Genomic DNA, 99,058 nt, shown 5'->3' with positions numbered 1-99,058 from the left:
GAACCTCATCCACCGAAGTGGACGGGGTATCAACTTCTGGCGTTGATTTTTGGCACGCTGTTGAGTTCTCAAGGAACGGACGCTTCCTTCGTACTCACCCTCGCGGGTTTTCCTCCGGGCGCTTCCTTTGTTCTTCGTTTTGTTCTTGCGTTTCCGACTCTACCAGACTCTCTCGTGTCCGATTCCCGGTCGAAGCGGGATTCGCTTTCCAGTTCTCCGCTTTCGCGTTTCCCTTTCCGGCGATTCCAACCTTACCAGACCATTTCCGCGCCGTTTCCGGAATCGGATTTGGATTCTGAGGCCGTTGGAGGGCCTTTCCCTTTCGGGCTGGGCCAGACTTTATCAGGTCTCCCCGGGTCTGTTTCCCACCCTCCTCGCGGACACCGTCCGGGCACACGAGTGTGTCGGGGGGTCGTGCGAGGTGGAGACGTAAACGTACTGGAGCGGGCCCCCTCGGTGCAAATCGGGGGGAGCCCGCTCCTGTTCGGGTCGCTACGACGAGGGTCAGACCTCGACGACGACCGGGAGGATCATCGGGCGGCGGCGGTAGCCGTCCGAGACCCACTTGCCCATCGTGCGACGGATGAGCTGCTGGATCTGGTGCGGTTCGGCGACGCCGTCGGCGGCGGCGCGCGCGATGGCTTCCTCGATCTTGAGCGCCACCGAACCGAACGCGCCGTCGTCGATGCCCGAGCCGCGCGCCTGGATGTTCGGGCCGCTCACGACCTTGCCGGTGGTGCTGTCCACCACGACGTAGACCGAGATGATGCCCTCGTCACCGAGGATGCGGCGGTCCTTGAGCGACGCCTCCGTGACATCGCCGACCGACAGGCCGTCGACGTACACGTAGCCGGCCTGGACCTTGCCGGAGATGCGGGCCTTGCCGTCGATCAGGTCGACGACCACACCGTCCTCGGCGATCACGATCCGGTCCTTCGGTACGCCCGTGAGGGCGCCCAGCTCGGCGTTGGCGCGCAGGTGGCGCCATTCGCCGTGGACCGGCATCAGGTTCCGCGGCTTGCAGATGTTGTAGAAGTACAGCAGCTCGCCCGCGGAGGCGTGACCGGAGACGTGCACCTTGGCGTTGCCCTTGTGCACGACGTTGGCGCCCCACCGGGTCAGGCCGTTGATCACGCGGTAGACCGCGTTCTCGTTGCCCGGGATCAGGGACGACGCGAGGATCACGGTGTCCCCGGGGACGATCCGGATCTGGTGGTCGCGGTTGGCCATCCGGGACAGGGCGGCCATCGGCTCGCCCTGGGAGCCGGTGCAGACCAGGACGACCTCGTGGGCCGGCAGGTCGTCGAGGGTCTTCACGTCCACGACGAGACCGGCCGGGACCCGCAGGTAGCCGAGATCACGCGCGATGCCCATGTTGCGGACCATCGAGCGGCCGACGAAGGCGACCCGACGGCCGTACTCGTGGGCCGCGTCCAGGATCTGCTGGATGCGGTGCACGTGGCTGGCGAAACTCGCCACGATGATCCGGCTGTGGGCGTTGGCGAAGACCGTGCGCAGGACGTTGGAGATCTCCCGCTCCGGCGGCACGAAGCCCGGGACCTCTGCGTTCGTCGAGTCGGAGAGCAGAAGGTCGATGCCTTCCTCGCTCAGCCGCGCGAACGCGTGGAGGTCGGTGAGGCGGCTGTCCAGCGGGAGCTGGTCCATCTTGAAGTCGCCGGTGGCCACGACCAGGCCGGCGGGGGTCCGGATGGCCACGGCCAAGGCGTCCGGGATGGAGTGGTTGACGGCGATGAACTCGCAGTCGAAGGGGCCGAGGGCCTCCCGTTCGCCTTCCTTCACCTCAAGGGTGTAGGGGCGGATCCGGTGCTCCTGGAGCTTCGCCTCGATGAGGGCCAGCGTCAGTTTGGAGCCGATCAGCGGGATGTCCGGCTTCTCCCGGAGGAGGTAGGGGACGGCGCCGATGTGGTCCTCGTGGCCGTGCGTGAGGACGATGCCCTCGATGTCGTCGAGCCGGTCCCGGATGGACGAGAAGTCCGGAAGGATCAGGTCGATGCCCGGCTGCTCCTCCTCGGGGAAGAGAACGCCGCAGTCGACGATCAGGAGGCGGCCGTCGAACTCGAAGACGGTCATGTTGCGGCCGATCTCACCGAGACCGCCCAGGGGGGTGACCCGGAGGCCGCCCTTGGGGAGCTTCGGGGGCGGGCCGAGTTCAGGATGCGGATGGCTCAAAAGTCTCTCCTCACCACGCACGCCACGTACCTCGAAGGCACGTGGCGCGCATGTCATTCGTGCACTTGCTCTTGTCTGTTGTGATCTTGCTTGTTCAGTTGTGTCGGTCGTGCCGGCCGTGCTTGTTCAGTTGTGAAGTCTGTTGTCAGAGCTGTACCCCGCCGGCGGCAAGATCGATCTTGAGCTGCGCCGTCTCTTCGGCGGTCAGCTCGACCAGCGGGAGCCGCAGCGGACCCGCGGGCAGTCCCTGGAGGTTCAATGCGCCCTTGGTGGTCATCACACCCTGGGTGCGGAACATGCCGGTGAAGACGGGGAGCAGCTTCTGGTGGATCTCGGCGGCCTTCTGGACGTCGCCGCCCAGGTGGGCTTCGAGCATCGTGCGCAGCTCCGGGGTGACCAGGTGGCCCACCACGGAGACGAAGCCGACCGCGCCGACCGACAGGAGCGGCAGGTTCAGCATGTCGTCGCCGGAGTACCAGGCCAGGCCGCTCCGCGCGATGGCCCAGCTGGCGCGGCCGAGGTCCCCCTTGGCGTCCTTGTTGGCGACGATACGGGGGTGTTCGGCGAGCCGTACGAGGGTTTCGGTGTCGATCGGCACACCGCTGCGGCCCGGGATGTCGTAGAGCATGACCGGCAGCCCGGTGGCGTCGGCGATCGCCGTGAAGTGCCGGAAGAGGCCTTCCTGCGGCGGCTTGCTGTAGTACGGGGTGACCGCGAGCAGGCCGTGGGCGCCGGTGCGCTCGGCCTGACGGGCGAGCTCCAGGGTGTGGCGGGTGTCGTTGGTGCCGATGCCGGCGACCACGTGGGCGCGGTCCCCGACCGCTTCGAGTACGGCTCGTACGAGGTCGTTTTTCTCCGCGTCGGTGGTGGTCGGCGACTCACCGGTGGTGCCGTTGACGATCAGGCCGTCGTTGCCTGCGTCCACCAAGTGGACGGCGAGCCGCTGCGCGCCGTCGAGGTCGAGTGCGCCATCCGCCGTGAACGGCGTGATCATGGCGGTGAGGACCCGCCCGAAGGGGGTCTGCGGAGTCGAGATCGGAGCCATGGGTAACACGCTACTCGCTGCCACGCCCGGGGCATCCCTTAGGGGGACGTCAACGAGGTGTGGCTCCCCCATATGACTGCGGAGTGTGACCGCCGGATTGTTGGAGCCCGGCACTGCCTGCTCGGGGGTTCAAGCAGTGCCGGGTCCGTTTGATCAGCCTAGATGAACTTTCCGAAACGCCGCAATACGGACACTTGGGACTTGCCTTCCGACATCCGTGCGCGACCGACCGTTTCCGGCCTTACGGGGCGACGCGGCCGTTCGCGTTGAAGGCGGCGTAGGTGAGCGGCATGAGCGCCGCCCAGTGCCGCTCCATCTTCTCGCCGACCATCTCGATCTCCCGCTGCGGGAAGGACGGGGTGGTCGCCAGCTCGTGCTGGGTGCGCAGGCCGAGGAAGTGCATGAGCGAGCGCGCGTTGCAGGTGGCGTACATCGAGGAGAAAAGTCCGACCGGCAGGACCGAACGGGCAACCTCACGGGCCACGCCCGCCGCCAGCATCTCCTGGTACGCCTCGTAGGCCTGGCGGTACGAGTCCTCCATCACGCGGCCGGTCAGCTCCTGCTGCGCCTCGGTGCCCTCCACGAACACGTACTTGCCGGGGCGCCCTTGCTGGACGAGCTTGCGCTCGGTGTCGGGGACGTAGAAGACCGGCTGGAGCTCCCTGTAGCGGCCGGATTCCTCGTTGTAGGACCAGCCGACGCGGTGGCGCATGAACTCGCGGAACACGAAGATCGGGGCGCTGATGAAGAAGGTCATCGAGTTGTGCTCGAAGGGACTGCCGTGGCGGTCGCGCATCAGGTAGTTGATCAGGCCCTTGGAGCGCTCCGGGTCCTTCTGCAACTCCTCCAGCGACTGCTCGCCGGCCGTGGAGACACGGGCGGCCCACAGGACGTCGGAGTCGGCGGCGGAGTGCTTCACCAGCTCCACCGTCACATCACTGCGGAAGCTGGGTTTCAGGTCTGAAGCGGCGGTATCGCTCACTGGGGTCCTTCCAAACGTGTCGCACCTGGGGCGCGCCCACTCTACGGCGCCGGGCGGCGCTCCCCTCCCGGGCCCGGAGGGCGACGGGTCGCGCGCGAACGGTCGACGGCCCGCCGGACGAACCGCGGAGATGTCCGAAATCCGGCACCTCTCGGGGTGTTCGCGCGTCCTACTGGGAGAAGGACCACCCATCGGCCCCCGGGCCCCGAACACAAGGAGAGTCGCCTTCATGTTCCTCCGGCGCGAACCCGTCCCGTTCACCTTCGTCGCCGAGGCCGAGCGTTTTCGCAGTAACGTCACTCCGCCGCCGCGCGAGAGTCTGAGCAAGACTCAGCTCGCCGCCCGTACGCTGGTCGGACTGACCGTGGTGGCCGGGCTCGTCGGCTCGCTGCTCTTCGGCATGCCGGCGCTGCAGCCGCACGAGGCGCCCGCGAAGTCACAGCAGTCGCAGGCCTCCGAGGGGCGGTAGCCTCACGGACACAGCCCAACCGAACGTGCATGTGAGTGAGGTCCAGCCGTGCCCCTGCCCTTCTTGACGGCCGACGGCGTAGCCGACGAGCACGAAGACGAAGCCCTCCCCCACGACGACCACGACCGATGGCGCCGTCCCTACCGACCCGGCCCCTGCCGGGTGGCGATCGCGGCGCTGCTGCTCCTGCTGACCGCCTTCATGCTCCTCGCCACGATGATCATCGCCTTCGCGGGGGCGTGGGGCGGCGCCGTCGTGTGCCTGGCCGCCGCGCTGACGGTGCTGGGCGGGACGCTGCGGCTGCTGTACACCGGCGTCTGGGTGAGCCGTACGGGACTGCGCCACGTGGCGTTCTTCCGCACGCGCTCGATCCCGTGGAGCGCGGTCGACGGGATCACGACGGTCCGACAGCCGGTGCGTTGGCTCGGACTGCCGCGGACCGTACAGGGTCAGGCCCTGACCGTCTCGGCGCAGGGCGACGGCACGGCGCTCCCGGTCCTACTCACCGACCACGACGCCGACTTCCTGTCGCGTGGCGAGGCCTTCGAGCGGGCCGCCGACGTGGTCGGGGCCTGGGCCGACGAGTACCGGGCCGTGCCCGTCTAGGGCGGCCCGGGCCGTGCCGGCCTAGGTCGGTCGCGACCGAAACCCGTGCAGGCGCCTTTCAGGCCTGTACGGGCTTCCCGTCGTGCAGGGCGATCGCCCGCTGCATGGCCTTGCGGGCCCGCGGCGTGTCTCGGGCGTCGTGGTAGGCGACGGCGAGGCGGAACCAACTGCGCCAGTCGCCCGGCGCGTCCTCGGTCTCGGCCTTGCGGCGCGCGAAGACCTCGTCGGCGGAGTCCCGCAGGATCCGGCCGTACTGGTCGCGCTCCAGCTCGTCGACGGGCAGGGCGCCCTCGGCCTCCAGCTCGGCGGCGAGCCGGTTGGCCTTGGTGACGAAGCGGGTGTTCATCCAGAGGAACCAGATCCCGATGACGGGCAGGACCAGGACCGCCACCCCGAAGGTGACGGTCAGCAAGGTGCCCTGCCCGATCAGCATCAGGCCCCGGCTGCCGACCAGGACGAAGTAGACGACCAGGACGGCGGCCGTGAGGAAGTACGTGATCTTCGCGCGCATGGGTACTACTGCCTGCTCATCAGCCGAGGTCGAGGAAGTGTTCCAGGCCGAAGGTGAGGCCCGGGGTCTGCGTCACGCGGCGCGCGCCGAGCAGGATGCCCGGCATGAAGCTGCGGTGGTGCAGGGAGTCGTGACGGATGGTCAGCGTCTCGCCCTCGCCGCCGAGGAGCACCTCCTGGTGGGCCAGCAGGCCGCGCAGGCGGATGGCGTGCACCGGCACTCCGTCGACGTCGGCGCCCCGGGCCCCGTCGAGGGCGGTGGCGGTCGCGTCGGGCTGGGCGCCGAGCCCGGCCTCGGCGCGGGCGGCCGCGATGAGCTGCGCCGTACGGGTCGCGGTCCCCGAGGGGGCGTCGACCTTGTTCGGGTGGTGCAGCTCGACGACCTCGACGGACTCGAAGTAGCGGGCGGCCTGGGCGGCGAACTTCATGGTGAGGACGGCGCCGATGGAGAAGTTCGGGGCGATGAGCACCCCGGTCTCCGGGGAGCCGGCCAGCCAGGTGTCCAGCCGGGCGAGGCGGTCCTCGGTCCAGCCGGTGGTGCCGACCACCGCGTGGATGCCGTGGCCGACGAGGAACTCCAGGTTCCCCATCACCGAGTCCGGGGTGGTCAGCTCGACGGCGACCTGGGCGCCGGCGTCGACCAGCGTCTCCGGCTTGTCGCCGCGGCCGAGGGCGGCGACCAGCTCCATGTCGTCGGCGGCCTCGACGGCCTTCGCCGCCTCGGAGCCGATGCGGCCCTGGGCGCCGAGGACCGCCACGCGCAGCTTGCTCATGTTCGCTTCCTTAGGTGCGTACGTGGGCACGTGCGTACGTGCCCACGGGACTAGGCGACCGCTTCGTCGAGGCGGGCGGCCTGCTTCTCCTTGAGCGGCCCGATCACCGCGAGGGACGGCCGCTGGGCCAGTACGTCGCGGGCGACCGCGCGGACCTCGTCCGGGGTCACGGCGGCGATGCGGGCAAGCATGTCGTCGACCGACATCTGGTCGCCCCAGCACAGCTCGCTCTTGCCGATGCGGTTCATGATCGCGCCGGTGTCCTCCAGGCCCAGGACGGTGGAGCCCGAGAGCTGGCCGACGGCCCGCCTGATCTCGTCGTCCGTGAGCCCGTCCGAGGCGACCTTGTCGAGTTCGTCCCGGCAGATGCGCAGGACGTCGTGGACCTGGTTGGGACGGCAGCCCGCGTAGACGCCGAAGAGGCCGGTGTCGGCGAAGCCGGAGGTGTACGAGTACACGCTGTAGGCCAGGCCGCGCTTCTCACGGACCTCCTGGAAGAGCCGCGAGGACATGCCGCCGCCGAGGGCGGTGTTCAGCACGCCGAGCGCCCAGCGGCGCTCGTCGGCGCGGGCCAGGCCGGGCATGCCGAGGACCACGTGGGCCTGCTCGGTCTTGCGGTTGACCAGGTCGACACGGCCGGCGGTGCGGATGCGCTTGGTGCCGCCGCGCGGGCCGACGGGCTCGGCGTCGGCGCGGGTGAGCGCCCCGGCCTTCTCGAAGGCCGCGCGGACCTGGCGTACGACCTTGTTGTGGTCGACGTTGCCGGCGGCGGCCACGACCAGGCGGGTCGGGTCGTAGTGCTTCTTGTAGAAGCGGCGGATCCGCTCGGCGCCCAGGGCGTTGATCGTGTCCACGGTGCCGAGGACGGGCCGGCCGAGGGGCGTGTCGCCGTACATGGTCCGGGCGAACAGGTCGTGGACGCAGTCGCCGGGGTCGTCCTCGGTCATCGCGATCTCTTCGAGGATGACGCCGCGCTCGGCGTCGACGTCCTCCTCGCGGATCAGCGAGCCGGTGAGCATGTCGCAGACCACGTCGATGGCCAGCGGCAGGTCGGTGTCGAGCACCCGTGCGTAATAGCAGGTGTACTCCTTCGCCGTGAAGGCGTTCATCTCGCCGCCGACCGCGTCGATCGCGGAGGAGATGTCGAGGGCACTGCGCTTGTCGGTGCCCTTGAAGAGGAGGTGCTCCAGGTAGTGCGTGGCGCCGTTCAGCGTCGGCGTCTCGTCGCGTGAGCCGACGTTCGCCCAGATGCCGAAGGTGGCCGACCGGACGGACGGCAGGGTCTCGGTGACGATGCGCAGGCCGCCGGGCAGGACGGTGCGGCGGACGGTGCCGATGCCGTTCTGCCCCGTGAGGAGGGTTTGGGTACGGGCGACGGCCCGCCCCTCGGAAGAGGGGCGGGCCGTCACACGGGGACTACGCGACGTCACTTGTCGGAATCGTCCTTCTCGGCGTCCGCGGCGTCTTCGCCCTCGACCACGGGGACGAGGGAGAGCTTGCCGCGGGAGTCGATCTCGGCGATCTCGACCTGGACCTTGGTGCCGACCGCGAGCACGTCCTCGACGTTCTCCACGCGCTTGCCACCGGCGAGCTTGCGGATCTGCGAGATGTGCAGCAGGCCGTCCTTGCCGGGCATCAGGGAGACGAAGGCACCGAAGGTGGTGGTCTTGACGACCGTACCCAGGTAGCGCTCGCCGACCTCCGGCATGGTCGGGTTGGCGATCTGGTTGATCGTGGTGCGGGCGGCCTCGGCGGCCGGGCCGTCGGCGGCACCGATGTAGATGGTGCCGTCGTCCTCGATCGTGATCTCGGCGCCGGTGTCCTCCTGGATCTGGTTGATCATCTTGCCCTTGGGGCCGATGACCTCGCCGATCTTGTCCACGGGGATCTTGACGGTGATGATCCGCGGGGCGTTGGGGGACATCTCGTCCGGCGTGTCGATCGCTTCCATCATCACGTCGAGGATGTGGAGGCGGGCGTCGCGGGCCTGCTTGAGGGCGGCGGCCAGGACCGAGGCCGGGATGCCGTCGAGCTTGGTGTCCAGCTGGAGCGCGGTGACGAACTCCTTGGTGCCGGCGACCTTGAAGTCCATGTCGCCGAACGCGTCCTCCGCACCGAGGATGTCGGTGAGGGCGACGTAGTGGGTCTTGCCGTCGATCTCCTGGGAGATCAGACCCATGGCGATGCCGGCGACGGGGGCCTTGAGCGGCACACCGGCGTTCAGCAGCGACATGGTGGAGGCGCAGACCGAGCCCATGGACGTCGAACCGTTGGAGCCGAGGGCCTCGGACACCTGGCGGATCGCGTAGGGGAACTCCTCGCGCGTCGGCAGGACCGGCACGATCGCGCGCTCGGCGAGCGCGCCGTGGCCGATCTCGCGGCGCTTGGGGGAACCCACGCGGCCGGTCTCGCCGACGGAGTACGGCGGGAAGTTGTAGTTGTGCATGTAGCGCTTGCGGGTCACCGGGGAGAGGGTGTCCAGCTGCTGCTCCATGCGGAGCATGTTGAGGGTGGTGACGCCCAGGATCTGGGTCTCGCCACGCTCGAACAGCGCCGAGCCGTGCACGCGCGGGATGGCCTCGACCTCGGCGGCGAGGGTACGGATGTCCGTGATCCCGCGGCCGTCGATGCGGACCTTGTCCTTGATGACGCGCTCGCGCACCAGGGCCTTGGTCAGGCTGCGGTAGGCGGCGGAGATCTCCTTCTCGCGGCCCTCGAAGGCCGGGAGGAGCTTCTCGGCGGCGATGTCCTTGACGCGGTCGAGCTCGGCCTCGCGGTCCTGCTTGCCCGCGATGGTCAGCGCCTGGGCGAGGTCGCCCTTGACGGCGGCCGCGAGGGCCTCGTACACGTCGTCCTGGTAGTCCAGGAAGACCGGGAACTCGCCCTCGGGCTTGGCGGCCTTGGCGGCGAGGTCGGCCTGGGCCTTGCACAGGACCTTGATGAAGGGCTTCGCGGCGTCCAGACCGGCGGCGACGACCTCTTCGGTCGGCGCCTCGGCGCCGCCCTTGACGAGGGCGATGGTCTTCTCGGTGGCCTCGGCCTCGACCATCATGATCGCGACGTCGCCGTCCTCCAGGACGCGGCCCGCGACGACCATGTCGAAGACGGCGTCCTCGAGCTCGGTGTGCGTCGGGAACGCCACCCACTGGCCGCGGATCAGCGCGACGCGGACGCCGCCGATCGGGCCGGAGAACGGCAGACCGGCCAGCTGGGTGGACGCGGAGGCGGCGTTGATCGCCACGACGTCGTACAGGTGGTCGGGGTTGAGCGCCATGATCGTGGCGACGACCTGGATCTCGTTGCGCAGGCCCTTCTTGAAGGACGGGCGCAGCGGGCGGTCGATCAGGCGGCAGGTGAGGATCGCGTCCTCGGAGGGGCGACCCTCGCGGCGGAAGAAGGAGCCGGGGATCTTGCCGGCGGCGTACTGCCGCTCCTCGACGTCCACCGTGAGGGGGAAGAAGTCGAGCTGGTCCTTGGGCTTCTTCGACGCGGTGGTCGCGGAAAGCACCATCGTGTCGTCGTCCAGGTAGGCAACGGCGGAGCCGGCGGCCTGGCGGGCCAGACGGCCCGTCTCGAAGCGGATGGTGCGGGTGCCGAAGGAACCGTTGTCAATGACGGCCTCGGCGTAGTGGGTCTCGTTCTCCACTAGCGTTTTCTCCATTTTCGTCGTCTCCGTCCGCCACCCGTGTGGTGGTGGACGGTTGCGGAGAAGCGCTCCTGGCGTGCGGGCCGGTCTTCGATCGAAGCACCCGGTTCGTAGCCTTCCGGGGCTTTCCGGATGCCACTACCGAGGACCGGCGGCGTAGGGAGGGCGCTCCTCCTCTTCAGTTGTGCACCTGCGACCAGACTACAAAGCGTCCGGTACGTCTCGCACGTACAGCAAAGGGAGCGGCCCCATCGGTGTGGGAACCGCTCCCTTACAGCGTCTTTACTTGGCGCCGGCCGCACCGCGGCGGATGCCGAGGCGCTCGACCAGCGTACGGAAGCGCTGGATGTCCTTCTTGGCCAGGTACTGCAGCAGGCGGCGACGCTGGCCGACCAGGATCAGCAGACCACGACGGGAGTGGTGGTCGTGCTTGTGGGTCTTGAGGTGCTCGGTCAGGTCCGAGATGCGCTTCGAGAGCATGGCGACCTGGACCTCGGGGGAGCCGGTGTCGCCCTCCTTGGCACCAAACTCTGCGATGATCTGCTTCTTCGTAGCGGCGTCGAGCGGCACGCGTACTCCTCGTTTAGGTCTTCGTAGCCACCGAGTGCCCCAGGTCGAATTCTCTGGGGATCTTCCGTAACTCGGGAGGCGGGGTCCGCTGAGCGCAGCCTCCAGAGATGCTCCGGGGGCGCGTACACAAACGGCCGTCACACAGCGTACCAGGCTGCCGGACTCCGCCCGTCTCAGCTGGTGAGGGCGCGGGCCCGGGAGTAGACGTCGAGCACGGCCAGGGTCAGCGGGACCAGGCTGAGCAGTACCGCCGCCTCGGTGAGGTCGAGCAGCCGTCCCCAGAAGGGTGACAGACCCTTGCGGGGGATGACAAGCGCGATTCCGGCGAGGAGGGCGGCGCCGGCGGCGACGGCGGCGGAGAGCCAGATCGTGCGCAGGTCGAGGCCGCCGCGGTCGTGGTACCTGACGAGCTCCCGGACCAGGTCGGCCGGCGGGTGCAGGGCCAGGCCCAGGACCAGCAGGGCGACGGCGGAGAACCCGGCGACCAGGGCGCACACCACCTGGGAGGTGTAGCGGAAGAGGCGGGCGCGCAGCAGCATCGCGAGTCCGGTGGCCAGGGCCAGCAGTCGGCCCCAGGTGTTGTCGGAGAAGCCGAGGACGGCGGCGGAGGCGACGACGACCGCGGCGCAGCCGCCCGTCAGGCCCAGGAGCATCTCGTGGCCGCGCCGGGCCTGGACCGCTATGGCTTCCGCGTCGAGGGAGGCGCCGAAGTCGTGCCGGTCGGCTCCGGCCGGGTCGGTCGGGTCGCCGTACGGGGCGTCGTGGCCGTCGGGCGTCTCGTAGTCGCGGGTCGAGCTCTGCGGGGCGGCGTAGCCGATGGGCAGGCGGGCGAAGCGGGCGGAGAGGCCGGGCAGGAAGGCGACGAGGCCGATCGCGACGGGCGCGCAGACGGCGGCGGTGGCGGTGGCGGACGCCTCGGTGGCGATGGCCGCGAACGTGGCGAGCGTGCCGGTGGCGGCGAGGAAGGTGGCCGCGACGAAGGGGGCGTCGCCGTGCGGGGTGAGGGCGACCAGGGCGACGGAGGCCACGAGCGCGCAGACGCAGCCGAGCAGGAACTGCAGGCGGCCCGGTCCGTGGCCGGCGACGGGGGCGATGATGCCGGAGCCCGCGATCAGCAGGTGCGGGAGGGCGGCGAGACCGACCGCGACGGCCGAGGCGCCGTCGCGGTAGACCCGGGCGCGTACGCCGGCCGCGGCGGTGAGCAGGACGCCGACCGCGGCGGCGATGATCCCGGGCAGGCCGTGGGTGTCGTGGCGGACGGGATCGGCGTACCAGAGGACGAAGCCGAACAGGACGAGCAGGACGGCGGCGCCGGCAAGGCCCGCGCCGCGCAGCATGTCGTCGCTCCAGCGGTGCCGGTCGCGCACGACAGCGGACGCGACGGCGTCGGAGACGTCGTCGAAGACCGCCGGCGGCAGGGACTCCGCGAAGGGGCGCAGGCTGAGCACCTCGCCGTCGAGCACCTGTTGGGCGGCGAGGGTGCGGGCGCCGTCGAGGACGGCGCCGGAGCGGCGCACGAGGTGGAAGCCGGTGGGGGCGCCGACGGGCTGCGTCTGGCCGGTGAGCCGCAGGAGTTCCGGGTAGACGTCCGCGACGGCGATGTCCTCGGGGAGGGCGACGTCGATGCGACTGTCCGGTGCCACGACGGTGACCCTGCAGAAGCCGGTCGCCTCGGCCGTACTCACCTGTCTGACCCCCTGGTTGCCGTTCCGGCCTCGCGTGTGGCGGTGCCGGATCGCTTCGAGCGCATGTCGCGCGGCCACCCTACCGGGCTTATGACGGACTGTAGGCAAGTAGGATCACCACCCCCGGCCAGGCCCGGGAGTTGAGGGCGCCGGTTGTGACGTCCATCCGTTTTCGAGGGATTGATGCTCCGGTGAGCCAGATCGTCGTGAAACGCCCGCCCAGGTCGCTGCCGCCGGAGGTGCCGGCGGACGAGCTGCGCCTGGAGGCTCCGCCGGAACTTCCGCGGGGCCAGCAGGAGGGCATGTTGATGCAGCTCCTGCCGATGTTGGGCATGGGCTCGTCGGTCGTCTTCTTCTTCATGCCGGGCGCGGCGCCCTTCATGCGCATCATGGGCGTGCTGATGCTGGTGTCCACGGTGGGCATGGTGATCGCCCAGCTGGTGCGCCACCGGCGCGGCACCCAGGGGCAGATGGCGGATGTGCGCCGGGACTACCTCAAGTACCTGGCGCAGACGCGTCGTCAGGTGCGCAGGACCGCGCGGGCGCAGCGTGACGCGCAGTTGTACCTGCACCCCGCGCCGGACCAGTTGTGGTCGGTGGTGGCGGAGGGTTCGCGGCTGTGGGAGCGGCGGGTCGGCGACGAGGACTTCGGGCAGGCCCGGTTGGGCCTGGGTTCCCAGCGGCTGGCGACGCCGCTGGTGGCCCCGGACACGGCGCCCGTGGACGAGCTGGAGCCCTTGACGGCCGGGGCGATGCAGCGCTTCCTGAAGGTGCACTCCTCGCTGGACGGGCTGCCGGTGGCGGTGTCGATCCGGGCGTTCTACCACGTGACGGTGTCCGGGGAGGCCGAGTCGGCGCGCGGTACGGCGCGGGCGCTGGTGGCGCAGCTGGCGACGCTGCACTCCCCCGAGGACCTGATGGTCGCGGTGGTGGCGGCGCCGGGCGCGGTGCCGTCCTGGGACTGGACGAAGTGGCTTCCGCACACGCAGCTTCGGGGGCAGGTCGACGGGGCGGGCACGAAGCGGCTGTTCGGGGACGACCTGGCCGAGCTGGAGGGGCTGTTGGGCTCCCGGCTGGAGGGGCGGCCCCGGTTCAGTCGGGACGTCTCGCCGGTGTTGGACCAGCCGCACCTGGTGGTCGTGCTCGACGCCAACTCGCAGCGCGGCGGTCTGGTGCCGCCGGACTCGGCGTTCGCGGCGGTCGAGGGGCTACAGGGCGTGACCATCGTCGAGGTGGTTGCGGGCGAGCTCGACGAGCCGCGCGGCGGGCTCTCGGTCGTGGTGCGGCCGGGCCGGCTGCGGCTGGAGTCGGGTTCGGGCGTCGCGTACGAGGGGGTCCCGGACACGTTGTCACTGCCGGCGGCGGAGGCTCTGGCTCGGCAGCTGGCGCCGTTGCGCACCGGTGGCGGTGACGACGACGAGCCGCTGCTGGCGAACCTGGACTTCACGGACCTGCTGAACCTGGGCGACGCGGCCCAGGTGGACGTGTCCCGCACCTGGCGGCCGCGGTCGGCCGGTGAGCGGCTGCGCGTGCCGATCGGTGTCGGCGAGGACGGCACGCCGGTCATGTTGGACCTGAAGGAGGCCGCGCAGGAGGGCATGGGCCCGCACGGCCTGTGCGTGGGCGCGACGGGTTCGGGCAAGTCGGAGCTGCTGCGCACGCTGGTGCTGGGCCTGGCGGTCACGCACACCTCGGAGACGCTGAACTTCGTCCTCGCGGACTTCAAGGGCGGTGCGACGTTCACGGGCATGGGGCAGCTCCCGCACGTGGCGGCCGTGATCACGAACCTGGCGGACGACCTGACCCTCGTGGACCGGATGGGCGACTCCATCCGCGGCGAGTTGCAGCGCCGCCAAGAGCTGCTGCGGTCGGCGGGCAACTACGCGAACATCCACGACTACGAGAAGGCGCGCGCGGCGGGTGCCCCGCTGGAGCCGCTCGCCTCGCTGGTCCTGGTCATCGACGAGTTCTCCGAACTGCTCACCGCCAAGCCCGACTTCATCGACATGTTCATCCAGATCGGCCGGATCGGCCGCTCGCTGGGTGTGCACCTGTTGCTCGCCTCGCAGCGTCTGGAGGAGGGCAAGCTGCGCGGCCTGGACACGTACCTGTCGTACCGGATCGGTCTGCGGACCTTCTCGGCGGCGGAGTCGCGGACGGCGATCGGCGTGCCGGACGCGTACCACCTGCCCTCGGTGCCGGGTTCGGGGTACTTGAAGTTCGGCACGGACGAGATGACCCGCTTCAAGGCGGCGTACGTCTCGGGCACCTACCGTTCGGGCGGCCCCAACCTGTCGGTGGGGCCGTTCCCGGTGGAGCGGCGCCCCGCGCTGTTCACCGCGGCTCCGGTGCCGGTGGTGTACGCGGCCCCGGACCCGGCGTACCTCGCGGCGCAGGAGACGCGGGGGGACGACGCGCTCGCCGACACTGTGCTGGACGTGATCGTGGGCCGGCTGGAGGGGCAGGGGGTGCCGGCGCACCAGGTGTGGCTGCCACCGCTCGACCAGGCGCCGCCGCTGGACCAGCTGCTGCCGGCGCTGGCGCCGAGCGAGGCGCGGGGGCTGCACGCGGAGGGCTACACGCGGCCCGGTGGGCTCGTCGTCCCGCTCGGTCTCATCGACAAGCCGTTCGAGCAGCGGCGGGAGGTGCTGTACCGGGACTTCTCGGGGGCGGCGGGCCACATGATGGTGGTCGGCGGCCCGCAGTCGGGCAAGTCGACGCTGATGCGGACGCTGATCTCCTCGTTCGCGCTGACGCACACCCCGCGCGAGGTGCAGTTCTACGGGTTGGACTTCGGCGGCGGTTCCCTTTCGTCGGTCGCCGACCTGCCGCACGTGGGCGGGATCGCCTCCCGCCTGGACCCGGAGCGGGTGCGGCGCACGGTCGCGGAGGTGGCGGGCGTACTGAACCGGCGGGAGGAGTTCTTCCGGGCTAACGGCATCGACTCGATCGGCACCTATCGGCGTCGGCGGGCGGCCGGCGAGCTGCCCGGCGAGGCGTGGGGCGACGTGTTCCTCGTGATCGACGGCTGGGGCGGTTTCCGGGGCGAGTACGAGGGCCTGGAGCAGGTCGTCACGGACATCGCGTCCCGGGGTCTGGGATACGGCATCCACGTGGTGGTCACCGCGGCGCGGTACATGGAGGTCCGGGCCGCGCTCAAGGACCAGATCCTGAGCCGGCTGGAGCTGCGACTCGGTGACGTCATGGACTCCGAGTTCGACCGCAGGGTGGCCGCGAACGTGCCGACGGGCATGCCGGGCCGCGGCCAGGTGCCGGAGAAGCTGCACTTCCTGGGCGCCCTGCCGCGCATCGACGGTTCGCACAGCGCGGAGGACCTCTCGGAGGGCACGGCCGCCTTCGTGGCCTCGGTCAAGGCGAACTGGGCGGGGCCCTCCGCTCCGGGGGTGCGGCTGTTGCCTCGACTCCTGCACGCGGACCAGTTGCCCAAGGGCGGCGAGTTCCCCCGACACGGCATCTCGATCGGTGTCGGCGAGACGGACCTGGAGCCGGTGTTCGTCGACTTCGAGACGGACCCGTTCTTCCTGGTCTTCGGCGAGAGCGAGTCGGGCAAGACCAACCTGCTGCGGCTCATCGCGCAGCGCATCGCCGAGCGGTACGGCCCGGACGAGGCCAAGCTCGTCGTCGGCGACTACCGGCGCGGCCTGCTCGGGGCGCTGCCGGAGGAGCACCTGCTGGAGTACGCGCCGATGGCGAACTCGCTGCAGACGCACATGGAGGCGCTGGGCGGGGTGTTCTCCCGCAGGCAGCCGCCGGACGACGTCACCCCGCAGCAATTGCGGGACCGCAGCTGGTGGACGGGTCCGGACGTCTTCATCATCATCGACGACTACGACCTCGTCGCCGGCAGTCAGGGCAATCCGCTGACGCAGCTCGTGGAGTTCCTGCCCTTCGCCCGGGACACGGGGGTGCGCTTCATCATCGCGCGGAACTCCGCCGGTGCCTCGCGCGCGCTGTACGAGCCGTTCATGCAGCGGATCAAGGAGCTGGGCGCGCAGGGCGTGGTGCTGTCCGGTGACCCGTCCGAGGGCGACCTGCTGGGCAACGTCAGGCCGCGTCCGCTGCCGCCGGGCCGGGCCCACTTCGTCTCGCGCCGGCGCGGTACGTCGCTGGTCCAGATCGGGCGGCTGCCGGTTTCGGGGGCGTGAGAAGCGCGAACGCTCCCCGTGACGTCGCCCGGGCACCGATAATCGGGCCAGAACGCTGCACCGCAGTCGCACGAAGGGAAGGCCGCGCCATGGGGTCCCAGCAGGAGAAGGACGAGCTGTACGCGCTCGACATCAGCGGCGTCGAGTGGGAGGGCCCGCCCGGGACCAGTCCCGACGAGGAGCGCGTGGAGATCGCGAAGCTGCCCGACGGGGCGGTGGCCATGCGGTCCTCGCTGGACCGGGACACCGTCCTGCGGTACACGGCGGCCGAGTGGGAGGCCTTCGTGCTCGGCGCCCGCGACGGCGAGTTCGACCTGCGCTGACCCGGCTCCGGCCGGGACGGCCCGAGAACGCGCGAAGGGGCGCGCCCGGTGCGGGCGCGCCCCTTCGTCGTGGACCGGCGGGCTCAGTAGGCCTCGGTGAACAGGCGCGAGGCCTTGATGTCCGTGGCGTGGTAGTCGCCCTTGCCGCGCTCGATGAGCTGGGCGACGGTCTCCAGCTGCTTGTGCATGTGGTCGGCGGCGGCCTTGTACTTCTTCTGGAGGGCGACGTACTCGCGGTGCGCCTCACCGTCCCAGGTGTCGGTGACCACCTTGACGGCGGTGTCCATCTCGTCCAGGTCCTTGAGGATGTTCTGCGAGACCACTCGGATGCGGTCCGCCATCTGCTGGACGCTCTCGTACCTGACCTTGGTGTGGCCGTCGGACACGGTCTTCTCCTTCGCGCGGGGGCGTTGTGGGCAACGGGGCCGGGATCAGATGTTGTTGAGTCCGGACTTGTTGGCGGCGGCGAAGGCCGCCCGCACGTCCTCGTCCTGGGCGTTGGTCAGGTTCTTGGTCTCCGACACCGCGTGGTGCAGGACGCCGAGCAGTCGGCGGATCTGGTCGTGGTCCAGGTTGATGTCCTCCTGGGCCTTGATGAAGCCGCCGGCGCCCACGCCGGTCCAGCCCGCGCTCACCGTGGCGATGATGTCGGCCAGTTCACGGGACTGCCGCGACACGGCCTCGGCCGTCTCGGAGATCCTGTTGGCCGCCTTGACGACCGGATCGTCCGCAAGTCCGAAATTGCTCGTCATCCGAAGCTCCTCACTTCTCAATTCGCCGGCAGAACCGGCGGATTGCGCGGCGGAGCAGGCGTACCGGGCGCGGAATCAAGCCACACGCTCCGGGAAATCCCCCTCCGCTTCACGCCATCCCCCGATCACAGTCGTGAAGCCTGCCGTCACTCTAGCCAGTCCACCGGACCGTCCCAACACCGGTATGGCGCTGCGGTGATGGACCGGACCGCCGTCAGGGCCGGCGTCGACGCCCGCGGGCGTCGCGCACGACGGTCGCCGTGCCCGCGATGACGGCGATGAGGACGACGGCGGTTCCCAGGGCGTACGTACCGAACCGCTCGTCCCGCTCCTGCACCGTCTCGGTGAGGTGCAGCGCCGCCGCCTGCGGGGCGGCCGCCGGCGGCGGGCCCGGGTCCGGGGCGGGCGCCTTGGGGGGTTCGCGGTCCTGGGTGAGGGCCCGTACCGGGTCGACGACGCCCCAGCCGACGTAGTCGTCGTGGCCGTTCACGGAGCGTTCGGCGGTGTTCTCGATCTGCCAGACGATCTGCTGCGCGCTCCAGTCCGGGTGCGCGGCGCGCAGCAGGGCGGCGACTCCGGCGACGTAGGGCGCGGAGAAGCTCGTACCGTTGTCGACGCACTGGCCGAAGCCGGGGACGGTGGAGACCATGTCGACGCCGGGGGCGGCGACGCCGATGAAGTCGCCGGGCTGGGAGAAGGCGGCCCGTTCGTTGTTGCGGTCGGAGGCCGCGACGGCGAGGACGCCGGGGAAGGCCGCCGGGTAGGTCTTGCGCTTCTGCCCGGTGAGGCCGTCGTTGCCGGCCGAGGCGACGACCACCACCTTCGCGTCGAGGGCCCGCTGGACGGCCTTGGCCAGCTCGGAGTCCGCGGTCAGCGGGACGTCGGTGTCCTGGGAGATGTTGACGACCTGGGCGCCCTTGGCCACCGCGTGGTCGATGGCCTGGGCCAGGGTCGCGGCGTTGCCGTTGCCCTGCCCGTCGTTCTGCCGGATCGGGATGACGGTGGCCTCCGGCGCGAGACCGACGAAGCCGGTGCCCTCCTGCGGCCGGGCGGCGATGAGTCCGGCGACCTTGCTGCCGTGGCCCACCGTGTCGTTGGTGCCGTCACCGCCCTTGGGGTCGACGAAGTCCTTGCCCGCGCCGATGTCGAGGGCGCTGCCGAGCTGCGGGTTGGCCCGGTCCACGCCGGTGTCGATGACGGCGACGCGGACGCCCTTGCCCCGGGTGCGGGCCCACAGGGCGTCCAGGAGCACCCGTTGCAGGGCCCAGGGGCGGTCGGCGATCTGCTGCTTCATCGGGAAGGTGCACTCGCCCGCGCCGGCGAGGGAGAGGGCGTACGGGGCCGGCGGCGCCGCCGGGGCGGTGGTGGCCGCCGTACCGCAGGCCGCGACGAGGGCGAGGGCGGCGCTCAGGAGCAGGCCCCGGGTGGCCGCGCGGCGGCGCCCGGACGGTCGCTGGGGCATCGGCGGCGTCCTCACGAGCCCTGCGGCTGACGGGCGGAGTTGGTGTCCAGCCGCGGTCCCTTGGAGAGGAACTCCGACCAGGCGATGGGCACCATGGCGGGGGTGACCGCGCCGTAGCCGAGCCGGATCTGCGCTTGGCTCGCCTCGGGCCGACCGTCGCCGGCGCCCTGCTCCTTCGGGCCGCCCGCCCCGATCTTGGACTGTTCGGCGTCGCTGTCGCCGTTGGCCTGCACCGCGTAGCGCAGGCCGGTGTCGGTGACCAGGAACATCGAACCGCCGGCTGTGGTCTGGCGGCCCTGGACCTGGGTGTAGAGCAGCCCCGAGCCGGGGGTGACGTACGCGCCGGTGCCGCTGGCGGCGATGTCGACGGGGAAGCCGGTACCGGCCCAGGTGCTGAGCGTCGGGTTGCCCTGTCCGTCGACGGAGCGCAGCACCGCGCAGACCGTGTCGCGCAGGGCGGCGCCCTGCGCGGAGCCGGGGGCGGCGGTGACCCGGTTGACCTGCGAACCCTTGCGCTGGGGCCACTTGGCGTCGTTCTTGAACGGGGTGGCGTCCGGGTTGAGGGACTGTAGGTCCACCTCGCGGGCCTTGCCGTGCATGTTGAGGGTGTCGGTCGCGGGCGCCGAGATCAGCAGCCAGGCCACGAACTCCGAGACGGGCGCGACCCGGTCGGGCAGGACGACGTAGTGCTGTGTGCCGGAGCCCGTTTGGGCGGTCAGCACCATGCCGACCTTGTTGTCGGCGGTTCCCAGGCCCTGGACGTTCGCCTTCTCCCCGGCCTTGCCGGGCAGTTGGGGGAAGGCCAGGTCGTCGCCGGGGGTGAGGGTGGCCAGCCACTGCTCGGTGACCGGCTGGGGGGTGGCGCCGGTGCCGACCAGGGCCGTGGTGAGGGTTCCGGCGTCGGCGGTGCCCTCGGGGAACCGGTATTTCGTGCCGGCCGCGTCGATGAGGTAACGCTCCTTGGCGCCACCGGTGTTCTGCACGTACAGCAACTGCCCGTCGGCGGTCTTGCGGCCGTCGTCCATCAGTTTCGCCTCACGGTCGGCGAGGACGAAGGCGGCGGTCTGCACGCCCTTGCCGTTGCCGCCGGGCTGTTGGCAGACGACCCAGCGCTTGGCCTTGCCGGCGTCGGCGGGGGCGGGCAGCCGGTCGGGGGCGTAGGGGATGCCGATGATCGGGCCGCGGGGCGGCTTGCCCGCGTCCAGGATCTTGTCGTCGATCTGCACGACCTTGAACTTCGCCGGGTCCAGCAGCAGTCGGGCGGAGGCGAGGTTGAGGACGGGGTGCAGCCGGGTCTGGGCCTTGCCGTTGACCTTGGTCGTCAGGACCACGTACCGGGTCGTCGACTGCTTGCCGACGATGACCTGGGTGCCGGGCTCGTCCCAGCCCTTGGGGGCCTGCGGTTTGAACATGCCCCAGGCGCCGAAACCCGCGACCACGAGCGCACCGACCACCAGACCGGGGAGCACGGCGCGCAACGGGCGGGGCGCGCCTTCCTCGGTTCCGGTGGCCGAGGGCTGGAGGAACGCCGCCACCGTGCGCCGCTTCGCGAAGGTGTACGCGTTGAGCTCATCACGTCGTGATGCCATGACCGCCTGATTCTCGCCGCACGGCCCGGTAGCGGACACCGGTCCCCGGGCCTCGATGATCGGACCGGGGACCTACTATGCCTCCTGACGGACGGTACGCACGGGGCGGGTAGGCTCAGTCGGCCACCAAGCGGGCCGCGGACCTGGGCGGTCAGGGGCTCGTCGGGGCGGAACGCACAGGACTTCGGGGCGCGGCGGCGACCGCCGCGCAGGAGCGTACGGGGCCCGCCCCCGGGGATGGGGAGGTGCGCGAGTGACGGCCACCGCGACGGAGCCACGGACGACCTCGACCACACCGGCACGCGCCGGGGTCACACCGCATCCGCGGTCGAGCCCGGGCCGGTTCGGGCCGTTTCGACTGCAACAGTTGGTGCTCCTGCAGATCGCGGCCGCCGCCCTGCTGGTGGCCTGGGTCGTGGAACCGCTGCTGATGGTGCCCGCGGGAGCGCTGGCCCTGGTCCTGGTGCCGCTCGCGGTCGTACGCCGCCACCAGCGCTCCCTTCCCGAGTGGATCGCGGGCGCGCTCGCCCTGCGCGCCCGACGCCGCCGGGCCGCCGGACGCCCCGCGCCGGCCGGTGTCGAGCCCGGCCTGGCCCCGCTCGTCGAAGCCGAACCGGCCCTGCGGACCCTGACGTTCGGCGACCGTGACCGGCGGCCGGTCGGGATGGTCGGCGACGGCACGTTCCTGACGGCGGTCGTCCAGGTCGACATGGACGCCACCGCCCTGCGACCGGACCGGGGGGCGCGTCCGCTGCCCCTGGGCCTCGTACGGGACGTCCTCGAAGTGGACGGGATCCGGTTGGAGTCGGCCCAGTTGGTCCAGCACACCCAGCCGGCTCCGGCCCCGCACCTGCCGCCCCAGGCCATGGCCACCCGCAACTACGCGCCGCTCCAGGCCAGTACGGGCACCCCGGCGGTGCGACTGACGTGGATCGCGCTCAAGTTGGACCCGGAGCTGTGCCCCGAGGCGGTCACGGCGCGCGGTGGCGGACTGGGCGGCGCCCAGCGGTGTCTGGTGCGGATCGCGGACCAGCTGGCGAGCCGGCTGACCGGCGCGGGCTTCCGGGCCGTGGTGCTCACCGAGCAGGAGCTGACGAGCGCGCTGGCGACCTCCTCGTGCGCGAACCCCCGGGCGATCACCCAGGCCGGCCGGGCCGCGGGCACCGGGCGTCGCACGGAGGAGACGGCGCGGACGTGGCGCTGCGACGACCGCAGGCACACCACGTACTGGATCGGCCGCTGGCCGCAGTTGGGCGGCGCGGGCGCGGCGCTGCCGCAGTTCGTGGCGCTGCTGACCTCGCTGCCCGCGCTCGCGACGAACTTCAGCCTGACGATGGCCCCGGCCGAGCGTCAGGGCGTGACGCTGACCGGGCACGTACGGGTGACCGGGCGCAGCGACGAGGAACTGGTCGCCGCCCGCCGTGAACTGGAGCGGACGGCTCGGGGCGTGAAGACGGGGCTCGTCCGCCTCGACCGCGAACAGGTACCGGGCCTGCTGGCCTCGCTGCCGCTGGGAGGAACGCGATGAGGGGCGGTTTCGGGCTGATCGGGCCGCGCCGTGAACGACATGTGGTCCCGGCGGCCGACCTGGACGCGCTGGCCCTGCCCGTCGCCGACGACGGGGTCGTCATCGGAGTGGACGCCGAGGGCCGCCCGGCGGTGCTGGGCGTCAACCGACCCACGCCGTACGAGGTGACGCTGGTCGGCGGCCTGTGGACGGCGCAGGTGCTGGCGCTGCGCGCGGCGGCCACCGGGGCGCGGGTCGCGGTGGAGACGGGGCGGGGGCAGGTGTGGTCCGGGCTGGCCCAGGCCGCGGGCGGCGGTCAGCAGTGCGTCACGCTGCACGACGTCGGGCGGGTGCCCCCGCAGGGCGCCTCGGCGGGCAGCCCGGTGCTGGTGGTGCGGGACTGCGGCATGCGGCCGCCGCGCGGGCGGGTGGTGGCGGGGCCGTGGCAGTCGGTGCTGACCCTGCTGCCGTACCTGAGCCCGGCGGCGCCCCGGCTGATGCGCAACGCGTCCCTGGTGGGGGTGCAGCGGGTGTCCCCCGACGAGGCCGAGCAGGTCGGCCGCCTGATGCACCTGCCGCGGGCGGCGGTCGAATCGCTGCCGACGCTGGGGGACGGGGTCACGCTGTGGTGCACCCCGCGCGACCGGAAGTTCGTCATGACGCAGGGCACCGACACCGAGACGGGCCTGTTGGGCCCGGCGCGACGGATCGACTGACCGACCGACCGACCAACCGGCTGACGCGTCGGGGCGGCGCCGCGGTGGTGTGAGCCGGGGTACGGGGGCGAACGGGGCGGCGGCGCGCGATTAGGCTGAGCGTGGGCGCGGCGTCGAGGTGGGCGCCTGACCGGTGTTCGACAGACCAGGAGGACTCAGTGAGCGGCGATCGGAACGAGAGGCGCGGCGGGACGTGGGACGTCCCGACGGACGATCAGTCCGATGCGGAGCCCGAGGTGACGGGCGAGTTCACCATCGACTACACCCCTCCGGCCTGGTACACGCAGGGCGCGGCGCAGGCTCCCGCCGCGTCGGTGCCAGCGCTGCCGGAGGGCAGCGGCTTCGAACCGCACCGCCCCTCGGACGTGACGTCGCCTCCGACGATGCGGATCGCGCCGCCGGCCCCGCGCACGCCTTCGACCGACGCCGTGGTCCCGCCGCAGGTGTTCAGCGCCGTTCCGCCGGCGGTCCCGACGCCGGCGGCCGACCCGGCCCCGGCACCCACGCCCGCACCCGCGCCGATGCCGGCACCGGTGCCCGTCGCGGACGCTGCTCCGGCTCCGGCGCCGGCTCAAGTCCCCGCCCCCGTCGCCGCCCCGCAGCCGGCTCCCGTGCCCGTGGTGGCCGAGGCCCCGGCCGACGCGGCCCCGGCCGCCCCGGCGCCCGTCGAGCCGACCCCGGTGGAGGCAACCCCGGTGGAGGCGACCCCGGTGGAGGCGGCGCCCCCCACGCCGACGCCCGCCCCGGCCGACGCCGTACCCGCGCCGGTCCAGGCGCCCCCGGCCGACGCCGCGCCGCCGGCGCAGCCCTACCGCACCGCCACGCCGCCCGAGGGCACGCCCGTGCCCCCCGCTCCCTACGCGGCGACGCCGCCCGGGCCCTACGCGCCGCCCGTAACCCCAGCGGACGCGGTCCCGCCGACCGCGGAGCCCCCGTTCGGGGGACCGGGCGGTGAGCTGCCCGCGCTGCCGCCGACGTACCAGGTCTCGGACGGATACGGATTCCCGCCCCCCGCGCCGACGCCCGCTCCCGTTCCGGCTCCCGCCCCCGCCCAGCCCCAACCGCAGCCGCAGCCGCAGCCGCCGCACGACCCCCGCGCCGGTGGACAGTGGCCGCAGCCCTCCTACCAGGCCGGCCCGGCCACCGGCGGGGCGCCGCTCGGCTACACCGCCGCCGTCGAGCTGTCCTCCGACCGCCTGCTGCGCGCCAAGCAGAAGCCCAAGCCGACCCGTTCCGGCTTCCGGTTCGGCGGCAAGGCGGCGGAGGCCGAGCGTCTGCGCAAGCTCGAACTCATCCGCACCCCGGTCATGTCCTGCTACCGCATCGCCGTGATCAGCCTCAAGGGCGGTGTCGGCAAGACCACCACGACCACCGCGCTGGGCGCGACGCTCGCCACCGAGCGCCAGGACAAGATCCTGGCCATCGACGCCAACCCCGACGCCGGAACACTCGGCCGTCGTGTCCGGCGCGAGACCGGGGCGACCATCCGCGACCTCGTCCAGGCGATCCCGTACCTCAACTCGTACATGGACATCCGGCGGTTCACCTCCCAGGCGCCCTCGGGCCTGGAGATCATCGCCAACGACGTGGACCCGGCCGTCTCGACCACGTTCAACGACGAGGACTACCGCCGCGCCATCGAGACGCTGGGCCGTCAGTACCCGATCATCCTCACGGACTCGGGCACCGGTCTGCTCTACTCCGCCATGCGCGGCGTCCTCGACCTCGCCGATCAGCTGATCATCATCTCCACCCCGTCCGTGGACGGCGCGAGCAGCGCGAGCACCACCCTCGACTGGCTGTCCGCGCACGGGTACGGCGATCTCGTCTCCCGCTCGCTCACCGTCATCTCGGGGGTCCGCGAGACCAGCAAGATGATCAAGATCGAGGACATCGTGCAGCACTTCGAGACCCGCTGCCGCGGCGTCGTCGTGGTGCCGTTCGACGAGCACCTCGCGGCCGGCGCCGAAGTGGACCTGGACCTGATGCGGCCCAAGACCCGCGAGGCGTACTTCAACCTCTCCGCCCTGGTGGCCGAGGACTTCGTCCGCGCCCAGCAGCAGGCCCCGCAGGGCCACTGGGGAGCGCCCCAGCCGGGCGCGCAGGCCGGGGTCCCCCAGCCGCAGCCCTCCTACCAGCAGCCGCCGGCGCCCCAGCCGTACGACCCTCGGCCGTACCCGCAGCCCGGACAGCCCTGGCAGCAGCCCCAGCCCGGTCAGTACCCGCAGCAGCAGCCGCAGCCGGGACAGCAGCCCCCGGCCGGTCAGCCGCCGCGCGATCCCCGGCTCGGCTGACCCGGCGCCGCCCGGACGACGCGAAGGGCCCGTACCCGCCCCGAGGGGAGGTACGGGCCCTTCGCGTCGCGTGCGGCGCCGCTCAGCGCTGGGTGTCGTAGGCCTCCGTGAGCACGCGGGAGCGCTTCACGTCGTCCGCGATGGCCTCCAACAGCCCCTCCAGCGACTCGAACTTCGCCATGCCGCGCACGTAGGCGAGGAAGTCGACGCCCACGTGCATGCCGTAGAGCTCCAGCCCGACGCGGTCGATCGCGTACGCCTCCACGGTCCGCTCGGTGGCGTCGAACTGCACGTTCGTACCCACCGAGATCGCCGCGGGCATCCGCTCGCCGTCCGCCGTGAGCCAGCCCGCGTACACCCCGTCGGCCGGGATCGCGGTGTGCGGCTGCGTCTCGACGTTCGCCGTCGGATAGCCGAGCTCCCGACCGCGCTGCGCCCCGCGCACCACGACGCCTTCCACCCGGTGCGGGCGGCCGAGGATCTCCGCGACGCCTTCCATGTCGCCCTCGGCGACGAGCTTGCGCGCGAGCGTCGACGAGAAGGGCACGCCGCCGCCGGCCTCTCCCCGCACGACCAGGTCGACGACCTCGACCTCGTAGTCGTACGTGGCGCCCAGCTCCCGCAGGAAGTCGACGTTCCCGGCGGCCTTGTGACCGAAGCGGAAGTTCGGACCCTCGATGACGGCGCGCGCGTGGAGCTTGTCGACGAGCACCTTCACGATGAAGTCGGCCGGGGACAGCTGCGAGAACTCCGCCGTGAACGGCAGGATCAACAGCGCGTCGACCCCGAGGGCCGCCATCAGCTCGGCCCGACGCTCGTACGTGGCGAGGATCGGCGGGTGGCTGCCGGGGCGCACGACCTCGCTCGGGTGCGGGCTGAACGTCACGACGACCGAGGGCACGCCGAGTTCGCGCGCCTTGGCCACGGCCTGTCCGATGATCAGCTGATGGCCTCGGTGCACTCCGTCGTAGGAGCCGATGGTGACGACGCTGCGTCCCCAGTCATCGGGGATGTCCTCCAAGCCACGCCAGCGCTGCACTGAGACCGCTCCTCGCCCGTACCCGCGGGTAGACCCCGTACCGATTTGCCGATTGCAGGTCTAAGACTGCCATGCCGCCCGCCGCGGCCCCGCATCGGCGTCGGGCTGAGCGCCTTCCCGGCTCAGGTGATGTCCGGCGCGCCCCGGCTCAGGCTCTCGACCGTGCGCCGGGCGCCCGGACCGAGCAGCGCGGCGGCCTCCGCCGTCGCCTCCCCCAGCCACCGCGCGGCCACCGCGCCGAAGACCGGGTCGGTCCGCGACAGCTCCACCGTCCTCCGCTCGAACACCGCTGGACCGCCGGGGAGGCGCAGCAGCTGCCGACCGGTGCGCCGCAGCAGGTCCCGGGTGCGCTGCCGGGGACGGTCGGCGGCCCCGGCGGCGACGGCGCCCAAGAAGGCGTCGAGGACCGCCGGATCGGTCTCCTCGCGCAGCAGTACGTCGGCCAGCTCGCCCCGGAGGGGGTACGAGGGCTCCCGGCCGGGGGCGGCCAGCACCGCGGCCAGGGCGGCCCGGACGGCCGGCGGCGCGGACCGCAGCAGGTCCAGGACCAAGGGGCGCAGGACGGGTTCGGCCACCGGGCCCTGTTCCAGGCGCAGGTCCAGGAAGACCGCGGCGTGCGGGGCGTCCCCGGGGCACCGCGCCAGGTGCTCCCGTACGAGGTCACCCGCGCGCCGGGCGAGCGCGGGGGTGGTGAGCGCGGCCAGGGCGCGCACCACCTCGCCGTCGGCCCGGGCGCGCAGGGCGTCGAACACGGCGTCCGGCTCCGGCAGCATCGGCAGGGCCGCCACCAGCGCCTCGGCGGGGAGCCGGGCCCCGCACTCGGGATCGCGGAAGCAGGCCAGGGCGTCGGGCAGGTATCGGGCGCGGACCAGGGGGTCGCGCAACAGCGTCGCGAACGCTCCGCCGTGGAGGGCGGCGTCCGCGGGGCGGGCGAGCAGTGCCCGGGCGGCCCGGCGCAGCAGTTCCCGGTCGGCGGGGGCGCGCACGTGGGGGGCGGTGGCCTGCCCGTAGGCGGCGGCCGCGGCCCGGCGTCCGGGCCGCTCGTCGTGGGCCCAGCGGTGGACGGCCCGGCACAGCACGGAGGGCTCGTCTTCCGCGAGTACGGCCAGCAGTTCGTCGGCGCGGGGGTGCGCGGCGGTGACGAGGGCCTCACAGAGGTCGTCCGCGGCGAGGCCGCGGTGGGTGTGCAACAGGGCCTGGGCCGCGGTGGCCACCGTCGCGCCGGGGCGGCCCCGCAGGCGGCGCTCGTCGCCGAACCAGGCGCAGATCAGGGGCTGGACGTACCGGGGGTCGCGGGCGAGGCGGCGGCCGGCGGCTTCGAGGTAACGGTGGTCGTGGGGCAGCAGCCGGCGCAGCAGGTCCAGCCGGTCGGGCTCGGGGAGACGCAGCCGGTTCCAGAACCGGCCGCCGAAGTCACCGGTGTCCGGCGCGTCGCCCGCCCGGCCGGACAGGTGCGCGGCAAGGGCGTGCAGGACCGGCAGGTGCGGCGTGGCGTCGGGGGCCCGCAGCAGGGTCTCGCGCAGCAGCCGGGCGGCCCACCAGGCGCGGTCCCCCTCGGCGCCCCCGTGCGGGGCGGGGCGCTGTTCGAGGGCGTTCAGGGCCTCGACCAGCCCGGTCAGCGCCGTGCGCACCTGGTCGGGCGGTAGCCGCCGCAACGCTTCCAGGACGGGCCCGATGCGGTGGCGGGGCACCGGCAGGCCGGTGGTGGCAGGCCCCCGGTGCACGAGGTCGTCCAGCGCGGTCGGCACGTCGAGGTGGCCGGCCTGGAGCCAGTCGGACAGTTCCTCGTGGGCGAAGCGGTAGCCGGGCCCGGCCGGGACCAGCAGCCCCTCGGTCAGCGCGGCGGACGCCCAGCCGGTACGCCAGGGGAACAGCTCCTCGAAGGCGGCCCGGTCCAACCGGCCCCGGCCCGGTCCCAGGCAACGCCGGGCGGCCTCGTGGACCCGCCCGGCCACCCGGGCGGCCAGCCGTCGCACCCCGGGGCCGTACACCCCGGGGCCGTGCGTCTCCGGCGCGTGCGGCCCGACGCCCGGTGTGTGGGCGGTGGCAGCCGTGATCCGCAGGGCCACCCGCAGGGCGAGGAGGTCCAGGTGGGCGGCGAACACCTCGTCCCGGCCCGGACGGCCCTCGGTGGCCCCGGCGGCCCGTACGCCGGCCAGCAGGCGCAGCGTCAAGGGGTGCCGGGCGTCGCTCTCCCGGACGGCGTCCTCGGGCAGGCCGAGGCGGCCGCGCAGTGCGGCGGCCTCGCCGGGGGTGAGGTCGCCGACGGGCAGGGCCGGCGGCAGCCCGCCTGCGGGCCGCGCGGGCGTGTGCAGCGCGCCGGGCGGGTAGAGGGCGCCGGCCCCCTCCCAGTACTCCGGCCGGGCGGCGACGATCAGCCGGGCGCCGGCCCCCTCCAGCCAGCGGGCAGTGGCCCCGGTCCACGGCCCGAGGCGCCGGGCGAGCCCCGGCGGCATCTCCTCGGGGGCGTCGAGCACCACCAGCAGCGGTCGCCCGGCGCCGACGACCAGCCGCGCGACCTCGGCCGCGATGCCGTCGCCTCCGGGGGAACCGGGAGCCCCGCCGGGGGCGGGCGGCCCGCTCTCGGTGCCCGCGCCCCCGGCTCCCGTCCCCGCGTCGGGCGGTTCGGCGCGCCCCTCCGTGACGCGGGCGCCGGGCGGAGCCGCCGGGGGCCGTTCGGCCGCCGCCACGATCCGCCCGGCGGCGCCCAGCGCCCGATCCACGGCGTCGGCCAGCGACGCGTCACCGTCCCGCAGTTCCGCCCCCCGCAGCCACAGCGTCAGGGCCGGGCGCTCGCCGCGCGCCCGGGCGGCGGTCAGGACGGCGAGTGCGGTGGTGCGGCCGGTGCCGGGATCGCCGACCAGTCCGAGAACGGGTCGGACGGGCCGGTCGCCGGAGGTGAAGGCGTCCAGCTCGGCGGCGATCCGGGGGCGGGCGACGGGCTCGTCCGGCTGGGGGCCGGGCCCCGGGGCGGGCACCGGCCCCCGTGTGGTCGCGGTGAGTGCCAAGGCGCCCGCGAGGTTCAGCTCCGGCCCGTACCCGGGCACGGTGGCGGCGTTGCGCTCCAGCAGCGCGTGCAACGGTCCCCCGGGGTCCCGCCCGGCCGCCGCGCGCAACGGCACGGCGAAGGCGCCCGAGCGGTGCTCTGCCCGCAGAGCGGTGACCAGGACCGCGAGCACCGCTCCGGTCGTGGCATCGAGGACCGGGGCCCCGCAGGCCTCCCCGCCGCCGCGCACGGCGTCCCGCCCGTCCGTCCCGATGGCCAGCTCGACCGCCGCCGGCAGGCCGTGACACCGGTCCCCCGTCCGGTATGCGACCTCCGCCCCGGCCGCGAGTACCCGCGCCTGGCGCCAGCCCCGCGCGGGCAGCCGTACGTACGTACCGGGCTCGACCGGATCGCGCCGGGCCACCGGCAGCGGCGTCGCCCCGAGGCCGTCGGTCCGTACGAGGGCGAGGGCGAGCGCGGGCAGGGCGGTGACATCGACCGCCGCGGCGAGCCACGTGCGGTTCCCGGGCCCGTGCAGGACCAGCCGGTCCATGCCCTCGACGGCCTCGTGGGCGGTGATCACCGTGCCGCGGTCGTCGGCCACGAAGCCGCTGCCGCGCACCCGCCCGGCGAGATCGCAGATCCTGACGAGTCCCGTCATCGCCGCACCACGCGCACCACTCCCGCCGTTCCGTGCTCATGACGGTAGGCAGGTGAAGATCAGCGGGAAAAGCACACGAGGCGAAAGCGCCCCCTTGTGCTCCCTCCATTCACTCCGAGCGCCTGCTTGGACGGGTGAATACAGGGCCTCGGGTGGATAAACACCTACCCGAGGGGGGTCGTGGAGCGGTGAGCAGCAGTAGGTGTGCGCTCACCGCTCCACGTCAACGGGCAGACCACCCCGGTCAGACGAACACCGCGAGCGACTTCGCCTTCCCGTTCTTGTTCTCGGCCAGACCGAGCAGCTGTCCCTGCGGACCGAACACCGCGACCGTGCGGCCTTCGGCGTACTCCTCCGGCATCTCGATGCGCACGCCGTTGGCGAGCAGCGAGGCCCGCCGGGCGTCGAGGTCCCAGCGCGGGAACGCCGCCGCGGCCGCCTCGCCGATCGGCATGACGGTCAGCTCCTCCTGGAGCTGGTCGAGCGTCCGCGCCCGGTCGAGCTTGTACGGGCCCACCCGCGTGCGCCGCAGCGCGGTGAGGTGGCCGCCGACGCCGAGGTCGGCGCCCAGGTCACGGGCGAGCGCGCGGATGTACGTACCGCTGGAGCAGACGACGGAGACGACGAGGTCGACGACCTTGGTCCCGTCCTCGGCCTCGGCGTCGCGCATGTCGTAGACCCGGAACGACGAGACCGTCACGGGCCGGGCCGGGATCTCGAAGTCCTCGCCGTCCCGCGCGCGCTTGTAGGAGCGCACGCCCTTGATCTTGATGGCGCTGACCTTCGACGGCACCTGCATGATCTCGCCGGACAGCTTGGCGATGCCCGCGTCGACGGCCTCCCGGGTCACCCGGGACGCGTCCGCGGAGGAGGTGATCTCGCCCTCGGCGTCGTCCGTGAGCGTGTTCTGCCCGAGGCGGATGGTCCCGAGGTACTCCTTCTCGGTCAGCGCGAGGTGACCGAGGAGCTTGGTCGCCCTCTCGACGCCCAGGACGAGCACGCCCGTCGCCATCGGGTCCAACGTGCCGGCGTGGCCGACGCGGCGGGTCTTGGCGATCCCGCGCATCTTGGCGACCACGTCGTGCGAAGTGAATCCGGCGGGCTTGTCGACGATGACGAGCCCTCCCGCGGCCTCCGGCCGGGAGGGGGTGCCCACCGGATTCTTCCCTGCGTCGGTGCTCATTCCGCGGCTGCGTCCTCGTCGTCCTCGCCCGGCTTCTTGTACGGGTCGGCGTCACCGGCGTAGGTGGCACCGGAGGAGGCCTCGCGCACCTCGGCGTCGGAGGCGCGCACCTTGTCGAGGAGGTCCTCGATGGTCTTGGCGTTCTCCGGGAGGGCGTCCGCGACGAAGGTCAGGGTGGGCGTGAACTTGGTCCCCGCCGCCCGGCCGACCGCGGAGCGCAGTACGCCCTTGGCGCTCTCCAGGCCCGCTGCCGCGCTGGCCCGGTCCTCGTCGTCGCCGTAGACCGTGTAGAAGACCGTGGCCTCCCGCAGGTCGCCGGTGACGCGGGTGTCCGTGATGGTCACGTGCGTACCCAGGCGCGGGTCCTTGACCCCGCGCTGCAGCTTCTCGGCCACCACCTCCCGGATGAGGTCCGCCAGCTTCTTCGCCCGCGCATTGTCGGCCACTGGTCCGTCTCCTTCTTTTCTTGCAGACAAGCAATCAGTCTTCATCACCGTGCAGCCGCCGTCTCGCCGACAGCAGCTCCACTTCCGGACGCGCCGCGACCAGCCGCTCGCAGCGGTCCAGTACGTCCGACACGAACCCCGCGTCCCCACTCACCAGGGCGACCCCGATACGGGCCCTGCGGTGCAGGTCCTGGTCCCCCACTTCGGCCGCGCTCACGGAGAACTTGCGTTGGAGCTCGGCGACGATGGGCCGGACGACGGAGCGTTTCTCCTTCAACGAGTGGACGTCGCCGAGGAGCAGATCGAAGGACAGAGTCCCCACGTACATGCAGTTCCGGATATCCCGCCGGTGCGGGTTCGGTGGCCTGCCGGCCAGACGCTCGGCAGGGTCACCAGAACCGTACACGCAACGGCCGGGGCCGATCGACGGATATTCCGCCGACCGGCCCCGGTGCTGCCCGTACGACCAAGGGCCGTACGAGCCCTACGACACGGTGCGAACCGCCTCGCGCTTACGCGCGGGGCTTCTCGCGCATCTCGTACGTCGCGATGACGTCGTCGATCTTGATGTCGTTGAAGGAGCCGAGGTTGATACCGCCCTCGAAGCCTTCGCGGATCTCGGTGACGTCGTCCTTGAAGCGGCGCAGACCGGAGATGGTGAGGTTCTCGGCGATGACCTTGCCATCGCGCAGGAGCCGCGCCTTGGTGTTGCGCTTGACCTCGCCGGAGCGGATGAGGACACCGGCGATGTTGCCCAGCTTGGACGAGCGGAAGATCTCGCGGACCTCCGCCGTACCGAGCTCGACCTCTTCGTACTCGGGCTTGAGGAGACCCTTGAGGGCCGCCTCGATCTCCTCGATGGCCTGGTAGATCACCGAGTAGTAGCGGACGTCGACACCCTCGCGGTCGGCCATCTGCGCGGCACGGCCGGCCGCACGGACGTTGTAACCGATGACGATGGCGTCGGAGCCCATCGCCAGGGCGATGTCGGACTCGGTGACCGCACCCACACCGCGGTGCAGGACCCGGATGTCGACCTCTTCACCGACGTCGAGCTGGAGCAGCGAGGACTCGAGGGCCTCGACCGCACCGGACGCGTCGCCCTTGATGATGAGGTTGAGTTCCTGGACCAGACCGGCCTTGAGCACGGAGTCGAGGTCCTCCAGGGACACGCGACGGACGCGCTTGGCGAAGTTGGCGTTGCGCTCTCGCGCAGCACGCTTCTCGGCGATCTGACGGGCCGTACGGTCCTCGTCCACGACGAGGAAGTTGTCGCCGGCGCCGGGGACGTTGGTGAGACCCAGGACCAGGACGGGGGTCGACGGACCCGCTTCCTCGACGTTGTTGCCCTTGTCGTCGAGCATGGCGCGCACTCGGCCGTAGGCGTCGCCCACGACCATCGTGTCGCCGACGCGGAGGGTACCGCGCTGGACGAGGACGGTCGCGACGGCACCGCGGCCGCGGTCGAGGTGGGACTCGATCGCAATACCCTGAGCGTCCTGCTCCGGGTTGGCGCGCAGGTCGAGCGAGGCGTCGGCGGTGAGGACGACGGCCTCCAGCAGGGAGTCGATGTGCAGACCCTGCTTGGCGGAGATGTCGACGAACATCGTGTCGCCGCCGTACTCCTCGGCGACCAGACCGAACTCGGTGAGCTGACCGCGCACCTTGACCGGGTCGGCACCCTCGACGTCGATCTTGTTGACCGCGACGACGATCGGGACGCCGGCGGCCTTGGCGTGGTTGAGCGCCTCGATCGTCTGCGGCATGACGCCGTCGTTGGCCGCGACCACGAGGATCGCGATGTCGGTCGACTTGGCACCACGGGCACGCATGGCGGTGAACGCCTCGTGACCGGGGGTGTCGATGAAGGTGATCTTGCGCTCTTCACCGTTGACCTCGGTACCGACCTGGTAGGCACCGATGTGCTGGGTGATGCCGCCGGCCTCGCCCGCGACGACGTTCGTCTTGCGGATGGCGTCGAGCAGTCGGGTCTTACCGTGGTCGACGTGACCCATGACGGTGACGACCGGGGGACGCGGCATGAGGAATTCCTCGCCGCCCTCGTCCTCGCCGAACTCGATGTCGAAGCCTTCGAGGAGCTCGCGGTCCTCTTCCTCCGGGCTGACGATCTGAACCTGGTAGTTCATCTCGCCGGCCAGCATCTCGAGCGTCTCGTCGGAGACGGACTGCGTGGCAGTGACCATCTCGCCGAGGTTCATCATCACGGCGACGAGCGACGCCGGGTTGGCGTTGATCTTCTCCGCGAAGTCGGTGAGGGACGCACCGCGCGACAGGCGAACGGTCTCGCCGTTGCCGCGGGGCAGCATCACGCCGCCGACCGACGGGGCCTGCATGGCCTCGTACTCCTGGCGCCTCTGACGCTTGGACTTGCGACCACGACGGGCCGGACCGCCGGGACGACCGAAGGCACCCTGCGTGCCACCACGGGCACCGGGACCGCCGGGACGCCCGCCGAAGCCGGGACGACCGCCGCCACCGGCACCGGCCGGACCGCCGCCGAAGCCGCCGCCGCCGGGACGGGGACCGCCGAAGCCGCCGCCGCCCGCGGGACGCGAGCCGGGACCGGCCGGACGGCCGGCGAAGCCGCCGCCGCCGGGACGACCGGCGCCACCGGGACGCGGGCCACCCGCACCGGGACCACGGCCGCCGGGGCCGCCGCCGGGACGCGGACCGGGACCACCGGCAGCGGGACGCTGCGGCATCATGCCCGGGTTGGGACGGTTACCACCGGGGGCACCGCCCGGACGCGGGGCGCCGCCCTGCGGACGGGGCATGCCACCGGGGGTGGGACGAGCGCCGCCGGGACCCTGCGGACGCGGGGCGCCGGCCGGGCCGCCCTGCGGACGCGGGGCACCCTGGCCGCCACCGGCGCCGGGGGCACCGGGACGGGGGGCGCCGGCCGGACGGGGCGCCTGCGGGCGCGCCATGCCGGTGGAGCCACCGGAGGTGAAGGGGTTGTTGCCCGGACGGGGACCGGCCGGACGGGCGCCCTGCGGACGCGGGGCACCCTGGCCGCCGGCCGGACGCGAGGCCGGGGCACCGGGGGTGGCACCGGCCGGACGCGGGGCGCCGGGACGGGCGCCGGCCTGACCCTGGCCACCCTGGGCCGGACGCTGCTGCGCCGGACGGGGACCGGGGGCCGAGGCGGGACGCTCGGTGCGCGCCGGGGCTGCCGGCGGCGCGGAGAACTCGGTCGCCACGGGCGCCGCCGGAGCGGGCTTCGGGGCGGCCGGAGCCTTGGGACCGGGACGCGGGCCGGGAGCGGCCGGAGTCACGGGCGCACCCGCGGCCGGGGCCTCGGCAGCGGCGGGCTTGGGAGCCACCGGTGCGCCGGGCTTGGGGGCGGTGGGACGTGCCGCGGCGGCCGGGGACGGCGCTGCGGGGGTGGGGGAACCCGCGCGGCCTGCGGCCGCGGCGGGGGAAGGCGCTGCCTTGCGGGGCGCGCCGGGCTTCGCAGCGGACTTGCCGGCGTTGCCGCCGGGCCCCTGCAGTGCGTCGGTCAACTTGCGCACAACCGGCGCCTCGATCGTCGAGGACGCCGAACGGACGAACTCACCGAGTTCCTGGAGCTTGGCCATGACGACCTTGCTCTCGACTCCGAACTCCTTGGCGAGTTCGTATACCCGGACCTTAGCCACTTTGCTCCTTTTAGGTCCGGGTTACGCCGGACCGTCGCTACTTCATGGGCGTACTCATCGCGTACTCATCGAGTGCTCATCGCAATCTCGACCTACTTCCAACTCGCGAGGTACCTGACCGCACGGGAATCCGTGGGTACTACTTCTTCTTACGGTGTTGCTTCGGTCTCACCGGCCACGACCCGGCGCAGTACCACCGTGTCGAGCATTCCGGCGGACCTGAGGGCCCGGGGGAACGCCCGGCGGCGGACCGCCTGGTCGAGACAGACCACGGCGGGGTGCAGGTAGGCACCCCGGCCGGGCAGCGTACCGCGTGGATCGGGGACGCATTCGTCCCCGACCGCCACGATGCGCAGCAGATCGCTCTTGGCCGCTCGCTCCCGGCACCCCACACAGGTGCGTTCGGGGCATGCGCGGGCTTGCGTCCGGCCAGACACGCCTAAGTCTACCTCCCCGTACCGACCTCACCCCTTCAGGCGAAAAATCGAACGGACGTTGTCGTGATCCATTCGGAACACTCCGGGCGGGCCGGAGTCTTCCGCATGCCGGGACCCCGACCTCGTCGGGGTCCTGTCTACCCGCCGGTGAGCACCGGCGGGTAGTGGTTTTATTCCCCGCGCCGCTCGGCGTGATCGCCGGCGCGGCTGTCGCGTCCGTCACGACCGTCACGGCTGTCACGGCTGTCACGGCTGTCACGGCTGTCACGGTCTGCGTCCCGGTCCGAGGGCTCCTCGGTGTCGGGGCGGATGTCGATGCGCCAGCCGGTGAGCCGCGCGGCGAGGCGGGCGTTCTGGCCCTCCTTGCCGATCGCGAGCGACAGCTGGTAGTCGGGCACGGTCACCCGTGCGGAGCGGGAGTCCCAGTCGACGACGTCGACCGCGCTCACCCGGGCGGGTGAGAGGGCGTTCGCGACCATCTCGGCCGGGTCGTCCGACCAGTCCACGATGTCGATCTTCTCACCGTGCAGCTCCGCCATCACGTTGCGCACGCGGCTGCCCATCGGGCCGATGCAGGCGCCCTTCGGGTTCAGGCCCGAGCGGGTGGAGCGGACCGCGATCTTGGTGCGGTGACCGGCCTCACGGGCGATCGCCGAGATCTCGACGCTGCCGTCGGCGATCTCCGGGACCTCCAGCGCGAACAGCTTCTTCACCAGGTTCGGGTGGGTGCGCGACAGCGTCACGGACGGGCCGCGCACGCCCTTCGCCACCCGGACGACGTACGCCTTGAGGCGCAGGCCGTGCGTGTACTCCTCGCCCGGCACCTGCTCCTGCACCGGCAGGATGGCCTCCAGCTTGCCGATGTCGACCAGGACGTTCTTCGGGTCCTTGCCCTGCTGCACCACACCGGTGATGACGTCGCCCTCGCGGCCGGCGAACTCGCCGAACGTCAGGTCGTCCTCGGCGTCGCGCAGACGCTGGAGGATCACCTGCTTGGCGGTGGTCGCCGCGATCCGGCCGAAGTCCGACGGGGTGTCGTCGAACTCCTTGGGCTCCTGGCCCTCTTCGAGATCCCTCGGGTCTTCCGTCGCCCATACGACCACGTGACCGTTGCTGCGGTCGAGCACGACGCGGGCACGGCGGTAGCTGCCCTCGGTGCGGTGGTACGCGATGAGGAGGGCCGACTCGATCGCCTCGACGAGCAGGTCGAAGGAGATCTCCTTCTCCCTGACCAGACCCCGCAGGGCACTCATGTCGATGTCCACGGCTACGCCTCCTCTTCCTTCTTGTCCTTGCGGTTGAACTCGATCTCGACACGCGCCTTGGCGATGTCGGTGAACGCGATGCGGCGGGCGGTCGCCTTGCGGCCCTTCACGCCCGGAACTTCGAGGTCCATGCCCTCGTCGTCGACGTCGAGGATGCGGGCGATCAGTTCCCCGCCCTCGGTCAGCTGGAACTTCACCAGACGTCCGGTCGCCCGAACGTAGTGACGGTGCTCGGTCAACGGACGATCGGCGCCCGGCGAACTCACCTCAAGGACGTACTCGTCCTCGCCCATCACGTCGGATTCGTCGAGCAGATCGGAGACCTCACGGCTCAGCTCGGCGCACACGTCCAGCTCCACGCCCTCATCGGAATCCACGATGACCCGCAGCATCCGTCGCTTGCCCGCCTTCGACAGCTCGATGTCCTCGAGGTCCAGGCCCTTGGCGGCGACGAGCGGCTCCAGCAGTCCGCGCAGCCTGTCGCTCTGGGTCGTGCTCATCCGGGTGACTCCTCGGCCGCGTGTGCTGTTGTGGTTTTCCGTCGCGTGTCAGGTCAAAGGGTATCCGGTCGCGGAGGGTGTTGCCGTCCGCGCGCCCGGCGGGGGCCCCGGGTACCGTGATCACACCCTGCCCCACCAGCACCTCCGGAGGACGTCGCCGTGCCCTGGACCATGCCTTCGATGCCCACCGCGCCCCACACGCCCTCACGGCGGAGCGTGCTCGCCGGAGCCGCCGGGGCGGCCGGGGCCGCGCTGCTCACCGGGTGCACCGGCGGAAGCGGCGCGCCCGACGAGGACCTCGGGATTCCACTCGAACGGCGGATGCGGGAGAACGCCGCGCGTGAGACCGAGCGTCTGCTCGAACGTTACGACGCCACCACCGCCGCCCATCCGGACCTGGCGGGGCGGCTCGCGCCGCTGCGCGCGGCCGTCGCGGCGCACGCGGTGGCGCTGGCCGTCCCCGGCTCCGGCCGCCCGGCGGGGGCCCCCTCCGCCTCGTCGTCCGGCTCCGCCCCCTCGGCCGGGACACCGGCGCGGCGTCCCGCGCCCGTACCGCCGACCCCCGCCGAGGCGCTGACCGAACTCGCGGACGCCGAGCGGAGCCTGTCGGAGGCCCGGATCGTCGCGCTGGCCGGCGCGCCCGGGGAACTGGCCCGACTGCTGGCCTCGGTGGCGGCTTGTGGAGCGGTCCACGCGTACCTGCTGACCTCGACCCCGGGAGCCGCCTCGTGAAGCCCTCGCCCTCCCCCGCCGGCCGCCAGCTGGAAGCCGTGCAGTCGGCACTGGCCGCCGAACACGCCGCCGCCTACGGCTACGGGGTGATCGGCGCGCGCACCTCGCCGGAGCGCGCCGCGGAGGCCCGCGAGGCCTACGGGAGCCACCTCGCTCGCCGTGATTCACTCGCCCGGACGGTGCGCGAGATGGGCGGAGCGCCGCGGGCCGCCGAGGCGGCGTACGCGCTGCCCTACGAGGTGCGCGGGCCGGCCGACGCCGAGCGGCTGGCGGCGGAGATCGAGGAGCGCGTGGCGGGCGCGTACTCCGATCTGGTGCGGGCCGCGGACGGTCCGCTGCGCCGCGAGGCGGCCGACGCGTTGAGCGCCGCCGCCGTGCGCGCGGCGCGGTGGCGCGGTGGCGGCGTAGCCTTCCCTGGGCTCGCCGAACGCGCGGATCGCGCCCAGACCAGCTGAAAGGGACCACGCACGCATGGCTTTCGAACCGCCGCAGCGGCTTGTACGGGCGCTCGGCGAGATGCCGGGTTCGGCGCAGGACGCGGACTGGCTGGAGCGGCTGCCCCGGCTCGCCGAAGAGGCGATGGACCGGCGCGGGGTGGTGGCCCAGCGGGTGCAGGCGCCCGGCGGGCGCAGCAGCCTCGTCGTCCTCGTGCGGTACTCCGACGGGACCCCGGCCGCCCTCAAGCTGGTCCCGCCGGCCGCCCGGCCGGATCTGGAGCTGGCCGCGCTCGCCCACTGGGGCGGCTTCGGGGCGGTACGGGTCCTCGACTCGCGCCACCACGAGGAGGACGGCGGGCTGCTCCTGGAGCGGCTGCACCCAGAGGTGTCGCTGCGCTCGCTCCCGGAGGCGAAGGCCCTGTTGGAGGCTTGCGGGACGCTGCGCCGGCTCTGGGTCGCGCCGGACGCCGGCCACGGCTGGGAGACCGTGGGGCAGCGGACCGCCCGCCAGGCCGAAGCGCTGCGCAAGGCCCCGCCGGAGGTGGAGGCGTTGGCGTCCGCGGCCCTGGCGCTCCGTGAGGAACTCACGGCGGCCCCGTCCGAGGAGTTGCTGCTGCACGGCAACTTCCGGCAGGGCAAGGTGCTGGCGGGCGAGCGGGCGCCGTGGCTGACGGTGGGCCCCGATCCGCTGGTCGGCGAGCGGGCCTACGACCTTGCCCGGCTCGTCCGGGACCGGTTGGAGGACCAGGTCGCCTCCTCCGCGGGGGCCTCGGGTGCCCGACGGCGGGTGAACAAGCTGGCGGACGCGCTGGACGTGGACCGGGAGCGGTTGCGGGGCTGGACGGTGTTCCGCGCGGTGGAGTCCGGCAACCGCGCGCTGGCGGCCGGACGTCGGCGCGATGCCGAGTCCCTGCTGGAATTCGCGGCCTGGCTGTAGGGCATACCGTAGATATACGGATGTGTCCGGCAGGAGGCCGTCATGGTCCAGGAACTCCTGACAGTGGTGATCGCGGCGGGCGTGGGCGTCGCGGCCGCCGCGGGTGTCGCCTCACGGGTGGTGAGGCAGTACGAGCGGGGCGTGGTCTTCCGCTTCGGCCGGCTGCGTGAGGGCATCCGCGGTCCGGGCTTCACCATGGTCGTCCCGGGCGTCGACCGGCTGCGCAAGGTGAACATGCAGATCGTGACGATGCCGGTCCCCGCGCAGGAGGGCATCACGCGGGACAACGTCACGGTACGGGTGGACGCGGTGGTGTACTTCAAGGTCGTGGACGCGGCCAGCGCGATCATCGAGGTGGAGGACTACCGCTTCGCGGTCTCGCAGATGGCGCAGACCTCGCTGCGGTCGATCATCGGCAAGTCGGACCTCGACGATCTGCTCTCGAACCGGGAGCAGCTCAACCAGGGGCTTGAGCTGATGATCGACAGTCCGGCGGTCGGATGGGGCGTGCAGATCGACCGGGTGGAGATCAAGGACGTCTCCCTGCCGGAGACGATGAAGCGGTCGATGGCGCGCCAGGCGGAGGCGGACCGCGAGCGCCGGGCGCGGGTCATCAACGCGGACGCGGAGCTCCAGGCGTCGAAGAAGCTGGCCGAGGCGGCGGCGGTGATGTCGGAGCAACCGGCGGCCCTCCAATTGCGCCTGCTCCAGACGGTGGTGGCGGTGGCGGCGGAGAAGAACTCCACCCTGGTACTGCCCTTCCCGGTGGAACTGCTGCGCTTCCTCGAACGCGCCGCCCCGAACCCCCCGAACCCCTCGGCTTCGCACCCGGCGCCGCCGCCGGCTCCGCGCCCGTCGGAGCCGGCGGTGGAAGGCGGGCAGCCGCCCGCCGGACTGCGGGGCGCGGGGCCGGACGGTGTGGAGCGGGGCGGCGTGGAGCGGGACGGCGCGGGGCCGGACGGTACGGGGTCCCCGGACTCCGTGGCGGCCGGGCCCGACGTCGAGCGGGTGAACGGCTCGCCGGACCCGGACCCGATCGGGCCCCCGGGCGGCCCGGTGGCGCCGCCCCCGGTGCCGGACGAACCGCCCGCCTGAGGGTCTCGGCGGCGGACGCGCGACGGCTCAGGCGCCGTTCGTCCCGGTCAGACGGGACAGGGCCGCCGCGAGGGGCAGTTCCTCGCGGGTGCCGGCGGCGCGGTCCTGGAGTTCGACCACCCCGTCGGCGGAGCGGCGGCCCGCGACCAGGATCCACGGCACGCCGATCAGCTCCGCGTCCGTGAGCTTCACACCGGGCGACAGGCCGGGCCGGTCGTCGAGCAGGACCCGACGCCCCGCCTCGGCGAGGGCCGTCGCCGCGGACTCCGCCAGGGCCAGCGGCACTGCCTTGCCCGCCGCCACCACGTGTACGTCGGCCGGGGCGACCGAAGCCGGCCAGCACAGACCCCGGTCGTCGGCCGTCTGCTCGGCCAGGGCGGCCACCACGCGGGAGACGCCGATGCCGTAGGAGCCCATGGTGACCCGGACCGGCTTGCCCTCCCGGCCGAGCACGTCCAGCCCGAAGGCGTCGGCGTACTTGCGGCCCAGCTGGAAGATGTGCCCGATCTCGATCGCCCGGTCCAGCGCGAGTCCGCTCCCGCAGTTCGGGCAGGGGTCGCCGGGCTCGACCACCACGACGTCCAGGTAGCGGTCGACCTCGAAGTCCCGGCCGCAGACCACGTTACGGGCGTGCGTGTCGGGCTTGTTGGCACCCGTCACCCATGAAGTGCCGGGCGCGACACGGGGGTCGGCGAGGTAGCGCACCTTCTCCAGACCCTGCGGACCCACGTAGCCGCGTACCAGGTCGGGCCGGCCGGCGAAGTCCTCCGCCGTCACCAACTCCACGACCGCGGGCGCCAGGTGCTCCCCGAGCTTGCCCAGGTCCACCTCCCGGTCGCCCGGCACGCCGACGGCGACGATCTCGCCGTCCACCTTGACGAGGAGGTTCTTGAGCGTGGCCGACGCGGGCACGCCCAGGTGCGCGGCCAGCGTCTCGATGGTCGGGGTGTCGGGAGTGGGGATCTCCTCCAGCGGGCCGTGCTGCGCCTCCACCGGGGTCAGGGCGAAGGTCACCGCCTCGGTGTTGGCCGAGTAGTCGCAGGTGGGGCAGTCCGCGAAGGTGTCCTCACCCGCGGCCGCCGGCGCCAGGAACTCCTCGGACGCCGAGCCGCCCATCGCGCCGGAGACCGCCGACACGATCCGGTGGTCCAGGCCGAGCCGCTCGAAGATCCGCTGGTAGGCGGCGCGGTGCAGGGCGTACGACTGAGCGAGCCCCTCGTCGCTGACGTCGAAGGAGTACGAGTCCTTCATCTGGAACTCGCGGCCGCGCAGCACGCCGGAGCGCGGCCGGGCCTCGTCACGGTACTTGGTCTGGATCTGGTAGAGCATGACCGGCAGGTCCTTGTAGGACGTGCACTGGTCCTTCACGAGCAGGGTGAAGATCTCCTCGTGGGTGGGGCCGAGCAGGTAGTCCGCGCCCTTGCGGTCCTTGAGCCGGAAGAGCAGGTCCCCGTACTCCGACCAGCGACCGCTCACCTCGTACGGCTCCCTCGGCAGCAGCGCCGGCAGCAGCACCTCCTGCGCCCCGATCGCGTCCATCTCCTCGCGCACGACTCGCGAGACGTTCTCCAGGACGCGCTTGCCGAGCGGCAGCCAGGTCCACACCCCGGCGGAGCTGCGCCGGACGTAGCCGGCGCGGACGAGGAGGCGGTGGCTGAGGGTCTCGGCGTCGGCCGGGTCCTCGCGGAGGGTCTTGGCCAGGAGGCGGGACATGCGCTGCACGTGTTGCGTAGACATGAAGGGAGCCTACCGAGGCTCTCTCGCACCGCTCACCGGATTACGGGCCTGCGCAGCGGCAGCGGGGCGCCCATCACGGCGTAGGGAAGGCTCGCGCTGGGGAAGTACACGCGGCGGGCGAGGTCGGTGTAGCCCAGCGCGCGGTACAGGGCGCGGGCCGGGCTCTCCGTGTCGATGGCGGACAGGATGGAGCGCGGCTCGGCGGCGGCGTCCGTGAGCCGGGTGATGAGCGCCCGACCCACGCCGTGGCCCTGGAAGCCGGGGTGGACGTGCAGTTCGGTGATGACGAACGAGCCGTCGAGCCAGCCCTCGTGGCCTCCGGTGCGCAGGTACGGCTCGACGACGGTGGACCACCAGTGGTCGCGGTCGTTGGGCATGCCGTAGACGAACCCGGCGAGCGCGCCGTCCTCGGTGTACGCGCCCAGCGCGCGGGCGCCCCGGCAGGCCATGTGGCGCTGGACGATGTAGCGCCGGATCGCCACTTCCTCGTCGCTGAGCCCGAAGGCGACGGCCTGCACGCGCAGGGCCTCGTCCACCCGGGCGGCGAGGTCGAGGGGGCCGATGCGGAGTCCTGCGGGCCGGTGGGGACCGTCGCCCTCGGGGGTAGGCAGCATGCGGTGACCTTACTCGGCGGTAGCGGCGAGGGGTACGGGTCCGGCACCGGGTTCCGTGGGCCCGGGTGGGTCAGAAGAGCACGCTCATGAACGCACCGACCTCACGGAAGCCCACGCGCCGGTAGGCCGCCCGCGCGGCGGTGTTGAAGTCGTTGACGTACAGGCTGACCACGGGCGCCACGTCGCGCAGGGCGTACTCCACGACGGCGGCCATCCCCGCCTCGGAGTGCCCGCGTCCGCGGAACTCGGGGTCCACCCACACGCCCTGGATCTGGCAGGCGCGCGGGGTGGCCGCGCCGATCTCCGCCTTGAAGACGATCCTGCCGTCTTCGACGCGGGCGAAGGAACGGCCGGTGCCCACGAGTTCGGCGACCCGGGCCTGGTAGAGCAACCCTCCGTCCCCGGCGAGGGGGGAGATGCCGACCTCCTCGGTGAACATGGCCACGCAGGCGGGCATGATCAGGTCCATCTCGTTCTTGCGGACGCGGCGGACCAGGGGGTCGGGTCGTACCTCGGTGGACGGCTGCTCGGTGATCATCAGCGGCTGGTGGGAGCGGACGTCGCGGGCCGGTCCCCAGCTGGGCTCCAGGAGGCGCCACAGCAGCCGCGTGGCCTCGACCGGGCCGACGATGGAGGAGCAGCGGCGTCCGGTGCGGCGGGCGCGGTCGGCGAAGGCGCGCACGGCGTCGGGGCCGGCGCAGACGGGGACGAGGTTGGCTCCCGCGTAGCAGAGGGAGCGGAGCTCTCCGTCGGCGTACCAGCCCCACATCTCGCCGCCCAGGCGCCAGGGGTCGAGGCCGGCGACCTGGACCCGGGAGGTGACGAAGGCGTTCTCGACCGGCTCGCGCCCGAGGACTTCGAGCGCGGAGTCGAGATCACTGGGTTCAAGGACCCGGGTGGTGGTCTGCGTCAACACTGGGGCCTCACCATGCAAGTCTGCTGATCTCCGCACTGTACCCGGCGTCGCATGGGGATGCCCGGTCCCACAGGTCACGAAAAAGCCCCGCCCACGCCTCCGGGCTGCGGAGACGGGGCGGGGCGAGGTGCGCGGGGCCGGACCGGCCCCCGGGGATCAGACGCCGATGGCGACGGTGGGTTCGCCGGAGGGGATGCCGTCCTTCTCCATCTGCTCGGCGATCTTCATGGCCTCTTCGATGAGCGTTTCCACGATCTTCGACTCGGGGACGGTCTTGATGACCTCGCCCTTGACGAAGATCTGGCCCTTGCCGTTGCCGGAGGCGACACCGAGGTCGGCCTCGCGGGCCTCGCCCGGGCCGTTCACGACGCAGCCCATGACGGCGACGCGCAGCGGTACCTCCATGCCCTCCAGGCCGGCGGTGACCTCTTCGGCCAGCTTGTACACGTCGACCTGGGCGCGACCGCAGGACGGGCAGGAGACGATTTCCAGGCGGCGCGGCTTGAGGTTGAGCGACTCCAGGATCTGGATGCCGACCTTGACCTCCTCGACCGGCGGGGCCGAGAGGGAGACGCGGATGGTGTCGCCGATGCCCTCGGAGAGGAGCGCGCCGAAGGCGACGGCGGACTTGATGGTGCCCTGGAAGGCGGGGCCGGCCTCGGTGACGCCCAGGTGCAGCGGGTAGTCGCAGGCGGCGGCCAGTTGGCGGTAGGCGTTGACCATGACGACCGGGTCGTTGTGCTTGACCGAGATCTTGATGTCGCTGAAGCCGTGCTCCTCGAAGAGGGAGGCCTCCCACAGGGCCGACTCGACCAGCGCCTCGGGGGTGGCCTTGCCGTACTTCTTGAGCAGCCGGGCGTCGAGGGAGCCCGCGTTGACGCCGATCCGGATCGGGGTGCCCGCGTCGTTGGCGGCCTTCGCGATCTCCTTGACCTTGTCGTCGAACTGCTTGATGTTGCCGGGGTTGACGCGGACGGCGGCGCAGCCGGCGTCGATGGCCGCGAACACGTACTTCGGCTGGAAGTGGATGTCGGCGATGACCGGGATCTGGGACTTCTTAGCGATCACGGCGAGCGCGTCGGCGTCGTCCTGCGTGGGGCAGGCGACACGGACGATGTTGCAGCCGGAGGCGGTCAGCTCGGCGATCTGCTGGAGCGTGGCGCCGACGTCGGAGGTGCGGGTCGTGGTCATCGACTGCACCGAGATGGGCGCGTCGCCGCCGACGGCCACCGAGCCGACCTGGATCTTGCGGCTGACCCGGCGGTCGGCGAGCTTCGTCGGCACGGACGGCATTCCGAGAGAGATGGCAGTCATCTGCTGTGCAACCCCAAGGTGTGGATCAAGGTCCCGAGATCGGCGGGCTCCAGGCTTCGAGATTACGCCAAGGGGCGCGTGAGCCACGCATCGCCGGGTGTGTGCCACCCGAACGTAGGGAGCCGGGCACGATCCGTGCCCGGCTCCCGTCGTCGTGTGCCCGTAGGACGCCCCGGGCTAAGTGATCTTGATCGGGTTGACCACGTCCGCCACGAGCACCAGCAGGGTGAAGCAGACGAAGACGCCGGCGACGACATACGCGGCGGGCATCAGCTTCGCCACGTCGAACGGGCCCGGGTCGGCGCGCCGGAAGACGCGGGCGACGTTGCGCCGCACCGACTCCCACAGGGCGCCGGCGATGTGGCCGCCGTCAAGGGGCAACAGCGGCAGCATGTTGAACAGGAACAGCGACAGGTTGAACATCCCGAGGACGCCCAGCATCGTGGCCAGACGCTGCTCGCCGGGGATGTCCAGGGTGGCGATCTCACCGCTGATGCGCGCCGCGCCCACGATGCCCATCGGGGAGTCGGGCTGCCGCTCCGCGCCGTTGAAGGCCGCGTTCCACAGGGCGGGGATCTTCTCCGGGAGGCGCAGGAGCCCCTGCACGCTGCTCTGCGCGACATCACCCATGTGCTCGACGGACTCGCCGAAGCCGAGCGGTGCGATCACTTCCTTGGGGCCGAAGCCGAGCCAGCCCGCCGTCACGTACTGGCCCTTGACGTACCCGCCGTGGCCGTCGGTCTTGGCGACCTTGTTCTCGATCAGCGTCGCCTGGAGGGTGACCTCGCGGCCGTCCCGCAGGACGGTGACCGTGGCGGGGCCGACCGTGTCACGGATCTTGGTCTGGAGCACCGCCCAGTCGCTCACCCGCTTGCCGTCGAAGGCCACGATCTTGTCGCCCACCCGCAGGCCCGCCTTCTTGGCCGGGGCCACCGGATCGCCGTCCTTGCAGATCTCGCGCTTCTCGCTCTGCTGGATCACGCAGGGGGAGACGGACGCCACCTGGGTGGTGGTCTGGCCGATGCCGTAGGTCATCCACAGCCCGAAGAAGATCACCAGCGCCAGGACCAGATTCATGAAGGGGCCGGCGAACATCACGATCACGCGCTTCCAGGGCTTGCGCGTGTAGAACAGCCGGCTCTCGTCCCCGGGCTGGAGTTCCTCGTACGCGGCCGAGCGCGCGTCCTCGATCATCGAGCGGAACGGGGAGGTCGAGCGGGCGCTGACCTTGCCGTCCTCGCCGGGCGGGAACATCCCGATCATGCGGATGTAGCCGCCCATCGGGATGGCCTTGATGCCGTACTCCGTCTCGCCCTTCTTGCGCGACCAGACGGTCCGGCCGAAGCCGACCATGTACTGGGGCACGCGGATGCCGAAGAGCTTGGCCGTCGAGAGGTGGCCCAGCTCGTGCCAGGCGATGGAGAACAGCAGGCCGAACACGAATACGACCACACCGATCAAGGTCAGCAAGATCGTCATGCGCGCGCCTCCACGGCGGCCCGTGCCGCCATCTCCCGTGCCCGGGCCCTGGCCCAGGTCTCCGCTTCAAGGACGTCCCGGACGGTGAGGGAAGTTCCCGCGTCCGGTGTTCCGTGCTCATCGACCACGGCAGAGACCGTATCCATGATTGCTGTGAACGGCAGCCGACCGGCCAGAAAGGCCGCCACGCACTCCTCGTTCGCCGCGTTGAACACGGCGGGCGCGGTGGAGCCGAGCGTACCGACGTGCCGGGCCAGGTCCACCGCCGGGAAGGCCTCGGTGTCCAGCGGGAAGAACTCCCAGCTCGACGCCTTGGTCCAGTCGAACGCGGGGGCCGCGTCGGGGACGCGTTCGGGCCAGCCGAGGCCGATCGCGATCGGGCCGCGCATATCGGGCGGGGTGGCCTGGGCCAGGGTCGAACCGTCGGAGAACTCGACCATCGAGTGGACGTAGGACTGCGGGTGGACCACGACCTCGATGCGGTCGAAGGGGATGTCGTAGAGCAGGTGCGCCTCGATGACCTCCAGCCCCTTGTTGACCAGGGTCGCCGAGTTGATGGTGATCACCGGGCCCATCGCCCAGGTCGGGTGCGCGAGGGCGTCCCGCACGGTGACCTTCGCCAGCTCCGCGCGGGTACGGCCGCGGAACGGGCCGCCCGAGGCCGTGACCACGAGCTTGCGGACGTCCGCCCGGGTCCCGGCGGCCAGCGCCTGGAAGAGCGCGGCGTGCTCGGAGTCCACCGGGATGATCTGGCCCGGCCGCGCGAGGGCCTTGACCAGCGGACCGCCGACGATCAGCGACTCCTTGTTGGCCAGGGCCAGGGTCCGGCCCGCCCGCAGCGCGGCGAGGGTGGGCGCGAGGCCGATGGAACCGGTGATGCCGTTGAGGACGGTGTGGCAGGAGGAGGCGGCGAGTTCGGCCGCCGCGTCCGGCCCGGCCAGGATCTCGGGCAGCGGCTCGGAACCGCCGTACTGGGCGCTCAGCGCCTCTTTCAGCGCGGGGACGGCGTCCTCGTCGGCCACCGCGACCGTCCGCACCCGCAGCCGCCGGGCCTGTTCGGCCAGCAGCGCGACGCGACCGCCGGCGGCGGACAGGGCGGTCACCCGGAAGCGGTCCGGGTTGCGCAGGGCGAGGTCGATGGCCTGGGTGCCGATGGAGCCGGTGGAGCCGAGGATGACGATGTCCCGGCGGCCGACCGCGGGGTCGAAGAGGAGGTGCGGGTCGGCCAAGGGGGCTGGGCTGTCGGTCATGCCCCCATTGTTGCCGCAACTCACGAGCGGTTGGACACGGAGTCCCCCTGAATGACGGCGGCCAGCAGCTCCGGGAGGGTCCCCGCGAAATCGGGAAGCGTCAGGGCCGCCCACCACCACGCCTCGGTGTCGACGCCGAGGGCCGCCGTGAGCAGCCGGTCGGCCTCGGCGCGGGAGGCGAGCACCGCTTCCGGGAGGTCGTGCCGATCGGGGTAGTCGACATCGCCGAGCCAGTGGTCCTCGTCCAGGGCCCAGACGGCGGGGGCCTTGTGGCGGAGCACGTCGGCGCCGGTGAGCACGCCGGCGTCCAGGCAGGCCCGGACCCAGCGGACGTCCTCGCGGAGGTCGCCCATCGCGTTGGGCACGCCGAGGCTGGCGAGGGCCAGCTCGCGGTCCACGCTCGGCTCCGGTTCCCGCGCCGCGCCCGGCGCGAGGGCGTCGACGGCCTCGGTGAGGCCCGGAACGGCGGGGGCGGGGTGCGTCGGCGCCGTCCCCGTGGCGACGGCGGCGGCCAGCTCCGGGAGGGTGCCGGGGAATCCGGCGGCGGCGCGGCGCAGTTCGGCCCACGGGCCGGGGTCGTCCCCGAGCACCGGTCGCAGGACGCGGACCAGGGCGGCCCGCATCCCGGCCCACTCGTCGAGGTTCCAGGCGAAGCGCCCGATGGCGTGGGCCTGTCCGAGCAGCAGGGCGCGGTGCGCGGGTGCGACGGCCGCCGCGAGCTCGTCGAAGGTCAGGGTGCCGGTGCGGACGGCCCGGACGGCGGGGCGGTGCCAGTGGGGGCCGTAGGTGTCCTGCGCGCGCGTGTCGAGCAGTGCGAGGACGGTCTCCCGGTCGAGCCCGGCCACCAGCAACAGGGCCTCGACCGAGCCCGGCGGCAGCGGGGCGCGGGAGTGCTCGCGCAGCAGGGTCGCCGGGTCGAGTTCGTACGGCAGGGTCAGTACGTCGAGCGGTATCCGCGGCCTGCGGGACCCGTGGCGGCGCAGCAGCGTCAGGAGTTCCGCACCGCTCAGGGGCGGCCCGTGCTCCCCGGCTATCGCGGGGTGGCGGCCCAGCTCGGCGCCCAGGGTGGCGAGCAGGCGAGGCGAGGGGCCGGGGCGGCGCCGGTACCGGGCGGGCCCGGGCAGCCCCGGCAGGGGACGCCCGAGCACGTGCGGGTTGCGGGCGACGTTGCGGCGGTCCTCGTCGGTGCCGTCGCGCAGCAGCAGGGTGACGGCCGCAGCGGGCAGGTGCTCGTCCCGGCAGAGGTAGCGGCGGACGGCGGGGTCGAGCCGGCCGAGGAGACCGGCCGCGACCGCATCCGGTGCGTGGCGCGACAGCAGCGCCACGCACCAGGCCAGCCGTCGGCTGTAACGGTCTTCCCCGGCCGTCGCCATCGCTGTGCCGCCTCGTGCTCGTGCCTGTTCCCGGACCCCGGTCGCCCGGGTCCCGTACATCGGTTTGACTGCACGCCGATCATCGCAGGTCAGCGCTCGATGGTCAGCTGTCAGCGCAACGGGCGATGCACGTTTTCCTTCTGCGAGGGGCCGGGGGTGGCGTCCGCGATCCAGGGGCCGTCGCCCGAGGGGTCGAGGACACCTTCCTCCAGCCAGGTGTAGGTGCCGGAGAGGACGCCCTCGACCACCTTGCGGTCCAGGTCGTCCGTGTTGGACCAGAGCCGGCCGAAGAGTTCCTCGACCCGGAGCCGGGACTGGCGGCAGAACGCGTCGGCGAGCTGGTAGGCCTCCCGGCCGTGTTCGCCGGTGGCCCGCAGGTGCTCGGCGCGGACACAGGCCGCGCTCATCGCGAAGAGTTCCGCCCCGATGTCGACGATACGACCGAGGAAGTTCTGCTTGGTCTCCATCCGGCCCTGCCAGCGCGCCATCGCCATGAACGTCATCCGGGCGAGTTTGCGGGCGCTGCGCTCGACGTACCGCAGGTGGGTGGAGAGGTCGGGGTGGCCGGCCGGGTTGAACTCGCGGTAGGTGCCGGGTACCTGCCCGGCGCCCGTGGCCAGCTTGGGCAGCCAGCGGGCGTAGAACCCGGCGGCCCGGGCGCCCGCCTTGGCCTTGTCGCCGAGGTCCTTGTCGGGGTCGATCAGGTCGCCGGCGACCGAGAGGTGGGCGTCGACGGCCTCCCGGGCGATCAGTAGGTGCATGATCTCGGTCGAGCCCTCGAAGATGCGGTTGATGCGCAGGTCGCGGAGCATCTGTTCGGCCGGGACGGCCCTTTCGCCGCGCGCGGCGAGGGACTCGGCGGTCTCGAAGCCCCGTCCGCCGCGGATCTGGACCAGCTCGTCGGCCATCAGGCAGGCCATCTCGGAGCCGTAGAGCTTGGCCAGGGCGGCTTCGATGCGGATGTCGTTGCGGTCCTCGTCGGCCATCTGCGAGGCGAGGTCGACCACCGCTTCCAGGGCGAAGGTGGTCGCGGCGATGAAGGAGATCTTCGCCCCGACCGCCTCGTGCCGCGCGACGGGCCGTCCCCACTGCTCGCGCACGCCCGACCACTCACGGGCGATCTTGAGGCACCACTTGCCGGCGCCGACGCACATGGCGGGCAGCGACAGGCGTCCGGTGTTCAGCGTGGTCAGCGCGATCTTCAGACCGGCGCCCTCGGCGCCGATCCGCTGGGCGGCCGGGACCCGCACCCCGTGGAAGCGGGTGACGCCGTTCTCCAGGCCGCGCAGCCCCATGAAGGAGTTGCGGTTCTCGACGGTGATGCCCGGCGAGTCCGCCTCCACGACGAAGGCGGTGATCCCGCCTCGGTGGTTGTCGCTCTTGGGTACCCGGGCCATGACCACGAGGAGGTCGGCCACGACCCCGTTGGTGGTCCAGAGCTTCACCCCGTCGAGGACGTACGCCTCCTCCCCGTCCTCCGTGACCGGGACGGCGGTGGTGGCCAGGCGGGCCGGGTCGGAGCCCACGTCGGGTTCGGTCAGGAGGAAGGCGCTGATGGCGCTGGTGGCGCAGCGGGGCAGATAGGCGTCCTTCTGCTCCTGCGTGCCGAACATCTTGAGCGGCTGGGGCACGCCGATCGACTGATGGGCGGAGAGGAGCGCGCCGATGGCCGGGCTGACGGAACCGACGAGCGCCAACGCCTTGTTGTAGTACACCTGGGTGAGGCCGAGTCCCCCGTACTTGGGGTCGATCTTCATCCCGAGGGCGCCGAGCTCCTTGAGTCCGCGCACGGTCTCGTCGGGGATCCTCGCCTCGCGCTCGATGCGCGGGCCGTCGATCTCACGCTCGCAGAAGTCCCGAAGCCGGGCGAGGAAGGCCTCGCCGCGCCGGACGTCCTCGTCGGCGGGCTGTGGGTGGGGGTGGATCAGGTCGAGCCGGAACCGTCCCAGGAACAGTTCCTTGGCGAAGCTGGGCTTGCGCCAGTCCTGTTGCCGGGCCGCTTCCGCGACCTGCCTGGCCTCGCGCTCGGTCACCTTGGGCTGTGTTGCGGACATGCGGGGACTCACCTCGCCGCCAGTCGGATGACTTTCCGGAATACCGGTCGGTGCTACCTGTCAGTCGTACCCCCTCCACGGCGCCCGGAAAAGCGGAGCGGGGCAGGGTGGGGGAACGGGCGAGGGAAAAGGGGGACGGCCGGAGCCCCCGCACAGTGGGCTCCGGCCGTCGGCTCTTGGCCGTACGAGTCGGCTCAGATGTCCAGGCCGGTGAGGACCAGGACCCGCTCGTAGGTGTAGTCGTCCATCGCGTAGCGGACGCCCTCGCGGCCGACACCCGACTGCTTGACGCCGCCGTAGGGCATCTGGTCGGCGCGGTAGGACGGCGCGTCGCCGACGATCACGCCGCCGACCTCCAGCTCCCGGTGGGCGCGGAACGCGGTCTGGATGTCGCGGGTGAAGACGCCGGTCTGCAGACCGAACTTCGAGTCGTTGACGGCCGCGAACGCCTCGTCGGTGTTCTCCACCTTCCGGAGCGTGAGGACCGGTCCGAAGACCTCTTCGACGGCGAGCTTCACGCCGGCCGGCAGGTCGGCGACGACGGTGGGCTCGTACGAGGCACCCTCACGCTTGCCGCCGGTCAGCAGCTTGGCGCCGGCGGAGACGGCCTCCTCGACCCAGGACTCGACCCGCTTGGCGGCGTCCTCGGATACGAGGGGGCCGACGTCGGTGGCGGAGTCGGACGGGTCACCGGTGACCTGCGCCTGGACCTTGGCGACGACCTTCTCGACGAGGCGGTCGTACACCGAGGCGTCGGCGATCACGCGCTGAACGGAGATGCAGGACTGGCCGGCCTGGTAGTTCGAGAAGGTCGCGATACGGGTCGCGGCCCAGTCGAGGTCGGCCTCGGAGGACCAGTCGGCGAGGACGACGGCCGCGGCGTTGCCGCCGAGCTCCAGGGTGCAGTGCTTGTGGGGCACCGACTGCTGGATGGCGTAGCCGACCGTGTCGGAGCCGGTGAAGGAGATGACGGGCAGGCGCTCGTCCTTGACCAGGGCGGGCATCTTGTCGTTCGCCACCGGCAGGACGGACCAGGAGCCGGCCGGCAGGTCGGTCTCGGCGAGCAGCTCGCCGAGGATCAGGCCGGAGAGCGGGGTGGCCGGGGCCGGCTTCAGGATGATCGGCGCGCCGACGGCGATGGCGGGGGCCACCTTGTGGGCGCACAGGTTCAGCGGGAAGTTGAACGGCGCGATGCCGAGGACCGGGCCCTTGACGAAGCGGCGGGTCAGGGCGAGACGGCCGACACCGCCGGCGTCGGTGTCGAGGCGCTGGGCCTCTCCGCCGTTGAAGCGGCGGGCCTCTTCGGCGGCGAAACGGAACACGGACACCGCACGGCCGACCTCACCGCGGGCCCACTTGATGGGCTTGCCGTTCTCGGCGGAGATCAGCTGGGCGATCTCCTCGGTGCGCTCGACGAGCCGCTTCGAGACGTGGTCGAGGGCGGCGGCGCGGACGTGCGCGGGCGTCGCGGAGAACTCCGCCGTCACGGCGTGCGCCGCGGCCACGGCCTCTTCGACCTGGGCGTCGGTGGGCACGCTGACCGTGCCGACCAGGCGTCCGTCCCACGGGGAGTGGACGTCGAAGCTGTCCTCGCCGGTGGCCTGGCGGCCGGCGAGCCAGAAGGCGTGGGTGGAAGTCATGCGAATCCCGGCCCTTCGAGTTGTGCGGGTCCTTGTCTCCTCCACCGTAGGACTCCGCCGGCGATTCGGTGTTTGTCCGGCATGGAGTACGCGCGCCGGTAGCTGCGCCGCTTTGTCACTGTCCGGACGCCCCGACGCGTGCGGGGCCGCCCTGCCCGGGAGCCGCGCCGGGCGGGGCGATACCCGGCCGGCCCCGGGCGCCCCTCGGCGGGGTCGCCGCGGCCGGCTCCGGTCCGGCCGCTGGGCGCCACTCGGCCGGGGGCCATGGCCGGGCCCGGGAGCGCCCGGACCGCACCGGGGCCCGGGCACGAGTACGGCTCGCGCCGCGCGATCCTCCCGGGCCGGTACCGCCGGCCCTCCCGCGACCCGCGCGGTCGGCCCTGCCGCATGCGGTGGCGTCCTGGAGGTACCCGCCGGGCGCAAGGGCGGGAGCCGAGGGCCACCCGGACCGCACCGGGGCCCGGGCACGAGTACGGCTCGCGCCGCGCGATCTTCCCGGGCCGGTACCGCCGGCCCCCGCCGCGACCCGCGCGGTCGGCCCTGCCGCATGCGGTGGCGTCCTGGAGGTACCCGGCCGGGCACCAGAGCCGGGCGCCGGGGCCGCCCGGACCGCACCGGGGCCCGGGCGCGAGTCCGGGTCGCGCCGCGCGATCCTCCCGGGCCGGTACCGCCGGCCCTCGTCACGGCCCGCGCGGTGGGCCCTGCCGCACGCGATGGCGTCCTGGACGTACCCGGCCGGGCACAGGGTGGGCGCCGAGGGCGGTGTCGTGCGGCGCGGATCGGACGCCCTTCGGCTCGGCGCACCGCGGGCCCGTGCCCCTCTCGCCGACGGCCTGCAATCTGTTGCGCGGTCGCGCCCCCGGGAGTCGTGCGCGACGTCCGGAGGTGTCCCCCGGCCTCGGAGCGCCCGGGCACGGCACGGGCCGCGGGCGGCTGCCGGCGTCGCGTCGACGCCAAGCGCAAGGGCGTGGTGTGCAAGTAGCGCCGGGCGCCCGGAGGCGTGGGCGGAGGATCGCCCCGCTTACAGGGCGTAAGTGGCGCCGGCCGACGACCAGGCGCGGCGCGGCGCCAGAGGTCGCCGGCCAGGTGGGGAGTCGCGAAACGCGCCCTCAGGCGTCGGGGGGGCTGGCCTTGAGGGCGAGCCAGAGTTCCATGCGGACGTCCGGGTCGTCGAGGGAGCGGCCGAGGATCTCCTCCACGCGCCGCATCCGGTAGCGCAGGGTGTGCCGGTGCACGCCGAGGTCGACCGCCGCCGCGTCCCACTGGCCGTGGCGCGACAGCCACGCGTACAGGGAGGCCACCAGGTCGCCCCGGCCCTTCTCGTCGTGCTCGCGCAGCGCCCGCAGCGTGCCGTCCGCGAAGGCCCGTACCGCGTCGTCGGCCAGCAGCGGGAGTACGGAGCCCGCCGCGAGGTCCTCGTGTTCGACCATCGGGCGTCCCCTCCGCCGGGCCACCGCGAGGGCCTGGTCGGCCTGCTTGCAGGCGGCCGCGACGCCCGAGGTGCCCGCCGGCGCGGACAGGCCGACCACCAGTTCGTCGGGTTCGGGCCCGGTCGAGTCCCGCCCGCGCCGTCCCTCCACGGCGTCCGCGTACTCCGCGCAGGCCTGCACGGCGGAGCCGGCCTCGGCGGCCAGGACCACCAGCCGTCCCTCCTCCGGGACCACCAGCAGCGCCTCCCCGGTCCGCGCCGCAGCCGATTCGACCGCGTCGGCCAGTTGCGCGAGCCCTTCCGGCTGGGCGGTCCCCGACAGCGCCGGCTCGGCGACGACGATGCGGAACGGGGCGTCCAGCAAGGCCCCGTAGAGGTCCCCGGCCACGGCCCGGGCGTGCTCCGCCTCGCCCGACATCAGCATCCGCAGCACCGCCGCGCCCAGCCGGGACTCCGCGTCGTGCAGAGACCGCGACCGCTCGGTGGTCAGGGTGAGGAGTGCCACGGCCGAGTGCACCGCGTACCGCTCTGCGGTGCCGAGCGGGGCGCCCGTGCCCACGGCCAGCGCGCCCCGGGCCCGGCGTCCGGTCCCGAGCGACTGGAGTTCGACGCGGTCCTCCGTGCCGCCCACCACGGCGCTCGCGGGCGCGGGCCGCTCCCGCAGCCGCTCCACGTCCGGGGTCAGCCGGGCGGCCCGGCGCGCGGCCCAGTCCGGGGCGGCGGCGACGACCGCGCCGGAGGTGTCGTAGAGCGCGGCCCAGCCGTGCACGTGGGCGGCCAGCTTCGCCAGCAGTTCGGCCGGCCCGTCGGCGGAGAGCGCGGCGCGGGTCAGCTCCCGCTGCGCCTCGAAGCCGGCCGTCACCGCGCGGTACTGGTCGGCGGCGAGCGCCGCCGAGACGGCCTTGCTGATGGCGAGGAACGGGGTCCGGCGCGGCACTTCCAACAGCGGCAGGTCCTCCGCCCGCGCGGCCTCGACCAGCGCCTCGGGGATCGCCTCGTAGTTGACGCCGATCGCGAAGCCGATGCCGACGACGCCGGCCGCGGCGAGCCGCCGGACGTAGCGGCGCATCTCCTCGGGGTCCTCCGCGTCCAGCTTCATGGCGGTGATCAGCAGCAGCTCGCCGCCCTCCATGTACGGGACGGGGTCGGCGAGCTCGCTGACGTGGGCCCAGCGCACGGGGGTGTCGAGGCGGCTCTCCCCCGCCCGGACGCTGAGCTTGAGGGCCGAGTGCTGGACGAGCGAGGCGAGGGTGAGCGGCATCGGGTACCAGGGGCCTTAGAGGGGAGGCGGAAGGGATCGGTGCGGTAGGAGCGGAGGCGAGGAGGCTAGGGCACGAGGGGTGCGGGTTTTCGCCGTGTCGTATGAACGACTCCCCTCGATTCTGCCACCCCGTACGGGTCCGCTCCGCTCGATCCGCTCAGCTCGGTCCGACCAGCCTGACCAGGAGCGGAGCCGCCCGTTCCCCCCGGACGGAGGTCAGCGACAGCACGGCGTGCCCCGGCGGCACCGCGTGCGCGAGTTCCGACGCCGACCACCGTTCCCGCTCCACCTGCCGCACGGTCACCGCGTCCGTGGTGACGGACTTGCCGGTGATCAGCTTGCGGAAGGCGTGCATGGCCCGGGTCAACGGCTGGTCCGCGAACACCGTCCGGTGCGTGACATCCCGCGTCTCGACCCACTCGGTGCCCCAGGCCTCCGCGAACCGCTTGCCGTCCCACGTGGTCACCCCGGAGAAGGCCATCCGGCAGCCGACCGCGCCGAGCAGCGGTGTGCGCAGCGCCTCCGGTACGTCGTCCAGCGTGCGCAGCGCCAGCAGCACGCCGGCGTTGGCCGAGCGCAGCCGCTGGATGCCGCGCACGGACTCCGGGGTCAGCGTGTGGGAGGCGTCGTCGAAGGCGAGGAAGGCGAAGAGGGAGCGGTCGGCGCGCGCCGCGGCGGAGGCGTTGAACTGGGCGAGCAGCAGCCGGGCCAGCATCCGGGAGGCGTCGGCATGCGCCCGCTCGGGGAGGTCGACGCGGACGCGCAGCGGGTGTTCCAGCGAGCGCAGGGAGAACGGCCGCCCTTGGCCGGTGGTGTCGAAGAACCCCGCGAAGGCGGGGCGGTCCAGCAGCGCCACCCGGTCGGCGAGCACGGGGCCGGGGTCACCGTGGGCGCCGTACTGGCGGGCACGGGCGTCGAGTTCGCGGAGCATCAGGTGCAGGCCGCCGTCCTCCAGCGCGGTGCGCAGCGCGTCGAGAGCGGCGGGTACCTGGTCGAGGAGCTCGCGCAGCTCGGGCACGCCGGGAAAGCGGCCGTACGCGGCGTGGAAGGGGCCCAGCAACTGTGCGAGGGCGGTCGCGGCCCGGCGGACCTCCGTCCCGGGGATGTCGCCGGCGAAGGCCTCGGCGAGCAGGGAGGCGGCCTCGTCGGGGTCGGTGGCGCCGCCGTACAGGTCGAGGTCGTACACGGAGTCGGGGTCACCGACGCGGACCACGACGTCGTAGGCGCTGTCGGGTCCCAGCGGGGTGCCGGCCGAGGCGACGACGATCACGGCGGCCTGTCCGGCCAGCGCTTGGAGGGCGAACGTCTCCACGACGGGCCGGACCAGCCGCCGGGTCTTGCCGGAGCCGGACGGGCCGACGGCGAGCAGGGAGGTCCCGAGCACATCGGGGTCGAGCGCGAGGCCGGTCCCGCGCCGGGCCCAGGGGTTGCGCTCGCCGTCCTCGACGGTGCCGAGCAGCACCTGCCGGACCAGCAGGTCGTGCCGCGCGGCCCGCGCCGGCAGGTCCCGCGCCCCGGACGGGTGCACGCACGCCGCGGCCCCCTTGTCCCGCACGGCCTGCGCGAAGGCCCGGGCCCGCGTCGGATCGGCCCGCACGCTCTCCCACGCCCGCCGGATCCGCGCGTAGTCCACATCGTTCATCCGCCCGGCGCCGATCTCCGCGGCGAGCCGCTCGGCCGTCTCGGGCAGCCCGGCGGCGCGCAGTTCGGTCCAGGCGACGGGGTCCTGGGCGGGGGGCGGTGAGCCGGGGACGGGGGCCGGCGGCCCGCTCTTCGGTCCGCCGGTGCGCCGGGCCAGCCGGACGAAGAACACCACGACGGGCAAGGCGGTCACGGCGTAGACGAGGTAGGTGACGAGGGTCTGCGTGTCCGCGGTCATGTCCTCGTACGGCAGGTGGCCGCCGACGAGGTCGAACACCGGCAGCGTCTTCGTCCAGACGAGCAGCAGGACGAACAACGCCCCGAGCGTCGCGCCCACCGCCCGCGCGGCGGGACCGCGCGCCGCGACGAGCCGGTCGAAGGCGAGGCTCCAGGAGCCCAGCCGGCTGAACCACACCACCAGCGCGCCCGTGATCAGCAACGCGTAGACCTGAAGGGCGGCCACGCCCCGGCCGTCGACCGGGTCCTCGCCCAGCCGCCACCAGCTCTGCGGGGTGAGCGCCTTGACCGGCACGTCCACCTTCGGGATGTACCCGTTCGTCAGCAGGGACCAGAGCAGCACACAGGCGAGGAACGAGATCACCGCACCGCTCAGCAACGCCCGGTCCTGGGCGGGCTCCGTCTCCGCCGTCGCGCGTGGCTGGTGTCCGAAACGCCAGGTGCCCGGTTCCGCCTTCGGCCGCGGGACGCGCAGCCATTGCGCGAACGCCGGACCGGCACCCGGCGCGTAGCCGGGCATCGGCGGTGCGGCCGGGGGGGCGCCGGGCATGGGCGGGGGGCCGGCGGGCTTGGGCACGCGCCCGCCTCCCACCCGCTGCTCCTGGTACGCGCCGTCGGTGTCCATGAACCCTGCCCCCTGCCCCGTTCACTGCGCTGCGCTCGCGCTCAATCTAGTGGCCGTCGGCGTTCCACCGCCCGTACCCCGTCATGATCCACAAGACACGTGATCACGGCTTCCTATGGCCGCCACGGACAAGGACACGCCCAGACCACTCCCGAACGGCGCATGCCTTCGGCCCTCCCCCGGGCCTAGCCTGCGGACAAAGACACAAGTGCGTCCGAAAACACCCCCCAGGAGCCCCCTATGACCGCTGTCCCGCAGGAGCGCCGCATCGTCACCGCGATCCCCGGCCCCAAGTCGCAGGAGCTGCAGGCCCGCCGCCTCGAGACGGTGGCCGGCGGCGTGGGCTCCGTGCTTCCCGTCTTCACCGCCCGCGCGGGTGGCGGCATCATCGAGGACGTCGACGGCAACCGCCTGATCGACTTCGGTTCCGGCATCGCCGTGACCTCCGTCGGCGCCTCCGCCGAGGCCGTCGTGCGCCGCGCCTCCGCGCAGCTCGCCGACTTCACCCACACCTGTTTCATGGTCACCCCCTACGAGGGCTACGTCGAGGTCTGTGAGGCGCTCGCCGAGCTGACCCCGGGCGACCACGCCAAGAAGTCCGCGCTGTTCAACTCCGGCGCCGAGGCCGTCGAGAACGCCGTCAAGATCGCCCGCGCGTACACCAAGCGCCAGGCCGTCGTCGTCTTCGACCACGGCTACCACGGCCGCACCAACCTGACGATGGCGCTGACCTCGAAGAACATGCCGTACAAGAACGGCTTCGGCCCGTTCGCCCCCGAGGTCTACCGCGTCCCGGTCGCCTACGGCTACCGCTGGCCCACCGGCGCCGAGAACTGCGGCCCCGAGGCCGCCGCCCAGGCGATCGACCAGATCACCAAGCAGATCGGCGCCGACAACGTCGCCGCGATCATCATCGAGCCGGTCCTCGGCGAGGGCGGCTTCATCGAGCCGGCCAAGGGCTTCCTGCCGGAGATCGTGAAGTTCGCCAACGACAACGGCATCGTCTTCGTCGCGGACGAGATCCAGTCCGGTTTCTGCCGCACCGGTCAGTGGTTCGCGTGCGAGGACGAGGGCATCGTCCCCGACCTCATCACCACCGCCAAGGGCATCGCGGGCGGTCTGCCGCTCGCCGCCGTGACCGGCCGCGCCGAGATCATGGACGCCGCGCACGCGGGTGGCCTGGGCGGCACCTACGGCGGCAACCCGGTGGCCTGCGCCGGTGCGCTCGGCTCCATCGAGACCATGAAGGAGCTCGACCTCAACGCCGCGGCGAAGAAGATCGAGACCGTCATGAAGGCCCGCCTGACGGCCATGCAGGAGAAGTACGAGATCATCGGCGACATCCGTGGCCGCGGCGCCATGATCGCCATCGAGCTCGTCAAGGACCCGGCGTCCAAGACCCCCTTCCCGGAGGCGGCCGGCGCCCTCGCCAAGGCCTGCCACGCCGAGGGTCTGCTCGTCCTCACCTGTGGCACCTACGGCAACGTGCTCCGCTTCCTGCCGCCGATCGTCATCGGCGAGGACCTCCTGAACGAGGGCCTGGACATCATCGAGGCGGCCTTCGCGGGCATCTGAGCGAACGTCCGAACACAGACACCCACCGGTACCGCCGGTAACGGTCGGGCGCTGTGAAGAAGATGTGGGGGGCCGATGGCAGGAGCGCGTTCCTGCTGTCGGTCCCCTTTCCGCTGCCGTACGGTTTCTGCAGATGAGTGAGACACCCCGCTCCCGGCCTCACGGGGGCGACACCAGTACCGGGCTTCCCCAGCGCCGCACTGGGCCTGCGTTCGCGCACACTCCTCACCGATCGGACGGCCGTACGCCCCAAACCCCCCGGGGCGCACGGCAACCCGATCCGGGCGGCCGTCCCGGAACCACCCCCCCTGTTCCGGGACGGCCGGCCATTCTCCGAGCCGCCCTCTGCGCGCTGCTCTTCTCCTTCCTCACCTGGCAGGTCCTCGTCTCGGGGCCGCTGCTGACACCGGACGCCCGCCTGAGCCGCGCGCTGGTCCGCACCGTCCCAGACGCGGTCACCGAACGCCTCTCGGACCTCGGCAACATCCCGGTCGCCCTGCCCGTGCTCCTCCTCGCCCTCGGCTACGCCCTGTGGCGGGGCGAGCGCCTGGGCCCCGCCGCGGCGGCGGTGGCCATGGCCGTGGTCCCGGCGCTCGTCGTCCCGCTCAAGGAGTGGACCGGTCGCCCGGGCCCTCTGGAGCCCTGGGCCGCCGGTTACTACCCCTCCGGGCACACCGCGACGGCCTTCGTGGCGTACGCGGGAGCGGCCCTGCTCGTACGCCCGTACACGCGCGGCCCCTGGCCCACGGTGCTCGCCGGCCTCCTCACCGGGCTCACGGCGACGGGCCTGGTCCTGCGGGGGTTCCACTGGCCCACGGACGTCCTGGCGAGCCTGCTGCTGTGCGCGCCGCTGCTGTTCGGCGTGCGGTGGGCCGTGGGCCGCTCCCGGGGGTAGCGCGCGCACGGCGCGCCGCCTCACGGTGTGCCGCCTCGGTGCACGCCGCCCCGGGGTGTGGTGTCCTCCCGCGTCGCCGTCCGGGCCGCCGCCTCGTGCATGGCGAGCTCCAGGACCGCCGGGTCGGTGAGGGTGCCCCGGCCGTCCGGGGTCACGAGCCAGCGCACGCCGCCCGTCGCGCGGCCCGGGTACGGGACCACGATCCAGGTACCGCGGCCTGCTCCCCGTACCCCCGTGCCGACCCACCGGGAGGCGGTGCCCGCGGGTACGAAGAAGCCGAGCCGAGCCGTCGGAGCGCGGCCCTGCCCGGCGGCGGGTAAGGCGGCGAGCACCGGACCGGGCCGCTCCACGAGCAGTGTCAGGACCTCCAGGGTGGCCGCGCCCAGCGCTCCGGGCGTGATCAGTACGTCCCAGCGCCGGCCGGCGGGCAGCAGGGCGACCCCCCGGGGGTTGCGCTCCCACTCCCACCGGCAGGCGTCCGGGTTCGCCGCCGCCGACGCCAGCCAGTCCACCGCCCGCTTGTCCCCCGGGTTCGTCATCGCCCGGCCTCCGTTCGCTCCGGCTCGCCGGAGGCTCCTCGGGTGAGGGCCTCTCGGTCGGTGAGAGCGGGAACGGGCGCGCCTATGACGCGGGTTGCGGTACACCGTGATGGTGAATCGGGTCACCGGTCCGGTGACGGTGTGCGCCGGGCGCGCGTCCGATCACACGGCCGGTGGGACGACCGGGCGGATCGGCGGCCGCCCCGCCGGTCAGCTGTCGAAGCCCAGACCGACCCGGTCCAGCGCCTTGAGCCAGAGGTTGCGGCGCCCGCCCCGGGCGTCGGCGCGCGCCAACGACCACTTGGTGAGGGCGATGCCGGTCCAGGCGAACGGCTCGGGTGGGAACGGCATCGGCTTGGACTTCACCATCTCCAGCTCGGTCCGCTCGGTGCGCGCGCCGTCCAGCAGGTCGAGCATCACGTCCGCCCCGAAGCGGGTGGCACCGACGCCGAGCCCGGTGAAGCCCGCCGCGTACGCCACCTTGCCGGAGTGCGCGGTTCCGAAGAAGGCCGAGAACCGGGAGCAGGTGTCGATGGCGCCGCCCCAGGCGTGGCTGAACCGGATCCCCTCCAACTGCGGGAAGGCGGTGAAGAAGTGCTGCGCGAGCTTGAGGTAGGTCTCCGGGCGGTGGTCGTACTCGGAGTCCAACTTGCCGCGGTAGGGGTAGATGGCGTCGTAACCGCCCCACAGGATGCGGTTCTCCGGGGTGATGCGGAAGTAGTGGAACTGGTTGGCGCTGTCGCCGAGGCCTTGGCGGTTGCCCCAGCCGATGGCCTTCAACTGCTCGGCGGTGAGCGGCTCGGTCATCAGCGCGTAGTCGTAGACCGGGACGGTGAAGGGGCGGACGCGCTTGACCAGGGACGGGAAGATGTTGGTCCCCAGCGCGACCCGGCGGGCGAAGATCCGCCCGTACGGGGTGCGTACGGCCATGCCGGCGCCGGAGGCGGCCAGGGAGAGCCCGCGGGTGTTCTCGTAGATCCGCACCCCGAGCCCGAGGCAGGCGCGCTTGAGTCCCCAGGCGAGTTTGGCGGGGTTGAGCATGGCGACGCCGTCGGTGTCCCACAGCCCCGCGAGGAAGGTCGGGGAGTCGACCTCGGCCCGGACCTCGTCGCGGTCCAGCCAGCGCGTGCCGTCGGCGAGGCCCAGCTCGCGGGCCTCTTCGTACAGTTCGCGCAACTCCTCGACCTGGTGGGGCTCGGTCGCCACGTCGATCTCGCCGGTGCGCTCGAAGTCGCAGGCGATGTCGTAACGGGCGATGGCGGCCTCGATCTCGTCGAGGTTGCGGGCGCCGAGCTCCTCCAACTTCGCCAGCTCGTCGGGCCAGCGGGCCAGACCGTTGGAGAGGCCGTGGGTGAGGGAGGCGGCGCAGAAGCCGCCGTTGCGGCCGGAGGCGGCCCAGCCCGCCTCCTTGCCCTCGATCAGGACGACGTCCCGGGCGGGGTCACGCTCCTTGGCGATGAGCGCGGTCCACAGTCCGCTGTAGCCGCCGCCGATGACCAGCAGGTCGCAGGCCTCGTCGGAGGTCAGCGCCGGCTCGACGGCGGGCTTGCCGGGGTCGTCCAGCCAGTACGAGACCGGTAGTGCTTCGGAAAGGGATTGCGCAACGCTTCGCATGGCGACTGGGGCCATGTCTTCCAACTCCCTACAGAGTTACTTGGGCTGTGCCTTCTTGCGGCGGTTGCCGATCGTCTGACCGGCGAGGACCACCAGCACCGCGATGACGAACATCGCCGTGCCGATGACGTTGATCTGGACGGGCGTACCGCGCTGGGCCGATCCCCACACGAACATGGGGAAGGTGACGGTGTTACCCGAGTTGAAGTTGGTGATGATGAAGTCGTCGAAGGAGAGCGCGAAGGAGAGCAGCGCGCCCGCCGCGATACCGGGGGCCGCGATGGGCAGGGTGACGCGCAGGAAGGTCTGCGCCGGTCCCGCGTAGAGGTCGCGGGCGGCCTCCTCCAGCCGCGGGTCCATGGACAGGACGCGCGCCTTGACCGCGGCGACGACGAAGCTGAGGCAGAACATGACGTGGGCGATCAGGATCGTCCAGAAGCCCAGCCGGATGCCCATGTTGAGGAAGAGGGCCAGCAGCGAGGCGGCCATCACGATCTCCGGCATGGCCATCGGCAGGAAGATCAGCGAATTGACCGCGCCGCGCCCCCGGAACCGGTAGCGCACCATCGCGAAGGCGATCGCGGTGCCGAGGACGGTGGCGCCGATGGTGGCCCACAGGGCGATCTGGAGCGACAGGGACAGGGAACCGCACAGGTCGGCAACCCCGCAGGGGTCCTTCCAGGCGTCGAGCGAGAACTGCTGCCAGGCGTAGTTGAAGCGCCCGGTGGGGTTGTTGAAGGAGAACACCGTCACGACGACGTTCGGCAGGATCAGGTAGGCGAGGGTGCCCAGACCCGCGATCACGACGAGGTTTCGGCGCAGCCACGCCATGGGGGTGCGCATCAGACCAGGTCCTCCGTCCCCGCTCGGCGGATGTAGATGGTGACCATGATCAGCACGATGGCCATGAGGATGAAGGACAGCGCGGCCGCTGTCGGGTAGTCGAGGATGCGCAGGTACTGCGACTGGATGACGTTGCCGATCATCCGGGTGTCCGCCGAGCCGAGCAGCTCGGCGTTGACGTAGTCGCCGCTCGCCGGGATGAAGGTCAGCAGGGTGCCGGAGACCACGCCCGGCATCGAGAGCGGGAAGGTCACCTTGCGGAACACCGTGGCCGGCCGGGCGTAGAGGTCCCCGGCGGCCTCGTGGAGGCGGGTGTCGATGCGCTCCAGCGAGGTGTACAGCGGCAGGATCATGAAGGGGAGGAAGTTGTACGTCAGGCCGCAGACGACCGCGAGCGGCGTGGCCAGGACCCGGTCGCCCTCGGTCATGCCGAGCCAGCTGGTGACGTCCAGGAAACCGATCTTGTTGAGCACTCCGACGACCGGGCCGCCGTCGGCCAGGATCGTCTTCCAGGCCAGCGTGCGGATCAGGAAGCTGGTGAAGAAGGGGGCGATGACCAGCACCAGCAGGACGTTGCGCCACCGTCCCGCCTTGAAGGCGATCAGGTAGGCCAGCGGGTACCCGAGCAGCAGGCACAGGGCGGTGGCGGTGCCCGCGTAGACGAGAGAGCGCAGGAACTGCGGCACGTAGTCGGTGAAGGCGGCCCAGTACGTCTGGAAGTGCCAGGTGACCTTGAAGCCCTCTTCGAGGGAGCCGGTCTGCACCGAGGTGGAGGCCTGGTAGACCATCGGCAGGACGAAGAACACCAGCAGCCACAGGATGCCGGGCAACAGCAACCAGTAGGGGACCAGTCGCTTGCGCAGCGACGGCTTGTGGACCGGGGGCTCGGTGGGGGCGGGCGCCTCGGGCGGCGCGGCGACGGCCGTCACGCGGACTCCTCGACCGTCTCGATGCCGGCGTCGATGGCCTGGGCCGCGTCCAGGCCGAAGGTGTGGTCCGGGTTCCAGTGCAGGACGACCCGGGCGCCGGGGGTCAGGCGGGCGTCGCGCTCGATGTTCTGGACGTACACCTCCAGCTCCGGGCAGACCGGGCTGTCGATGACGTACTGGGTGGAGACGCCGATGAAGGAGGAGTCGGCGATCGTTCCGGTGATCTTGTTCCGCCCGGCGGCGACGGTGTCCTCGTCGTCCGCGTGGACCAGGGATATCTTCTCCGGGCGCACCCCGACCAGCAGCTTTCCGCCGGCTCGGGGTGTGGTCGAACATCGCGCGGCGGGCAGCCGGAGCTTCGTCCCCGCGCTGGAGACGACGACGTCGGCGGCGCCGGCCTCCAGGACCTCGGCCTCGATGAGGTTGGAGGTGCCGAGGAAGTTGGCCACGAAGGTGGTCTTCGGGTTCTCGTACAGCTCGGCGGGGGCGCCCAACTGCTCCACGCGCCCGCCGTTCATCACCGCGACGGTGTCGGCCATGGTCATGGCCTCCTCCTGGTCGTGGGTGACGTGGACGAAGGTGATGCCGACCTCGGTCTGGATGCGCTTGAGCTCCAGTTGCATCTGGCGGCGCAGCTTGAGGTCGAGGGCGCCGAGCGGCTCGTCGAGGAGCAGCACCTGGGGGTGGTTGATCAGGGCGCGGGCGACCGCGACGCGTTGCTGCTGGCCACCGGAGAGCTGGTGCGGCTTGCGCTGGGCGAACTGGCCGAGCTGGACCAGTTCCAGCATGTCGTCGACCTGCTTCTTCACCGACTTGATGCCGCGGCGGCGCAGCCCGAAGGCGACGTTCTCGTAGATGTTCAGGTGCGGGAAGAGCGCGTAGCTCTGGAAGACGGTGTTCACCGGGCGCTTGTACGGCGGCAGCTGGGTGACCTCGCGGTCGCCGAGGCTGACCGTGCCGGTGGAGGGCTCCTCCAGGCCGGCGATCATGCGCAGGGTCGTGGTCTTCCCGCAGCCCGAGGCGCCGAGCAGGGCGAAGAAGGAGCCCTGCGGGATGGTGAGATCGAGCGGGTGCACGGCGGTGAAGGAGCCGTAGTGCTTGCTGATCCCGGCGAGGCGGACATCGCCGCCCGCGGTCTTGTCAGTCATGGACCTGGGCCTTCGGTGGTGGTGTCGAAAGGGGCGGGGCGCGGGTGCCGGTCGGGCCCGATCAGGCGCCGATGAGCTTGGTGAACTTCTCCTCGTACGCCGTCTCTTCCTCGCTGGTGAGCGAGCGGAAGGCGTGCGCCTTGGCGGCCATTTCCTTGTCCGGGACGATCAGGACGTTGTCCGCGAGGGCGGGGTCGATCTTGGCGAGGTCGTCCTTGACGCCGTCGACGGGGCAGACGTAGCTGATGAAGGCCGCGAGCCGGGCGGCCACCGCCGGCTCGTAGTAGTAGTCGATGAGCTTCTCGGCGTTGGTCTTGTGCCGGGCGTGCGCCGGCACCAGCAGGTTGTCGCTGGAGGAGAGGTAACCGGCGGCCGGGATGGCGTACTTGATGTCCGGGTTTCCGGCCTGGAGCTGGATGACGTCGCCCGCCCAGGCGAGGCAGGCCGCGAGGTCGCCCTTGTCGAGGTCCGCCGTGTAGTCGTTGCCGGTGAAGCGGCGGATCTGCTTGGTGTCGACGCCCTTCTGGAGGCGGCCGATCGCGCCGTCGAAGTCCGCGGTGGTGAAGTTCGCCGGGTCCTTGCCCTGGTCGAGCAGGGTCATGCCGACGCTGTCGCGCATCTCGGTGAGGAAGCCGACCCGGCCCTTGAGGGTGGGGTCGTCGAGCAACTGCGTGACGGAGTCGACCTTCCTGCCCTCGGTGGCCTTGGCGTTGTAGGCGATGACCGTGTCGATGCCGGTCCAGGGGTAGCTGTGGGCGCGGCCGGGGTCCCAGTCGGGGTTGCGGAACTGGGGGATGAGGTTCGCGTAGGCGTGCGGGAGGTTGGCCGGGTCCAGTTTCTGCGCCCAGCCGAGACGGATGATGCGGGCCGCGAGCCAGTCGGTGACGACGATCAGGTCCCGGCCGGTGTCCTGGCCCGCGGCCAGTTGGGGCCGGATCTTGCCGAAGAACTCGACGTTGTCGTTGATGTCCTCCGTGTACTTGACCTGGATGCCCGTGCGCTTGGTGAACGCCTCCAGCGTGGGCCGGGACTTCTCGTCGTCGCTGGTGTCCATGTACTCGGTCCAGTTGGAGAAGTTGATCTCCTTCTCGGAGGCCGAGTGGTCGTCGGAGGCCGTCGCCGCGTCGCCTTCCCGCCTGGCGGGCGGGATGCCGCAGCCGGTCAGCCCGTACAGGCCGCCGACGGTCAGCGCCCCGAGGCCGGAGGCGCGCAACAGCGAACGCCGGGTGAGGGCGCCGCGGCCGCCGGTGAGGCTGCGGCGTATCGCGGCGAGTTGTGGCGGCGAGAGGCTGCCGGGCTCGAACTGCTCCATGCGCTGTGCCCTTTCGGGTGGGTGTGCCGCTTGGTCGGGCGGTCTCGGCTATCGGTCCCCGAAGATCGTGCGGTGCCAGTCCTTCGCGGCGACCGCGGTGTTGTCGTACATCACGTGCTTGACCTGGGTGTACTCCTCGAAGGAGTAGGCGCTCATGTCCTTTCCGAAGCCACTCGCCTTGTAGCCGCCGTGGGGCATCTCGCTGATGATCGGGATGTGGTCGTTGACCCAGACGCAGCCGGCCTTGAGCTCGCGGGTGGCGCGGCCCGCCCGGTAGACGTCCCGGCTCCAGGCGGAGGCCGCCAGGCCGTAGGGGGTGTCGTTGGCCAGCGCGATGCCCTCGTCGTCGGTGTCGAAGGGCAGGACGACGAGGACGGGACCGAAGATCTCGGACTGGACGACCTCGCTGTCCTGCGCGGCGCCGGAGATCAGGGTGGGCCGGTAGTACGCGCCGTCCGCGAGGCCGCGCTCGTCCTCCCCGGCGCCCGGGATCTCCCCGCCGGTGACGACCGTCGCGTAGGCGCGGGCGCGCTCGACGAAACCGGCGACGCGGTCGCGCTGCGCGTGCGAGACGAGCGGGCCGAGGTCGGTGTCCGGCTCGAAGGGGTCGCCGAGGCGGACGGTCTCCATCAGCTCGGCCACGCGGGCCACGAAGGCGTCGTGCAGGGGCCGCTGGACGTACGCGCGGGTGGCGGCGGTGCAGTCCTGCCCGGTGTTGATGAGGGAGGCGGCGACCGCGCCGTGCGCGGCGGCCTCCAGGTCGGCGTCGTCGAATACGAGGAAGGGAGCCTTGCCGCCGAGCTCCAGGTGCAGGCGCTTGACGGTGGCGGTCGCGATCTCGGCGACGCGCTTGCCGACGGCGGTGGAGCCGGTGAAGGAGGTCATCACCACGTCCGGGTGCCCGACGAGGTGTTCGCCCGCGTCCCGGCCGGCGCCGGTGACGATGTTGATCACACCGTCCGGCAGTCCCGCCTCCTTCGCCGCCTGGGCGAACATCAGGGAGGTCAGCGGCGTGAGCTCGGCGGGCTTGAGCACGATGGTGTTGCCCGCGGCGATCGCCGGGAGGATCTTCCAGGCCGCCATCTGGAGCGGGTAGTTCCACGGCGCGATGGAGCCGACGACCCCGATGGCCTCGCGGCGTACGTAGGACGTGTGGTCGCCGGAGTACTCGCCGGCCGCCTGCCCCTGGAGGTGGCGGGCGGCGCCCGCGAAGAAGGCGGTGTTGTCGATGGTCCCCGGCACGTCGAACTCCGTCGACAGCTTGATCGGCTTGCCGCACTGAAGGGATTCCGCGTACGCGAAGTCCTCGGCCTGCTCGGTCAGTACGGCCGCCAGCCGGTGGAGCGCGTCCGAACGCTCGCCGGGGGTGGCGGAGGACCAGGCGGGGAAGGCCCGCTTGGCGGCGGCGACGGCCTCGTCCACGTCCGCCGTGCCGGCGAGCTCGTAGGTGAGCACCTCGGCGCCGGTGGCGGGGTCCACGACGGTGTGTGACCGTCCCGAGGTGCCGGGCCGGAGCCGGCCCTCGATGTACTGCGCGCCGTCCGCGAAGCGGTCCTTGACCTGGAAGCGGTTGCCCATCACGCTCTCACGCTCTCCGTAGCTACAGTTCGGGGTGGACCCGAATTGAGTGCCGATCCTGACAGAGGTGCACCTCTCGGCCAAGTGATTCCGTTGTTGCCTTTTGATTACGCGACGGAATCGGTCGACCATGTGTCGAGGCACACCCGAAATCCCGTACGAAGTGTCAGTGGCGACTGTCAGACTCGCGTGCATGGAGAAGATCGACCACTTGATCGGCCTGGTCAGCCGTGGTGAGCGGGTGAAGTACCTGCCTTTCTGGGGGCACCGACCGCGGCCCGACGGCAGCCTCGGACCGAGCTGTCTCAGCCAGTGGTGGCCCGCGCCCTTCACTGTGGGTGAGGTCCGTTACGCCACCGCGGAGCACTGGATGATGGCCGGGAAGGCCCGCCTGTTCGCGGACCCGGAGGCGGAGCGGGCCGCGGTGGAGGCGAAGACCCCGGCGGCTGCGAAGAAGGCCGGACGGCTGGTACGCGGCTTCGACCAGACGGTGTGGGAGCGGGAGCGGTACGCGTTGGTCGTGGAGGGCAGCGTGCACAAGTTCGGCTCCGACCCGGCCCTGCGGGCGTACCTCCTGGGCACCGGTGACCGGGTGTTGGTGGAGGCGAGCCCGCTCGACCGGATCTGGGGCATCGGACTGGCCGCCGACGACGAGCGCGCGGGCGACCCCGCGCGCTGGTGCGGCCTGAACCTGCTGGGTTTCGCCCTGATGGACGCCCGTCAGCGGTTGCGGACGGCGGACGCGGCATGAGCGGGGCGATGGCCGACCGAAGCCGGGTCGCGGCGGTCATCGTCCGGGACGGCTGTCTGCTCATGGTCCGCGAGCGCGCCGCGGGCCCCACCGGGCGGCACGACGGGCCGGAGTACTGGACCCTGCCCGGCGGCGGCGTGGAACCCGGGGAGGACCCGGGCGAGGCGGTCCGGCGGGAGGTGGTCGAGCGGACCGGCCTGGTACCCCTCGCGGTGCGGTACGCCTATGAGGCGCCCTACCCGTCGGGGTGGACGTCCTGTTACCGGGTCGAGGTGGGCCCCGGGGAGCCCCGGCCGGGGGTGGACGGGGACCTGGGGTGCGACTGTCCCCGCATGGTGGGGCCGGTCTGGGTTCCACTCGCGCGGGCCCTCGCCGGGGAGGACCGGGTGATGGTGCCGACGCTGCTGATGGCGGCGTCGGTCTGACCCCGCCCGCGCGCTATCCCAGTACGGCCTGCGGCGCAGGCCCCGACAGGGGCACGCCCGACCGTGGGAGCGGCGCGCCCGGGGCCTCGGCGGCCAGGCGCGCGAGGCGATGGGCCGTCTCCGAGCCGGGCGGCGCCGTGTAGACGACCAGGAGCTGGTCGGGCTCCCCCGGCAGGGCGAGCGTCTCGTAGGGAAGTTCCAGCCTGCCCACGACGGGGTGGTCGATCAACTTCACGCCGTGGGTCTTCTCCTTCACGGTGTGGTCGGCCCACAGCAGTCGGAACTCCTCGCTGCGGTCCGCCAGCTCCCGGGTCAGCGCCGCCAGCAGTGGATCGCCCGGGTGCTGGCCCGCGTAGAGGCGCAGGTGGCCGACGGTCTCCTCGGCGATCCGCGCCCACTGGGGGTACAACTCCCGCGCGTCCGGGTCGAGGAAGACGTGACGGGCGATGTTGCGGGAGCCGGGGGGCATGTGGGAGTGGCCCGCGACGGCGTCCGCCAGGGCGTTCCAGGCGAGGACGTCCATGCGGCGGCCGAGGACGAACGCGGGCGCGGCCCCGCCGACGGCCTCCAGCAGCAGCCGGACCCCGGGCCGGACCTCCTGGACGGCCTCGGGCGTGACGGGCGGCCGGGCCAAGGCGCGCAGATGGGAGTGCTCCGTGGGGTTCAGCCGCAGCACCCGGGCGATCGCGTCGAGCACCGCGTCCGAAACGCTCGGTCCGCGGCCCTGTTCGAGGCGGATGTAGTAGTCGACGCTGACGCCCGCGAGCAGGGCGACCTCCTCCCGCCGCAGTCCCGGCACGCGGCGCCGGCCGTGCGAGGGCAGACCCGTCTCCTCGGGCCGGATGCGGGCGCGGCGCGAGCGCAGGAAGTCTCCGATGTCCCCGGTCATGCGTTCGATCTTAGCCAGGGTCGGGCGCGGGCCCGGGCGAACGGACCACGCTCGGCCGCCGGGAAGGCGGGAGGCGGGTCGGCGTGCCTGGTACTGCCGGTCCCAGGAAAAGCATGACCCTGGGCCGGTCCGGGTCACGCGGACAGGCTGGGCCCCGTGGCCGGAACTCCTCCGGCACGAGACACGAGGGAGCCGCGGCGATGACGTACGCGAACCTGGAAGGCCGTACCGCGCTGATCACCGGCGCCGCGAGCGGGATCGGCGCCGCTACGGCGGTGCTGCTCGCGCGTCACGGTGTGAAGGTGGCCCTGCTCGCCCGCAGGGCCGACCGGTTGGAGGAGCTGGCCGGCAAGATCCGGGCGGAAGGCGGCCGGGCGCTCGCCGCCCCCGCCGACCTCACCGAGCAGAGCGCCGTGGACACCGCCGTCGACCGCGTCCACAGCGGGTTCGGCGCGGTGGACCTGGTCGTCAACGCGGCCGGGGTCATGATGCCCAACCCGATCCGCGACGGCCGCACCGATCAGTGGCAGCGGATGCTCGACACGAACGTCGGCGGGGCGCTGAGGATCATCCGGGCGTTCACACCGGACCTGGTGGCCCGCGCCGCCGAGGGCGGCACCGCCGACCTGGTCAACATCTCCTCCATCGCCGCGCACCTGCACTTCCCGGACTACGCGGTCTACGGTGCGACGAAGGCAGCGCTGACCCACCTCTCCCAGTCCCTGCGCACCGAACTCGGCCCACGACGGGTGCGCGTCACGAACATCGAGCCGGGCCTGACCGACACCGAGCTGGCCCAGGGCATCGACAACCCGGCCCTCGCGTCGCAGCTGTCGGGGATGTTCGACGCGATCGGCCCCCTCGCCGCGGAGGAGGTCGCGAACCTGGTCGCCTACGCCGCCGGCCGCCCCCGCCACGTCAACCTGCGCCAGTTGGTCATCCAGCCGACCACGCAGGCCTGACGGGCGGGCGGGTCATATCCTCTCCTGCACCCGCGAGTCCGACGACGGAGCGGGCCGGTCCCGACCACCGGAGTCGGAGGAGAAGCCCGGGCCGAGCACGAGCAACAGCGTGAGGGCGGCGCCCATCACGATGCCCACCACGCCGCAGATGAGACCGGCGAGCGCCAGGCCGCCGTTGGTCGCCTCGCCCCGGCTGGCCTTGCCCCGGGCCAGCGCGCCGAGCACGACCGCCGGGATACCGAACACGATGGGCCCGAAGACGGTGAAGCAGGCCACCACCGACAGCAGTCCGAGGACGAACGCGGCCACACCGAGGCCGTTGCCGGGCTGCGGATGGCCGGGGTACCCGGGCGCGTATCCGGGATATCCGGCCCCGGGATAACCCGGGTACGAGGGCGGACCGCCGTACGGCGGCTGCGTCCCGTAAGCGGCCCCGTACCCGGGCTGGGCGGGCGGCGTCGGCGGCCCGCCGGGAGGCCCGGGATAGGCGTAGCCCGCGCCCGTCGGCGGCGTCGGGGCGCCGGGGTAGGCGTATCCGCCGGGGTCCGGCTGCGCCGGATACCCGTAGGCCGGCGGGGCCCCCGCCCCGGGGATCTCCGCCATCGTCGGGTGGTCGTGGACTCCCGGGCCGCCCGGACCGCCCCGCGTGTCCCCCGGCCGGGCCGGATCCGCCGGGGGCCGCTCGGACGGCGGCGCCCACGGATCTCTCGGCTCAGGGCCCTGGTGGTCGGTCATACGGCGCCCCCCTCTCGTACAGCCATGCTATGCGCCGGCACCGACACGGTCCGGCCTGCCTACGATGAAGCCGACCTGCCCGCACCCGCGTCCTCCCGGAGGCCTCCATGCCCGACCTGCACCCCTTCATCGCGGGGCTGCCGAAGGCCGAACTGCACGTCCACCACGTGGGCTCCGCATCGCCGCGCATCGTGGCCGAACTCGCCGCCCGCCACCCCGACTCGAAGGTCCCCACCGACCCCGAGGCCCTCGTCGACTACTTCACCTTCACCGACTTCGCCCACTTCATCGAGGTCTACCTGTCGGTCGTCGACCTGGTCCGCACCCCCGACGACGTACGCACCCTCACCTACGAGGTTGCCCGCGACATGGCCCGGCAGAACATCCGCTACGCCGAGCTGACCATCACCCCCTACTCCTCCACCCGCCGCGGCATCGACGAGGACGCCTTCATGGCGGCCATCGAGGACGCCCGCAAGGCGGCCGAGGCCGAGCTCGGCGTCATCCTGCGCTGGTGCTTCGACATCCCGGGCGAGGCCGGCTTGGAGGCCGCGGCCGAGACGGCCCGCCTCGCCGTCGACCTGCGCCCGGAGGGCCTGGTCTCCTTCGGCCTCGGCGGCCCCGAGATCGGCGTGCCGCGCCCGCAGTTCAAGCCGTACTTCGACCGCGCCCGGGCGGCCGGACTGCACAGCGTCCCGCACGCCGGCGAGACCACCGGCCCGGAGACGATCTGGGACGCCATCAACGAGCTGGGCGCCCAGCGCATCGGCCACGGCACCAGCGCGACCCGGGACCCGGAGCTGCTGGCCTACCTCGCCGAGCACCGCATCGCGCTGGAGGTCTGCCCCACCTCCAACATCGCGACGCGCGCCGTCACGGACCTCGACCTGCACCCGATCAAGGAGATGGTGCGGGCCGGCGTGCTCGTCACCATCAACAGCGACGACCCGCCGATGTTCGGCACCGACCTCAACAACGAGTACGCGGTCGCCGCCCGTCTCCTCGACCTCGACGAGCGCGGGCTCGCGTCGCTCGCGAAGAACGCGGTCGAGGCGTCCTTCCTGGACCCGGCGGGCAAGGCGAGGCTCAACGCGGAGATCGACACGTACACCGAGGCGTGGCCGGCATCCTGACGTCCCAGCAGAATGGGGCCATGCGCACCCTGACTGCCGTCGGCCACCGCGGCGATCCCTACCGAGTCCGTGAGAACACCCTCAACTCGATCCGCTCCGCCTTCGCCAGGGGGGCCGACGCGGTGGAGGTCGACGTACGGCTGACCCGCGACGGGGTCCCGGTCCTGCTCCACGACGAGACGCTCAAACGGCTGTGGGGCCATGACGTACGGCTCGCCGACGTCATGGCCGCGCAGCTTCGCGACATGACGGACGGCGGGGTGCCGCCGCTGCGCGACGCGCTGGCGGTGGCGGGCCCGGGGCGGCTGATGCTGGACCTGCCGGGTGCCACTTCGGACGCGGTCCGTGCGGTCGTCGACGAGGTCCGTGCCTGCGACGCGCGCGAGCGCACGTACTACTGCGCCGGGCCGAACTCGATGTTGGCCGTGCGCGCCGCCGATCCGGGCGCGGAGATCGCGCTGACGTGGACCACGCTCTCCCCGCCGCGTCGGGTGCTGATCGACGCGGTGAAGCCGGCGTGGCTCAACTACCCGTTCGGGCTGGTCAGCCGGGAGCTGACCGACGCCGTGCACCGGGACGGGCTCAAGGTGTCCGCCTGGACGGCGGACACGAAGCGGACGATGCGCGCGCTGGTCACGGCCGGGGTGGACTCCGTCACCACGAACCGGGTGGACGCGCTGGTGGCGGTACGGGCCGAGCTCGGGCGGTGATACGCGCCCGGGGGGAGTGGAACCGGTGGGGGGAGCGGCTCCGGCGGGCCGATCCGCGGTGGCGGGACGTCGGGCTGACGGTGCTCGTGCAGTCGGCCGTCTCCATGCCGTTCGTGGTGCCGCGGGCGCAGGACCTGCCGCCGGCCGACTGGCCCTCGTACGCGGTGACCACGCTCGGCGTGCTGCCGCTGGTCTGGCGGCGGCGGGCACCGGTGACGGTACTGGTGGCCGTCCTCCTCGTGGGCGGGGTGTACAAGCTGACCTTGGACGGGCCGGGACAGCCGTTGCCGTACGCGGGCCTGATCGCCTTCTACACGGTGGCCCTGAGCTGCACGGCCCGCGTACGGCTGGGCGTGGGGCTGTTCACGGTGGCGGCGGTCGGCGTCTCCGTGGGGTGGAACACGGGGACGGCGCGCGAGTTGCTCTTCACGCTCTTCGTGTCGGTCGCCGCGTACGCGCTCGGCCGTCTGCAGTACACGCGGCAGGCGTACACGCGGGCCGTCGAGGCGCGGGCGGCGGAGCTGGAGCGGGCGAACCGGATAGAGGCGGAGCAGGCGGCGGCGCGTGAACGCGCCCGGATCGCCCGGGAGATGCACGACATCCTCTCGCACGCCGTCAGCATCATGATCGTGCAGGCGGAGGCCGGGCCGGTGGCGGTGCGGCGGGCCCCCGAGCGGGCGGAGGCGGCGTTCGACGCGATAGCCGGGACGGGGCGGGAGGCGATGGCGCAGCTGCGTTCCATGCTGGGCGTGCTGCGCACCGAGGATTCGGCGCCCCGGAGACCGCAGCCGGGGGTGGAGGAACTGGCGGGGCTGCTGGAACGGGTGCGGGGCAGTGGCTTGGAGGTGTCCTACGAGCGCACGGGCGAGGTGCGGGCCCTGCCGGCCGCGCTGGAGGCCACCGTGCACCGTGTGGTGCAGGAGGCGCTGACCAATGTGGTGAAGCACGCTCGGGCGTCGCGGGCCGCGGTGCGGCTGGACTACGGGTCGCGCTCCTTGACGGTGTCGGTGACGGATGACGGGCGGGGGCCGGGCGCCCCGTCGGGCGGTCACGGGCTGATCGGCATCCGGGAGCGTGCCGCCGCGCACGGCGGGACGGCCGAGTGCGGTCGGGGGCCGGGCGAGCGCGGGTTCCGGGTGCGGGTGACGCTGGTGGAGGGGGTGTCCCTGATGCACGGGTGACGCTGGTGGACGGGTGATGCTGGTGGACGGGTGACCCAGGTGGACGCGGGACCGTCGCGGTCGCGGCGGTAACCTCGGCGCGGGAGGTGGGGAGTTGACGATCCGTGTGGTGGTGGCCGACGACCAGGAGCTGGTGCGCAGCGGCTTCGGGATGATCCTGGACGCGCAGGACGACATCGAGGTCGTCGCGGAGGTCGGGGACGGTACGGCCGCGGTCGCGGCGGTGCGGACGCTGCGGCCGGACGTGGCGTTGCTGGACATCCGGATGCCGGTGACGGACGGGATCGAGGCGTGCCGGGTGATCTCGGCGCAGAGCGCCTGCCGGACGGTGATGCTGACGACCTTCGACTCGGACGAGTACGTCTACGAGGCGTTGCACGCCGGGGCGAGCGGGTTCCTGTTGAAGGACGTGCGGCGCGACGACCTGGTGCACGCGGTACGGGTGGTGGCGGCGGGCGAGTCGCTCTTGGCGCCCTCGGTGGCGCGGCGATTGATCGAGGAGTACACGGCGGTGACGGCTCGTCCGGGGGCCGGGACGGCACCCGCGGCGGGGGCGAACCCGGCCGCCGGGCGGCTGGGGTCGCTGACAGCGCGGGAGCGGGAGACCCTGCTGCACCTGGGGCGGGGGCTGTCGAACGCGGAGATCGCGTCGGCGCTGACGGTGAGCGAGCACACGGTGAAGTCGCATGTGGGGAACGTGCTGGCCAAGTTGGGTCTGCGGGACCGGATCCAGGCGGTGATCTGCGCGTACGAGACGGGGTTGATCGCGGCGGGGGTGGGGTCCCCCGTGAGGGGTACTCCCTCTGGGGAGTGAGAGACGGGGTGTCCACTCCCCCGCTCCGGTGAGTTGTCGTACCGCAGAAGACCCCTCTTGTTGGTGATCCGCAACTACCCCTGCGACCCGGAGCATTGAGGTCGTCGGGGCGGAAGTCGCCCCGTTGGCACCAAGGGGGATCCCATCATGAACGCGCGTACCCGCACTCTGGTCGCGGCCACTGTGCTCCTGGGCATCGTGTCCGGGTCGGCCGTCGCCCATGCCGCACCGGGGGCGCCGGTTCCGCCCTCGGGCTCGGTCTCGCTCTCGGCGGAGGCCGCGGCGCCGGTCTTCTCCACCGCGCCGGACGCCAAGGCGCTGATGAAGGCGCTGGATGGCGTCGGCGTCGGGAACGCGGACGCGACGGCCGCCCTGGTACGGGTCGGTGGATCGAGCGGCCGCTGGCAGGGCGTCTCCGGCGTGGCGGATCTCGGCAGCGGTCGACCGGCCTTGGAGCAGGGCCGTTTCCGGGCGGGGTCGGTGACCAAGACCTTCACGGCGGCCGTGGTCCTGCAACTGGCCTCCGAAGGGAAGGTCGATCTCGACAAGCCGGTACAGCGGTACCTGCCCGGGACGTTCCCCGACCGTTTTCCGTCCGTGTCGGTGCGCGAGCTGCTGAACCACACGAGCGGGATCAAGCCGGCGGACGGCCCGGGCGACGCCTTCGAGGCGCAGTGGGACCACCGGTTCGATGTCGTCGATCCGCACGACCAGATCGCCGACGCGCTGGCGCAGGGGCCGGAGTTCGCCCCGGGGTCGGCGCAGCACTATCTGAACATCAACTACACCGTCCTGGGTGTCCTCATCGAGAAGCTGACGGGCACGGCGTACGAGGAGCAGGTCGACCGGCGGATCCTGCGTCCGCTGGGGTTGCGCCAGACCTCCTTCCCGGGTCGGACCCAGACCCGGATACCGGGCCCGTACAACCACGGCTACCAGGCGGTGCCGCGCCCCGACGGCTCGACCGAACTGCGGGACGTGTCGGTGTGGAACAGCTCCGACCGGTGGGCGGCCGGTGACATCATCTCGACCACCGCGGACCTGGAGCGGTTCACCGTGGCCCTGTTCGGCGGGCGGGTCGTACCGAAGGCGCAGTTGGAGGAGATGTTCACCGTCCCGGCGGTGAAGGACGTCGAGAGCGGCAAGGACGCGGTCCTGACGGCGGGCCTGTCCAGGATCGTGATGCCGGACGGCACGGAGGTGTGGGGCAAGACGGGGAGCCGCTTCGGCTACAGCACCGGGATGGGCGGGACGCGGGACCTCTCCCGGACGCTGGCCTACTCGGTCAACTCCACCGACGCGAAGGGGAAGGAGATGAACCCGGTGGTGCGCGGGCTCTTGACGGCCGCCCTCACGCGCCCGCGCTCGTAAGCGCTTCCAGCCGCTTGATCAGCCGACGCAGGACCAGCAGCGGGATGACGCCGAAGACGCCGAACGACATGTCGATGAGGCTCCAGCCGAAGGGGATGCCCCGGATCGGTCCGCAGATCAGGGCCAGCGGGATCACTGCGACGCACGCGATCACACCGGCCTCCACGATCCAGATGTTGCGTACCGGATCGCGGTGGACCCCGTAGAAGAAGACGGCGATCACGAGGTGGGCGAAGGCCAGCCAGTCCGTGCCGTAGAGGAGGAAGGGGTATCGCGCGTCGGCCTGGTCCAGTCCGTCGCCCACCCGCCGCAACCACTCGTGGGAGATCACCGAGTTCGCCCAGTGAAGCTCACTGACCAGCGGGAAGGCGGTGAGCCCGCTGAGCGCGAGGCAGACGATGAACAGGACCAGCCAGGCACGGATACGCCGCCGGAGGGCGCTTCTCTCGCTCATGGGGCAAGCGTACGCAGTTTCTGAACACGTTCAGTCGATTTCATGAACACGTTCAATTCTGTGGCCGTACCGTGACGGACGCCGTCAGAGCCCCACGATGGCGTTCCAGCGCTTGGCGAAGGACCGGCGCTCGGCCGACGAGATGTCCCGGGCCACGACGAGGCGCCCCCGCATCTCGTCGTCCGGGAAGATCAGCGGGTTCTGGGCGAGCTCGGCGGTCTCCTTGTCCGGGGAGGCGGCCAGCACCTCGCGGGCGGCCGGGACCGGGCAGACGTAGTTGACGGCGGCGGCGAGTTCCGCCGCCACCGCCGGGTCGTAGTAGTAGTCGACCAGTGCCTCGGCGTTCGCCTTGTGCAGGGCGAGGTTGGGAACCAGCAGGCTCTCGGCCCAGAGCTCGGCGCCCTCCTCCGGGACCACGAACTCGATGTCGGGGTTGTCGGCCTGCAACTGGACGACGTCACCGGAATAGGCCTGGCAGGCCAGCACATCGCCCTTGCTCAGGTCGGAGGTGTAGTCGTTGCCGGTGAAGCGGCGGATGTGCTTCTTCTTCACCATGCTCTCGACCTGGTCGCACATCCGGTGGAAGTCGCTCTCGGTCCAGCGGGTGACGTCCACCCCGTTGCCCTGCATCAACAGGGCGAAGGACTCGTCGAGTCCGGAGAAGAGCGTCACCTTGCCCGCCAGGTCCGGCTGCCACAGGTCCTTGACGGACTTGATCTCCCGACCGAGCGACCTGCGGTTGTAGGCGATACCGGTGATCCCCGACTGCCACGGCACGGTGTGCAGCCGGCCCTCGTCGAAGGCGGGGGAACGCAACTGCGGGTCCAGGTACTTGACCACGTTGGACTGTGCCGAGCGGTTCATCTTCTGGGCCCAGCCCAGACGGACGAAGCGGGCGGCCATCCAGTCGCTGATCACCACCAGGTCGTGACCGGTCTGCTGGTGGTTCATCAGGGCCGGACTGACCTTGCCGAAGAACTCGTCGTTGTCGTTGATCTCCTCCGTGTACCGGACCTCGATGCCGGTCTTCTCGGAGAAGGCGTCCAGCGTCGGACGACGCTGTTCGTCCTCGTCGTCGGTGTCGATGTAGAGCGGCCAGTTGGAGAAGGCGAGGCTGCGTTCACCGGCGGAGCGGTCCGGGCCCTCCCGTCGGTCCTCGGGGACGTAGGCGGCGGGCACCCCGCAACCACTGAGGGCGGCCGGCAGGCCCACGGCACCGAGGCCGCGCAGCACCGCGCGGCGGGAGAAGGGGAGTTCAGGCATGCCCAAAGCCTCGGACAAGGCGAAGGGGCGGACAATAGACAACGTGTCTACTGCCCGCCCCCTCAGCGTTCTGCGCTGATCAGTGCGGGACGGCCGGGACGGCCGCCGCCGGGACTCAGCCGTCGAGCGAGGTCATCACGTGCTTGATGCGGGTGTAGTCCTCGAAGCCGTAGGCGGAGAGGTCCTTGCCGTAGCCGGACTTCTTGAAGCCGCCGTGGGGCATCTCGGCCACCAGCGGGATGTGGGTGTTGATCCACACGCAGCCGAAGTCGAGGTTCTTGGACATCCGCATCGCGCGGCCGTGGTCCTTGGTCCACACGGAGGAGGCGAGGGCGAACTCGACGCCGTTCGCGTACTCCAGCGCCTGGGCCTCGTCCGTGAAGGACTGCACCGTGATGACGGGGCCGAAGACCTCGTTCTGAATGATCTCGTCGTCCTGCTTGAGGCCGGAGACCACGGTCGGGGCGTAGAAGTAGCCCTTCTCGCCGACGCGGTGGCCGCCCGCCTCGACCTTGGCGTGGGCGGGGAGGCGCTCGATGAAGCCCGCGACCTGCTTGAGCTGGTTCGGGTTGTTCAGCGGCCCGTACAGCACGTCCTCGTCGTCCGGCTGACCCGTCTTGGTGTCCGCGGCGGCCTTGGCGAGCGCGGAGACGAACTCGTCGTGGACGGACTCGTGCACGAGCACGCGGGTCGCGGCGGTGCAGTCCTGGCCGGCGTTGAAGTAGCCGGCGACGGCGATGTCCTCGACGGCCTTGGCGATGTCGGCGTCCTCGAAGACCACGACCGGGGCCTTGCCGCCGAGCTCCAGGTGGACGCGCTTGACGTCCTTCGAGGCGCTCTCGGCGACCTGCATGCCCGCGCGCACCGAACCGGTGATGGAGGCCATCGCCGGGGTGGGGTGCTCGACCATGGCCTTGCCGGTCTCGCGGTCGCCGCAGACCACGTTGAAGACGCCCTTGGGCAGGACCGAGTCGATGATCTCGGCCATCAGGACGGTGGAGGCCGGGGTGGTGTCCGAGGGCTTGAGCACCACGGTGTTGCCCGCGGCGATCGCCGGGGCGAACTTCCACACGGCCATCATCATCGGGTAGTTCCACGGCGCTACCTGGGCACACACACCGACCGGCTCACGGCGGATGATCGAGGTCATCCCGTCCATGTACTCGCCGGCCGAGCGGCCCTCCAGCAGACGCGCGGCGCCCGCGAAGAAGCGGATCTGGTCCACCATGGGCGGCAGCTCCTCGCTGGCCGTCAGGCCCAGCGGCTTGCCCGTGTTCTCCGACTCGGCCGCCACCAGCTCGTCCGCGCGCGCCTCGAAGGCGTCCGCGATCTTGAGCAGGGCCTTCTGCCGCTCGGAGGGAGTGGTGTCGCGCCAGCCCGGGAAGGCGGCGGCGGCGGCCGCCATGGCGGCGTCCACATCGGCCTGGCCGGAGAGCGGAGCGGTGGCGTACACCTCGCCGGTCGCGGGGTTGACCACATCGGTGGTCCGGCCGTCGGCGGCGTCCTTGAACTCTCCGCCGATGTAGTTGCGCAGACGACGCAGTTCGGTGGTCACTACAGCCACTCTCCTGATCACATGTCCAACGATTGAGACGAATCCCCAGCCTATCGCGTCTCCTGACGCTTTCGACAGAGCCGGATGCCACGAACTGCGAAATCCGTGCAATCGGAGAGTCAAGACAACGAATTACCTCGGTTGCGGGTTGCGGAACCGACGACTCCTCGTGCACAGTGAGGTCGTGGTCAGTCGAAGCGCAGATTCCAGGAACAGACAACCGTCCCCTTCGGTCGATGCTGTGTCCCTGGCGATCATCGAGCAACTGCAAGAGGACGGTCGCCGTCCCTACGCAGCGATCGGCAAGGCAGTCGGCCTGTCGGAGGCAGCCGTACGCCAACGCGTACAGAAGCTGCTCGACCAGGGCGTCATGCAGATCGTCGCCGTCACCGACCCGCTCACCGTGGGTCTGCGACGCCAGGCCATGGTCGGCATCAACGTCGAGGGAGACCTCGACCCGGTGGCCGACGCACTGACCTCGATGGCCGAATGCGAGTACGTGGTGATGACCGCGGGCTCCTTCGACCTGATGGTGGAGATCGTCTGCGAGGACGACGACCACCTGCTGGAGACGATCAACAAGAAGATCCGCGCGCTCCCCGGCGTGCGCTCAACCGAAAGCTTCGTCTACCTGAAGCTGAAGAAGCAGACCTACATGTGGGGAACCCGATAGCCCGTGAGCCAAGACCTCTCCAAGACCGCGTACGACCACCTGTGGATGCACTTCACCCGCATGTCCTCGTACGAGAACTCCCCCGTCCCCACCATCGTGCGGGGTGAGGGCACCTACATCTTCGACGACAAGGGCAAGCGCTACCTGGACGGTCTCGCCGGACTGTTCGTGGTCAACGCCGGTCACGGCCGCAAGGAACTGGCCGAGGTCGCCTACAAGCAGGCGCAGCAGCTCGCGTTCTTCCCCATCTGGTCGTACGCGCACCCGCAGGCCGTGGAGCTCGCCGAGCGTCTCGCCGGCTACGCCCCCGGCGACCTGAACAAGGTCTTCTTCACCACCGGTGGCGGCGAGGCCGTCGAGACCGCCTGGAAGCTGGCCAAGCAGTACTTCAAGCTGCAGGGCAAGCACACCAAGTACAAGGTCATCTCGCGTGCGGTCGCCTACCACGGCACCCCGCAGGGCGCCCTGTCCATCACCGGCCTGCCGGCCCTGAAGGCCCCCTTCGAGCCGCTGGTACCCGGCGCGCACAAGGTGCCGAACACCAACATCTACCGCGCCCCGATCTACGGCGACGACCCCGAGGCCTTCGGCCGCTGGTGCGCCGACCAGATCGAGCAGGAGATCCTGTTCGAGGGTGCCGACACCGTCGCCGCCGTCTTCCTGGAGCCGGTGCAGAACGCCGGCGGCTGCTTCCCGCCGCCGCCCGGGTACTTCCAGCGGGTCCGCGAGATCTGCGACGAGTACGACGTGCTGCTCGTCTCCGACGAGACGATCTGCGCCTTCGGCCGCCTCGGCACGATGTTCGCCTGTGACAAGTTCGACTACGTGCCGGACATGATCACCTGCGCCAAGGGCATGACCTCGGGCTACTCCCCGATCGGTGCCTGCATCGTCTCCGACCGCATCGCCGAGCCGTTCTACAAGGGCGACAACACCTTCCTGCACGGCTACACCTTCGGCGGCCACCCGGTCTCCTCGGCGGTCGCGCTGGCCAACCTCGACATCTTCGACAAGGAAGGCCTCAACCAGCACGTGCTGGACAACGAGGGCGCCTTCCTGTCGACGCTGCAGAAGCTGCACGACCTGCCGATCGTCGGCGACGTCCGCGGCAACGGCTACTTCTACGGCATCGAGCTCGTCAAGGACAAGGTCACCAAGGAGTCCTTCACGGACGAGGAGACCGAGCGCGTGCTCTACGGCTTCCTCTCCAAGGCGCTCTTCGACAACGGCCTGTACTGCCGCGCCGACGACCGTGGCGACCCGGTCATCCAGCTGGCCCCGCCGCTGATCGCGGACCAGGGCACCTTCGACGAGATCGAGGGCATCCTGCGCTCGGTGCTCACCGAGGCGTGGACCAAGCTGTAAGCAGCACTGCCACCGGCCCCGGCCGGGCAGAAAATAGTCCGAACCACACGGCCCGGATCGCCCGTTCGAGTGAGAACGCGGGGGTCCGGGCCGTGTGCTGTCACCATCCGAGGCGTTCGTCTCTTTACATCTCCTTGCGGCGCCAGTGACCGATGGGGCTCCGCTTCGTTCCCCCGGACGGAGGTGTTCACCATGGTGGCTCCCGCAGACGATGCCCCGCCTGACAATGAAGTCCTGTGGGCACGGTCCCTGCACTACTCCCACGACGGCTCGCCCGGCCTGATCGGCGTCTCCGTCGGCGTCCGCCAGGGCGAGATCCTGGCCCTGACCGGCCCGCGCGGGAGCGGCAAGACCACGCTGCTGCGCTGTCTGGCCGGCTCGCTCAAGCCGCAGCAGGGCGAGGTCTGGTTCAACAGCGTTCCCGTGCACACCATGGGAGCCCTGGCCCGCGAACGGTTGCGCCGCGACCGGTTCGGCTGGATCGGCCCCGAGCCGCATCTGCTGCCCGAGCTCAAGGTGTGGGAGAACGTCGCGCTGCCCCTGCTGATCGCCGGCGCCTCGCACCGCGCCGCCAAGCACACCGCCTGCGAATGGCTGGACCGGCTCGACATCGGCGCCTTCGCCCGCAAGCGGCCGGGCGCGCTGACCCGCGCCGAGTCGCAGCGCGTCTCCCTGGCCCGGGCCCTGGTCCACGAACCCGCCGTGATCTTCGCCGACGAGCCGACGGCCCCGCTGCACCGGGCCGAGCGGGCGCTGCTGCTGCGGACGCTGACCACCGCGGCCCGCTCGCACGACATCACCGTCCTGCTCGCCACCCACGACGAGGAGAACGCGGCCGTCGCCGACCGCCGATTCGCCCTGCTCGACGGCCGTACGGCCGAAGCCGCCGCCCCCTCCGGTCCCGTCGAGACCACGGAGGACCAGGCCGCGTGCTCCCTCTCCGCCTAGTCCGCGGCTCCCGGCCGCTGGTCCAGCTGCGCCGGCTCTTGGTCGCCGCCGCCTCGGCCGGCGCCGGGTTCCTGCTCCTCTACGTACTCGCGGAGGCGACCGCCCGGCCCGCCGGATCGTTCCCTCGGCTGCTGTGGGCGCTCGTCCCGCTCGCCGCCACCGTCCAGTTCGCGGTGGCCGTCGCCAGGACCGACCCCGCGACCCGTCCCCGGGAAGGGATGGACGCCGCCGGGCTGGGCCCCGTACGCCTCACCCTTGCCGCGGCCGTCTCCACCGCCGTCGCCTGCACGCTGGGCAGCGCCCTGGCCCTCGCCCTCTTCCTCCACCTGCGGGGCGACCTCGCCGGACTGCCCTTCGACGGGGCCGGCTCCGCCTTGTTGCACGCCGAGCAGCCGCTCCCCCTGGCGGCGGCGCTGACCCTGCTGGCCCTCGTCCCGCTGACCGCCTCCGCCGCGACGGCCCTCGTCCTGCGCCCGCGCCCGCCGCTGGCCGGGCTGCCGCCGCAGACCGGGGTGCCCTGGGGGGTCGCGGTGTGCGCGTGCGGGCTCGCCCTCCAGGCCTACGCCGGCCGGGGCGGCCCCGCGTTTCCGGCCGGGTGGGCGCTGATCACCCTCGGGCTCGCCCTGGCCGGTCCCGGCCTGGCCTACGCCTGCGGGACCCTCGTACTGGCCGTCCGCCCCGGCGCGCTGCGCCTGCTGGCGGGTCGGGCCCTCCAGGAGGAAGCCCCTCGGCTGGGCCGTCCCCTCGGCGTCCTCTGCGCGGTCGGGGCCGCCGCCCTCACGGCGTCGGTCCTGCGCGAACGGGGCACGGTCTTCGCTCCGCTCGGTCCGCTGACCGGGGCCGCCGCGCTGCTCGTGGCGCTGTGCGCGACCGCGACACTTCTCACATCGGCGGTGGAGTCCCGACAGGCCAGGGCCGCCACCCGAGGCACCCTGACCGCCCTCGGCGCACCGGGCACCGTCCTGCGGACGGCCGCCACCGTGCGGGCCTCCGCGCTGGTGGTGGTGTGCGTACCGCTGAGCTGGGGTGTGGCACAACTGACGTCGCTCGCGCTGACCCGCTGATCCGCGGAGCCCTTAGGGTGGGCCGAATGGTCAACGCAGACATCGAGATCGAGACGCTCGCCGAATTCGACCAGGTCGTCGCCCGGGGTTCACTGAGCGGCTACCGCGTCCAGTCGGTCAACCTGCTGGAGCGGACCTTCGCCCTGCTGTCCGCCGACACCTCGGCCGCCGTCTTCCTGGGCTGCGCGATGGAGCCGGACGCCGCGGCGAAGGTGCGGGCCGACGGCGCCCTGGTCTTCCCACCGGTTCCGGACCTGCCGTTCAACCCGTACCGGAGCCTGCTGTACTCGGCCGACGAGCTGTTCGCCGGGCTGCCGGCGGGCTACGAGGCCACCCCGGACGCGCAGGCGTACGCCTGGTTCCAGGAGACCAAGTCGGACGGCGACGTCTTCTCCTCGATGCTCCGCTCCATCCACGACGACGCGATATCCGACGCCCTCGACGAGCACCTCCACGGTGCCCGGGTGGTCGGCGTGATGGGCGGCCACGCGATGACCCGCGACGCCGCCGACTACCGGGGCGCGGCCGAACTGGGCCGCACGCTGGCCAGGTCCGGGCTGACCGTCGCCACCGGCGGTGGTCCGGGCGCGATGGAGGCGGCCAACCTGGGCGCCTATCTGGCCCCCGCCTCCGACGGGGCCCTGGACGAGGCCCTCGAACTACTGGCCAAGGCCCCGTCCTTCGTCCCCTCGGTGTCCGACTGGGCCCGGGCCGCCTTCGCCGTACGGGAGCTCTGGCCCGCGGGCGGCGACTCGGTGGGTATCCCCACCTGGTTCTACGGGCACGAGCCGCCGAACGCGTTCGCGGGCCACATCGCGAAGTACTTCGCGAACGCCACCCGCGAGGACGGGCTGCTCGCGCGGTCGAACGCGGGCGTGGTGTTCCTGCCGGGAGCGGCCGGCACGGTGCAGGAGATCTTCGACAACGCGACGCCGAACTACTACGCCTCGCGGGGCGAGCCGACGCCGATGGTCCTGGTCGACCGGCGGCACTGGACGGAGCGGCTGCCCGCCTGGCCCCTGCTCCGGGCGCTGGCGCGCGACCGCGGCATGGAGTCGCGGATCGCGCTGGTCGAGTCGGTGACCGAGGTCCCGGCCGCGCTCGCCGCGATGAGCTGACCGGGGCAGGCAACTTCCCGGGCGTTCCGCACGTCTGCCTTAGGTAATCACACCGCAAAATCTGCCAGACGTGAACGGAGCCCCCCGGTGCTCATAGGATTGCTGACCGCCATCGCGGCGTCCCTCTGCTACGGCACGGGTTCCGTCCTGCAAGCCGTCGGCTCGCGCCGGGCGGCCCGGCTGTCCCCGGCCGCCGCCGGGGTGACCGCGCACGGCGGCCCGAACCTGTCCTCGACCGCGAAAGCCGTGATGACCTGGGAGTTCATCGTCGGCACGATCCTGGACTTCGTGGGCTTCGGTCTCGGCGCGCTGGCGGCGCGGCTGCTGCCGCTCTTCCTGTCCCAGACGGTGATCAGTGCCAATCTGGTGATCACCGCCGTGCTGAGCGTGAAGCTGCTGGGCATCCGGCTCTCGCGCAGGGAATGGACGTCCATCGGGGTGGTCTGCGCGGCGCTGGTGCTGCTGGCGACGGCCGCCGGCCACGAGGGCGGCCACCACGCGGCGATGTCCACGCACTGGTGGCTGCTGGCCGTCACGCTGCTGATCATCGTGGGCGGCACGGTGGCCGTACGTTTCCTCGGCGCGCGCGCCGCGACCCTCGCGGGCCTGCTGTCGGGCCTGGCCTTCGGCGCGCTGGGCGTCGGCGTACGCGTCCTGAACGGGATCGAGCCGTTCTCGCTCGGCGGGCTCCTCTGCGACCCGGCCCTGTACGCGATCGTCCTCGCGGGCGTCGGCGGCATGTACCTGCACACGGTCGCGCTGCAGATCGGGTCGGTGAACGGGGCCACGGCCGCGCTGGTGGTCGGCGAGACGGTGTTGCCCGGGGCGATCGGCGTGCTCTGGCTGGGCGACGCGTCCCGTCCCGGCCTCGCCTGGCTGGCGGTCCTGGGCTTCGTCCTGGCGGTGACGGGGGCGGTCGCGGTGGCCTGGTACGGCAACCACGACGCCCCCGAACCCGAGGCGGCCCCGACCCCCGACCCGGTCCCGGCGACCCGCTGACCCCCCGACCCCCCACCCGGTCCCGGCGACCCGCTGACCCGCCGACCGCTGACCCGCCGACCCGCCGACCCGCCGACCGGTACCGGCCTACTCCGGCGGCAGCAGCACGACCTCCGACGGCGTGAAGGACACCGCCACCCGGTCCCCCACCCTCGGGGCCCCTTCCAGCCCGCACTCGGACTCCAGCACCGGCCCCGCCTCGGGCCGCAGCAACAACGCGACGTGCGTCCCCCGGAAGGTGCGGGACACCACCTCGCAGCGCAGCCCGTCCGCGCCCAGGGTCACCCCGGCGGGGCGGATCAGCAGTCGCCGCGGTCCCTCGGGCGCCCCGGCCGGGACCGGGACCTCGCCCCACGCGGTGGCCGCGACTTCACCGGACACCACCGCGGGGGTCACGTTCTCGAAGCCCAGGAACCGCGCGACGAACTCCGACGCGGGCCGCCGCCACACCTCCAGCGGCGTCCCGGCCTGCGCGATCCGCCCGTCCCGCATCACCACCACCCGGTCGGCCAACGCGAAGGCCTCGCCCTGGTCGTGGGTCACGGCGAGCACGGTCGTCCCCAGCCGGGCGAACAGCGCCCGCAGTTCGACCACCAGCCGCTCCCGCAGCCCACGGTCCAGTTGGCCGAGCGGCTCGTCGAGCATCAGCAGTCGCGGGGACGGCGCCAACGCCCGGGCCAGCGCCACCCGCTGCTGCTCGCCCCCGGACAACGAGGCCACCGCCCGGCCCTGCGCCCCGGGCAATCCGACCAGCTCCAGCAACTCCGCGACCCGGGGCCCGTAGGAAGCCCGCGCGGCGCCCCGCATCCGCAGCCCGAAGGCGACGTTCCCGCCCACGTCCCGGTGCGGGAAGAGTTGGTGGTCCTGGAACATCAGGCCCACCCCGCGCCGGTGCACCGGTACCCCGGCCTGGTCCGCGCCGCCCAACAGCACGCGCCCCCCGGACACCGGCTGCAGCCCGGCCACCACCCGCAGCAGCGTGGACTTCCCGCTGCCGCTCGGCCCCAGCACGCACACGGTCTCATGCTCGGCGACCTCCAGATCCACGGCGTCCACGGCGGCCCGCCCGCCGAAGCGGACCGACACCCCCTCCAACCGGAGCAACGTCATCAGAACTCTCCCGAAGTCTTGTCGGGCCGCAGTCGCTCCAGCACGAGCAGGGACACCGCGCACACCAGCATCAAGATCGTGCTCAGGGCCATCGCCTGCCCGTAGTTCATCTCGCCCGCCCGCCCCAGCAGCCGCGCCACGGCCACCGGCAGCGTCGGGCGGTCCGGCCGCGCGATGAAGACGGTCGCCCCGAACTCGCCCAACGAGACGGCGAAGGCGAAACCGGCCGCGATCAGCAGCGCCCGCCGCACCAGCGGCAGGTCCACCTCCCGCCACGCCCGCCACGGCGACGCGCCGAGCACCGCGGCCGCCTCCCGCAGCCGCCCGTCCACCGCCCGCAGCACGGGCAGCATGGTCCGTACGACGAACGGGACACCCACCAGCGCCTGCGCGAGCGGCACCAGGATCCACGAGGTCCGCAGGTCCAGCGGCGGCTCGTCCAGGGTGATCAGGAATCCGAAGCCCACGGTCACCGCCGACACCCCGAGCGGCAGCATCAGCAGCGCGTCGAACCCGCGCACGAACCGGCCACCGCGCCGGGTGAGCGCGGCCGCCGCGAGCCCTCCGACGAGCAGCGCGATGGCCGTCGCGGCCAGCGCGTACTCCAGGGAGTTCCCGATCGACTCCAGCGGCGGGACCAGGAACGTCCCTGATCCGACCTCCTCCAGCGCCCGGTAGAAGCCGAGCCCGTATCCGCCGGGGGCGTCGAGCGAACGCTCCACCAACACACCGAGCGGCAGCACGATCAGCAGCGCCACCGTCAGCAGCACCCCCGCCAGCAGCGCGCGCTGCCCGGGTCGGTGCGGCCGGTGCGCGGTCCCCGCGGGGTCCACCAGCCTCAGGGCCGTCTCCCGTCGGCGTACGGTCCGGGCGTGCACGGCCAGGACGAGCCCCATCGCGACGAACTGGACCATGGTCAGCACGGCGGCCGTCGGCAGGTCCAGCAGTTGCGCGGTCTGCCGGTAGACCTCCACCTCCAGGGTGGAGTAGGAAGGGCCGCCCAGGATCTGCACGACGCCGAAGGAGGAGAAGGTGAACAGGAAGACCATCAGCGCGGCCGCCGCCACCGCCGGCGCCAGCGCGGGCAGCGTCACCCGCCGCCATGCAGCCCACCGTCCGGCGCCCAACACCCGGGCGGCCTCCTCCTGCCGCGGGTCGAGCTGCGCCCAGAGCCCGCCGACCGCCCGCACGACGACGGCGTAGTTGAAGAAGACGTGCGCGAGCAGGATCGCCCAGACGGTGGTGTCGAGCCGGACACCCCACAGTTGGTCCAGCAGCCCGCCCCGGCCGACCAGCGCGAGGAAGGCCGTACCGACCACCACGGTCGGCAGCACGAACGGAACCGTGACCACCGCGCGCAGCAGCCCCTTGCCCGGGAACTCGAAGCGGGCGAAGACGTAGGCGCCGGGAAGCGCGATCAGCAGGGTGAGCCCCGTCGAGGCGAGTGCCTGCCAGGTCGTGAACCACAGCACCTCGGCGATGTCGGGCCGGGCGAGCACCTCGCCGAACCGCCCGAACTGCCAGCCCGCCTCGGTCTTGAGCCCGCGCCCGACGATCGCGGCGACGGGGTAGGCGAAGAACAACCCGAAGAAGACGAGCGGGACGGCCATCAGGGCGAGCCGGACGGCCGTGGTCCGCCCCCGCTCCCGTCCCGCGGCCACCGGGGCGGGGGCGGGGACGGGAGCGTCGGCAGCGCTCCGACGTGCTACTTCACGACGAGCGAGGACCATGCCTTGACCCACTGCTCACGGTTCTTGGCGATGACGTCCGGCGCGACGTTCTCCGGCTTGTCGATCACCACGCCGTGCTTCGTGAACAGCTCCGGCAGCTTGGCGTCCTTCACCACCGGGTTCACGAACATCTGGAGCGGCATGTCCTCCTGGAACCTCTTGCCCACCAGGAAGTCGAGGAGCGCCTTGCCGCCGGCCTCGTTCTTCGCGCCCTTGAGCAGGCCGGCGAACTCCACCTGGCGGAAGCAGGTGCCGGTGGAGACGCCCGTCGGCGCCTCGGCCGGCTGGGGGTCTGCGTAGAGGACCTCGACCGGCGGGCTGGAGGCGTAGGAGACGACCAGCGGCCGGTCGCCCTTGGCCTTCTTGCCGCCGGCGGAGCCGGAGAACCGCTCGTTGTAGGCCTGCTCCCAGCCGTCGACGACCTCGACGCCGTTGGCCTTCAACTTGCCCCAGTAGTCCTTCCAGCCCTCGTCGCCGTACTTGCCGACGGAGGCGAGGAGGAAGCCGAGACCGGGCGAGGAGGTCGCGGCGTTCTCGGTGACCAGCAGGTTCTTGTACTCGGGCTTGACCAGGTCGTCCAGCGTCTGCGGCGGGGCGAGCTTCTTGTCCGCGAAGTACTGCTTGTCGTAGTTGACGCAGATGTCGCCGGAGTCCACGGGGGTGACCCGGTGCTGCTTGTCCAGCACGTACTCGGGCTTGACGTCGCCGAGGCCCTTGGCCTCGTAGGGCGTGAAGATGCCGTTGTCGAGGGCGCGGGAGAGGAGCGTGTTGTCCACGCCGAAGAAGACGTCACCGCGCGGCGAGCCCTTGGTCAGGATCTCCTGATTGAGGGCGGCGCCGGCGTCCCCGGACTTCAGCACCTTGACGGTGTAGCCGCTCTGCTGCTCGAACTCCTTGAGGACCGGCTCGCTCACGGCGAAGGAGTCGTGGGAGACGAGGGTGACGGTCTTCGACTTCGACGCGTCGCCCGCGCCGGCCGCCGGCTTGTCCTTGGCGTCGCCGCCGCAGGCGCTGAGCGTAGTGACGCCCAGCGCGGTCACGAGCAGTGCGCCCGCGAACTTCTTGGTGGTGCTCACTGGTGAATTCCTCCTGGGATGTCCAGGAGAAGACGCGGCCCTGCCCGGCGCTCCATGGAGCGGTCGCCGGGCAGGGCGCAACAGCTTGAGTGAATGACCGAACTTCCTACCCCGAATGACCGGGGCGAGGTTCAGAGGGTCTGCGGATGACGGATACCGCACTCTCAGCGCTGTGGCGCTCCCCTGTCGGAATATGCAATTGGTTCGGCCACAGGGTACCCCGTGGCCGATCCGACCCCCAGGAGAGTCCACCGGGCCCCGTGCGGGCCCACGCGACGCCGGGCACGCGCGGGAAAACGGGCCGTTCTAGCGCTCGGACGCGGCCAGCTGGCCGCAGGCGCCGTCGATCTCCTGGCCGCGGGTGTCGCGTACGGTCACCGGCACGCCGTGACGGGCGATCGCCTCGACGAACGCCTTCTCGTCCTCGGGCCGCGAGGCGGTCCACTTCGAGCCGGGCGTCGGGTTCAGCGGGATGAGGTTGACGTGGACGCGCTTGCCCTTGAGCAGCCTGCCCAGGAGGTCACCACGCCAGGCCTGGTCGTTGATGTCACGGATCAGGGCGTACTCGATCGAGACGCGTCGGCCGGACTTCTCGGCGTACTCCCACGCCGCGTCCAGCACCTCGCGCACCTTCCAGCGGGTGTTCACCGGCACCAGGGTGTCGCGCAGCTCGTCGTCGGGCGCGTGCAGCGAGACGGCGAGGCGGCACTTGAAGCCCTCGTCGGCGAAGCGCAGCATGGCCGGTACCAGGCCGACGGTGGAGACGGTGATCCCGCGCTGCGACAGGCCCAGGCCGTCGGGCTCGGGGTCGGTCAGCCGCCGGATGGCGCCGACGACGCGGTTGTAGTTGGCGAGCGGCTCGCCCATGCCCATGAACACGATGTTCGACAGTCGGGCCGGACCTCCGGGGACCTCGCCGTCGCGCAGGGCCCGCATGCCGTCGACGATCTGGTGCACGATCTCGGCGGTCGACAGGTTCCGGTCCAGCCCGGCCTGGCCGGTGGCGCAGAACGGGCAGTTCATGCCGCAGCCGGCCTGGGAGGAGATGCACATGGTGACCCGGTCGGGGTAGCGCATCAGCACGGACTCGACGAGGGTGCCGTCGTGCAGCTTCCACAGGGTCTTGCGGGTGGTGTCGTCGTCGCACGAGATGTGCCGTACGACGCTCATCAGGTCGGGCAGCAGCTCCTGCTGGAGCTTTTCCCGGGAGCCCGCCGGGATGTCGGTCCACTCGGCGGGGTCGTGCGCGTAGCGCGCGAAGTAGTGCTGCGAGAGCTGCTTGGCCCGGAACGGCTTCTCGCCGATCGCGGCGACCGCCTCGCGGCGTTCGGCCGGGGTCATGTCGGCGAGGTGCCGGGGCGGCTTCTTCGCCCCGCGAGGGGCGACGAAAGTGAGCTCTCCCGGAACGGGGCGGGCCATGGCGGGTACTCCTTGTAAGACGAAAGGCGCGCCGCAGAAGCAGCGCGCCTTTCAAGAGTAACCGCCCGGACCCGTCCGGGTCCTTCGTGCCCGCGTCGCCCCTTACCGGCGGGGCCCCAGCGGTACGGCGAGCACGGGCCTGGGGCCCGAGGGGCCGCTGTCAGCCGGTGCCCACGAACGCGGCGAGCAGCAGCCACACCACCGGGGCGGTGGGCAGCAGCGAGTCGAGCCGGTCCATGATGCCGCCGTGACCGGGAAGCAGGGTGCCCATGTCCTTGATGCCCAGGTCCCGCTTGATCATCGACTCACCGAGGTCGCCCAGGGTGGCGCTGACCGCGACGGCCAGGCCCAGCACCAGGCCCTGCCACCAGACGCCGTCGTCGATGAGGAACTCCATGCACAGCGCGCCGGCCGCCATCGCGAAGGCCACCGCGCCGACCAGACCCTCGCGGGTCTTGCCCGGGCTGATGCGGGGGGCGAGCTTGGTCTTGCCGAAGCGCCAGCCCACCGCGTACGCCCCCGTGTCGCTGACCACGGTCAGCAGCAGGAAGGTGACGACCCGCTGGGGCCCGTCGTCGGCGGTGAGCAACATGGCCACGAAGGTCGCGAGGAACGGCACGTAGAAGGCGGCGAACACGCCCGCCGTGACGTCCTTGAGGTAGTCCTCGGGCGGCTCGGTCATCCGCCAGACCAGCACCGCCAGGGCGGTCAGCGCCATCGCCACCCAGGCGCCCTCCGCCCCCCGGACGTAACCGGCGATGACCATGGCGGCGCCGCCGACCGCGAGCGGGACGAGCGGCGCCTTGATGCCCTTCTTCTCCTGGAGCCGGGAGGTGAGCTCCCACAGGCCGACGACGACCGCGACGACGATGACGCCGACGAACACGGCCTTGACGATGAAGAGCGACGCGAAGATCACCGCTCCGAGGCCGACGCCGACCCCTATGGCGGCCCGCAGGTCCCGCCCCGCGCGCTTCTTCGGCGGCGGGGACGCGTCCTGGGGTGCATGCGGGGGCGGGGGGCTGGGCATGGGCTCCTGCGGCGGCGTCTCGGCGCGGATGAGGGGGCCGCTGTCGGCGGCGACCCCCCGATCGCGTGCTTCCCGGTCGTCGAAGTCACGGCCGGCGGCATCGGGCACGATGGGCATGGGCCGAGTGTGAGGGCCCACCTGCGCATCGTATGCGGGACCCGCCGGAACGGGCTCCGGCTGCCAGGAAGAGTCGTTCATCAGACTTCGAGGAGCTCGGCTTCCTTGTGCTTGAGCAGCTCGTCCACCTGCGTGACGTACTTCGCGGTGGTGTCGTCGAGCTCCTTCTCCGCGCGGCGGACCTCGTCCTCGCCGGACTCCTTGTCCTTGACGAGCTTGTCGAGGGCGTCCTTCGCCTTGCGGCGGATGGCGCGGATCGAGACCTTGGAGTCCTCGGCCTTGGTGCGCGCGACCTTGACGTACTCCTTGCGACGCTCCTGCGTCAGCTCCGGGAAGGTCACCCGGATGATGCGGCCGTCGTTGCTCGGGTTGACGCCGAGGTCGGAGTCGCGGATGGCCTGCTCGATGTTGCGCAGCGCGGACGCGTCGAACGGCGTCACGACGGCCATGCGCGGCTCGGGCACCGCGAAGGAGGCGAGCTGGTTGATGGGCGTAATGGCACCGTAGTAGTCCGCCACGATCTTGTTGAACATCGCCGGGTGCGCACGGCCCGTGCGAATCGCGGCGAAGTCTTCCTTGGCGACGACGACGGCCTTCTCCATCTTCTCCTCGGCCTCGAGGAGGATTTCTTCGATCACCACGTGCTCCTGCATGTCAGATATGGATGGTTCAGGCGGGGCGGGCCGGCCGGGCCGGTCCGCTGTGGGCGCGGGCCCGACGGCGGGGGATCAGACCCTGGTGCCCTGGTCGCTCACGAGCGTGCCGATCTTCTCACCCTTGACGGCCCGGGCGATATTGCCCTCGGCGAGGAGCTCGAAGACCAGGATCGGCAGTCGGTTGTCGCGGCACAGCGTGATGGCGGTGGCGTCGGCGACCTTGAGGTCTCGGGACAGCACCTCGCTGTACTCCAGCGCGTCGAACTTCACCGCGTCCGGATTGGTCTTCGGGTCGGAGTCGTAGACCCCGTCGACGCCGTTCTTGCCCATGAGCAGGGCCTCCGCGTCGATCTCCAGGGCGCGCTGCGCGGCCGTGGTGTCGGTGGAGAAGTAGGGCATGCCCATGCCGGCGCCGAAGATGACGACGCGGCCCTTCTCCAGGTGCCGCACGGCGCGCAGCGGGATGTACGGTTCCGCGACCTGGCCCATCGTGATGGCGGTCTGGACGCGGCTGTCGATGCCCTCCTTCTCCAGGAAGTCCTGGAGGGCGAGGCAGTTCATGACCGTGCCGAGCATGCCCATGTAGTCGGAACGGGCACGGTCCATGCCGCGCTGCTGGAGCTCGGCGCCGCGGAAGAAGTTGCCGCCGCCGATGACGATCGCGATCTCCGCGCCGTCACGGACCACGGCAGCGATCTCACGCGCGATGGCGTGCACGACGTCAGGGTCGACGCCCAGCCCGCCGCCGCCGGAGAAGGCCTCGCCCGACAGCTTCAGCATGAAGCGGCGGCCCTTCTTGTCGTGGTCGCTCTTGTCGTCGGAAGCGGTGTGGGGGTCCACGCCCTGATTCATGGGATCTCCTCGTGCACATACGAAGAAGGCCATTGCCGGTGGGTCCTCGCGGTTCCCTCTACGGCAATGGCCTCCTCGTCAGATCTGCGGTCGCCCTGCGCGAGCGCTGACGACTGCTTCAGACCCTACCGGGGTCCGGTGTCCGTCGCGTACGGACGGACTCAGATGCCGACCTTGATGCGGGTGAAGCGCACCAGGGTGACACCGGCCTCGTCCAGGACCTTCTGGACGGACTTCTTGTTGTCCAGCGCGTACGGCTGGCCGAGCAGCGTGGCTTCCTTGAAGAAGCCGTTGACGCGACCCTCGACGATCTTCGGCAGGGCGGCCTCGGGCTTGCCCTCCGCGCGGGTGGTCTCCTCGGCGACGCGACGCTCGCTCTCGACGACCTCGGCCGGGACGTCCTCCTTGGAGAGGTACTTCGGCGCGAAGGCGGCGATGTGCTGGGCGATGCCCTTGGCCAGGTCGGCGTCGGCCTTGTCCAGCTCGACCAGGACACCGATCTGCGGGGGCAGGTCGGGCATGGTGCGGTGCATGTACGCGGAGACGAAGGCACCCTGGTACTGCGCGAAGCGGTCCAGGACGATCTTCTCGCCGAGGTTGGCGTTGGCCTCGTCCACGAACGCCTGGACGGTCTGGCCGGGCTTGATCTCGGAGGCGAGCAGCGCCTCGATGTCCGCCGGGTTGGTGGCGGCCACGTGCTGGGCCAGCTCGTCGGCGACGGCGAGGAACTTCGGGCTCTTCGCGACGAAGTCGGTCTCGCACTTGAGCTCGAGCAGCACGCCGGAGGTGTTGTCGGCGGCGATCAGGGAGGCGACGGCGCCGTTCTCGGCGGAGCGACCCTCACGCTTGGCAACGCCCTTGAGGCCCTTGACGCGCAGGATCTCGTTGGCCTTCTCGACGTCGCCGTCGGCCTCGACGAGCGCGTTCTTGCAGTCCAGCATGCCGGCGCCGGTGAGCTCGCGGAGCTTCTTGACGTCAGCGGCGGTGTAGTTCGCCATGAGTCTTGGATTCTCTCTCGAAGTCGTAGATCCAGGGTGAGCGGCGGAGGAGTCGCGCTTGTGGCGCGGCTCCCCCGCCGTCATCGTCCGTGCTGTGAGTGCCCGGCGCGTGAACGCCGGGCGCTCTCAGTGGGTCAGGCCTGCTCGGCGTCGGCGGCCGGAGCCTCGACGACGGCCTCGGTCTCGGCCTCGGCGGCCGGAGCCTCGACAGCGGCCTCGGCCGGAGCGGCCTCGGCGGGCTCGTCGGCCTTCTTCTCGCCCTCGAGCAGGTCGCGCTCCCACTCGGCGAGCGGCTCGGCGGCGGCCTTCTCGCCCGGCTTCGAGTCGCCGGTCGCGGCACCGGAGCGGGCGATGAGGCCCTCGGCGACGGCGTCGGCGATCACGCGGGTGAGCAGGGTGACGGAACGGATCGCGTCGTCGTTGCCCGGGATCTTGTAGTCGACCTCGTCGGGGTCGCAGTTGGTGTCGAGGATCGCGACGACCGGGATGTGGAGCTTGCGCGCCTCACCGACGGCGATGTGCTCCTTCTTCGTGTCGACGATCCAGACGGCGCTGGGGACCTTCGACATCTCGCGGATACCACCGAGGGTCTTCTCCAGCTTGATCTTCTCGCGGGAGAGGACCAGGAGCTCCTTCTTGGTGAGACCCGAGGCGGCGACGTCCTCGAAGTCGATCGCCTCAAGCTCCTTCAGACGCTGGAGGCGCTTGTAGACGGTGGAGAAGTTGGTGAGCATGCCACCGAGCCAACGCTGGTTGACGTACGGCATGCCGACGCGCGTCGCCTGCTCGGCGATGGCCTCCTGCGCCTGCTTCTTGGTACCGACGAACATGATGGAGCCACCGTGCGCGACGGTCTCCTTCACGAACTCGTAGGCGCGGTCGATGTACGACAGCGACTGGAGCAGGTCGATGATGTAGATGCCGTTGCGCTCGGTGAAGATGAAGCGCTTCATCTTCGGGTTCCAGCGACGGGTCTGGTGACCGAAGTGGACGCCGCTTTCCAGCAGCTCCCGCATCGTTACGACGGCCATGGCCATCTCCTTGTTTTCTCGGTTTGGTTCCTGACGCCCCGCCGCGCCCTGCCCCCGAGAGGGGACCGAGAGACGCTTTCACCTGGTCTGACGAGCCGGTGCTGGGGCGTGCGAAGTCGACCCGGTGACCCGGATCGCCACAAGAAGTGTACGGGACCCGGCGGTATGCCGGGTGACGCGCTTGTCCACACCGTCCGGGTTGTCCACAGGCCCCGGCGTCGCGTCGCCTGCGCGCGGGAGGCTGTCCCGCATGACGACACTGCTGCTCACACTGCTGCTGGCGCTGTCCCAGGCGTTCGGCTCCACAGCCTCCGCGGCCCCCGCGACCACCACGACCACCGGGGTGCGCCCCCTGCCACCGCCCCTGGTGGTGGCCCGGTGGTGGGACCCGCCACCGACGCCGTACGCGGCGGGGCACCGGGGCGTGGACCTGTCGGCGCCCGTGGGGGCGGAGCTGCGCGCCGTGGGGCCGGGCCGGGTGTACTACGCGGGGCCGGTCGCGGGGCGCGGGGTGCTCTCCCTCACGCTCCCGGGCGGCCTGCGCACCACGTACGAGCCGGTCCGACCGCTGGTTTCCGGGGGCGAGGAGGTCACGGCGGGCCAGGTGGTGGCGGTACTCACGGAGGGTGCCCACTGCGCCGAGCCCTGTCTGCACTGGGGCCTGCTGGCCGGCGAGACCTACCTCAACCCCTTGACCCTGGTCCCGCGCACCACCCCGAGACTGCTGCCCACGGTGCGGCCCGGCGGCTGAGGGGCGCGGGCGGGGCAGTGGACGGGTCCGCGCGGTTCAGCCCCGTACGCCCCGCAGGGCCATGGCGACGGCCGCCTCCGTCACCACGCCCGGGTCCTCGGCGGCGCCGAGCTCGATCCGCCGAACCGCCGCGTCCACCACCCCCTGGAGGAGCATCGCGGCCAGCTTGGGCTCGGCCTGCCCCAGCGCCGCCAGCGCCTCCACGATCATCGCGACCAGTCCGCCGTGGGCCGCGCGGATCTTCTCGCGCGCGGCGGCGTCGAGCTCACCGGCGGAGATCGCCACCACCGCCCGGTGGCGCCGGTCCCCGACCAGTCCGAGCTGGCTGCGGACATAGGCCTCGATCTTCGCCTCGGGGGTCGGGGCCGCCTCCATCGCCGCCTCGATCTCCGCGGCCCAGACGGGGAAGTCCACCGCGCACAGCTCCTCGACGACCGCCGCGCGGGAGCGGAAGTACTCGTACACGGAGGACCGGGCGAGCCCGGTGCGCTGCGCCAGGGCGGGGAAAGTCAGGGCCTCCGTACCGCCTTCGGACAACAGGGAACGGGCGGCGTCCAACAGGGCGCCGCGCTGCATCGACCGGTGCTCGGCCACGGAGGCCGCTCTAATCCTTGGCACGCGACCACTCTACGGAGCAACGGCCTTGGGGACACGGGTGATCGGGCCGTCGACAGCGCCGGCCCGTGTCGCCGTCACCGGCCGACGTCCGCGAGCTTGGCGCGCAACTGGAGCACCGACTTGGTGTGGATCTGGCTGACCCGGCTCTCGGTGACGCCGAGCACGTTGCCGATCTCGGCGAGGGTGAGGCCCTCGTAGTAGTACAGGGTGACGACCGTCTTCTCGCGCTCCGGCAGCGTGTTGATAGCGCGGGCCAGCAGCCTGCGCAGCTCGCGGTCCTCGGCCACCTCCACCGGGTCGTCCGCGGCGTGGTCCTCCAGGGTGTCCATCAGCGACAACCGGTCGCCGCCCTCGCCGCCGACGTGCAGCAGCTCCTCCAGGGCGACCACGTTCGCCAGCGACAGCTGACTGAAGACGGTGTGGAGCTCCTCCACCCCGATCCCCATCTCCCCGGCCACCTCGTGTTCGGTCGGGGTGCGCCGCAGCTGGGCCTCCAAAGTGGCGTACGCGCGCTCCACGGCCCGCGCCTTCTGCCGGACCGAACGGGGGATCCAGTCCAGCGCCCGCAACTCGTCGATCATCGCGCCGCGAATCC

The 99,058-nt window shown here is 72.0% G+C and carries 84 protein-coding genes and 1 riboswitch (1 of these 85 cut by a window edge); of the genes, 28 read left to right on the top strand and 56 right to left on the bottom strand.

Annotation, left to right across the window (positions count from 1 at the left end; translation table 11 throughout):
- Positions 1 to 504: 504 nt before the first annotated feature.
- The 3 genes from E6R62_RS12880 to thyX form a co-directional block, all read right to left on the bottom strand.
- The gene (locus E6R62_RS12880) at positions 505 to 2,190 is read right to left on the bottom strand and encodes a ribonuclease J (RefSeq protein WP_136213501.1); all 1,686 of its coding nucleotides are present in this window, start codon (positions 2,188 to 2,190) and stop codon (positions 505 to 507) included.
- Positions 2,191 to 2,335: 145 nt separating this feature from the next.
- The gene (gene dapA, locus E6R62_RS12875) at positions 2,336 to 3,235 is read right to left on the bottom strand and encodes a 4-hydroxy-tetrahydrodipicolinate synthase (RefSeq protein ID WP_136213500.1); all 900 of its coding nucleotides are present in this window, start codon (positions 3,233 to 3,235) and stop codon (positions 2,336 to 2,338) included.
- Positions 3,236 to 3,476: 241 nt separating this feature from the next.
- On the bottom strand, positions 3,477 to 4,217 hold the full coding sequence (thyX, locus tag E6R62_RS12870; RefSeq protein WP_136213499.1) for an FAD-dependent thymidylate synthase: 741 nt from the start codon (positions 4,215 to 4,217) through the stop codon (positions 3,477 to 3,479).
- Between the two features lie 229 nt (positions 4,218 to 4,446).
- On the opposite strand from thyX, the gene E6R62_RS12865 reads away from it, so the two are divergent.
- Together E6R62_RS12865 and E6R62_RS12860 are read left to right on the top strand one after the other, a co-directional pair.
- Positions 4,447 to 4,686, top strand: coding sequence for a hypothetical protein (locus tag E6R62_RS12865; RefSeq protein WP_136213498.1), 240 nt, complete (start codon positions 4,447 to 4,449; stop codon positions 4,684 to 4,686).
- Positions 4,687 to 4,734: 48 nt separating this feature from the next.
- The gene (locus tag E6R62_RS12860) at positions 4,735 to 5,292 is read left to right on the top strand and encodes a PH domain-containing protein (protein ID WP_136213497.1); all 558 of its coding nucleotides are present in this window, start codon (positions 4,735 to 4,737) and stop codon (positions 5,290 to 5,292) included.
- A gap of 58 nt (positions 5,293 to 5,350) precedes the next feature.
- Here E6R62_RS12860 and E6R62_RS12855 read toward each other — a convergent pair whose 3' ends face one another.
- The 6 genes from E6R62_RS12855 to eccD all read right to left on the bottom strand — a co-directional run bounded on the left by E6R62_RS12855 (position 5,351) and on the right by eccD (position 12,476).
- Entirely contained in the window at positions 5,351 to 5,803 is a 453-nt protein-coding gene (locus E6R62_RS12855; RefSeq protein ID WP_136213496.1) for a hypothetical protein, read from the bottom strand.
- 19 nt (positions 5,804 to 5,822) lie between these two features.
- Positions 5,823 to 6,575, bottom strand: a complete 753-nt coding sequence (dapB, locus tag E6R62_RS12850; protein WP_136213495.1) for a 4-hydroxy-tetrahydrodipicolinate reductase — start codon at positions 6,573 to 6,575, stop codon at positions 5,823 to 5,825.
- Between the two features lie 50 nt (positions 6,576 to 6,625).
- Complete coding sequence (locus tag E6R62_RS12845) at positions 6,626 to 8,005, bottom strand: pitrilysin family protein (protein ID WP_136213494.1); 1,380 nt, start codon at positions 8,003 to 8,005, stop codon at positions 6,626 to 6,628.
- Positions 8,002 to 10,221 (bottom strand): polyribonucleotide nucleotidyltransferase, encoded by a 2,220-nt coding sequence (locus E6R62_RS12840; protein WP_136213523.1) that lies wholly within the window; start codon positions 10,219 to 10,221, stop codon positions 8,002 to 8,004. Before E6R62_RS12840 ends, E6R62_RS12845 begins: the two co-directional genes overlap by 4 nt.
- Positions 10,222 to 10,503: 282 nt before the next feature.
- The gene (rpsO, locus tag E6R62_RS12835) at positions 10,504 to 10,791 is read right to left on the bottom strand and encodes a 30S ribosomal protein S15 (RefSeq protein ID WP_136213493.1); all 288 of its coding nucleotides are present in this window, start codon (positions 10,789 to 10,791) and stop codon (positions 10,504 to 10,506) included.
- A gap of 173 nt (positions 10,792 to 10,964) precedes the next feature.
- The gene (gene eccD, locus E6R62_RS12830) at positions 10,965 to 12,476 is read right to left on the bottom strand and encodes a type VII secretion integral membrane protein EccD (RefSeq protein WP_136213492.1); all 1,512 of its coding nucleotides are present in this window, start codon (positions 12,474 to 12,476) and stop codon (positions 10,965 to 10,967) included.
- Between the two features lie 191 nt (positions 12,477 to 12,667).
- Here eccD and eccCa point away from each other — a divergent pair, with 191 nt between their 5' ends.
- Positions 12,668 to 16,642 carry a type VII secretion protein EccCa gene (eccCa, locus tag E6R62_RS12825; RefSeq protein WP_136213491.1) on the top strand — a complete coding sequence of 1,325 codons (3,975 nt, stop codon included), beginning with the start codon at positions 12,668 to 12,670 and terminating at the stop codon, positions 16,640 to 16,642.
- An 89-nt stretch (positions 16,643 to 16,731) separates the two neighbouring features.
- Entirely contained in the window at positions 16,732 to 16,965 is a 234-nt protein-coding gene (locus E6R62_RS12820) for a DUF397 domain-containing protein (RefSeq protein WP_136213490.1), read from the top strand.
- Between the two features lie 83 nt (positions 16,966 to 17,048).
- Here E6R62_RS12820 and E6R62_RS12815 read toward each other — a convergent pair whose 3' ends face one another.
- The 4 genes from E6R62_RS12815 to eccB form a co-directional block, all read right to left on the bottom strand.
- Positions 17,049 to 17,351, bottom strand: a complete 303-nt coding sequence (locus tag E6R62_RS12815; protein ID WP_240801636.1) for a WXG100 family type VII secretion target — start codon at positions 17,349 to 17,351, stop codon at positions 17,049 to 17,051.
- Positions 17,352 to 17,396: 45 nt separating this feature from the next.
- Positions 17,397 to 17,717 carry a hypothetical protein gene (locus E6R62_RS12810; RefSeq protein WP_136213489.1) on the bottom strand — a complete coding sequence of 107 codons (321 nt, stop codon included), beginning with the start codon at positions 17,715 to 17,717 and terminating at the stop codon, positions 17,397 to 17,399.
- Between the two features lie 214 nt (positions 17,718 to 17,931).
- Positions 17,932 to 19,179 (bottom strand): type VII secretion-associated serine protease mycosin, encoded by a 1,248-nt coding sequence (mycP, locus tag E6R62_RS12805; protein WP_136213488.1) that lies wholly within the window; start codon positions 19,177 to 19,179, stop codon positions 17,932 to 17,934.
- Positions 19,180 to 19,190: 11 nt separating this feature from the next.
- Positions 19,191 to 20,768, bottom strand: coding sequence for a type VII secretion protein EccB (gene eccB, locus E6R62_RS12800; RefSeq protein WP_136213487.1), 1,578 nt, complete (start codon positions 20,766 to 20,768; stop codon positions 19,191 to 19,193).
- 253 nt (positions 20,769 to 21,021) lie between these two features.
- Here eccB and eccE point away from each other — a divergent pair, with 253 nt between their 5' ends.
- From eccE to E6R62_RS40800, 3 genes are all read left to right on the top strand, one after another.
- Positions 21,022 to 22,296 carry a type VII secretion protein EccE gene (gene eccE, locus E6R62_RS12795; RefSeq protein ID WP_136213486.1) on the top strand — a complete coding sequence of 425 codons (1,275 nt, stop codon included), beginning with the start codon at positions 21,022 to 21,024 and terminating at the stop codon, positions 22,294 to 22,296.
- On the top strand, positions 22,293 to 22,991 hold the full coding sequence (locus E6R62_RS12790) for a hypothetical protein (RefSeq protein ID WP_136213485.1): 699 nt from the start codon (positions 22,293 to 22,295) through the stop codon (positions 22,989 to 22,991). The genes eccE and E6R62_RS12790 overlap by 4 nt, the downstream gene beginning before the upstream one ends.
- Positions 22,992 to 23,149: 158 nt before the next feature.
- Positions 23,150 to 25,285 (top strand): SCO5717 family growth-regulating ATPase, encoded by a 2,136-nt coding sequence (locus E6R62_RS40800; RefSeq protein ID WP_240801635.1) that lies wholly within the window; start codon positions 23,150 to 23,152, stop codon positions 25,283 to 25,285.
- A gap of 82 nt (positions 25,286 to 25,367) precedes the next feature.
- Here the strand turns inward: E6R62_RS40800 and E6R62_RS12780 are convergent, their stop codons facing one another.
- The 9 genes from E6R62_RS12780 to rimP form a co-directional block, all read right to left on the bottom strand.
- Positions 25,368 to 26,324 (bottom strand): bifunctional riboflavin kinase/FAD synthetase, encoded by a 957-nt coding sequence (locus E6R62_RS12780; RefSeq protein ID WP_136213484.1) that lies wholly within the window; start codon positions 26,322 to 26,324, stop codon positions 25,368 to 25,370.
- A gap of 122 nt (positions 26,325 to 26,446) precedes the next feature.
- Positions 26,447 to 29,971, bottom strand: coding sequence for a trypsin-like peptidase domain-containing protein (locus tag E6R62_RS12775; protein WP_136213483.1), 3,525 nt, complete (start codon positions 29,969 to 29,971; stop codon positions 26,447 to 26,449).
- A 244-nt stretch (positions 29,972 to 30,215) separates the two neighbouring features.
- A complete protein-coding gene (truB, locus tag E6R62_RS12770; protein ID WP_136213482.1) occupies positions 30,216 to 31,154 on the bottom strand; it encodes a tRNA pseudouridine(55) synthase TruB in 939 nt (312 codons plus the stop codon).
- Positions 31,151 to 31,600 carry a 30S ribosome-binding factor RbfA gene (gene rbfA, locus E6R62_RS12765; protein WP_136213481.1) on the bottom strand — a complete coding sequence of 150 codons (450 nt, stop codon included), beginning with the start codon at positions 31,598 to 31,600 and terminating at the stop codon, positions 31,151 to 31,153. Before rbfA ends, truB begins: the two co-directional genes overlap by 4 nt.
- A 34-nt stretch (positions 31,601 to 31,634) precedes the next feature.
- Positions 31,635 to 31,928: a DUF503 domain-containing protein gene (locus tag E6R62_RS12760; RefSeq protein WP_136213480.1), complete on the bottom strand. Its 294-nt coding sequence runs from the start codon at positions 31,926 to 31,928 to the stop codon at positions 31,635 to 31,637.
- A 184-nt stretch (positions 31,929 to 32,112) separates the two neighbouring features.
- Positions 32,113 to 35,259: a translation initiation factor IF-2 gene (gene infB, locus E6R62_RS12755; protein WP_136213479.1), complete on the bottom strand. Its 3,147-nt coding sequence runs from the start codon at positions 35,257 to 35,259 to the stop codon at positions 32,113 to 32,115.
- Between the two features lie 149 nt (positions 35,260 to 35,408).
- Positions 35,409 to 35,696 carry a YlxR family protein gene (locus E6R62_RS12750; protein WP_136213478.1) on the bottom strand — a complete coding sequence of 96 codons (288 nt, stop codon included), beginning with the start codon at positions 35,694 to 35,696 and terminating at the stop codon, positions 35,409 to 35,411.
- A gap of 170 nt (positions 35,697 to 35,866) precedes the next feature.
- Positions 35,867 to 36,961, bottom strand: a complete 1,095-nt coding sequence (gene nusA / locus E6R62_RS12745) for a transcription termination factor NusA (RefSeq protein WP_240801634.1) — start codon at positions 36,959 to 36,961, stop codon at positions 35,867 to 35,869.
- A gap of 2 nt (positions 36,962 to 36,963) precedes the next feature.
- On the bottom strand, positions 36,964 to 37,461 hold the full coding sequence (gene rimP, locus E6R62_RS12740; RefSeq protein ID WP_136213477.1) for a ribosome maturation factor RimP: 498 nt from the start codon (positions 37,459 to 37,461) through the stop codon (positions 36,964 to 36,966).
- A gap of 180 nt (positions 37,462 to 37,641) precedes the next feature.
- On the opposite strand from rimP, the gene E6R62_RS12735 reads away from it, so the two are divergent.
- The 4 genes from E6R62_RS12735 to E6R62_RS12720 are packed head-to-tail and all read left to right on the top strand — an operon-like array spanning position 37,642 to position 40,662.
- Positions 37,642 to 38,193 carry a hypothetical protein gene (locus E6R62_RS12735; RefSeq protein WP_168714033.1) on the top strand — a complete coding sequence of 184 codons (552 nt, stop codon included), beginning with the start codon at positions 37,642 to 37,644 and terminating at the stop codon, positions 38,191 to 38,193.
- Entirely contained in the window at positions 38,190 to 38,648 is a 459-nt protein-coding gene (locus E6R62_RS12730) for a ferritin-like domain-containing protein (RefSeq protein ID WP_240801633.1), read from the top strand. The genes E6R62_RS12735 and E6R62_RS12730 overlap by 4 nt, the downstream gene beginning before the upstream one ends.
- Before the next feature lie 16 nt (positions 38,649 to 38,664).
- On the top strand, positions 38,665 to 39,567 hold the full coding sequence (locus tag E6R62_RS12725; protein WP_136213474.1) for an aminoglycoside phosphotransferase family protein: 903 nt from the start codon (positions 38,665 to 38,667) through the stop codon (positions 39,565 to 39,567).
- A 42-nt stretch (positions 39,568 to 39,609) separates the two neighbouring features.
- Positions 39,610 to 40,662 carry a slipin family protein gene (locus E6R62_RS12720; RefSeq protein WP_136213473.1) on the top strand — a complete coding sequence of 351 codons (1,053 nt, stop codon included), beginning with the start codon at positions 39,610 to 39,612 and terminating at the stop codon, positions 40,660 to 40,662.
- Positions 40,663 to 40,689: 27 nt separating this feature from the next.
- Here the strand turns inward: E6R62_RS12720 and E6R62_RS12715 are convergent, their stop codons facing one another.
- The 11 genes from E6R62_RS12715 to E6R62_RS12665 form a co-directional block, all read right to left on the bottom strand.
- Positions 40,690 to 42,399, bottom strand: coding sequence for a proline--tRNA ligase (locus tag E6R62_RS12715; protein ID WP_136213472.1), 1,710 nt, complete (start codon positions 42,397 to 42,399; stop codon positions 40,690 to 40,692).
- A 32-nt stretch (positions 42,400 to 42,431) separates the two neighbouring features.
- Positions 42,432 to 43,013 carry a GNAT family N-acetyltransferase gene (locus tag E6R62_RS12710; protein ID WP_136213471.1) on the bottom strand — a complete coding sequence of 194 codons (582 nt, stop codon included), beginning with the start codon at positions 43,011 to 43,013 and terminating at the stop codon, positions 42,432 to 42,434.
- 70 nt (positions 43,014 to 43,083) lie between these two features.
- Entirely contained in the window at positions 43,084 to 43,929 is an 846-nt protein-coding gene (locus E6R62_RS12705; protein ID WP_206308714.1) for a GNAT family N-acetyltransferase, read from the bottom strand.
- Between the two features lie 156 nt (positions 43,930 to 44,085).
- Complete coding sequence (ispG, locus tag E6R62_RS12700; RefSeq protein WP_136213470.1) at positions 44,086 to 45,243, bottom strand: flavodoxin-dependent (E)-4-hydroxy-3-methylbut-2-enyl-diphosphate synthase; 1,158 nt, start codon at positions 45,241 to 45,243, stop codon at positions 44,086 to 44,088.
- 177 nt (positions 45,244 to 45,420) lie between these two features.
- On the bottom strand, positions 45,421 to 46,722 hold the full coding sequence (locus tag E6R62_RS12695; RefSeq protein ID WP_136213469.1) for an RIP metalloprotease: 1,302 nt from the start codon (positions 46,720 to 46,722) through the stop codon (positions 45,421 to 45,423).
- On the bottom strand, positions 46,719 to 47,972 hold the full coding sequence (gene dxr / locus E6R62_RS12690) for a 1-deoxy-D-xylulose-5-phosphate reductoisomerase (RefSeq protein WP_136213468.1): 1,254 nt from the start codon (positions 47,970 to 47,972) through the stop codon (positions 46,719 to 46,721). The genes E6R62_RS12695 and dxr overlap by 4 nt, the downstream gene beginning before the upstream one ends.
- Positions 47,973 to 47,992: 20 nt before the next feature.
- Complete coding sequence (locus E6R62_RS12685) at positions 47,993 to 49,345, bottom strand: hypothetical protein (protein ID WP_136213467.1); 1,353 nt, start codon at positions 49,343 to 49,345, stop codon at positions 47,993 to 47,995.
- Between the two features lie 110 nt (positions 49,346 to 49,455).
- Positions 49,456 to 51,399, bottom strand: a complete 1,944-nt coding sequence (locus E6R62_RS12680) for an acyl-CoA dehydrogenase family protein (protein ID WP_136213466.1) — start codon at positions 51,397 to 51,399, stop codon at positions 49,456 to 49,458.
- Positions 51,400 to 51,593: 194 nt separating this feature from the next.
- Entirely contained in the window at positions 51,594 to 53,039 is a 1,446-nt protein-coding gene (locus E6R62_RS12675; protein WP_136213465.1) for an aldehyde dehydrogenase family protein, read from the bottom strand.
- Between the two features lie 1,109 nt (positions 53,040 to 54,148).
- Positions 54,149 to 55,729 carry a PucR family transcriptional regulator gene (locus E6R62_RS12670; protein WP_136213464.1) on the bottom strand — a complete coding sequence of 527 codons (1,581 nt, stop codon included), beginning with the start codon at positions 55,727 to 55,729 and terminating at the stop codon, positions 54,149 to 54,151.
- Positions 55,730 to 55,886: 157 nt separating this feature from the next.
- Positions 55,887 to 58,232 carry an ATP/GTP-binding protein gene (locus E6R62_RS12665; RefSeq protein ID WP_136213463.1) on the bottom strand — a complete coding sequence of 782 codons (2,346 nt, stop codon included), beginning with the start codon at positions 58,230 to 58,232 and terminating at the stop codon, positions 55,887 to 55,889.
- Between the two features lie 240 nt (positions 58,233 to 58,472).
- Here E6R62_RS12665 and gabT point away from each other — a divergent pair, with 240 nt between their 5' ends.
- Entirely contained in the window at positions 58,473 to 59,807 is a 1,335-nt protein-coding gene (gene gabT, locus E6R62_RS12660; RefSeq protein WP_136213462.1) for a 4-aminobutyrate--2-oxoglutarate transaminase, read from the top strand.
- Positions 59,808 to 59,940: 133 nt separating this feature from the next.
- The gene (locus tag E6R62_RS12655) at positions 59,941 to 60,702 is read left to right on the top strand and encodes a phosphatase PAP2 family protein (RefSeq protein WP_136213461.1); all 762 of its coding nucleotides are present in this window, start codon (positions 59,941 to 59,943) and stop codon (positions 60,700 to 60,702) included.
- A gap of 20 nt (positions 60,703 to 60,722) precedes the next feature.
- Here the strand turns inward: E6R62_RS12655 and E6R62_RS12650 are convergent, their stop codons facing one another.
- The 7 genes from E6R62_RS12650 to E6R62_RS12620 all read right to left on the bottom strand — a co-directional run bounded on the left by E6R62_RS12650 (position 60,723) and on the right by E6R62_RS12620 (position 68,665).
- The gene (locus E6R62_RS12650; RefSeq protein WP_136213460.1) at positions 60,723 to 61,241 is read right to left on the bottom strand and encodes a hypothetical protein; all 519 of its coding nucleotides are present in this window, start codon (positions 61,239 to 61,241) and stop codon (positions 60,723 to 60,725) included.
- Between the two features lie 210 nt (positions 61,242 to 61,451).
- Positions 61,452 to 62,870, bottom strand: a complete 1,419-nt coding sequence (locus E6R62_RS12645; RefSeq protein ID WP_136213459.1) for an FAD-binding oxidoreductase — start codon at positions 62,868 to 62,870, stop codon at positions 61,452 to 61,454.
- Positions 62,871 to 62,891: 21 nt separating this feature from the next.
- Positions 62,892 to 63,686 (bottom strand): ABC transporter permease, encoded by a 795-nt coding sequence (locus E6R62_RS12640; protein WP_136213519.1) that lies wholly within the window; start codon positions 63,684 to 63,686, stop codon positions 62,892 to 62,894.
- Positions 63,687 to 63,697: 11 nt separating this feature from the next.
- Positions 63,698 to 64,627 carry an ABC transporter permease gene (locus E6R62_RS12635; protein WP_136213458.1) on the bottom strand — a complete coding sequence of 310 codons (930 nt, stop codon included), beginning with the start codon at positions 64,625 to 64,627 and terminating at the stop codon, positions 63,698 to 63,700.
- Positions 64,624 to 65,775 carry an ABC transporter ATP-binding protein gene (locus E6R62_RS12630; protein WP_136213457.1) on the bottom strand — a complete coding sequence of 384 codons (1,152 nt, stop codon included), beginning with the start codon at positions 65,773 to 65,775 and terminating at the stop codon, positions 64,624 to 64,626. Before E6R62_RS12630 ends, E6R62_RS12635 begins: the two co-directional genes overlap by 4 nt.
- 61 nt (positions 65,776 to 65,836) lie before the next feature.
- Positions 65,837 to 67,087, bottom strand: coding sequence for a spermidine/putrescine ABC transporter substrate-binding protein (locus E6R62_RS12625; protein WP_136213456.1), 1,251 nt, complete (start codon positions 67,085 to 67,087; stop codon positions 65,837 to 65,839).
- Between the two features lie 48 nt (positions 67,088 to 67,135).
- The gene (locus tag E6R62_RS12620) at positions 67,136 to 68,665 is read right to left on the bottom strand and encodes a gamma-aminobutyraldehyde dehydrogenase (protein WP_136213518.1); all 1,530 of its coding nucleotides are present in this window, start codon (positions 68,663 to 68,665) and stop codon (positions 67,136 to 67,138) included.
- 193 nt (positions 68,666 to 68,858) lie between these two features.
- On the opposite strand from E6R62_RS12620, the gene E6R62_RS12615 reads away from it, so the two are divergent.
- Both E6R62_RS12615 and E6R62_RS12610 read left to right on the top strand, forming a co-directional pair.
- Positions 68,859 to 69,416: an NADAR family protein gene (locus E6R62_RS12615; protein ID WP_136213455.1), complete on the top strand. Its 558-nt coding sequence runs from the start codon at positions 68,859 to 68,861 to the stop codon at positions 69,414 to 69,416.
- An 8-nt stretch (positions 69,417 to 69,424) separates the two neighbouring features.
- The gene (locus tag E6R62_RS12610; protein ID WP_136213454.1) at positions 69,425 to 69,841 is read left to right on the top strand and encodes an NUDIX domain-containing protein; all 417 of its coding nucleotides are present in this window, start codon (positions 69,425 to 69,427) and stop codon (positions 69,839 to 69,841) included.
- A gap of 13 nt (positions 69,842 to 69,854) precedes the next feature.
- Here the strand turns inward: E6R62_RS12610 and E6R62_RS12605 are convergent, their stop codons facing one another.
- Positions 69,855 to 70,730, bottom strand: coding sequence for a helix-turn-helix domain-containing protein (locus E6R62_RS12605; RefSeq protein WP_136213453.1), 876 nt, complete (start codon positions 70,728 to 70,730; stop codon positions 69,855 to 69,857).
- Between the two features lie 200 nt (positions 70,731 to 70,930).
- On the opposite strand from E6R62_RS12605, the gene E6R62_RS12600 reads away from it, so the two are divergent.
- Positions 70,931 to 71,692, top strand: coding sequence for an SDR family oxidoreductase (locus tag E6R62_RS12600; protein WP_136213452.1), 762 nt, complete (start codon positions 70,931 to 70,933; stop codon positions 71,690 to 71,692).
- A gap of 12 nt (positions 71,693 to 71,704) precedes the next feature.
- Here the strand turns inward: E6R62_RS12600 and E6R62_RS41715 are convergent, their stop codons facing one another.
- Positions 71,705 to 72,295 carry a DUF4190 domain-containing protein gene (locus E6R62_RS41715; protein WP_168714032.1) on the bottom strand — a complete coding sequence of 197 codons (591 nt, stop codon included), beginning with the start codon at positions 72,293 to 72,295 and terminating at the stop codon, positions 71,705 to 71,707.
- 239 nt (positions 72,296 to 72,534) lie between these two features.
- Between E6R62_RS41715 and E6R62_RS12590 the strand changes: the two genes are divergently transcribed.
- From E6R62_RS12590 to E6R62_RS12570, 5 genes are all read left to right on the top strand, one after another.
- Positions 72,535 to 73,560: an adenosine deaminase gene (locus tag E6R62_RS12590; RefSeq protein WP_136213450.1), complete on the top strand. Its 1,026-nt coding sequence runs from the start codon at positions 72,535 to 72,537 to the stop codon at positions 73,558 to 73,560.
- 20 nt (positions 73,561 to 73,580) lie between these two features.
- Positions 73,581 to 74,270, top strand: coding sequence for a glycerophosphodiester phosphodiesterase (locus E6R62_RS12585; RefSeq protein ID WP_136213449.1), 690 nt, complete (start codon positions 73,581 to 73,583; stop codon positions 74,268 to 74,270).
- A 104-nt stretch (positions 74,271 to 74,374) separates the two neighbouring features.
- Complete coding sequence (locus E6R62_RS12580) at positions 74,375 to 75,451, top strand: sensor histidine kinase (RefSeq protein ID WP_136213517.1); 1,077 nt, start codon at positions 74,375 to 74,377, stop codon at positions 75,449 to 75,451.
- A gap of 94 nt (positions 75,452 to 75,545) precedes the next feature.
- Positions 75,546 to 76,265, top strand: a complete 720-nt coding sequence (locus E6R62_RS12575) for a response regulator transcription factor (protein ID WP_136213448.1) — start codon at positions 75,546 to 75,548, stop codon at positions 76,263 to 76,265.
- A 147-nt stretch (positions 76,266 to 76,412) separates the two neighbouring features.
- Positions 76,413 to 77,636 carry a serine hydrolase gene (locus tag E6R62_RS12570; protein ID WP_136213447.1) on the top strand — a complete coding sequence of 408 codons (1,224 nt, stop codon included), beginning with the start codon at positions 76,413 to 76,415 and terminating at the stop codon, positions 77,634 to 77,636.
- Here the strand turns inward: E6R62_RS12570 and E6R62_RS12565 are convergent.
- The 3 genes from E6R62_RS12565 to E6R62_RS12555 all read right to left on the bottom strand — a co-directional run bounded on the left by E6R62_RS12565 (position 77,617) and on the right by E6R62_RS12555 (position 80,908).
- Positions 77,617 to 78,090 carry a hypothetical protein gene (locus E6R62_RS12565; RefSeq protein WP_136213446.1) on the bottom strand — a complete coding sequence of 158 codons (474 nt, stop codon included), beginning with the start codon at positions 78,088 to 78,090 and terminating at the stop codon, positions 77,617 to 77,619. The two genes, E6R62_RS12570 and E6R62_RS12565, sit on opposite strands and share 20 nt — an antisense overlap.
- 84 nt (positions 78,091 to 78,174) lie before the next feature.
- Positions 78,175 to 79,353: a PotD/PotF family extracellular solute-binding protein gene (locus tag E6R62_RS12560; protein WP_136213445.1), complete on the bottom strand. Its 1,179-nt coding sequence runs from the start codon at positions 79,351 to 79,353 to the stop codon at positions 78,175 to 78,177.
- A 115-nt stretch (positions 79,354 to 79,468) separates the two neighbouring features.
- On the bottom strand, positions 79,469 to 80,908 hold the full coding sequence (locus E6R62_RS12555) for a gamma-aminobutyraldehyde dehydrogenase (RefSeq protein WP_136213444.1): 1,440 nt from the start codon (positions 80,906 to 80,908) through the stop codon (positions 79,469 to 79,471).
- A 169-nt stretch (positions 80,909 to 81,077) separates the two neighbouring features.
- Between E6R62_RS12555 and E6R62_RS12550 the strand changes: the two genes are divergently transcribed.
- From E6R62_RS12550 to E6R62_RS12525, 6 genes are all read left to right on the top strand, one after another.
- The gene (locus tag E6R62_RS12550) at positions 81,078 to 81,581 is read left to right on the top strand and encodes an Lrp/AsnC family transcriptional regulator (protein WP_053675186.1); all 504 of its coding nucleotides are present in this window, start codon (positions 81,078 to 81,080) and stop codon (positions 81,579 to 81,581) included.
- Positions 81,582 to 81,584: 3 nt separating this feature from the next.
- On the top strand, positions 81,585 to 82,946 hold the full coding sequence (locus E6R62_RS12545) for an aspartate aminotransferase family protein (RefSeq protein ID WP_136213443.1): 1,362 nt from the start codon (positions 81,585 to 81,587) through the stop codon (positions 82,944 to 82,946).
- 192 nt (positions 82,947 to 83,138) lie between these two features.
- A complete protein-coding gene (locus E6R62_RS12540) occupies positions 83,139 to 83,894 on the top strand; it encodes an ABC transporter ATP-binding protein (RefSeq protein WP_136213442.1) in 756 nt (251 codons plus the stop codon).
- Positions 83,876 to 84,958, top strand: coding sequence for a hypothetical protein (locus E6R62_RS12535; protein ID WP_136213441.1), 1,083 nt, complete (start codon positions 83,876 to 83,878; stop codon positions 84,956 to 84,958). Before E6R62_RS12540 ends, E6R62_RS12535 begins: the two co-directional genes overlap by 19 nt.
- Positions 84,959 to 84,984: 26 nt before the next feature.
- Positions 84,985 to 86,076 carry an LOG family protein gene (locus E6R62_RS12530; RefSeq protein WP_136213440.1) on the top strand — a complete coding sequence of 364 codons (1,092 nt, stop codon included), beginning with the start codon at positions 84,985 to 84,987 and terminating at the stop codon, positions 86,074 to 86,076.
- Positions 86,077 to 86,163: 87 nt separating this feature from the next.
- Positions 86,164 to 87,075 (top strand): hypothetical protein, encoded by a 912-nt coding sequence (locus E6R62_RS12525; protein ID WP_136213439.1) that lies wholly within the window; start codon positions 86,164 to 86,166, stop codon positions 87,073 to 87,075.
- An 87-nt stretch (positions 87,076 to 87,162) separates the two neighbouring features.
- Here E6R62_RS12525 and E6R62_RS12520 read toward each other — a convergent pair whose 3' ends face one another.
- The 9 genes from E6R62_RS12520 to rpsB all read right to left on the bottom strand — a co-directional run bounded on the left by E6R62_RS12520 (position 87,163) and on the right by rpsB (position 97,094).
- Positions 87,163 to 88,185 (bottom strand): ABC transporter ATP-binding protein, encoded by a 1,023-nt coding sequence (locus E6R62_RS12520; RefSeq protein ID WP_136213438.1) that lies wholly within the window; start codon positions 88,183 to 88,185, stop codon positions 87,163 to 87,165.
- Positions 88,185 to 89,795, bottom strand: coding sequence for an iron ABC transporter permease (locus E6R62_RS12515; RefSeq protein ID WP_136213516.1), 1,611 nt, complete (start codon positions 89,793 to 89,795; stop codon positions 88,185 to 88,187). The genes E6R62_RS12520 and E6R62_RS12515 overlap by 1 nt, the downstream gene beginning before the upstream one ends.
- Before the next feature lie 95 nt (positions 89,796 to 89,890).
- On the bottom strand, positions 89,891 to 90,991 hold the full coding sequence (locus E6R62_RS12510; RefSeq protein ID WP_136213437.1) for a thiamine ABC transporter substrate binding subunit: 1,101 nt from the start codon (positions 90,989 to 90,991) through the stop codon (positions 89,891 to 89,893).
- 85 nt (positions 90,992 to 91,076) lie between these two features.
- Positions 91,077 to 91,186, bottom strand: a riboswitch (TPP riboswitch).
- Positions 91,187 to 91,297: 111 nt separating this feature from the next.
- Positions 91,298 to 92,410 carry a 23S rRNA (adenine(2503)-C(2))-methyltransferase RlmN gene (gene rlmN, locus E6R62_RS12505; protein ID WP_136213436.1) on the bottom strand — a complete coding sequence of 371 codons (1,113 nt, stop codon included), beginning with the start codon at positions 92,408 to 92,410 and terminating at the stop codon, positions 91,298 to 91,300.
- Between the two features lie 160 nt (positions 92,411 to 92,570).
- The gene (locus E6R62_RS12500) at positions 92,571 to 93,638 is read right to left on the bottom strand and encodes a phosphatidate cytidylyltransferase (RefSeq protein ID WP_136213435.1); all 1,068 of its coding nucleotides are present in this window, start codon (positions 93,636 to 93,638) and stop codon (positions 92,571 to 92,573) included.
- Positions 93,638 to 94,195 (bottom strand): ribosome recycling factor, encoded by a 558-nt coding sequence (gene frr / locus E6R62_RS12495; protein ID WP_136213515.1) that lies wholly within the window; start codon positions 94,193 to 94,195, stop codon positions 93,638 to 93,640. The genes E6R62_RS12500 and frr overlap by 1 nt, the downstream gene beginning before the upstream one ends.
- A 90-nt stretch (positions 94,196 to 94,285) precedes the next feature.
- Entirely contained in the window at positions 94,286 to 95,065 is a 780-nt protein-coding gene (gene pyrH, locus E6R62_RS12490; protein WP_136213434.1) for a UMP kinase, read from the bottom strand.
- A 161-nt stretch (positions 95,066 to 95,226) separates the two neighbouring features.
- Complete coding sequence (tsf, locus tag E6R62_RS12485; protein WP_136213433.1) at positions 95,227 to 96,063, bottom strand: translation elongation factor Ts; 837 nt, start codon at positions 96,061 to 96,063, stop codon at positions 95,227 to 95,229.
- Between the two features lie 134 nt (positions 96,064 to 96,197).
- Entirely contained in the window at positions 96,198 to 97,094 is an 897-nt protein-coding gene (gene rpsB, locus E6R62_RS12480; protein ID WP_136213432.1) for a 30S ribosomal protein S2, read from the bottom strand.
- 250 nt (positions 97,095 to 97,344) lie between these two features.
- Here rpsB and E6R62_RS12475 point away from each other — a divergent pair, with 250 nt between their 5' ends.
- A complete protein-coding gene (locus tag E6R62_RS12475; protein WP_136213431.1) occupies positions 97,345 to 97,845 on the top strand; it encodes a M23 family metallopeptidase in 501 nt (166 codons plus the stop codon).
- Positions 97,846 to 97,881: 36 nt separating this feature from the next.
- On the opposite strand, the gene E6R62_RS12470 is transcribed toward E6R62_RS12475, so the two are convergent.
- Together E6R62_RS12470 and whiG are read right to left on the bottom strand one after the other, a co-directional pair.
- Positions 97,882 to 98,421, bottom strand: a complete 540-nt coding sequence (locus tag E6R62_RS12470) for a TetR/AcrR family transcriptional regulator (RefSeq protein ID WP_168714036.1) — start codon at positions 98,419 to 98,421, stop codon at positions 97,882 to 97,884.
- Positions 98,422 to 98,537: 116 nt separating this feature from the next.
- On the bottom strand, positions 98,538 to 99,058 hold the 3' portion of the coding sequence (gene whiG / locus E6R62_RS12465) for an RNA polymerase sigma factor WhiG (RefSeq protein WP_136213430.1). The gene runs 319 nt beyond the window's last position; only the last 521 of its 840 coding nucleotides appear in the window; the start codon falls outside the window, past its right edge — the gene reads right to left on this strand; the stop codon is at positions 98,538 to 98,540.

The organism is Streptomyces sp. A1136, assembly GCF_004795055.1.
Lineage (GTDB): Bacteria > Actinomycetota > Actinomycetes > Streptomycetales > Streptomycetaceae > Streptomyces.
Note: the sequence above shows the minus strand (reverse complement) of the source record. Positions and strands in the feature narration are given on the sequence as shown.

What these genes read in the sequence shown, in the direction of transcription:
- dapB (WP_136213495.1), bottom strand. Translation starts at nt 6,575, where the DNA reads ATGAGCAAGCTGCGCGTGGCGGTCCTCGGCGCCCAGGGCCGCATCGGC.
- E6R62_RS12610 (WP_136213454.1), top strand. Translation starts at nt 69,425, where the DNA reads ATGGCCGACCGAAGCCGGGTCGCGGCGGTCATCGTCCGGGACGGCTGT.
- E6R62_RS12670 (WP_136213464.1), bottom strand. Translation starts at nt 55,729, where the DNA reads ATGCCGCTCACCCTCGCCTCGCTCGTCCAGCACTCGGCCCTCAAGCTC.
- E6R62_RS12540 (WP_136213442.1), top strand. Translation starts at nt 83,139, where the DNA reads ATGGTGGCTCCCGCAGACGATGCCCCGCCTGACAATGAAGTCCTGTGG.
- E6R62_RS12650 (WP_136213460.1), bottom strand. Translation starts at nt 61,241, where the DNA reads ATGACGAACCCGGGGGACAAGCGGGCGGTGGACTGGCTGGCGTCGGCG.
- E6R62_RS12560 (WP_136213445.1), bottom strand. Translation starts at nt 79,353, where the DNA reads ATGCCTGAACTCCCCTTCTCCCGCCGCGCGGTGCTGCGCGGCCTCGGT.
- rpsB (WP_136213432.1), bottom strand. Translation starts at nt 97,094, where the DNA reads ATGGCCGTCGTAACGATGCGGGAGCTGCTGGAAAGCGGCGTCCACTTC.
- E6R62_RS12580 (WP_136213517.1), top strand. Translation starts at nt 74,375, where the DNA reads ATGCCGTTCGTGGTGCCGCGGGCGCAGGACCTGCCGCCGGCCGACTGG.
- E6R62_RS12820 (WP_136213490.1), top strand. Translation starts at nt 16,732, where the DNA reads ATGGGGTCCCAGCAGGAGAAGGACGAGCTGTACGCGCTCGACATCAGC.
- tsf (WP_136213433.1), bottom strand. Translation starts at nt 96,063, where the DNA reads ATGGCGAACTACACCGCCGCTGACGTCAAGAAGCTCCGCGAGCTCACC.
- dxr (WP_136213468.1), bottom strand. Translation starts at nt 47,972, where the DNA reads ATGACCGACAGCCCAGCCCCCTTGGCCGACCCGCACCTCCTCTTCGAC.
- E6R62_RS12640 (WP_136213519.1), bottom strand. Translation starts at nt 63,686, where the DNA reads ATGGCGTGGCTGCGCCGAAACCTCGTCGTGATCGCGGGTCTGGGCACC.
- truB (WP_136213482.1), bottom strand. Translation starts at nt 31,154, where the DNA reads ATGAGCACCGACGCAGGGAAGAATCCGGTGGGCACCCCCTCCCGGCCG.
- E6R62_RS12615 (WP_136213455.1), top strand. Translation starts at nt 68,859, where the DNA reads ATGGAGAAGATCGACCACTTGATCGGCCTGGTCAGCCGTGGTGAGCGG.
- E6R62_RS12600 (WP_136213452.1), top strand. Translation starts at nt 70,931, where the DNA reads ATGACGTACGCGAACCTGGAAGGCCGTACCGCGCTGATCACCGGCGCC.
- eccB (WP_136213487.1), bottom strand. Translation starts at nt 20,768, where the DNA reads ATGGCATCACGACGTGATGAGCTCAACGCGTACACCTTCGCGAAGCGG.
- E6R62_RS12790 (WP_136213485.1), top strand. Translation starts at nt 22,293, where the DNA reads ATGAGGGGCGGTTTCGGGCTGATCGGGCCGCGCCGTGAACGACATGTG.
- E6R62_RS12655 (WP_136213461.1), top strand. Translation starts at nt 59,941, where the DNA reads ATGAGTGAGACACCCCGCTCCCGGCCTCACGGGGGCGACACCAGTACC.
- rimP (WP_136213477.1), bottom strand. Translation starts at nt 37,461, where the DNA reads ATGAGCACGACCCAGAGCGACAGGCTGCGCGGACTGCTGGAGCCGCTC.
- rlmN (WP_136213436.1), bottom strand. Translation starts at nt 92,410, where the DNA reads ATGGCCCGCCCCGTTCCGGGAGAGCTCACTTTCGTCGCCCCTCGCGGG.
- E6R62_RS12685 (WP_136213467.1), bottom strand. Translation starts at nt 49,345, where the DNA reads ATGGCGACGGCCGGGGAAGACCGTTACAGCCGACGGCTGGCCTGGTGC.
- E6R62_RS12775 (WP_136213483.1), bottom strand. Translation starts at nt 29,971, where the DNA reads ATGACGGGACTCGTCAGGATCTGCGATCTCGCCGGGCGGGTGCGCGGC.
- E6R62_RS12680 (WP_136213466.1), bottom strand. Translation starts at nt 51,399, where the DNA reads ATGTCCGCAACACAGCCCAAGGTGACCGAGCGCGAGGCCAGGCAGGTC.
- E6R62_RS12585 (WP_136213449.1), top strand. Translation starts at nt 73,581, where the DNA reads ATGCGCACCCTGACTGCCGTCGGCCACCGCGGCGATCCCTACCGAGTC.
- pyrH (WP_136213434.1), bottom strand. Translation starts at nt 95,065, where the DNA reads ATGAATCAGGGCGTGGACCCCCACACCGCTTCCGACGACAAGAGCGAC.
- E6R62_RS12605 (WP_136213453.1), bottom strand. Translation starts at nt 70,730, where the DNA reads ATGACCGGGGACATCGGAGACTTCCTGCGCTCGCGCCGCGCCCGCATC.
- E6R62_RS12645 (WP_136213459.1), bottom strand. Translation starts at nt 62,870, where the DNA reads ATGGCCCCAGTCGCCATGCGAAGCGTTGCGCAATCCCTTTCCGAAGCA.
- E6R62_RS12520 (WP_136213438.1), bottom strand. Translation starts at nt 88,185, where the DNA reads ATGACGTTGCTCCGGTTGGAGGGGGTGTCGGTCCGCTTCGGCGGGCGG.
- E6R62_RS12500 (WP_136213435.1), bottom strand. Translation starts at nt 93,638, where the DNA reads ATGAACGACTCTTCCTGGCAGCCGGAGCCCGTTCCGGCGGGTCCCGCA.
- ispG (WP_136213470.1), bottom strand. Translation starts at nt 45,243, where the DNA reads ATGACTGCCATCTCTCTCGGAATGCCGTCCGTGCCGACGAAGCTCGCC.
- E6R62_RS12735 (WP_168714033.1), top strand. Translation starts at nt 37,642, where the DNA reads ATGCCCACCGCGCCCCACACGCCCTCACGGCGGAGCGTGCTCGCCGGA.
- E6R62_RS12515 (WP_136213516.1), bottom strand. Translation starts at nt 89,795, where the DNA reads ATGGCCGTCCCGCTCGTCTTCTTCGGGTTGTTCTTCGCCTACCCCGTC.
- mycP (WP_136213488.1), bottom strand. Translation starts at nt 19,179, where the DNA reads ATGCCCCAGCGACCGTCCGGGCGCCGCCGCGCGGCCACCCGGGGCCTG.
- E6R62_RS12710 (WP_136213471.1), bottom strand. Translation starts at nt 43,013, where the DNA reads ATGCTGCCTACCCCCGAGGGCGACGGTCCCCACCGGCCCGCAGGACTC.
- E6R62_RS12570 (WP_136213447.1), top strand. Translation starts at nt 76,413, where the DNA reads ATGAACGCGCGTACCCGCACTCTGGTCGCGGCCACTGTGCTCCTGGGC.
- E6R62_RS12760 (WP_136213480.1), bottom strand. Translation starts at nt 31,928, where the DNA reads ATGTACGTGGGGACTCTGTCCTTCGATCTGCTCCTCGGCGACGTCCAC.
- E6R62_RS12695 (WP_136213469.1), bottom strand. Translation starts at nt 46,722, where the DNA reads ATGACGATCTTGCTGACCTTGATCGGTGTGGTCGTATTCGTGTTCGGC.
- E6R62_RS12715 (WP_136213472.1), bottom strand. Translation starts at nt 42,399, where the DNA reads ATGTCTACGCAACACGTGCAGCGCATGTCCCGCCTCCTGGCCAAGACC.
- dapA (WP_136213500.1), bottom strand. Translation starts at nt 3,235, where the DNA reads ATGGCTCCGATCTCGACTCCGCAGACCCCCTTCGGGCGGGTCCTCACC.
- E6R62_RS12625 (WP_136213456.1), bottom strand. Translation starts at nt 67,087, where the DNA reads ATGGAGCAGTTCGAGCCCGGCAGCCTCTCGCCGCCACAACTCGCCGCG.
- E6R62_RS12470 (WP_168714036.1), bottom strand. Translation starts at nt 98,421, where the DNA reads ATGCAGCGCGGCGCCCTGTTGGACGCCGCCCGTTCCCTGTTGTCCGAA.
- E6R62_RS12620 (WP_136213518.1), bottom strand. Translation starts at nt 68,665, where the DNA reads ATGGGCAACCGCTTCCAGGTCAAGGACCGCTTCGCGGACGGCGCGCAG.
- E6R62_RS12565 (WP_136213446.1), bottom strand. Translation starts at nt 78,090, where the DNA reads ATGAGCGAGAGAAGCGCCCTCCGGCGGCGTATCCGTGCCTGGCTGGTC.
- E6R62_RS41715 (WP_168714032.1), bottom strand. Translation starts at nt 72,295, where the DNA reads ATGGCGGAGATCCCCGGGGCGGGGGCCCCGCCGGCCTACGGGTATCCG.
- E6R62_RS12725 (WP_136213474.1), top strand. Translation starts at nt 38,665, where the DNA reads ATGGCTTTCGAACCGCCGCAGCGGCTTGTACGGGCGCTCGGCGAGATG.
- E6R62_RS12865 (WP_136213498.1), top strand. Translation starts at nt 4,447, where the DNA reads ATGTTCCTCCGGCGCGAACCCGTCCCGTTCACCTTCGTCGCCGAGGCC.
- E6R62_RS12590 (WP_136213450.1), top strand. Translation starts at nt 72,535, where the DNA reads ATGCCCGACCTGCACCCCTTCATCGCGGGGCTGCCGAAGGCCGAACTG.
- E6R62_RS12675 (WP_136213465.1), bottom strand. Translation starts at nt 53,039, where the DNA reads ATGACTTCCACCCACGCCTTCTGGCTCGCCGGCCGCCAGGCCACCGGC.
- E6R62_RS12475 (WP_136213431.1), top strand. Translation starts at nt 97,345, where the DNA reads ATGACGACACTGCTGCTCACACTGCTGCTGGCGCTGTCCCAGGCGTTC.
- E6R62_RS12630 (WP_136213457.1), bottom strand. Translation starts at nt 65,775, where the DNA reads ATGACTGACAAGACCGCGGGCGGCGATGTCCGCCTCGCCGGGATCAGC.
- E6R62_RS12810 (WP_136213489.1), bottom strand. Translation starts at nt 17,717, where the DNA reads ATGACGAGCAATTTCGGACTTGCGGACGATCCGGTCGTCAAGGCGGCC.
- E6R62_RS12720 (WP_136213473.1), top strand. Translation starts at nt 39,610, where the DNA reads ATGGTCCAGGAACTCCTGACAGTGGTGATCGCGGCGGGCGTGGGCGTC.
- E6R62_RS12530 (WP_136213440.1), top strand. Translation starts at nt 84,985, where the DNA reads ATGGTCAACGCAGACATCGAGATCGAGACGCTCGCCGAATTCGACCAG.
- E6R62_RS12665 (WP_136213463.1), bottom strand. Translation starts at nt 58,232, where the DNA reads ATGGACACCGACGGCGCGTACCAGGAGCAGCGGGTGGGAGGCGGGCGC.
- gabT (WP_136213462.1), top strand. Translation starts at nt 58,473, where the DNA reads ATGACCGCTGTCCCGCAGGAGCGCCGCATCGTCACCGCGATCCCCGGC.
- E6R62_RS12855 (WP_136213496.1), bottom strand. Translation starts at nt 5,803, where the DNA reads ATGCGCGCGAAGATCACGTACTTCCTCACGGCCGCCGTCCTGGTCGTC.